The sequence below is a fragment of the Pseudomonas agarici genome (assembly GCF_001543125.1).
GTDB lineage: Bacteria > Pseudomonadota > Gammaproteobacteria > Pseudomonadales > Pseudomonadaceae > Aquipseudomonas > Aquipseudomonas agarici.
In genome coordinates this window covers 3,238,214-3,353,556 of sequence record NZ_CP014135.1, presented here as the reverse complement: position 1 = coordinate 3,353,556, position 115,343 = coordinate 3,238,214, and the positions used below count along the sequence as shown (strand labels likewise).

Genomic DNA, 115,343 nt, shown 5'->3' with positions numbered 1-115,343 from the left:
GCTTATCGGCCAATTGCGCCTTTTTCTGCTCGGCAATCTCCTTGCTCGCGAACGGCCCGGCAATCACCCGACCGTCATCGAGGATCTTGAACGGGAAACCATGCTCGATCAGCCAGGCGGTCCAGTCGGTCAATGCCTTGGATTTGTCATCCTTGATCAGCAGATCCCACCCCGTGCTTGCCGCCGCGACCGCTGGCGCGACAGCCACTTTTGCCGGCTCGACCTTGTTTTCCGAACCATCGCCACAACCGGCCAGCACCACGAATGCCACCATCACTGCTATTCTGCGCACAAAGCGTCTCCCGTAATGATCAGTTAATGTGATTTTATCACCTTACGGCTTGTCTCAACCTTGTTGAACTGAGCAGCTCCTGTCTTTATCAGGCTGAATTACCGGCAATTTTCCGGCTTCGGGGAATTAAATAGAATGAAATGACGTCTGTAATGAACCACCCGCTCGAATGAACTTGGCGGTATTCTGTGTGTAAGACCTAAGCCGGGACTGCCTGCGAAAGGCACCTTAGTAACAATCAAGGAGAAAGACATGCTGATACTCACCCGCAAAGTCGGTGAAAGCATCAACATCGGTGACGACATCACGATCACGATTCTGGGCGTTAGCGGCCAGCAAGTCCGGATCGGCATCAACGCTCCCAAAGACGTTGCCGTGCATCGTGAAGAGATTTACCAGCGTATCCAGGCCGGCCTGTCTGCTGGAGACAAGAAAGACCCTCTGTAGGACAGCACACTCGTCAGCCCTACCTCCCATGGTCGCGGCTGACGAAAGTTCCCCCGCAACTCATCTTCCCTTCGCTTCCCCCTGTCACAGGGCCAGACTCAAGCCGCCTGCCGGTAACGGCAGCGCCGTTTTGTAGCGTACCTGCTTGAGCGCAAAACTGGAGCGGATATTCGCCACGCCGGGCACTTTGGTCAGGAAATCCAGCATGAAGCGCTCAAGCGCCTGGATGGTCGGCACCAGCACGCGAATCAGATAATCAGGATCCCCTGCCATCAGGTAGCACTCCATCACCTCCGGGCGATCGGCAATCGCCGCCTCGAAATGCTGCAATGCCTCTTCCACCTGCTTTTCCAGGCTGACATGGATAAACACGTTCACGTGCAACCCCAGCAGATCGGGATCGAGCAAGGTCACCTGCTCGCGAATCAGCCCCAGTTCTTCCATCGCCTTGACCCGATTGAAGCACGGCGTCGGCGACAGGTTGACCGAGCGCGCCAGGTCGGCGTTGGTGATGCGGGCGTTCTCCTGAAGGCGGTTGAGAATTCCGATATCGGTTCGATCCAGTTTGCGCATGAGATAAAAACACCTGTTTTTTATGACTATGCAGATTTTTTATCTGCAAGCAGGCTCGAACGCAAGCAAACATAGAGAAATATTCTCCTACGACCGGCCTATGATGGTTGTAGGACAAGACTTCCCTTACCCAGGGAATATTTGCTAGAGCGCCCACTACAAGAAGTTCACAAGATAGAGCGTAGAAAGCCATGACCTCAGCCTACCCGCCGTTGCGCCTGCACGTTCCTGAACCCTCAGGCCGTCCCGGCTGTAAGACCGACTTCAGTTACCTGCGCCTGACCGATGCCGGCCAGGTTCGCAAACCACCCATCGACGTCGAACCCGCCGACACCGCCGATCTGGCCAAGGGCCTGATCCGCGTGCTCGACGACCAAGGCCAGGCCCTCGGTCCGTGGGCCGAGGATGTCCCGGTAGAGATCCTGCGCCAGGGCATGCGCGCCATGCTCAAGACCCGGATCTTCGATTCGCGCATGGTGGTTGCCCAGCGTCAGAAAAAAATGTCGTTCTACATGCAGAGCCTCGGCGAGGAAGCTATCGGCAGCGCCCAGGCCTTGGCCCTGAACATCACTGACATGTGCTTTCCCACTTATCGCCAGCAGAGCATCCTGATGGCCCGCGAAGTGCCGTTGGTGGACATGATCTGCCAACTGCTGTCCAACGAGCGCGACCCGCTCAAGGGCCGGCAACTGCCGATCATGTATTCGGTGCGTGACCATGGCTTCTTCAGTATTTCCGGCAATCTCGCCACCCAGTTTGTCCAGGCCGTCGGCTGGGGTATGGCCTCGGCGATCAAGGGTGATACCAAGATCGCTTCCGCCTGGATCGGCGACGGCGCCACCGCCGAGTCGGACTTCCACACTGCCCTGACCTTCGCCCACGTCTATCGCGCCCCGGTGATCCTCAACGTGGTCAACAACCAGTGGGCGATCTCCACCTTCCAGGCCATCGCCGGCGGTGAAGCCACCACCTTCGCCGGGCGTGGCGTGGGTTGCGGCATTGCTTCGCTACGGGTCGACGGCAACGATTTCATCGCAGTCTATGCCGCCTCGACCTGGGCTGCCGAACGCGCTCGGCGCAACCTCGGACCAACGTTGATCGAATGGGTCACCTATCGCGCCGGACCACACTCCACCTCCGACGATCCGTCCAAGTACCGCCCTGCCGACGACTGGAGCCACTTCCCCCTCGGAGACCCGATTACGCGCCTCAAGCAACACCTGATTGCCATTGGCCACTGGTCCGAAGAGGAACATGCCAGCGTCAGCGCCGACTTGGAAAGCGAGATCATTGCGGCCCAAAAAGAGGCCGAACGCTTCGGCACCCTGGCCGGCGGGCAGGTGCCCAGCGCCGCGAGCCTCTTCGAGGATGTCTACAAGGAAATGCCCGACCACTTGCGTCGGCAGCGCCAGGAACTGGGGTTATAAGTCATGAACGATCACAGCAAACTGCAAACGGAGAACGCCGTGGCGACCAGTACCATGACCATGATCCAGGCCCTGCGCTCGGCCATGGATGTGATGCTCGAACGCGACGACAACGTGGTGGTATTCGGTCAGGACGTCGGCTACTTCGGCGGCGTGTTCCGCTGCACCGAGGGGCTGCAGGGCAAGTACGGCACCTCGCGGGTATTCGATGCACCGATCTCGGAAAGCGGGATCGTCGGCGTGGCGGTCGGCATGGGCGCCTACGGTCTGCGGCCCGTGGCGGAAATCCAGTTCGCCGACTATTTCTACCCGGCCTCCGACCAGATCGTCTCGGAAGCGGCGCGCCTGCGCTATCGCTCGGCTGGCGAGTTCGTCGCGCCCATGACCCTGCGCATGCCTTGTGGCGGCGGCATCTACGGCGGTCAGACCCATAGCCAGAGCCCGGAAGCCATGTTCACTCAGGTTTGCGGCCTACGCACCGTCATGCCATCCAACCCCTATGACGCCAAGGGCTTGTTGATTGCCGCCATCGAAAACGATGACCCGGTGATCTTCCTCGAACCCAAGCGCCTCTATAACGGCCCGTTCGACGGTCATCACGACCGCCCGGTAACGCCCTGGTCGAAACACCCGGCCAGCGCGGTGCCTGATGGTTACTACACGGTGCCCCTGGACAGTGCCGCGATTGTCCGGCCGGGTAGCGAGGTGACGATCCTCACCTACGGCACCACCGTCTACGTAGCCCAGGCCGCCGCCGAGGAAACCGGCGTCGATGCCGAAGTCATCGACCTGCGCAGCCTGTGGCCGCTGGACCTGGAAACCATCGTCAATTCCGTGAAGAAAACCCGCCGTTGCGTCGTCGTCCACGAAGCCACCCGCACCTGCGGCTTCGGTGCCGAGCTGATCGCGCTGATCCAAGAACACTGCTTCTACTATCTGGAAGCGCCGATCGAGCGCGTCACCGGCTGGGACACACCCTACCCTCATGCACAGGAGTGGGCATACTTCCCCGGTCCGGTGCGCGTCGGAGCGGCTTTGAAACGGGTCATGGAGGTCTGAATGGGTACCCACGTCATCAAGATGCCGGACATCGGCGAAGGCATCGCGGAAGTAGAGTTGTCCCAGTGGCATGTGCAGGTCGGTGATCTGGTGGTTGAGGATCAGATCCTGGCAGACGTCATGACCGATAAGGCCATGGTCGATATTCCCTCGCCGGTCCACGGCAAAGTGATTGCCCTGGGCGGCCAACCGGGTGAAGTCATGGCGGTCGGCAGCGTCCTGATCAGCATTGAAGTGGACGGGGCCGGTAATCTGCGCGAAGGCGGCGAAGCGCCGCTAGCCCAGACAGCGCCGGTCGTGACCCCGGTGGTGCAAGCGCCGATGGTCGAGCCGAAAATCGCCAGCCAGCCGCTGACGGCCCCCACCGCCGTGCGCCCTACTCCGGTGGCACGCCAGGCCGACGAACGCCCGCTGGCCTCCCCGGCTGTGCGCAAACGAGCCTGGGATGCCGGGATTGAATTGCGTTTCATCCAGGGCAGCGGCCCAGCGGGACGTATCCTGCACGACGATCTGGACGCCTACCTGGCCCAGGCCGGGCAGCCTGTGCAGAGCGCTGGCAGCGGCTATGCCAGACGTACCGATGAGCAACAGATTCCAGTGATCGGCCTACGCCGCAAGATCGCCCAGCGCATGCAGGACGCCAAGCGCCGCGCCGCGCACTTCAGCTATGTCGAGGAAGTCGATGTCACGGCCCTCGAGGAACTGCGTGTACACCTGAACCACAAGCACGGCGACAGTCGCGGCAAGCTGACCCTACTGCCCTTCCTGGTGCGGGCACTGGTCGTGGCCCTACGGGACTTCCCGCAGATCAATGTGCGCTACGACGATGAAGCCCAGGTCATTACCCAACATGGCGCGGTGCATGTCGGCGTCGCCGCTCAAACCGACGGCGGCCTGATGGTGCCGGTGGTACGGCATGCCGAAAGCCTCAACCTGTGGGGCACTTCGGATGAGATCAATCGCTTGGCCAGGGCCGCTCGCGGCGGCAAGGCCACGCGCGAAGAAATGTCCGGCTCGACCATCACCTTGACAAGTCTCGGCGCCCTCGGCGGCATCGTCAGCACCCCGGTGCTGAATCTGCCGGAAGTTGCCATTGTCGGCGTCAATCGCATGGTCGAGCGGCCCGTGGTAATCAAGGGCCAAATCGTCATTCGCAAGATGATGAATCTTTCCAGCTCCTTCGATCACCGCGTGGTCGATGGCATGGACGCGGCGCAGTTCATCCAGGCCATTCGCGGCCTGCTCGAACAACCCGCCTGTTTGTTTGTGGAGTGAGCATGCAACAGACTCAAAACACCACCCTGCTGATCATCGGTGGCGGCCCCGGCGGTTATGTCGCGGCGATCCGGGCTGGACAACTGGGGATTCCCACTGTGCTGGTGGAAGGCCAGGCACTGGGTGGCACTTGCTTGAATGTCGGCTGCATCCCGTCCAAGGCGCTGATCCATGTCGCCGAACGGTTCCATACCACCCAAAGCTACAGCGGCAACACTTCGCCGCTGGGGATCAAGGTGTCGGCACCGATCCTGGATATCGCCAAGAGCGTCGAGTGGAAGGACGGCATCGTCGACCGCCTGACCAGCGGCGTCGCGGCGCTGCTGAAGAAAAATGGGGTCAAGGTCATTCAGGGTTGGGCCAAAGTAATCGACGGCAAGCACGTCGAGGTCGATGGCCTGCGGATCCAGTGCGAGCACCTGCTGCTGGCCAGCGGTTCGCAGACCGTGGATCTGCCGATGCTGGCGGTGGGGGGTGCGGTGATCTCCTCCACCGAAGCCCTGGCCCCGAGCTCAATTCCCCGGCGCCTGATCGTGATCGGCGCCGGCTACATCGGCCTGGAACTGGGGATTGCCTACCGCAAGCTCGGCGCAGAAGTGACAGTGGTGGAGGCGCGCGACCGGGTCCTGCCGAGCTACGATCGTGAACTGACCCAACCGGTAGCCGACTCGATCAAGGCTCTGGGCATCACCGTTCTCTTGGAACACCGCGTCGAAGGCTTCGATGCCGCGACAACCACCCTTGAAGTACGTGATCCCGAAGGCGCAACCCTGAAGCTGGCGACCGACCAGGTGCTGGTGGCTGTCGGCCGCAAACCGCGCATCCAAGGCTGGAATCTCGAGGCACTGGCATTGGAGATGAACGGCGCGGCGATCCGCATCGACAACCGTTGCCAGACCAGCATGCGTAATGTGTGGGCCATCGGCGACCTCACCGGCGAGCCGATGCTGGCCCACCGCGCCATGGCGCAAGGCGAAATGGTCGCCGAACTGATTGCCGGCCAGCACCGCGAATTCAACCCGACCGCCATTGCCGCCGTGTGCTTTACCGACCCGGAAGTGGTGGTAGTCGGCAAGACCCCGGACGACGCCAAGGCTGCCGGGTTGGACTGTCTGGTGTCGAACTTCCCGTTCGCCGCCAATGGCCGGGCCATGACCCTGGAAGCAAAAAGCGGTTTTGTGCGGGTGGTGGCACGGCGTGACAATCACCTGATTGTCGGCTGGCAAGCGGTGGGTGTCGGAGTATCGGAACTGGCGGCAGCCTTCGGCCAATCACTGGAAATGGGCGCGCGCCTGGAAGATATCGCCGCAACCGTCCATGCCCATCCGACCCTGGGCGAAGCGGTGCAGGAAGCGGCGTTACGGGCATTGGGGCACGCGTTGCATGTGTGAGCGGGCACTCGGTTTAACCGACTGACACCGAATCTGTAGCAGCCGAGTTCACCGGAGCGCCGGCCTGCCGCGAGGATAACCTCAATGGCGGTGGTCGCCAGCACTCAAGTACTGGGCGACCACCGCCAAGCCCAGTAGAATCGCCGCTCTTTTTTTCAAGGCACTTGCCATGACCGCTCACCAGACTCCGCCCACCGCCGTGCCCGAGGCCAACGAACTGATCCTCGGCCTGGAGGACAGGCCTCGCCTGCTAATCGGCCTGCTGGCCGCTGTGCAACACCTGCTGGCGATCATCGTGCCGATCGTCACCCCCGGCCTGTTGATTTGCCAGGCCCTGGGCGTCTCGGCGCGGGACACCAACCTGATCGTCTCGATGTCGCTGGTGATCTCCGGAATCGCCACCTTCGTCCAGTGCCGGCGCTTCGGACCGTTCGGTGCTGGCTTGCTGATCGTCCAGGGCACCAGCTTCAACTTCGTCGGTCCGCTGATTGCCGGCGGCGCCCTGATGGTCAAGCAGGGCACGCCGGTGGAAGCGGTGATGGCGGCGATCTTCGGCGTAGTCATCGCCGGCTCGTTCGTTGAGATGGGCATCTCGCGCATCCTGCCCTTCGTCAAGCGCATGATCACTCCACTGGTGACCGGCATCGTCGTGCTGATGATCGGCCTGACCCTGATCAAGGTCGGTCTGATCAGCATGGGCGGCGGCTTCAGCGCCATGGCCAACGGCACCTTCGCCAATGGCGAAAATATACTGCTGTCCGGCGTAGTACTGGCGATCATCGTCGTGCTCAACCGCATCCCGCTGGTGTGGATACGCAGCGGTGCAATCGTCATTGCCCTGGTTGCGGGCTACGCCCTGGCCGGTTACCTGAATCGCCTGGACTTTACCGGCATGCACGCAGCACCGCTGTTTCAGGTGCCGACACCAGTGCACTTCGGCCTGGGCTTTTCCTGGGCGCTGTTCATTCCGATGCTGGTGATCTACCTGGTCACCGCCCTGGAAGCCATCGGCGATGTCACGGCTACCAGCAAAGTGTCGCGTCAACCGCTGGAAGGTCCGCTGTGGATGCAAAGAATCAAGGGCGGCGTGCTGGTCAACGGTGCCAACTCGCTGCTGGCCGGCGTCTTCAACACTTTCCCGAGTTCTATCTTCGCCCAGAACAACGGCGTGATTCAGCTGACCGGGATTGCCAGCCGGCATATCGGCAAGTGGATCGCCCTGATGCTGGTGCTGCTGGGGCTTTTCCCCTCGGTGGCCGGGGCGATCCAGGCCGTGCCGGAGCCAGTCCTGGGTGGCGCCGCCATGGTCATGTTCGGTGCCGTGGCGGCCTCGGGCATCAATATCCTGGCGAGCATCACGCTGGACCGTCGCGCCCTGCTGATCATCGCCGTATCCCTGGCACTGGGCCTAGGTGTTTCTCAGGTACCGGAGTTCCTCGCCCATATGCCGGCGGCGTTGCGCAATGTACTGGAATCAGGTGTTGCCACCGGAGGAATCTGCGCCCTGGTGCTGAACGGGTTTCTGCCGGAAACCAAAGCGGGTGCCTGACAGACGACACCGGGCAAACTTCGCGGTTTCCCGCAAGACTTGAATCGCCACTCGGGCCTTGTCGGGCACCAGGCAAAAAAGGCACCGGCAGAACTGCCAAGGACCTGCGATAATGACGAGCAACTCCGGCAGGGATGTAAATCATGGCGCGGTGGAACAGGTACCGAAGTAGTGCCTTGGTGGCACTGTTCATCATTCTCGTCAGTCTCCTGGCGTTCCTGCTGATCAAGGTCTATTCGCGGGATACCTCCACCTACTTCGAATCTCGCGACCTGCTGCGCCAACTCAAGCAACTGGACGGCAAGTTGGATGCCAAAGTGCTCAAGGCACGGATCAACGCCGAATACAATTACAACCTGCTCACTGGTTCGACTACCGAGTCGAGCCGCCGCTGGGAGCAGTTGGTGACGCTGAACGCGACATTGGACGACTCCCCCATCTGGCAGTCCAGGAAAAAAGCCTACCTGGACGCGACGGCGGAAAAGAACAAGCTGATCGAGCAGTTCCAGGTGCAGAACATCACCTTGCGCGATGATCTCGAAACACTGTCCGCCATAGAAGAAACCATCCAGCAAGAATTGGACCCCTTCAGCATCCAACACCCGGTCGCCACACTGATCGTGCTGTACAGTGCCTCGAAACTGACCTTGAGTACGCTGGAATATGCGCAACATGTCTCAAATGAAAAAGCCGAGCGGATTCAGCGCCAGATCGAGAACCTGATCGCGCAAAAAAGCGCCCTGGCGGCCACCTTGATCCCATCGCTCGACAAACTGGTCGAGCAGGTCAAGCTGATCGTGCGCGAGCAGCCCCTGGCCAACGATCTGCTTGACCGTATCGGCTTCATCCCGGTGGCCGCCAGCCTCGACGCCATCAATGAATATCTCAATGAAAGCCAGCGGCGTGCGGACCGCCAGAGCCACCAGGACCATCTGTATCTGACACTCTGCGCCGCATGCATGGCACTGCTGGTGGTCTACCTGATCATTCGCCAACTGCGCAGCCATGCCCTGATCAACCAGATGAACAGCGCCCTGCAGGCTGCCAACGAACGCCTCGAACAGCGGGTGGAAGAGCGTACTCGCGAACTCAGGGAGACCCAGAGCGAGCTGCTCGACACCGCCCGCATGGCCGGTATGGCGGAGATCGCCACCAACGTCCTGCACAACGTCGGCAACGTGCTCAACAGCGTGAACATCTCTGCCGACCTGGTGAGCCGCAAGGTCCGCGCCAGCAAGGCACAGGGGTTGAGCAAGGCCGTGCAACTGATGAAGGAGCACGCTGACGACCTGGGGCACTTCCTCAGCCAGGATGAAAAAGGCAAGCTGCTGCCTGCTTATCTGGGTCAATTGGTCACGGCCATCGGCACTGAACAGGCGGAGATCGTCCAGGAATTGACGCAACTGAGCAAAAGCGTCGATCACCTCAAGGAGATTGTCGCCACTCAGCAATCCTATGCCGGGGCTTGCAGGCTGCTGGAACCGCTGAATATCACCGACCTGCTCGAAGATGCCCTACGCATGAACTCCGGCGCCCTGACCCGGCATCAGGTCACAGTACTCAAGGATTACCAGGACGTACCCACTCTGCTGGGGGACAAACACCGGCTATTGCTGGTCCTGATCAACCTGATCAGCAATGCCAAATATGCGGTGTCCGATCTGTCGAACCGTGAGCGCGACATTACCCTCGCTGTCAGGGTGATCGAGGACACCACCTTGCGTATCAGCGTCAAAGACGATGGCGAGGGAATTGCACCGGAAAACATCACACGGATCTTCAATCACGGCTTCACCACGCGCAAGGACGGCCACGGTTTCGGGCTGCACAGCTGCGCCCTCGCGGCGATCGAGATGAACGGCCATCTGTACGCCCACAGCGACGGACCAGGAAAAGGCGCGCTGTTCACCCTGGAGATTCCCCTGGTCCTGTACCGGAAAGAGACGCCTGCTGTCGCGAATGCCCCCGTCCTCCCCTGAATCTCCTTGCCACTACCGCACCAAGAATGGATAGACTGCCGAGGAATCAAGGGCAGGGGCCCCTTGATTCCTTAGGAGCGGACACATCATGGAATTATCAACGCGACACAAGACACGACTCAGGCACTTATCTGTCGGGCTATTGGTCGCCTGGCTGGCAACCGGTGCTACCCACGGTTTCGCAGAGGAAAAGGACGCAAAGGAAATGCAGAGTATTCAGTTTCGCAAGATCATCGACCTCAGTCACGTCATCTCCCCTTCCATACCGCTTTGGCCACACGACCCTCCCGTCAACTTCAATGTCGTGGCCACCCAGGAAAAGGACGGCTACTACCTGCGTAGCTTCAGCATGGGCGAACACAGTGCCACCCATATGAATGCACCTAACAGCTTTCACGTCGAGGGCGTTGGGATCGATGCCTACACACCACAGTCGCTGGTACGCCCGGCCGTGGTGATCGATGTACGAGCACAGGCCAAGGCTAATCCCGACTATGTGATCAGCATCCAGGACATCAAGAACTGGGAACACGCCCATGGGCCTATCGCCCGGGATTCCATCGTGCTGCTCTACACCGGCTGGCAGGCATTCTGGAACGATCCAAAGCGTTTTTTCAACGCCGATGACCAGGGTGGCCTGCACTTCCCCGGACTCGGGAGCGACACCGCCACCTTCCTGGTTGACGAACGCCACATCGCGGGCGTTGGGACTGATACCCATGGTGCCGATCCAGGCCAGGACACGGTATACGCCACCAATAGCCAAGTCCTGGCGAAAAACGGCATCATCCTGGAGTGCCTGACCAACCTCGACCAGTTACCGCCCAAGGGCACCACACTGGTGATCGGCATCCTGCGGCTCCACGAGGGTTCCGGTTCCCCTGCCTCGGTAATGGCATTCGCCCCCTGACCTCGAGTCGGGATCACTCGGCTACCGGGGCGCAGGTCTGGAATTGCTTGCGGTAGTCCAGCGAACGTCGCAGTACTTCGGTAAAGCCCTGGAAGCAGGCGGGCTTGGTCAGAATATCGTTGGCGCCGGCGCCCCGGAAACGCTCGATCTCGTTGGAGAATGCACTGGCGGTAAAGGCAACGATATAGCACTGTTCCCCCTGTGGCAGTTTCCTGATGCGGCGAATGGCCTCCAGGCCATCCATGCCAGGCAGATTGATATCCATCAGGATGACATCCGGTGTCGACACCCGACAATGGTCGAGCGATTCGAGACCATCGCAGGCAAAATCAGGCGTGTACCCCAGGGTCTGCAACATCGCCATCGCGACCTTCCGGTTCAGTTCGTGGTTCTCCACCAACAAGATATCCAGGGGGTAATGCCTGGCGAACGAGGCGTCGAACCCCACCGTTGGGTGCTCGGCGGCAATGGGTATTTCCAGGTCTGAAAACGGCTCGATTGGTAGCGAGAAAGTAAAAGTCGAGCCAATACCGAACAGGCTGCTGAAAGACAGGATCCCACCCTGGGCTTCGATCAGGTTCTTGCAGATCGACAGGCCGAGCCCGCTGCCGGTGAAACGCTGATTGTTCGCGCCTTCGCACCGGGTAAAGGGCTTGAACAGGCTGCCCTGTCGGTCCATGGGAATACCGACGCCCGTATCACGTATGGAAAAGTTGAGTCGCGTAGGAACCGTGCTGTCACTGAGCGAGACAGACAGCGAGACCTTTCCCGTTTCGGTGAATTTGATCGCATTGCCCAATAGGTTGATCAGCACCTGACGAAGACGGTCGGCATCGGTCTTGATCAGCGAAGGAACATCCGGGAAAACGCTGACCTCAAGAGTGATCGGCTTGTCCTGGATATTCTGGCGGACCAGCTCGACACTCGAGGCGATCAAGATTCGTAACTCGAATACACGGGGCCGCAAGTCCATTTTCCCCGACTCGATCTTCGCCAGGTCGAGAATGTCGTCGATCAACGCCAGCAACGTCTCCCCGCTGGTCTGGATCGTGGTCAGCAGGTCACTTTGTACCGGGTTCAGTGCCGTGGCGGACAGTAGCTCGGTGGCACCGATAACGCCATACATGGGCGTGCGGATTTCATGGCTCATGGTCGCCAGAAACTGGCTTTTCAGGCGGTCGGCTTCTTCGGCGCAGATCTTTGCCTGTTTCAATACCTGCTCATTGACTTGCAGCTGGCGAAGGTGGGTTCGCATGCGCACCGAATCGATGACAAACAGGAGACTGAGAGAGAGAAAGACCAGGATCGCCAGCACGAGATGGTGCAGGGAGTCCTGATTGAGTGCGTGGTAGTAGTCAGCCAGGGTAATTTCCGCGCCGGCGACATAAGGAGTGCCGTCCGCGGATTTCATGGGAACAAAGACAGCACGGAAATCACCCCAGTGGTCCGTGTAATCGATCCAGCTCGGTGTTGTCAGATCGAAACTGTCGAGCAGGGCCTGGCTTGCATCGGGATAAGGATCGAAGAAGCGGACGAAGTTGCCTTCCTCGACCTCCTGGGTCGAGGCACTGGAACTGACCAGGATGGCCTTTGCTCCCCGCTTGATTACCGTGTAGACAAAGGCTGTGCCCATCGACTCGTTGAAACGGGACAGTTTGCGGATGGCATCCAGATCTTCGGCTTCGGACTTTGAATGCTTGTCGACCAGCGCATCGTGGTACTGGTCGCCGAGAATGGCGGCAGCGCCCAGAGCCGCATGCAACAGTTTGTTGTTGATGCCCTCGATCAGGATACGTTGGGCCTGGTCGTGCAGGTAGTAGATGTAACCACTGACCCCGACGATATAGACCAGCAGCAGAACGCCAATTTTTCGCCTGATCTTGAACATGCGTTACGGCCTCCATTGCCGTCGGTCCCCGAGCGTCTAGACCGCGACCCGGGCATCCATCGCCGCAGAGGATAAGTCATGCACCCCAGGAACACAATTCGCCAGTCCTGACAGACCTCCACAGTGTTTTCATGGCAAACGCATTGATTACAGCCCATTACAGCAGACTTGCAACCCAACCATTACGCTGCCGTCCAGGCATACAGAGCTGAAGAACACTACCGGCCAAGAAAGGAGTAGCCAAAACTCACAATCTTGGCATCTTCTCCATACCCGCCCAAGAACGAAACGCCAACCGGCAAGTTGCCCTTGATGGTGCCTGCGGGAACCGTTATCTCAGGAAATCCCGTGGCGGAGGCAATGTACGATGATGCATAAGTATCCGCAGATGCGCAGACGTAGCTCTCATCCGCCACACCATGAACCACCGAAGCCGGGCAATTGATGGTTGCGAAAAGCAAACTATCCACCTGGTTCTTCTTCATGATGTCCAACAGTTGCACACGCAATTGCGGGATCTTTCTCGACAGAATCGAAATATACGCTGGCGAATCGGTACTATCGGTTTTCAATACCCGTTCCAGCCCGGCGAGCCGTGCCGGATTCATGCCATGCGGACCGTTGTGCGCCTGATTTTTCCTGGCAAGGTCTAGGAAACCCTCCAGTGTCCGCGGCTGATTGGCATTGAGGGTTGCCAGGTAGCGCTCAAATTGCGGCTTGAATTCGCTCTCTCCAACCGGCCCCAGCACACCGCTCCAAAGGGTTTCAAATACCTTAGGAAGGGTGATGGAGACCACACGAGCACCCCGCTCGCCAAGTGTTTCCTGCGCCCTCTGGAAAACCTCATCCACCTCGGCGTTGGCGCCTTTGAAATTCGTGACCACGCCAATGACCTTGCCTTTCAGTGAGGATTGGTTCAGCGCTTGCACGAACTGTATGTGCTCTGAAGCAAGATCAAGGGTCGCCGAATCGCTTTTGTCCTGTCCCTTGATCACATCCAGCACAATGGCCTGATCCTGCACGCTGCCGGTAATCACACCCGCGGTATCGAACGTGAGGGAAAGCGGAATAATGCCGCTCCGGCTGATCAGCCCCAGCGAAGGTCGAAAACCCACCGTACCGGTGACACTGGCCGGTGCGCGAATCGACCCGCTCGTGTCCGAGCCCAGCGCGAAGGGGGCAAATGCCGCTGCCACCGCGGCGGCAGAGCCGCTGCTGGAGCCGGAAGCATCGCGCCGGGTGTTTTTCGGATTCAGCGTCTGACCGCCAAACGAGCTGTAGCCAAACCAGCCAAAGGACGCAGCCAATTCCGATAGGTTGGTCTTGCCGAGAAGAATCGCTTGCCCCTCGATCAGTGTCTTGATAGTGAAAGCATCCTGGCTCGGCACCGAGGAACGCAGCACGAAGGACCCACCAGAGGTGACCATCCCGGCGGTGTCAAAGTTGTCCTTCACCACGAACGGAATGCCGGCCAGCGCCGGGTACTTGGCAGTGGGGTTTTTCGCCCGTTGAGCATCCCACTTACGGGCTTGTGCGATGGCGTGTTCGTTGAGGGTCACCAGCGCATTGATGTTTTGCCCTTGGTGATTATTCGCTTGAATATTATCCAGATAATGCTGGACCAATTGCTCGGAACTCAGGGTGCCGCTATTCAATGCATGACGCATATCGGCGAGTGTCATACGGTCGATACCGTCATTCGCCTGAACACTTGCCGCTAATAGTAACAACCAGTACGTCATAAATTTTTTATTCAGCTGCATGGGTAACTTCCCTAATAAATACAGACGAACGGAATACGCTCACATCTCAAGCAGCCGGATTGAGCATCACAACTAAGCAGGCTAAAAAGATGCCGCAAATCTACGGCCAGGGCGCAGTGACGAGTTCTAGCCCGTCATGGCCAGGAACAGCAACGCAGCTCACTTGTGGCACCGAAATTGACTGACAGAACCAACTACACAGGCCACTAGAGCAACTGATTTTTTTGCAAAAACTCCCTGGACACACTCTCGATAGACTCACGACCGACGTCGACCCGAGAATTGAGGCCGGCAATAGTGTCGTCGTCCAGCTTGGACGACAACGCGTTGAGCAACTCGGCTATCTTCGGATTGGCTTTAAACACTTCAGTGCGAATCACCGGTGTCAGCGCGTAGCTGGGGAAAAAACCTCTATCGTCTTTCAGCAACACAAAGCCGAAGGCCGGAATCCGCCCATCCGTCGACAGGACCAATGCCAGATCGACCTGACCGTCTCTGAGCGCCTGATAGGTCAAGCCGCCGTCCATGCGGACAATGTTCCTACGTTCGAATTCAAACTTGTAGGTCTCCTGCAAAGGACGCAAACCATCAGGCCGGGAAAAGAATTCAGCATTGGAGGCAAATTTATAGGACTTGCCTGTTGCGATCTTCTGCGCAAGATCACTGATCGAGACAATGCCATCCTTCTGCGCCTCTTCCTTGCGCATGGCGAAAGCGTAAGTATTGTTGGCCCTGGAAGGGTTCAACCAGGTGATGCCTTTTTGCGCATCAAGCTCGCTGATTTTCCGGTACGTTTCCTCGGCGTTGAGCTTGTCGCTGACTTTATTGTAAGTAGTCAGCGAAGTGCCGGTGTATTCCCAATATACATCGACCTGACCATTCTCTTGCGCCGCGCGCAACACCGAAGAGCCCAGATCCGGGCGTTTATCGACCCGGTAGCCATTGGCGCGCAGGAGTTGAGCGGTCATCTCGGCGACCAATTGCTGCTCGGTAAACTTCTTGCCGCCGACCACAATCGGGCTGTTGGCGCAAGCGCCGACCACCACACCAAAAGCCAGGCTCAGGGTAAAAATCAGAGTGGCTAGCATTCGATAAATCATCATGCACCTCCTATTATTGGTTTTTGTCGCTGGTCTTCAGGTTCATTCTCGCCCGGCCAACCTCAAGCCCCGTGACACTGCGATGGTTTGAATCAAACCGCAGCCCAGATCGACCGCAACCGCCAACAACGCGGTCGCCCCGGCACCGGCCAGCATCATGCCGAAGTCGTTCAAGTCGATCCCAGTAAAAATCAACTCGCCCAATCCGCCGCCGCCGACCAGGAAGGCCAGCGGCGCGGTACCGACGTTGATCGCCAGCGCCGTGCGGATACCTGCGAAAATCACGCTCATCGCGTTCGGAATTTCAACTTTCCACAGCGTCTCCCGTGGCGTCATGCCCATCGCCTCGGCGGCTTCGAGTAGATGCTGCGGCACTGCGCGCAAACCTTCATAAGTGTTGACTGCCACGGGCAACAACGTCGCGACAAACAAGCCGATGATAGCCGCGCCGCTGCCGACACCCATCAGACTCATGGCCAATGCCAGCAACGCGAGCTTGGGGATTGCCTGCCCTACGTTAAGCACCTGTAGGCTGGCCATGGCGTAACGCTGGTTCGCCGGACGGCTCATCCAGACACCTAACGGCAGCGCAATGAGCAGCGCCAGGACGCCACTGACCGCAACGATCTGCAGATGCTGGAGCGTCAGGTAGCTGATGTCGTCCCAGTAGAACTGCAACCCTTTCCACAATCCGGTAAGTAAATCAGGCATCGTCAGTGCACCACCGGCGTAATATTTTCGACAAGTCGCGCCAGGATGTCGGCTTGATGGACATAACCGATAAAGCACCCGTCGCTGTCGTTGCAAAGTGCCCAGTCCTGGCCGCGACCCAGCAATTGCGAAAGCACCTGGCGCAAGTCATCCGCAGGTTTGACGATCAGGAGCGAGTGTGAAACGCCGCTGTTGCCACCTACGATCTGCATGTGCTCCCGTGGCGGGACCTTGCTGGCCACGTCAGCCGCACACAGCAGACACAGGCGTTTGATGATCCGGTCGCCGCCCATGAAGTTAGCCACGAACTCGCTGTTGGGCCGGGCCAGCAGATCATCGGAACTGCCGAACTGCTCGATTTTGCCGTTGTGGAACAGGGCGACACAGTCCGCCATCTTCACAGCCTCGTCTATATCGTGACTGACAAAGAGCACTGTTTTTCCGACTTGGCGCTGGATGCGCATGAACTCGTCCTGGATCCCGTCGCGATTGATGGGATCGATCGCACCAAAGGGCTCATCCATCAACATGACAGGTGGGTCCGCAGCCAGGGCTCGGGCGACTCCCACTCGCTGCTGTTGACCGCCCGAAAGCTCGCAGGGGTATCGTTTCAGAAACTGGGATGGATCCAGTGCCACAACTTCCAATAATTGCGCGGCTCGTCGACGGCTTTTGGTTTTATCCCAGCCCAATAGATTAGGTACGACGCAGATATTTTCTTCTACGGTCATGTTCGGGAACAACCCGACCTGCTGGATCACATAGCCGATCGATCGTTTGAGGGTGACGCTATCGAGTTCGGACGTATCTCGACCATTGATTCTGATGGTGCCGGACGTCGGGGTGATCAACCGGTTAATCATTTTCAACGTCGTGGTCTTGCCGCAGCCCGATGGCCCGAGCAGCACGCAAATCTGCCCTTCTTCGACATTGAATGAGACATCTTCTACGGCAGTGATTGAGCCAAATTTCTTGCTTAAATTTTCGATCCGGATCACGTTGTGGCTTCCTTCATTCGACCAGCGGCCATGTTGTTCTGGTTCAGGCCTTTTGGCGTCAGGATGCGCTGCAGGGCATACAGCGCATAGTCGGCCGCCACGGCAATGACGCTGATAACGATGGCTCCGGCCAATAGCTGGCGGGTATCGGATTGGGCGATGCCGCGAATGATCAGACTTCCCAGGCCGCCCGCGCCGATATAGGCCGCGATGGCCGCGATGCCGATGTTGATGACGGTCGCCATCCTGACTCCCGCCATGATGAGAGGAATCGCAATAGGCAGCTCAACCTTGCGCAGCCTTTGCCAGGTCGACATTCCCATCCCGATCGCCGCCTCGCGCAGGGCAGGGTCAATGTTAGAGATCGCGGTGGTGGTGTTGCGAATGATCGGCAACTGCGAATAGAGAAAGAGCGCAATGACTGCCGGCACTACGCCGATTCCATAGCCAATCAACGACAACGCTGGAATCATCAGCCCGAACAGCGCGGCAGAGGGAATCGTCATCAGCACGGCGGCAAAGGCCAGGACCCAACGGCGAACTCTAGCCTGTTGGGATATCGCGACCCCAACAGGCACACCGGTCAGAATTGCCAATCCCACCGCAACCGCCACGATGAAAAGATGCTGTCCGAGTAACAGGCTGATCAGTCCAGCGTTTTCCAGAATGAAACTCATGGTTTCCATGGGTGTTATGCCTTCTTATATATAATTTTTGTTTTTTGCCAGCGGCCCATCTGAAAGTGAACGGCGGACTTTTTAAGTCACCTTACCTCGTTCCGAACGGAGCTTGAGCCTTGAGTTCGACGATCTCTATCAAAAAATCGACATAACGAAGCCCATCTACGTACAGCGCCAAAGGAAAGGGGCGGTCATGAAAGCAAGGATCGAAGATTGCCGATTAACCAAAGGCCGCCGGAGCGTATCAGCATCCGGATCAAGTCATTAGCTTGCTATGCGGTTTTGTAGGACGAATCGGTTCAGGAGGTGTTCGAGAAATTGCGCCTGCGGGCGACATCGCCAAGCGCTTGCAATCAAGAATGGGCACCATCAAATTTCCGCCGTTCTTCCCCTGGCGTGCATCCCCACACCCGGCGGTAAGCGGCGCCCAGATGAGACGCCGAAACGAACCCGCAACTGTAGGCAATAGAAACAATGGGCTGGGTGCTTTCACGCAGTAATCGACGGGCCTCGCTAAGTCTGAGTTCAAGATAGAATTTTTTGGGTGTCATACCGAAATGCTGATGCCACAATCGCTCCAATTGCCGATGCGACAGATTGCATCTGTCTGCGATCTCCTCGATACCCACGATGCTCTCCAGATTATTCTCCATAACCGCAATGGCAACCGTCAGCCGTTTATCGTGAACCCCGAATCGCCACTGTATCGACATCCGCTGATGTTCTTCCGGGGCTCTTATCCTGGCGTGCAAGAATTGCTCCGCGACGCTGGCGGCGAGCTGGCTACCATAATCAAGCGCGATTTGCGCAAGCATCAGATCAATCGCCGCTGTCCCTCCTCCACATGTCCAGCGATTGCCATGGTTGACATACAGGTCCCTGGTGACTTCGATGGTGGGAAATTCCTCGGAGAATTGAGCGATGCACTCCCAATGCAAAGTGCAGCGCTTACCTTCCAGTAATCCGGCGCGAGCGAGAATGAAAGTGCCGGTACTCAATGCACCGACGGTTTTCCCTCGCGCCGCCGCACGCTGCAGAAACCGTATCATCCTGGGTGGTTTCTGGTGCTCGATGTCCAGGCTCGCCAGCACAAAAATGCGATCAACCTCAGGGGCTTGTTCGATCGACAGGGTCTGAATTTCGATGCCACTGCTGGAGCTGACCGCCCCTCCCGACTCCGTAAGGAGGGTCCACTCATAAAGCGCCTTACCGGACAGCCGGTTCGCGGCGCGCAGAGGCTCGCTGGCGCCCGCCAGTGCCATCATGGAAAACTGAGGGAGAATGAGCAGTCCAATTCGCTTGGTTGTGTCGCTGTATACAGGCATCGCCGACTCACGGGGGCTTGTCATCGCCGATCCTTTAAGAGGGTCCAGCCGTTCAAGTGAACAGCTCGGGCCACTCAGGGAAGTGGCTGTGGATCCACCATGTTAGGGGTTGGGCGCGCATTCAGCCAGATTGAATCGTTGCGACAGTGAACGAGCCATGCACAGCATCACCACAGATCAGAATGAGGGGAGCAATACACCTCATAATGCCGGAGATCGCTACGAGACAACGGTGCCCGAAGTCTCGCAGGAGAATGTCGAGTGGATCAACCGCGCGCGCGAATGGCCTCGTCGATGCGCTGGATCATTGACTTGAACACAGGGCTGTCGACTTGATTTTGCTGACCATGTTGCATGTGCGAAATGATCAGCGCGCTCGGGCCAGCATCACCCGGGTAGTTCTGGTGCAGGCGCACCGACTCCGAGGGCCTGTGTAGGGTGTTATCGGCACCGTGGATGATCAGCGCGGGCGGAAAGCCTGTTGCCCCCTTGATCGACTGCTCCGGGTCATACGTCATATAGGACGTGTAGGACTTCGCGGTCACATAGGTGCAGCCCGGCCAACGATCCGCGCCTCCCGCTTCGGTGTAGCCGCCCAGTTGCTGATCAACATATGCCTGGGTTTCAGGGTCCAGCGGATAGTAGCCGAGGCGCGTTGCGTCAGTGCCGGTATCGAACGGAGGAATCGGCGCGTCGTCCGCGAGCCGCCGGATGGCGGCATCAGCCGCGTCTTTGTCTGCGCGCAAGGTCTGCAACTCGCGCAGGTTGGTGTAACTCATTGGCACCCAAAAACGAATCTGTTCCCCCCCTGCCGCCGCCAGTTCGGCCACTGCACCGAGGCTTGCCACAGAGCCCATCGCCCACGATGCGATCACCGGCATCTCACCGAAGGTCGTGCGCGCCCACTCAATGGCACCTAGTACTTCGTCTTTCTGGTCTTCGAGAATGACGTTAGTGATGATCTTGCCATCCGCCTCAAACGTATTGCGGATGTGCTTATTGGAGAAAAAGCCTGCCACATCGTAGGTCATGACGCGATAACCTCGAGCTGCCAGGGCGCGACTGAACAGTTGGCCATACATCGTCACGCCCCCCGTGAAGCCAGAGTTGAAGATGACCGGTGGCAATTTTTGCGACGCAGCGCCGAGTTGTTCCGGCTGAAATAAGCTGCCTTTGAGGCTTAGGGTTGCGTCGCCATACTTAACGGTAAAGTTGATTTCTTTTGTCGTAATGTTCGTCATCGTTAGATATCTCGAGGTAAAAGCGTGGGCGTAGATCAACTTATCAATTGGCAAGAAGCTGCTTGGAGCAGTTGGCCAACAGGAATATGGGTTTGTGCGGACACCTGTTGTGCAACCGCATCGACAAAGTGAAAGGCTTTGGCTAAATCAAATAGTTGGGCATAGCGCACACCCTTGTTGTCCGTTCCAACATGCGGTGAATCGGTGGCTTCCAGCAGAATCTTGTCGGCACCGACAATTCGGGCAATCTGTATCACATAACCGGCAGTCTCCACTGGATCGGTGGAGGTGCGATAACCTGGGCCTTTGAACCAGACGTTGCCGCGCCTGCTCGCTTCGCTGAGTAATGCGCTATACGCCGGCTCATCAGGCCCGCGTTCCCGGTGGCAACTGCCCAGATGATCAATGACGACGCGCAGATGAGTGGGGAGTTGGCGCAGTACGCGCAAGTTTGTCTCGGCCTCTTTGGCGTACACATGCAGATGCTGGTGTGGTAGCAAGCGAGCGTAGAACGCCGACCATGGCTCATCACTAAAGCTCGTATCGGAAACAGTTTCGGGCTTCGCATCGTGCAGAACGATTCGAGCACCGATAATCTGCGGATGAGCCAGACGCTCCGATGTGGCGTAGGCTGGATCCGCCTTGATTGTTCCTACAAGCCGGATACCTCCGTAGCGGCTGGGGTTGGCAGCTTGAAGGCCCTGTAGTTCAACAAAAGAAGTGAACACATTTTCCGAATCCGGGAGGATGCTTAGATGCACATTGTTAATCAGCCTCGGGGCAATTCCGGCAGTGATAAGTTTATCCAGATAAGTTGTAAGTGGATGCGGCTTCGGTAACGCATAGGGCAGCATGCCAGAAACTCGGTGAAGGTCTTTCGAGGTGTAAAGATGAACATGACTATCAATTCTTGTTGTCGAAGGCAGCATGATTATTGTTTCCTGCTTTTATGCGAAAACAATAATCGGCAGCGGCGCTTCGGCGCTCCCGCCAACTCGACGGGTAATATCAAAATTTCGCCATGAACGATTTGCCGGACATGACGGAGCTTTAGACCAACAGCCGCCTTCTTAAGTCATGCTTGGTCAACCGATGGCGGGATTTTGTTGTGATCTGGAAATAAAAAACCACTCGTTCATTGAAGGATCGAGTGGTTTTTTGCTGAGCGGTCGAGCTTAGCCTAGTATCTCGCTGGCTACCTGGTCGATCGCGCTTTTGGTGATATCGACGATCAGATCGGCCTCCTCCTCGGTCAGGACCAACGGTGGTGCAAAACCGAGAATATCGCCATGGGGCATCGCTCGGGCAATCATGCCGCGTTCAAGGCAAGCTGCCGATATTTTCGGACCCACCTTCAATGCCGCATCGAAGGGTGTGCGTTGTTCACGATCGGCCATGAACTCGATCGCGGCCAGCATTCCGGCGCCGCGCACTTCGCCCACCAGTGGATGCCCTTCCAGGGTTTCACGCATCCGCCGATTCAGGTAACCGCCGACTTTGGCGGCGTTGGCCGTGAGGTTTTCCCGCTCCAGAATATCGAGGTTGGCCAAGGCCGCCGCCGCGCAGATCGGATGCCCGGAGTACGTCCAACCATGCCCCATGGCACCTTGGGATTCGGAAGCCTTGTCGATCACCTCCCAGACTTTTTCACCGACGATCACCGCCGACAATGGCGCATAGGCACTGGTCAACCCTTTGGCCGTGGTGATCAGGTCCGGGCGCATACCATAATGCTGGCTGCCCATCTTCGAGCCCAATCGACCAAAGGCGCAGACCACTTCGTCGGCGATCAGCAACACGTCGTATTTATTCAGCACCGCTTGCATCGCAGCCCAGTAACCGGTCGGTGGAACGACGATGCCGCCGGTGCCCATCAGCGGCTCGCCGATAAACGCCGCCACGGTATCCGGTCCTTCGGCGAGGATCATTTTTTCCAGCTCATCGGCACAATAACCCACGAATGCGGCTTCATCCATGCCGGTCGGCGCTTTGCGATACCAGTGCGGGCACACGGTGTGCTTGACCCCTTCGGCCGGCAGGTCGAAATGCTGATGAAAGCTCGGCAGGCCAGTCAAGCTGCCGGTCATGATTCCCGAACCGTGGTAGCCGCGATCACGGGAGATGATTTTTTTCTTCTGCGGGCGACCCAACACGTTGTTGTAGTAGCGCACCAGTTTGATCTGGGTTTCGTTGGCGTCGGAACCGGAAAGCCCGTAATAGACCTTCTTCATGCCCTCGGGCGCCCAGTCGATGATGCGGCTCGATAGCTCGATGATCGCTTCGGTCGAGTGACCGACATAGGTGTGGTAGTACGCCAGTTCTTTGGCTTGCTTATAAATTGCATCGGCAACTTCGGTGCGCCCGTAACCAATGTTCACGCAATACAACCCGGCGAAGGCGTCGATGAATTCACGACCTTCGTGGTCGCGGATACGGATGCCCGATGCGCTCTTGATGATGCGCCCCTTGAGCGCGCCGCTGGCGTGGTCATGGGCGTGGGTCGATGGGTGCATGAAGTGCGCACGGTCTTGTTCGAATAGCGAGTCGAGTGCTTGGCTCATGGCGGATCTCCTCAGAATTGGCCTTGATGGTGCAGGCAAAAATATTTGGTTTCGACAAAGGCTTCGAAGCCCTCGGCGGCGCCCTCGCGGCCCAGCCCCGAGGCTTTCATGCCACCGAACGGAATCGGATGGCCGGTGAATTTGACGCCGTTGACGGCGATCATGGCGTGGTCGAGACGGCGAATCAGTGGGTAGATCAAATCCAGGCGGTTAGAACAGAGGTAGGCAGCCAGACCGTATTCGGTGTCGTTGGCCCATTCGATGGCTTGCTCAAGGGTGTCGAAAGGCATGACCCCCGCGATCGGCGCGAAATTCTCTTCGCGATAGATGCGCATTTGCGGCGTGACATCGGCCAACACCGTCGGTTGATAAAACAACCCGCCGAGGGCATGGGCCTCGCCACCGACCAGACGTTGCGCACCGTGTTGCAAGGCGTCTTCGACGCGTTCGGCGGTGGCATCGAATGCGGCCTGATGCATCAACGGTCCAATGTCGACGCTTTGCTCCTGATCGCCCACCAGCGCCGGGCCAACCCGCAGTTCACGCACCGCCGCGGCGAAGCGGTTGAGGAACGCCGGGTAGATCGAGCGTTGAACCATGATTCGGTTGGCCGCGCAGCAGTCCTGGCCGGAGGTCTGGAACTTAGCCGCCACCGCGACTTTTACCGCCAGCTCCAGATCGGCATCGGCGCAAACAATGAAGGGCGCATTGCCGCCCAGCTCCAGCGAGACCTTCTTCACATCCTGAGCGGCCGCTTGCAGCACCAACTTGCCGACGCGGGTCGAGCCGGTGAAACTGACCGAGCGCACGCGGCTGTCCTGAACCAGAGTTTGCATGGTCATCTGCGGTTCGCCCAGCACCACGTTGAACACGCCGGCTGGGAAGCCGGCCTCTTCCGCCAGTTGCGCCAGGGCCAATGCCGAAAAAGGCGTTTCATGGGCCGGTTTGATCACCACCGTGCAACCGGCGGCCAGTGCCGCGGCGGCTTTGCGGGTGATCATTGCCGAGGGGAAATTCCACGGTGTCAGCAGCGCACAGACGCCGACCGGTTCCTTGAGGGTGCCCAAATGCGCGCCGGGGATATGACTGGGGATGTTCTGCCCATAAAGGCGTCGCGCCTCTTCGGCGAACCACGGAATGAAACTGGCGGCGTAGGCGATCTCGCCGCGTGACTCAGCCAGGGGTTTGCCTTGTTCCAGGCTCAGGATGCGCGCCAGGTCTTCCTGATGTTCCAGGATCAACGCTGCCCAGCGCCGCAGAGTCGTCCCACGGCTATCGAGGCTTTGCTCACGCCAGGTCGCAAACGCCCGGTGTGCGGCATCCACGGCGACGACGATCTGAGGTTGATCGAGCATCGGCACATGGCCGATCAACTTGCCATCGGCCGGGTTGTGCACGGCGACGCTGTGGCCGCTGTCACTGTGGACCCAATGCCCATCTACGTAGCAAAGCGCTTTGAACAACAGCGGATGTTTGTATGTCATGAGGTTCGCTCCAAACCGTGTGCGTGAGTCCATGCTAGGGCAGCGCGGCGCGGGTGATTTGGCGTTTGGCGGGATGCAGCAAGCGGTTTTTTCTGATTGAGCACCGACAAACAGCGGCTTTTTGCGGTGAGGGTCAGGCCAGCTCAGCCGGCAACGCTCCGGCGGTCTTGATAGTCTTGGTCACGATATAGGTGAAGTAACGTTCGATGCCTAGATCATCGAGCAACAACTGGTCAATAAACCGCTGGTAATAGTCGATGTCCGGCGCCTGAATCATCGCCAGGTAATCGATGCCCCCTCCGGTGGCATAACAGAACGCTACCTCGGCGGCCTCGTTCATGCGTTGCTCGAAACGCCGCATGTCCTGGGCGGTGTGCCGAGCCAGGGTGATTTCCACCAACACCTGCTGGCTCTTGAACACCGCGTTCCAGTCGATCTGTGCCCGGTAGCCCTTGACCAGTCCAAGCGCCTCCAGCTTACGCACCCGCTCCCACGCCGGAGTCACCGAGAGATTGATCGCCTCGGCCAGGCTCGACTTGGTGATCCGAGCGTCTTCGGCGAGGATTCGCAGGATTTTCAGGTCATAGCGATCAAGTTTGTGCATGGGTCCGATACGCTCCTGAAATGGAGGGAGAAATCCTGGGAGCGAGCCTGCTCGCACTGGCGGTATTGAGTCACATCAATGATGAATATAACGCCACAATCGCTAGCAGGGCTCACTTGCGCGGGTTGGGGTCAGGTCAATACATCGGCAATGACCGCAATGGTATCGCCGCACTGCACCATGCCGGGGAAATGGCGCGCCGCCAACAGGCCGCTGCGAGACGCACGATACTCCATCGGCGCGACGCCGCTGCGAGTAGCGTCGTAAACGCGAGCGACAACCTCGCCCTTGCTCACGTTGTCGCCTAGATCGCGGCACATTTCCAGCAAACCAGCGTGTTCGCTGGTGACAAAGCAATGGGCATCGGGCATGTCGAGCATGATTGACTTCCGGGTCTGGATCTCGCCCTGGAGAATCCCCGCATGCACCAACAGATTGCGCACCCCGCGCTCGGCAATCGCCACGCTACGCGCCGTGGAGGAACCACCGCCACCCAGTTCGGTGGTGATAAACACCTTGCCTTGGCGCTCGGCGGCGGTGTCGTACATCGACCCGGCATCCAGTTCCAGCATACGCATGCTGTAAGGCGCATTGAAAGCGCGCATGCCGGCTTCGCAGAGCGCCTGCTGCTTCTTGTCGGGCAACACATGACACGCCGCAAAAGGCAGGAAATCCAGGGTTCGGCCACCGGAATGAATGTCCAGCACGATGTCGGCCATGGGCAACAAAATCCGATTGAAGTAATCGGCGATTTTCTCGGTCACGGTGCCGTTCGGCTTACCGGGGAAACTGCGATTGAGATTGCCCTTGTCGATCGGCGAGGTGCGCCGCCCCGCATGGAACGCCGGGGTGTTCATGAACGGCACGATAATCACCCGTCCGGTGACTTCGCCAGCCGTCAGGCTTTGCGCCAGTTTGCTCAGCGCCACCGGACCTTCGTATTCATCACCGTGATTACCGCCGGTGAACAGCGCCGTCGGCCCTCGGCCGCACTTAATCACGGTGATCGGAATCATCACCGAGCCCCAGGCCGAGTCGTCCCGGGAATACGGCAGTTTGAGAAAACCGTGCTGCACGCCTTCGCGGGTAAAATCCACGGTGGCATTGATCGGATTATCAAGTAATTGGCTCATGATTCACTCCTTCACGAACAGTTGACGTGGCACGTCGCACAGCGTCTCGACTCCCGTCTCGGTGATCAAAATGCTCTCGGTGATTTCCAGTCCCCAGTCATCCATCCACAAGCCTGGCATGAAGTGGAACGTCATGCCAGGTTGCAACACGCTGGTGTCACCGGGGCGCAGGCTCATGGTGCGCTCGCCCCAGTCCGGCGGATAACTGATTCCGATAGGGTAGCCGCAACGGCTGTCCTTGTGGATGCCAAACTTTTCCAACACTTTGAAAAACGCCACGGCGATGTCGCCAGTGGTGTTGCCCGGCTTCGCCGCGTCCAATCCTGCGGCGATGCCTTCGACTACAGCTTTTTCGCCGTCGAGGAAATGCTGTGGCGGCTTGCCCAAGTAGATGGTTCGCGATAGCGGACAGTGATAACGCTTGTAGCAACCGGCAATCTCGAAAAAAGTCCCGGCGCCTTTTTCGAAGGGTGTATCGTCCCAGGTCAGGTGCGGCGCGCTGGCGTCGGCCCCCGTGGGCAATAGCGGCACGATGGCCGGGTAATCGCCACCATACCCATCGGCGCCGAGAATGCCGCTGCTGTAGATTTCAGCCACCAGTTCATTTTTGCGCAGGCCCGGCTCGATCCGCTCAAAGATGCGCCGGTGCATGTTTTCGACGATGCGTGCGGCAATGCGCATGTAGGCGATTTCCTGGGGCGACTTGATTGCCCGCTGCCAGTTCACCAACCCGACCGCGTCGACCAGGGTAGCCCTCGGCAGGTGCTTTTTCAGCGACAAGTACGCGGCGGCGCTAAAGTAATAGTTATCCATTTCCACGCCGATGGTCAGCGCGTCCCAACCCCGGCGACTGATGACTTCCCGTGACAGGTAATCCATCGGATGGCGTTCTCGGGACTGTACGTAGATATCCGGGTAACCAACGATGTTGTCGTGCCCCATGAACACTGTGCGCTTGGCGCCATTGGCGTCCTGTCCACGACCAAACCAGACCGGCTCGCCGTCGAGCGCCAACAACACACATTGATGAACATAAAACGACCAACCGTCATAACCGGTCAGCCACGCCATGTTCGACGGGTCGGTTACCAGTAACAAATCGATGCCCTGGGCCTGCATGGCCGCTCGAACCTTGGCCAGACGCAGGGCGTACTCCTCCCGCTGGAACGGGAGATTGACAACTATCTGAGACATGCACAGACCCTCCGAGAAATGCTGCACGGATAAAAAAATGGCTTAGCTGCCAAACTGAAAACCCTTGCCGGTCGAGCGCGCACGCTCGAAGGCCAGATTGGCCATGGCGGTGTCTTGGGCGCCGGTGCCGGTGAGGTCGCACAGGGTCACTTGTGCCTCGTCGATACGGCCGGGACGCTGGCCTGCCAGTACCTGCCCCAGTTCCACCAGGCTCGCTTCGTCGGCCATGACGCCGGCCACCAAGGCGTGATGCAACTCGCCGAGGATGCGCGTCTGACTCAGGCGATCGGCCACATAGCGGTCGACCTTGGCCAAGGCCTGGGGGGAGATTTCGTTTTTGTGTTCGGCGTCCGAGCCCATGGCGGTGATATGCAAGCCAGGATGCAGGTGGCGCGCCTCGATCAAGGGCTCACGACTGGGGGTGCAGGTGATCGCAATGTCCACACCGGCCATGGTCTCGTCGATGGTCACGCAAGGTACGACCGCCAGACGGCTGTCACGCGCCAGCTCGGTGCTAAAGGCTTGAGCCTTGGCGCTGTCACGCGCCCAAACCCGCACCGTTGCAATCGGCCGCACCAGCCGCAACGCCTGAAGCTGCAAAGCCGCCTGCTCGCCGGCACCGATCAACGCCACACAGCGACTGTCGGCCCGCGACAGCGCACGCGCGGCCACCGCGCCCGCCGCCGCCGTGCGCACGGCGGTCAGGTAACCGTTATCCAGCAGCAAGGCCTCCAGCACACCGGTACGTGCCGACAACAGCATCATCATGCCGTTGAGGCTTGGCAGCCCGAGTTTCGGATTGTCGAAAAAACCCGGACTGACCTTGATCGCAAAGCGCTCCAGACCCGGCAGGTACGCGGTCTTCACATCCACTTCGCCATTGTGTTCGGGGATGTCCAAACGCAGGATCGGCGGCATCGCCACCGCCGCCGTGGCCAGCAGCACGAAGGCCTGTTCGATGGCATCGATGCTGGGTAAATCCAGCGCCACGCAGGCGCGCAGATCCGCTTCGCTCAATAGAATGATTTCACTCATCAACGCAGCTCCAGTCAGACGGTTATTGTTTGGGTTCAGGCATCGGCGCCCGTCAGGACACGTAAATGCTGATCGATGTCGACGTTACGGCCACTGACCACCACCACGATCGGTCCGCGTGGCTCGATCAGTCCGTCAAGCAATGCGGCGATGCCCACCGCCGCCGCGCCTTCCACTACCAGTCGTTCTTCGCGATAGGCATGGCGGATGGCATTGGCGATGGAGGCTTCGCTGAGTAGATGCAGGTGATCACAGCGGTCGCGGGTCATGCTGAAGGTGTAACGGTTGTCCAGGCCGATGCCGCCACCCAGCGAATCGGCCAGGGTCGGCAGCTCCTCGACTGCCACCGGATGCCCGACCGCGAGGCTGGCGTGCATGGCCGCACCGCGTTGCATGCTGATGCCGTGAGTGACGATGAGCGGGCTGGCGCTTTTGATCGCCAGCGCCACACCGGCAAACAGCCCGCCGCCGGACAACGGCACGAGGATTTGCGCCACGTCCGGCTGCTGCTCGAGAATTTCCAGCCCCAGCGTGCCCTGTCCGGCGATGATGGCCGGGTGATCGAACGGCGGCAGCAATGTCGCGCCTTGCTCGCTGGCGATCCGCTCGGCTTCACGCTGAGCATCGTCCTGGGACTGGCCGACGATGCACACCTCGGCTCCCAGATCGCGAATGGCCTGGACCTTGTTCGCGGGCACCAGGTGCGACAGGCAGATGGTCGCCTTCACGCCCTGCCGGAACGCGGCATACGCCAATGCTCGACCGTGATTGCCGGTCGATGCCGCCACCACGCCCCGGGTCTGTTGTTCGACGCAGAGTTGTGCGACAGCGTTGCTCGCACCGCGCAATTTGAAACTGCCGGTGAGTTGCTGGGATTCGAGTTTGAGGTACACCGCCACGCCCAATCGCTGCGAAAGGCTGGGCGAATATTCCATGGGAGTGCGCCGGATCAACGATTCGATGCGCTGGCGAGCGAGGTAAACATCCTGTAGCTGCAACGTTGACATGACCGCGTCCCGACTATGCTGTGGTTGGGCGCAGTCTAAGAGGACTGGATTGTCACAATGAATGTACTAGGGCAATTTAACCGACAAACTTTCTTGCGGACTTTTCTCTCTCAAAAGTCATGGATTTGCGGGTACTGACTGAATATCTCGCGCATGCCAATCAGCGCATCGCACATCTCCTCGTCGCTGCATTCGGCACCGACACAAATCCGCACCGCCCTTGACCGAGGCGTGCCACGCACGGTGAACGGGTCCGGCGAGGCAACGGCAATATGCCGGTGACGCAAGGCCCGCACCAGGCTGTCGACCTCCCAATGCCGGGGAATACCCACCCATGCATTCAACGCATGAGGGTGATGGCCGAGCAGGTGTTCGCCCAAGTACTCGCTGACCATAGCCTGACGACCGGCCAACAGTTTGCGCTGTAAACGCACGAGCGTGTCACCACGACCGTCGCGAATCCAGCGCGCCGCGATCTCGGAGACCATGGGCGTGGCCATCCAGCTATTGACCCGCAAGATGCTCTCGGTGCGCAGCGCCAGACGCTTGGGCATCACCAGATAACCGATGCGCAGACCGGTCAGCACTGACTTGGTCATGCTGGTGCAATAGAACGACAGCTCCGGCAGGTAATGGCTGATGGGCGGCGCGCGATGCTCATCCAGCAACGGCCCGTAGACATCGTCCTCGATGATGTGTACGCCGAAACGCCGGGCGATGTCGGCAATCTCCCGACGACGACTGTCAGGCATCAGGCTGGTGGTCGGGTTGTTCAGATTAGGCGTGCACACCAGCGCGGTGATGCGCTCATTGCTGCACATGTCTTCGAAATGTTCCGGGTCAATGCCATAACGGTCCATCTCCAGGCCTTTGAGGGTGAATCCCAACACCTGCGAGTTACCGATGACGCCATGGTCGGTGACCCCTTCGCAGAGCACCACATCATCAGGCCCCGCCAGAGACGCCAGCGCCAGGAAGATGCCATGAGCCGCACCGTTGGTAATCAGAATGTCATCACGCTCCACTCGCAGTCCTTGTCGGCCAATCCAGTGCATGGCCTCTTCGCGGTGCGACTCGAAACCGGCAATCGGGCGAAATGCATGAATCCATGGCTGATCCTCCTCCGTGCTGAGCTCGCGGCAGGTGTCACGCCAGAACTGGTCGTGCTCGCGGGTGTGTAGGATCCGCGCGATAGAAAAATCCACCAGGGCCCGTTCGGGGCTATCGAGAATATAGGTAGCCACACGATCGCTCATGCGCCGCGAAACAAAACTGCCACGCCCGACCTCACAACGCACCAGGCCCTGACGCTCCAGTTCCTTATAGGCATTGGTGACCGTCTGCACGCTGATACGCATGGCTTCGGCAACATTACGCTGTGGTGGCAGGCGTTGATCGTTGACGAGGACGCCCTGCTCGATATCGTCGGCAATCGCCTGCACCAGAATCTTGTATTTAGATTCGCCGCTGCGGGCGATTTCCAATGCCGCTTTCCACTTGTCCATCAGCGCTAAGTCCCGGTCTGTGCTCGTCGGGACAGCATCCCGCTAGAATCCCTGCAAAGCAATTGTCCTAGTGCAATACAATGAGACTCAGAGCTTTTGTATGCTCAGGTCAAGGTCGACGCCCAGGCTATTATTCAAGCCCACAAAAAAGCCCATCGACCTGTATCGGAACTGTTCCCCTATCCATGGGATCAGTTCTTATGCGCTTTGCTCTTGTCACACTGCCTCCTACCACAGAGCCGTCACCGACGGGTCAACAAGAAACAGGAGATTTTATCGATGAGCAATTTCCCCTCCCGCCCTACCCATGTTTTGCGTCGCCTGTTCGTGGCCTGCGCGATGTTCGGCCTGGCCGCCAGCGCCCACGCCGCCGGTACGCTGGAAACCGTTAAACAGAACAGCAATATCCGCATCGGCTATGCCAACGAAACCCCGTTCGCCTTTACCGAAACCGACGGCAGGGTCACCGGTGAATCACCGGAAATCGCCAAAGCCATCTTCGAAAAAATGGGTATCAAGAAGGTCGACGGCGTGTTGACCGAGTGGGGCTCGTTGATTCCAGGGCTGCGCGCCGGGCGTTTCGATGTAATTGCCGCCGGTATGTACATCACCCCTGCTCGTTGCAAGCAGGTGTTGTTCACCGATCCGCAGTATCAACTGCCGGACGCGCTACTGACAGCCAAAGGCAACCCGAAGAACCTGCACAGCTATGAAGACATCGCCAAGAACCCCGAGGTGAAGCTGGCAATCATGGCCGGCACGGTGAACCTGGCCTATGCACGGGATTCGGGGGTGAAAGATGCGCAAATCCTTCAGGTACCGGACACCACCGCCCAGTTGCAAGCCGTGCGCGCCGGACGTGCCGATGCCGCCGTGGGCACTCAACTGACCATGAAAAGTCTGGCCGCCAAAGGTGGTGAAAAAGTCGAAGCGGTCATGGCATTCAAGGACGACCCGTCGCACATCGGATACGGCGCCCTCGCCTTCCGTCCAGAAGACAAAGACTTGCGCGATGCGGTCAACGCCGAGTTGAAAAAGTGGCTGGGCTCCGAAGAGCACCTCAAGGCGGTCGCCCCTTTTGGGTTCGATAAATCCAACGTGACCGGCAAAACGGCTGCCGAGCTCTGCGCTCAATAGTCGAAACAGGCATGGCGCCACGGCGCGATGCCTATTTCCCTGCTTAATCCGGATGGCCAGGTTTAAACCATGGGTGAATTACTTCCGCTATTGATACAAGGCGCCTGGGTGACGCTTCAGGTGACAATCTTCGGTTCGCTGCTGGCGATTGTCGCGGCGATTCTCGCGGCACTGGGCCGTATGTCGCCATGGCGGCCATTGCGCTGGTTTTCCATCGCCTACATTGAAGTGTTTCGCGGGACCTCGTTGCTGGTGCAATTGTTCTGGTTGTTTTTCGTGCTGCCGCTGCCGCCGTTCAATCTCGAACTGAGTCCCTACAGCGTGGCCATCGTCGGCCTGGGGCTGCACATCGGTGCTTACGGTGCCGAGGTGATGCGCGGCGCAATCAGCTCGGTGGCCAAGGGTCAATACGAAGCGTCCACGGCGCTGAACTTCAGCGGCTACCAGCGCTTTCGCCGCATCATTCTGCCGCAGGCGTTGCTGGCCGCTATCGCACCGGGTACCAATCTACTGATCGAATTGCTGAAAAATACTTCGCTGGTGTCGTTGATCACCTTATCCGACCTGAGCTTTCGGGCTCGTCAACTGGATCAGGCAACGTTCCAAACCCTGGAAATTTTTAGCCTGGCGCTGGTGATGTATTTTGTCATGGCGCAGGCGATCAACATCGGCATGCGTCGCATTGAGCGTCATCTGGCTCGCGGGCGGATGCGAGGAGGTCTGTCATGACACTGTTCGACTGGACCTATGCCTGGCAAATCCTTCCCGATTTGCTCCGTGCCTCACTGAACACCGTGGGGATTACCCTGATCGGTTTCCTGATCGCCATTGTACTCGGGCTGTTCCTGGCCATCGGCCGACGCAGCCGCAGAGTCTGGCTGTCGTGGCCGGCCACCGCGGTGATCGAGTTCATCCGTAGCACGCCGCTGCTGATCCAAGTGTATTTCCTCTACTACGTGCTGCCCAACTACGGCGTCAGCATGAGCGCCATGCAAGTGGGGATTATCGGTATCGGCCTGCATTACGCATGCTACATCGCCGAGGTGTATCGCAGTGGCCTCGACGCCGTGCCGCGAGCGCAATGGGAAGCGGTCACAGCGTTGAACATGGCCCCCTACGGCGCCTATCGCCACATCATCCTGCCCCAGGCCCTGCGGCCAATCCTACCGCCATTGGGCAACTACCTGGTGGCGATGCTCAAGGATACGCCGGTGCTGTCGGCGATTACCGTGGTGGAAATCATGCAACAGGCCAAGAACATCGGCTCCGAGAACTTCCGCTACCTGGAACCGATCACCATGGTCGGTCTGTTTTTCCTCGCCCTGAGCATCGCCTTGGCTTATCTGGTACGGCGCCTTGAAGTGCGCCTGGAGCTACGCTAATGACTTCTCTACTCTCGACACCTGGCGGCCTTTCCCGGCACGGCAACCCGACATCGCTGCATCCGCAGGAGGCCATGGCCATGCAGGAAACCAAAGCGGTCAAGCCAATCGTCAGCTTCCAGGACGTCACCAAGAGCTACGGCAACTTTACCGTGCTCGACCACTTGAATCTGGACGTCTCACCCGGCGAGAAAGTCGCGATCATCGGTCCCAGCGGCTCCGGCAAATCTACCCTGCTACGCGTGCTGATGACACTCGAAGGTATCGATGACGGGCTGATCCGCATCGAGGACGACCTGTTGACCCACATGCTTAACCGCAACGGTGTGCTGGTGCCGGCCAATGATCGGCATATTCGTCGAGTGCGCGGCAAAATCGGCATGGTGTTCCAGAGTTTCAACCTGTTTCCACACATGACAGCGCTGCAAAACGTCATTGAGGCACCCGTCCAAGTCCTTGGCATGAAACCGACCGAGGCGCGCGAGCGAGCAGCAGACTTGCTGGAACTGGTGGGCTTGGGCAGCAAACTCGGACATTACCCTTCGCAACTGTCCGGCGGTCAGCAACAACGGGTGGCGATTGCCCGGGCACTGGCCATGCGCCCGAAAGTCATGCTGTTCGACGAAGTAACCTCCGCGCTCGACCCGGAACTGTGTGGCGAAGTGCTCAATGTGATCCGTAAACTCGGCACCGAACACAACCTGACCATGCTGATGGTGACGCACCAAATGGGTTTCGCCCGCGAGTTCGCCGACCGTGTGTGCTTTTTCTATAAGGGGCAGATTCATGAGCAGGGCACCCCGGCACAAATCTTCGAACACCCGCGGCAAGAACGCACCTGTGCGTTTCTCAGTGCGGTGAAGGAAGCCAACTAGGTGTCGCGCTAACGCCTGATTGAGCCTCCCCAGCCGAGCACCGATCCGCCGCGCGCGAAACACGCCGTCAACGCCTCCAACCCCATCGGCTTGGCAAAGTAATACCCCTGGGCCTGCCCCGCGCCCATTTCGCGCAACAGCTCCAGGGTCGCGGCGTCCTCGACGCCTTCGGCCACCACGCTCAGGTCCAACGATTCGGCCATGCGCACAATCGCCCGGACGATCGCGCGACTGCGCGAGCTGGTGGTCAGTTCGAGGATAAACGACTTGTCGATCTTCAAGCCGCTGAAGCGGTATTGATGCACATAACTCAGGGAGGAAAACCCCGCCCCGAAGTCGTCGAGCACCACCGACATGCCGTGGTCGGCCAGTTGCTGCATGGTCCGTCGGGCCATCGCCGGCTCGGCGACCAGCGCACCTTCGGTGAGCTCCAGGCAGATCCGCGACGGCGAGACCTGGTGCCTGGCCAACAGTGCCAGCACCTCACTGGCGAAGTCCGGGCGTGTCATGCTGTAGCTGGAGCAGTTGACGTGCACCGGCGGCCAGTTGGCGTGCTGGGGTTGGGCGAGGATCACGGCAATGCTGGTCAGCATGTACAGGTCAAGTCGACCGATCAGGCGCAAGCCCTCAAAGTCCGGCAGAAACTCGCCCGGCGCGATCACCCGGCCACCCGGCTGATGCCAGCGGACCAGCGCTTCAAGGGCCAACAGTTCACCGCTGTCGACGCTGACAATCGGTTGGAAAGACGGCAGCAATTCATCGGTGCGCTTAAGCGCATTGCGCAAGGCACCTTCACGTTCGACCTGGTCCGAGACTTGGCGACGCACTTCCTGGTTGAATACCGCGTAGCTGTCGCGCCCCGCGCTCTTGACCCGGTACATCGCCGCATCGGCATCGCGCAGCAAGTCAGCCGGCTCGTGGTGGAACTGGCTGTCGGCACTGACAATACCGATACTGCAGGACGAAAAGACTTCATGGCCATTGATGAAAAACGGCAGTTCAAACGCCCCCAGGACCCGCTCGGCGATGTCGATGACTACGTCCAGTGACGCCTCGGGAGCGAGCACCGAAAACTCATCGCCTCCCACCCGCGCCAACATATCGGTATCGCGTAGGCAGCCGCGCAGACGGTCGGCTGCCTGTATCAGCAACAGGTCGCCGAAATGATGGCCGAGACTGTCGTTGACCATCTTGAAGCGGTCGAGGTCGATGAACATCACCGACAGGTGCCCGCCTTCGCTGTCGAACCGCGACCAGGCCTGATTGAGGCGCTGTTGCAGGTAGGTACGATTGGCTAGCCCGGTCAGCGCATCATGGGAGTTTTCATGCTGCAACTTGGCGTTGGCGTGATCGAGTTCGCGGGTGCGGTTCTGCACCCGTGCCTCAAGCATCAAGTTGGCGGCATGGATGGCTTCTGCGGCGGTGCGACGCGACAACGCCGTGTCGATGTGTCGCGACACGAATGTCAGCAGTTCCTGGTCGCGCAAGGTGTAGCGCACCTGCGAGGTGTAGCTTTGTACCGCCAGCACGCCGCGCACCGCATCGCCATCGAACAGTGGAATGCCCAGCCAAGAGTAGGATCGGACAGACTCATGGGCCCTTTCGGTTTCGCCGCTCGCCGACAATCGCTCGGACTCCTCGGTGTCGACCAGACAAGGGCGACGCTGACGGATAACGTACTCGGTCAACCCCAGGCGCCCACGCCGTGCCGCCGGGCAGGTGGTCCGTCGCTCATCGGCATAGTACGGAAAGGTCACTTCGCCGGTCGCTTCGTCGAACAGTGCGATGTAGAAGTTCTGCGCGAACAGCAGCTCGCCGACAATGCCATGCAGGCTTTCAAACAACTCGGCCATGTCGCCGGGGCGGCTCGACAGTTCGGCAATCTGGAACAACGCGCTCTGCAGATGTTCGGCGCGCTCGCGGTCGACCACTTCCTGCCTCAAGGCATCGTTGAGCGCCGAAAGCTCCAGGGTGCGGCGTATCACCGTCTCTTCCAGGTCCTCCCGGTGCAGAATCCGGTCAAGCGCCATGGCCACGTGGCGAGCCACCACCAGAAACAGCGCGCGATCTTCGGCACTGTAGATACGGGCCACGTCGTAGACCTGCATCGCAAGCATGCCAAACACCTCGTCCGAGGCATTTTTCAACGGTGCGCCCATCCAAAACTCGGGACGATCGCCCACGCAATGGAAACGACCTTCGGCCTCGGCTGCGAGAATAGCGGCGGAGTCGATCAACAACGGCTGACCGCTGGTCAACACCTGGCCAGTCAAAGACAGGTGCGCAGCATCGAGGTATTCGTAGTTCTCGGATTCCAGGGCATCCACATCGATAATGTCGACGTAATACGGGTAGTCGATCTTGCCAGTGAGCGGGTCATACAGCGCGAGATAGAAGTTTTCGGCGTCGATCAGGCTGGCCAGCAGTTGATGAACTCCCACCAGAAACACCGAGCGGTCGCGGGTCGAACTGGCCAGGTAGGTGATCTCATACAGCACGCGTTGAGTGATCTGCGCACGGGCCAGGGTATCGGTCTGTACCTGAATACCCAGGCGTTGGGCAAACTCGGCGAGCGCCGGTTGCGTGGCTTCTTCAGCTGGCGCGAGCAGCCAACCCAGCACATTTTCGCCTCTGCCGGTCGGCCAGCGATGCAACCGGCGGCTCAGGCAAAAGGCCTCGAATTGATCATTGGCAACGCTTGAGGGCCACTGCAACGACGGGTCACCCTGCCCAATCAGATGCATCTGATCACCGGCGCGGTAAACCGCCCAAGCGCTGGAGTGGACCCAATTGCGCGCTGAGTCCAGCAAATGTTCGGTTGTGTCCTTACTGCCCGCATAGGTCATGTCGAGCGTATCGGGATTGCCTTTCAATTGAGAGGTGAGAACACCGCAATCGTTCGATTGCAGTGGGGAGTCGGTCAATGGACGAACACTCATCAGCGCCCCCTGAGCCAAAAAACGGGTGATATTCACTGACTGAATACCGGCAATGTGCCTGACAAGTAAAGCCTATAGTTTTTTTTCAATGGTTTATTCCCTGGTGCCAATCCAGGCTAAAGCCTCACTACAGTGATAGCATACTGCCTCTATTGGCGCGTCATGGAAATGGCCGTCTGGCATGATTCTTTTAAATCGACCAATAATGGTTTAGCCAAACGGGTTCTTCCTCCAACGATCAATTCGCAGGGACTCCCAAGAGGTTTGATGGCCGTGGGAGTCGGCTTACCGACTCCCTAGCCTCAGGCCAGTTCGCTACGCAGTTGGCGAGCGGCTGCAACCATGTGTACCAGGGCCGCTTCGGTTTCCGACCAGCCGCGGGTTTTCAGGCCGCAGTCCGGATTGACCCACAGGCGCTCGGCGGGAATGCGCTGAGCGGCCTTGCGCAGCAGGTGGGCCATCTCGCCGGCATCCGGTATGCGTGGCGAGTGGATATCGTAGACGCCCGGGCCGATTTCGTTCGGATAAGCGAAGGCTTCGAACGCCTCCAGTAGCTCCATGTCGGAACGAGACGTCTCGATGGTAATCACGTCGGCATCCATCGCCGCGATAGACTCGATCACATCATTGAACTCGCTGTAGCACATGTGGGTGTGGATCTGGGTTTCGTCACGCACGCCGCAGGCGCACAGGCGAAACATTTCGGTCGCCCAGTCCAGGTAGTGGCGCCATCGTGCCTGGCGCAACGGCAGTCCTTCACGGAATGCGGCTTCGTCGATCTGCACGATCTTGATGCCGGCGGCTTCCAGGTCCACCACTTCGTCGCGAATCGCCAGAGCCAGTTGACGAGCCTGGGCTTCGCGGCTTATGTCTTCACGCGGGAAGGACCACATCAACAGGGTCACGGGACCGGTCAGCATGCCTTTCATCACCTTGTCGGTGAGGCCTTGGGCGTAGCGGATCCACTCCACGGTCATGGCCTGCGGACGACTCAGGTCGCCGAAGATCACCGCCGGTTTCACACAGCGCGAACCGTAGCTCTGGACCCAGCCGAAGCGGGTGAGCAGGTAGCCGTCGAGTTGCTCGGCGAAGTACTCGACCATGTCGTTACGTTCGGCTTCACCGTGGACCAGCACGTCCAAGCCCAGGCGTTCCTGCACTTGCACGGCGTGACGGATCTCGCTCTGCATTGCCTCGGTGTATTGGGCCTCGCTCAGCTTGCCCTCCTTGAACGAGTGACGCGCCAGGCGGATCGAAGCGGTCTGCGGGAACGAGCCGATGGTGGTGGTCGGGAACAGTGGCAAGGCCAGGACGGCGCGCTGTTTGTCGATACGCTCGACGAACAGCGAGTGACGCCGGCTGTCCTTGCTGGTGATCGCCGCCACGCGAGCCTGCACGGCCGGCTTGTGGATACGTGGCGAGGCAGCGCGAGCGGCCTGAACGGCACGGCTTTGTGCCAGAGCCTGCACGCTATCGGCGGCTCGCGGTTCGTTCACGACGCGGGCCAGCACGGCTACTTCCTCGCACTTCTGGAGAGCAAAGGCCAGCCAGCTTTTCAGCTCGGCATCGAGCTTGTCTTCACGACTCAGGTCGACCGGGCAGTGCAGCAGCGAGCAGGACGGTGCGACCCACAGCCGGTCGCCCAGGCGCTCATTGGCGTGTCTCAGGGTCGCCAGGGCGTTGTCCAGGTCACAGCGCCAGACATTACGACCATTGACCAGGCCCAGCGATAACACCTTGTAGGCCGGCAGGCGGTCGAGGATGGTCGGGTACTGCTCGGGCGCGCGCACCAGATCGACGTGCAAGCCGTCGACCGGCAGGTTGGCAGCCAGCCCGAGATTATCCTCTAGGCCGCCAAAATAGGTGGCGACCAATTTCCTCAACGGATCGCGCTGGATCAGGTTGTAGGCACGCTCGAAGGCATTTTTCCATGCTTGTGGCAGGTCGAGGACCAGGATCGGCTCATCGATCTGTACCCACTCCACGCCCTGGGCCGCCAAGCGCTGGAAGACCTGGCCGTACAGCGGCAGCAGACGGTCGAGTAGCTCCAACTTGTCGAATTCGACACCCTTGGCCTTGCCCAACCACAGGTAGGTCAACGGGCCGATGATCACCGGCTTGACAGTGTGCCCCAGGGCCTGGGCTTCCTCGACCTCTTCGAACAGTTGATCCCAGCCCAACTGGAATTGTTGGTCGACGCTGAACTCAGGTACCAGGTAGTGATAGTTGGTGTCGAACCACTTGGTCATCTCCTGGGCGTGGGCACCGCCACAGCAATTGTCGCCGACACCGCGGGCCATGCCAAACAGGGTTTGCAGGGTGGCCTTGCCATCGTGCGGGCGAAAGCGCTCGGGGATCACGCCGAACATCAGCGAGTGGGTCAAGACCTGGTCGTACCAGGCAAAGTCGCCGACCGGCAACAGCTCGATTCCGGCGTTCTTCTGCAAATCCCAGTGGGCCTTGCGCAGCTCCACGCCAACGGCACGCAAGCCCGCTTCGTCGAGTTCGCCCTTCCAGAAAGCTTCCTGTGCCTTCTTCAGTTCACGATCGCGGCCAATGCGCGGAAATCCAAGGGAATGGGCCAAAGCCATGACAAAAACTCCAATGTGTTTGATGGAGCCCATTGTCGATACTCGTCACAAAGTGAGACAATCTCATTTTAATACTGATGATCACAAATTTATCTCATGATTCAATGATCAATATCCGTCCGCTGCAAACCATTTTGTGGTCTGTACGGTAGGTTCGTTCGCTCAAGTTCGGTTGCCACAGCCACGGGTATCACGCGCGGAGCAACAGATCAGACGCCATGTGCAAGCTTGAGTAGCGGGTGCGGCAGATTGCCGCCGGCCTTTGCCGAGCGCTCTCGACGTGGCAAGATCACAGCTTTCTCCTTGCCCCGGACCGGGACCCCACGTGCCGCGTACTCGAACTCAGCAACGATTCGCTACCTGGCTGGCCATGCTGGCCCTGGGTCTGTTGCTGTTCGTACCGACAATTTCCCGCACCGTCCAGGCCCTGGAGCACCAACCGCCGGACGGAGCCTGGTGTTCCGCACATGTCATGGGCGCCACCGAGCACCAGCATCCCGCTGGCGAGTCTGGCCATGGCGGCGTTCACGAAGCGCTTGACGCGTGTGGCTACTGTTCGTTGTTTCACGACAGCCCGGCTCTGCTCTGGGCTGTGACGATACTGCCACCGCAAGTGCCCGCCGCAGCGACGGCCACGCGCTGCAAGACGCCCATCCCACCGTATCAATGGCCGCTGGATCTGTGTCCTCGCGGACCGCCCCAGGCCTGATCCAGGCGTTCCCTAAAAAACAAACCACCCGCTGAACATCACGAGCGCTGCTGCGCCCGTGGTTTTTCAAGTGTTTTGTCGTTCTGAATCACGGACTTATATCGATGCCTATCACCCGCCCACAACGCGCCCTCGCCGCGTTGACGCTTGTGGCCGCCCCAGCGCTGGCCGAACGCCGCTCGAGCCTGAACACGACTTTGCTTTCGGCCCTGGTCAGCAGCCTGGTATTACTGCCGAGCGCCCTACCGGTACAGGCCGACACCCTCGCCTCGTCCACCCACGGCGCCGAGCAGAAAACCGCTGTCAATCCCATCGTCCTCGGCAGTGTCACGGTAACCGCCGACGATCAGGTACAACCGCTGCCCCATGCCGTCGCCAGCGCACCGGCGGTAGTGGAAAGCCGTAGCGCCGAACAGATCAACGATAGCGTCAACCTGATGACCTCGGCACAAGCCCTGAAGTACTTACCGAGCATCGAAGTGCGCGAACGCTATATCGGCGACCGCAACAGCATCGTGGCCACCCGCACCACCGGGACGGTGTCCAGCGCCCAGTCGTTGGTCTACGCCGACGACCTGCTGCTTTCCAACCTGTTGGGCAACAGCTACAACTTCCCACCGCGATGGGGCCTGGTGTCGCCCAGCGAGATTTCCCGCGTCGATGTCATGTATGGCCCGTTCAGCGCGCTCTATCCGGGGAACTCGCTGGGCGGCGTGGTAACCCTGGAAACACGGATGCCGACCCGCCCGGAATTCCATGCGGCGATCACTGGCGCGCAGCAGGACTTCAAGCTCTATGGCAGCCACGAAAACTCCACCAGCGGCAATGTCAGCCTGGCCGGCGGCAATCGCGTCGGGCCGTTCTCGGCCTGGGTCTCCTACAACCATCTCGACGCCCAGGGCCAGCCGATGAGCTTCGCCACCGCTAACCTCTCGGGTCGGCCAGCCGCCGCTTCGGCCACGCCGGTCAGCGGCGCCCACCAGGACACCGACCAAAACGGCAATCGGCGCCTGGTGTTCGGCGGTTATGCCCGCGACCATAGCGTCCAGGACCAGGCCAAGCTCAAGCTCAGTTGGGACATCGACCCGGACATCACCGCCATTTACACCTTGGGCTTGTGGGCCGACGAATCGCATACCAGCGTCGACAGCTACCTGAAGAACAGCGCCGGCCAGACTTTCTACAACGGCCCGGTGAATATCGACGGCAACGCTTATACGGTGTCCGGTCTCAACCCAGGCAGCACCGATGAGTTGCATATGCTCAACGCCCTGTCGCTGGGCAGCGATACCCAGGGAGCATTCGACTGGCACGCGGCCTACAGCAACTACCGCTACCTCAATGAAGAATCGCGCTCGGCTTCCAGCTACGGCCAGACCCTGGCCGGCACACGCCAGGTACAGGACGGCACCGGCTGGCAGACCGGCGAACTTCGCGGCATCTGGCGACCACAGCCGCTGTTCGACCAGACACATGAAATCACCTTCGGCTATCACATCGATGACTACCTGCTCGAGCAGCAGACCTACCAGGTCAGTAACTGGAAGACCGGCGGCGACGGCCCGAAGAGCGCCGCCTCCGGTGGCGAGACCCGCACCCAGGCGCTGTACCTGCAGGACACCTGGAAACTGGCCCCGCGCTGGACCCTGACCCTGGGCGGTCGCGAGGAATACTGGCAAGCCTTCGACGGTTTCAACCTCAACACCTCGACCACCCCGACGCAGGTCAACTACCCCACGCAGCGCCGCCATAACTTCTCGCCCAAGGCGGCACTGGCGTTCGACATTACCCCGGCGCTGCAAACCCGCTTGTCGTTCGGGCGCGCGGTGCGCTACCCAACGGTGAGTGAGCTGTTCCAGCAGGTCACCAGCGGCAACCAACTGGTGCAGAACAATCCCGACCTCAAACCCGAAGACATGCGCTCCTATGACTGGACCACGCAATACAGCTGGGATCAACGGCAATTGCGCGTCTCACTGTTCCAAGAGAACCGTCGCAACGCCCTGTTCTCGCAGACGGACACCACGCTCAGCCCCAACCTGACGCAGATCGAAAACATCGACCGCGCGCGCATCCGTGGCATGGAAACCGCGCTCGATGCCCAGGACGTCGGCCTGGTGGGCCTGGAGCTGTCGGGAAGCATCACCTACGCCGAATCCGAGGTGCAGCAGGACACTCGGGCACCCGCCGCTGAAGGCAAGGCGTTCCCACGTATCCCGCGCTGGCGCAGCCGGGTTTCGGCGATCTACCACCCGAACGCGCAACTGACTTACGCCCTCGGCTACCGCTACTCCAGTGCCGCCTACAGCACCCTACTGAACACCGACAGCAACCACGACACCTATGGCGGTATCAGTCACTACAGTGTGTTCGACGTCAAAGTCAGCTACAAGATCGACGCGCACCTCAGCGCCTCGGCCGGCATCGACAACCTGGGCAATGAACAGTACTTCGTCAGCCATCCCTATCCACAACGCACGGCCTTCCTGGGGCTCAACTATGACTACTGATCGGCCCGCCAACGACACCGCCCACCCTAGCGCAAGCTCTGCCCCCTTGAATATGTTCAGCGTTTCCTCGCCCTCCCGGCCCCGCTACCGCGCCGGGCTCTACCGGCTGATCTGGCGCTGGCATTTCTATGCCGGGTTGTTCTGTATTCCCTTCGTTCTAGCCCTGTCGCTGAGCGGTTCGATCTACCTGTTTCATCCACAGCTCGACGCCTGGCTCGACGGCCCCTACAACCAAGTCCGGGCCGATGCGCCACGGCGTCCGATCAGCGAACAGTTGCAAGCAGCGCTGGCGTTGGTGCCGGGTGGCGTGCTCAACGCCTACCAGTTGCCCGATGGCCCGACCAAGGCAACGCAGATCCTGGTCGGTAAAGGCGATGCGCTGCTGCGGGTCTATATCGACCCGGTGACCGCCAAGGTGGTGCACCAAGTGGCAGACGACGAGCGCTTCACCCGCCAGTTGTTCCACTTGCACGGCGAATTGCTGATGGGCGGGCTCGGCTCGGCCCTGGTGGAACTGGCCGCCGGCTGGACCCTGGTCATGCTGCTCTCGGGACTCTACCTCTGGTGGCCGAAAGACGACCGCCTGGCTGGGGTCCTCTATCCACGGGTGGGCCGACGTGGCCGGTTGTTCTGGCGTGACCTGCACGCCGTGGTCGGCTTTTGGATTTCGCTGTTCGCCATCTTGTTGATTCTCAGCGGTCTGCCTTGGGCGACCTTCTGGGGTGGCGCGCTGAAGGAGCTGCGCCAGTGGGTCGCCAGTCACGCCGTGGAACAAGACTGGACCACTGGCCGCGCCTCGGAACTGGCCCAGCGGCGGGCGATGAACCTGCCTGTGAGCGACCAGCATGCAAACATGCCCGGCATGCACCACGACATGCCCATGTCCACACCGATGAATACCTTGGCCACCCCGGACTACAGCCCGCTCGAGCGACTTGCACCGATGGTCCAAGCCCTGGGACTGCCGTCGCCGGTGCTGATCTCGCCGCCCTCGGCACGGGCACCGAACTGGACCGCCCGCTCTGACACCGCCAACCGTCCGCAACGCACCCACCTAACGCTCGACCCCGTCAATGCCACGGTGCGCCAGCGCGTCGACTTCAGCCAGCGGCCACTGCTCGACCGCGTCATCGGTTATGGGGTGGCGGTCCATGAAGGCCAACTGTTCGGCCTGGCTAATCAGTTGCTCGGTCTGTTCACCACCTTTGGCCTGATGACCCTGTCGCTCAGCGCCCTGGTGCTCTGGTGGCGCCGCCGCCCGCAGGGTGCGCTCGGTGCGCCGCCCGCCCTGGCCGAGAGCCGTTACCCAGCCGTCATGCTCGGCGTGCTGGGGCTACTGGGCGTTTACCTACCGTTGCTGGGGGCGTCCATGTTGGTGTTGTGGTTACTGGAGCGGTGCGTGCTATCACGCATCGCGCCGCTGCGCCGTTTCCTCGGCCTAATGGCCTAAGAGTGACGGCAGGGGGCGTAAGCTTCCTGCCGTCGCCACCGACGATGATTTATTGCGCAGCGGCCCGAGCAACGCGATAGACCGACAGGCAATAGAACACCAGCGCCACCCCTGCCAACACGCCGCCCACCACGCCGATATAGGCAAACCCCAGTTGCCGCCCGACCCAACTGCCCATCAGCGCCCCGCCGCCAATTCCGATGTTGTAGATCCCCGAGAACAGCGCCATGGCCACATCGGTTGCATCCGGTGCCAGCACCAGGACCTCGCGCTGCAGCGACAGACCGAAGCCCATGATCGCCATGCCCCAGAACACGCTGAGCACACCCAGTGTCGAAACGTCGCCGCTCAACGGCAACAGCAAGGCCAGGCACACCGCCAGCAACGAGGTGGCCGCGATCAGAAAGCGCTGTGGATGTTGCCGATTGAATCGACTGAACAGCAACGACCCGAAAATTCCCGCGCCACCGAACAGCAGTAGGATCAGGGTCACCACCTCGCCGCCCATGCCCGCCACCGACTCGATGAACGGTTCGATATAGCTGTAGGCCGTGAACTGAGCCGTGATCACCGTTGCCGTCAGCCCGTAGACCGCCACCAGGGCTGGCCGCTTGAATAGCACGGGCAGGCTTCTCAAGGAACCCGAATTCTGGCTCGGCAACAGCGGCAGGGTCCTGGCCAGCCACAGCACCAGCGCGCCCGCCATCAAGGCAATCGCCAGGAAGGTCGTTCGCCAGCCCATGGCTTCGCCCAGCAATCGACCCAGGGGAATGCCCAGCACCATTGCCAGGGAAGTGCCGGTCGCCAGCAGGCCCAGTGCCTGTACCTGCTTGCCCGCTGGCGCGACACGCACCGCGAGGGAGGCAGTGATGGACCAGAACAGCGCATGGGACAAGGCAATGCCGATGCGGCTCACCATCAGCACGTCAAAGCCGCTCGCCAGGCTGGACAGCACATGGCTGGCAATAAACAGCCCGAACAGCACCACCAACAATTTGCGTCGCTCGATGTTGCGAGTAAGCAGCATGATGGGTAGTGACGTGAGGGACACCACCCAGGCGTAGAGAGTGAGCATCAGCCCGACTTGCGCGGTGGACATATCGAAGCTGTCGCCGATGGCGCTCAACAGGCCGACCGGCACGAACTCGGTGGTGTTGAAGACAAAGGCGGCCAGGGCCAATGCGATGACTTGGTGCCAGTTGCCGGTGTGTTCAGGTGCGGGGGCGTTCATTGGAAATCCATCATGCGCTATCAAGAAAAATCAAGCGCCGATGGTGTATGCACCGGGCGCTTGAAAGAACAGCAAGTCGAGGTGAAATGGCAGCAAGTATCGCTCCTTGGAGGGGATTGATTGTTGGAAAGTTGCGATCAACACTCTGAAAATTCTGCGGCCTTTCTCCCATCAGACCTTCAAACGCTCCCCCAGCAGCTGATCGACAGTCAAACGGCAAGCCTGGCTTGCGGTTCTGTCGCTATAATGCTCGGCGACAGGTGACTATCCACCGGCCATCAATCTGCCCCTCACAGTCGAAGGTCTAAAAATGCCAAAGACACTGCCAGCAGGCGCCTCGACGGCCACCGCGACAGACATCGAACGATCCATCCAGGCGCTGAACAAAATGGCTGAGCGGCTTTGGGGAGACGGCCGCGAGAGCGAGGCAAAAGCACTCCTCGATGCCTTGGATGCGTTGAACCGAGCACTGGACAGGATCCGCATCGGTGAGAGTCGCAAAATAGTGACGCTTCATTGAATTGGATGGCAAACGTAGGAATATTTCCCACTACCATAGTATGTAGAAGTTACACATCAGCATCACTGCTCCATCCACTAAGTTTCAACCTCTGCACCTTGCCCTATCCTTCTACTCCGACCTTCACTCTGGAGATCGAAAATGGCCCCTTATCAATCTCCCCTCTTGCAAAGCTGGCACCGCAACGGTGCTATCGAAAGTCCCCGCCAAGTCACCGACCAGGCCATCCTGCTGGCGATAGCAGGCCGCAAGCCAGAGCGTGTGCGCGACACCACCTGGAAGCATTCGTTTATCTACTGCCCCAACAGACTGAAAGGGAATCCGTCTCTATGCCAAGAAAGGAGGTTCGGACCCGGTCGCCCTTTGCCCGTGCAGGCTTCAACCCGCTCCGCTCATCGTCATCGCACGCTTTAAGAGCAACCAGTGCTATAGTTTGCCGCGTTTTTTACGCTTTGATTACGCATGGAAGCAAAAGGGGAGTATCTATGACCATCTACACCGCAGGCTACGAAGGGCTCGTGATCGACGCGTTCATCGCACAGCTCAAACAAGCCCAGATCGACAAGGTGCTGGATGTTCGGGAATATCCGTTGTCTCGCAAAAAGGGCTTTTCCAAAAAAGCCTTCGCTGAAAACTTAGCCGTTGCGGGCATTTCATATGAGCACAGCCCGCCACTGGGATGTCCAAAACCAATACGCAACCGATACAAGGTGGACGGTGATTGGTCAGCATACTCTCGCGACTTCCGAATCTACATCCGAACACAAAACGCTATATTAAGTGAGTTAGTGTCAGACGCTGCAGAACAAAAAATTTGTATGGTCTGTTACGAGGCGGACGCAAAGCTCTGCCATCGTAGCCTGATCGCGGAAGCCGCTCAGGAGCTGGAGAGTTCACTGAAAACCGAACATCTACCTCTCAGAATAGAGACATTTGCTGATATTCTTTGCTCTGTCGCTTAGGTGGATAGATCAAGCTGACTATCAACCACTGCCCAGGAAAACGGTGAATAGTTCCCATTAAAAGTAGGAGATCCCTACTAGGTAAATCGGCTTCCAACTTCTTTCGAAAAGGAGCTTCCCAGCCATCTGCACCATGTTGGCGGCGAACGTTTCGATAAAGCTGGCTGGCCTCCCAATCAACAATCTTGTGGGTGTAGGGCTTGATCTCGCCATCTATCATACATTCATAAGTGTAATGAAAATCGAACGGTACTTTTTCTAGCCGCTTGATACTTGCCCGCTCTTGCTGCTCATCAAACAGGCTCGGCTGCCGCTGCATCAGCTCAAGCTTTTCGATTTCTTGCGGCGTCCATTCCTCCGAAGCAGCTTTTCGAATATGCAGCGTGGCAATTCGGACAGGCCTGATCAAGCCCAAAGTAACATTGCTATCTACCCGTGCCGCCTCCAAGGCATCAAAGCTTTCGTAAATGGTCAATTTATCCAACAACTTACAACGCTCCTTCCAGTCCCCAGCCGGTAAAGCTCTGCCTACCGAGATAGTATCGACACCGATCTTGTGGCTCTCGGGCCTCCGATCTCCTGGGCTTCTGTCAATAAAAGCCTCGATCCATTGCCACTTTGCGAATTGCTGATCCCCGGTTACTAGACGAAATGGAACGGGGTAGAGGCGTATGAGATTGCCAAATTCATCCATCCCAGCAACACATGAAGTTTCAGCGTATTTAGCGCTAGGAGAGGGGTACGTTTTGCAGAGAATCAGGATTCGAGCTTTCCGTCTCATTCAGACCAGATCCATTTGGTGTTTTCCTACTGTCGCCAGAAATCGAAGCAACGACCAGTTGTCATCAATGCAGGCCTTGGCATCATCTCAAACCCTCGCCGACTCAATATCTATCAGTAAAACAAGACATGTTTAAAAATTATTGTAGACTTTTATGTATTCATGGAAGGGGATCGACGCAATACCTTCGAAGCCGGCTTTCTACATTATCTGCAGAAACAACTCTTCGCCAACGCCCGCACCGCCTCGTCCGTATAATGTATACGGGCGGCCAGCAGCAGGATGAGCACAGCGTCATTGAGCGACGGTACCTTTGCCATCATGACCGCCAGTCATTCCGTGCGGGATCTCAAAGGGTTGATTCGCCAGCCTGCCAGGCCAATCAGTATTGAAGACATGAACCAGGCTATCGCGGCTGAGGGTGCTAAAGCACGATGATCGGTCTGGACGCCAATGTGCTGGCTCGTTATCTCGCTCAGGATGACCCGGCACAAGCAGCCAAGGCAACGGCATTGATAGAGTCGTTGTCCGTAGCCTCTCTCGGCTATATAACGCTGGTGTCGGTGGTCGAGTTGGTGTGGGTACTTCAGTCCTGCTACCAATCCGACAAGAGCGACATCCTCGTGACGCTCGAGACACTACTGCGCACCAGGGAACTAAAAGTTGAACGGGCCGAAATTGTCTGGCAAGCCCTACGTCGCTATACCGAAGCCAAAGCGGATTTCGCCGATTGCCTGATCGAACGTAGCGCCCACGCAGCGGACTGTGAATACGTCGTGACCTTCGATAGCAAAGCCGCAAAAACAGCAGGCATGCGCAAACTGACCTGAACCTACGCCAACAGCGATGCCCGAACCCTGGCCTGTCAGGATGACCAGCAGCAGGCGTTCGCTTACAAACAGATCAAGGACGCCCCCTCTGTTTCGCAAAGGAGGCAAACTGATCGTCAGTCAGTGGTCTTCAGTCAGTGAAATCCCAGGGCTGTCCAAAGCGAGCCAGACGCCAAGGTCTGGTCTGGCAACCCCCAGAAACGACAAAGCCCCGAATTCCGGGGCTTTGAGGTCTATGTATGGCGGAGGCGCAGAGATTCGAACTCTGGGACCTGTTACAGTCGGCAGTTTTCAAGACTGCTGCCTTAAACCACTCGGCCACACCTCCTATGTAGTGCGGGCGCCATAATACCGTAATGAAACACACTGTCAAACTCTCGTGATAGCTTGTTGCAGAGCCTCTGTTATGATCTTTGCGACTGAACATTTCAAACCCGAAGGAGTTTCGCCATGCGCGAACAGGATTATGCCGTTAACAACAGCGTGCAGGCTGAGCAGCTAGAGGTTAGCCGCGTCCTGCGCAACACTTACAGCCTTCTGGCCCTCACCCTGGCTTTCAGCGGTGTGATGGCCTTCGTCGCCCAGCAGATGCGTGTCGGCTACCCGAATATCTTCGTCGTGCTGATCGGCTTCTACGGGCTGTTCTTCCTCACCAACAAACTACGCGATTCGGCCTGGGGCCTGGTGTCCGCCTTCGCCCTGACCGGTTTCATGGGGTTCCTGCTCGGCCCGATCCTCAACCGCTACCTGGGCATGCAGGGCGGCGCTGAAGTCGTCAGTTCGGCATTCGCCATGACCGCCCTGGTCTTCGGCGGCCTGTCGGCCTACGTGCTGATCACCCGCAAGGACATGAGCTTCCTCAGTGGGTTCATCACCGCCGGCTTCTTCGTGCTGCTGGGTGCAACGCTGGCCAGTATTTTCTTCAACATCAGCGGTCTGCAGTTGGCGATCAGCGCTGGTTTCGTGCTGTTCTCCTCGGTCTGCATCCTGTTCCAGACCAGCGCCATCATCCATGGTGGCGAACGTAACTACATCATGGCAACCATCAGCCTGTATGTGTCGATCTACAACCTGTTTATCAGCCTGCTACAGATCTTCGGCATCATGGGTCGCGACGACTGATCGCACCGCTCAAGCGAAAAGCCCGCTTTGGCGGGTTTTTTGTTGTCGACGATTTAGCTTCCTGGCGTTTCTAGCTTTATTATGACGGCAGATTTGCCGACAGAGTCTCCCATGAAGTTTGCCATTGCACTGTTTTCCGCACCCCACGCGCCCTCCTCTCGCCGCGCCCTGCTGTTCGCCCAGGCAGTGCTTGCCGGTGGGCATGAGATTGTGCGGCTGTTCTTTTATCAGGATGGCGTGCATAGCGCGTCGAGCAATGTGGTCACTCCCCAGGACGAACAGGACTTACCACAACAGTGGACGACCTTCGTCAGTGAGCACCAGCTCGACGGTGTGGTCTGCATCGCCGCAGCGCTGCGACGCGGTGTGCTCAACCGTGAAGAGGCCCAGCGCTATCAGCGCGCGGCGGTGAATCTGGGCGAGCCCTGGGAACTCTCCGGACTGGGGCAGTTGCATGATGCCGTGCAGGCCGCCGACCGATTGATTTGTTTCGGAGGGCCTTGAAATGCCCAAGTCCCTGTTGATTGTCAGCCGCCAGGCGCCGTGGTCTGGCCCGAGTGCCCGCGAAGCGCTGGATATCGTGCTGGCCGGGGGGGCCTTTGATCTGCCCATCGGCCTGCTGTTCATGGATGACGGGGTGTTCCAGCTGACGCCCGCACAGAACGCCAAGACGCTCCAGCAGAAAGACCTGACCGCTAACCTTCAGGCGCTGTCACTGTTCGGTGTCGAGAATCTGTATGCCTGTCGCGACAGCCTGGCTGACCGGGGGATTTTTTCCAGCCAGATCACTGGCGAGGATTTGAGCCTGCTCACGGCCGAAGAAACCATCGCGCTCGTTAATCGTTATGACCAGGTGATTACTCTCTGATGTCGACCTTGCATGTGCTGTCTCACTCTCCGTTCACCGACAGCCGCCTGGGCAGTTGCCTGCGCCTGCTGGGCAGCGACGATGCGCTGCTGCTCTGTGGCGACGCTGTCTACGCCTTGCAACCGCGCAGCCTGCCGCTCGAAGCCCTTGAAGAACGTGCCGCCGAGTTGTCGCTGTTTGTGCTCGACGAAGACCTGCTGGCCCGAGGCCTGGAATGTCCGGACTGGGCCACGCGCGTGGACTATCCGGGGTTTGTCGAGCTGTCGATCCGCTACCATAAGGTCAACACTTGGTTATGAACACCTTGACGGTGAACGGGCAGGACATCGCCCTGGACAAGGACGGCTACCTGGTGGAGTTGAGCGATTGGTCGCCCGCCGTCGCCAGCGCCCTCGCTGCCCGGGAAACCATCGAGCTGAGCCCGGAGCACTGGGAAATCCTCGAGTTGTTGCGCAGTTTCTATCAGGAATTCGACCTGTCGCCGGCGACACGCCCGCTGATCAAATACACCGCCTTGAAACTGGGTGCCGAAAAAGGCAACAGCCTGCACCTCAATCGCCTGTTCAATGGCACCCCCGCCAAACTCGCCGCCAAGCTGGCGGGCCTGCCCAAACCGACGAATTGTTTATGACCCATTCTGCTCCTCTGATCACCGAAACGCCCACCGAGCATGCGTTTGCACCTTTCGTGCGGATCCTTGGCAAAGGTAAGCGCGGCGCCCGCAGCCTGACCCGCGAGGAAGCCCGCGAGGCCATGGGCATGCTGCTTGACGACAAGGTCGAGGACACCCAACTCGGCGCCTTCCTGATGTTGCTGCGCCACAAGGAGGAAAGCCCGGTGGAGCTGGCCGGATTTACCGAGGCCCTGCGCGAGCGGCTCAATGCGCCGGCCTTGCCGATCGACCTGGACTGGCCGACCTACGCCGGCAAGAAGCGCCACCTGCCCTGGTACCTGCTGGCCGCCAAGTGCCTGGCCCAGAACGGCGTGAAGATCCTGATGCACGGCGGCGGCGCCCATACCTCGGGCCGGCTGTACACCGAACAATTGCTCGGTGCCCTGCAGATTCCGTTGTGCCGCACCTGGCAGGCGGTCGCACAGGCTCAGGCCAGCGGCAATATCGCCTTTTTCCCCCTGGGTGACTGGGCACCACGGCTGCAGCGGATGATCGACCTGCGTAACACCCTGGGCCTGCGCTCACCGATCCACTCCCTGGCGCGCATCCTCAACCCGCTGGGCGCCCGTTGCGGCCTGCAAAGCATCTTCCATCCCGGCTACCAGGCCGTGCATCGCGATGCCAGTGGCCTGTTGGGCGATACGGTCATTGTGATCAAGGGCGACGGTGGTGAGATCGAGGTCAATCCCGACAGCCCCTGTCATCTTTACGGGACGACCAACGGTGAAAGCTGGGAGGAAGAATGGCCCGCATTGTCCGCGCAGCGTCATGTGAAACCGGCGACGCTGGAGCCCGGGCATCTCAAGGCTCTTTGGAGGGGCGAGGTGGAGGACAGCTACCCGCAATTGGCCCTGCTGTCGACCATGGCCCTGGCCCTGCGCGGTCTCGGCATACCTCGTGAACACGCCTTCGAACAGGCACGACAGTACTGGGATGCCCGTAACAAATCGATTTAGCCAATCAGGCTCATGATGGTGCGCGAACCTGCAAGAGCCGGATTACAGGCTCTTGCAGTGGGGATTGAGGCCAACGCTAAATCGGCCTCAGACTTGGGATTGCGCACCTTCGAACCAGGCCAGTTTCTCGCGTAGCTGGACCACTTCTCCGACAATCACCAGCGTCGGTGCATGGACTTCATGCTCCGCCACCAGTTGTGGCAGATTGGCCAGCGTGCCGGTGAATACGCGCTGATTCGAGGTGGTGCCTTGCTGGATCAGCGCTGCGGGTGTTTGCGCCGAACGACCATGTTTGATCAACTGTTCACAGATGATCGGCAACCCCACCAGGCCCATATAGAACACCAGGGTCTGGGCCGGCGCCACCAGGTCGACCCACGGCAGGTCAGTGCTGCCATCTTTCAGGTGCCCGGTAACAAATCGTACCGACTGCGCGTAGTCGCGGTGCGTCAGCGGGATCCCGGCATAGGCCGAGCAACCGCTGGCCGCCGTGATCCCCGGCACCACTTGGAAAGGAATCCCGTGGGCCGCCAGCTCTTCGATCTCTTCGCCACCACGACCGAAGATGAACGGATCTCCACCCTTCAGCCGCAGTACCCGCTTGCCCTGTTTCGCCAGATCGACCAGTTGCTGGTTGATCTGGTCCTGAGGCACGGTATGATCGGCACGACGCTTGCCGACATAGATACGGTCGGCATCGCGCCGGCACAGTTCGAGAATCGCCGGGGCGACCAGACGGTCGTAGAGCACCACGTCCGCCTGTTGCATCAAGCGCAGTGCGCGGAAGGTCAACAGGTCGGGATCACCCGGTCCCGCACCCACCAGATACACCTCGCCTGGCGCGTTCGGTGCCACTCCGTTGAGCTTCTCCAGCAATAAACGCTCGGCCTCGGCGCCCTGCCCGGCCAACTGACGGTCGGCGATAGGCCCCTGGAACACGTCTTCCCAGAATGCACGACGCTGTTGCACGCCAGGAAACAAGGCTTTCACCTGGGTCCGAAAGCGCGCTGCGAGCCCGGCCAACTGACCATAGGTGGCAGGAATCCAGGTTTCCAGCTTGGCCCGGATCAACCGAGCCAGTACCGGTGCATCACCGCCGCTGGAAACTGCGATCACCAGCGGCGAACGATCAACAATGGCCGGGAAGATCACGCTGCACAAGGCCGGTGCATCGACCACATTGACCGGTACGCAGCGCCGACGAGCATCGGCGGAGACTTGAGCGTTGAGCGACTCGTCGTCGGTGGCGGCAATGACCAGCACGCAGCCGTCCAAGTCGGATTCGACATAACCGCGCAACAGCATTTTGCCACCGCTGTTGCCGATCAGCTCACCTAACTGACTTTCGATCTCGGGAGCGACCACCTGCAACACCGCGCCGGCATCGGCCAGCAGGCGGGATTTGCGCAAGGCAATCTCGCCGCCGCCGACGACCAGCACACGGCTGCCGCGCAGGTTGTGAAACAGCGGCAGAAACTCCATCAGCCGATAACCTCGAGGCCGCCCATGTACGGTTTGAGCACTTCCGGTACACGGATCGAACCGTCGGCCTGCTGGTAGTTTTCCAGCACCGCCACCAGCGTGCGACCCACCGCCAGCCCGGAACCGTTCAGGGTGTGTGCCAGCTCCGGCTTGCCGGTTTGCGGGTTACGCCAACGCGCCTGCATGCGCCGGGCCTGGAAGTCGCCGCAGTTGGAGCACGAGGAGATTTCACGGTATTTGTCCTGGCTCGGCACCCACACTTCCAGGTCGTAGGTCTTCACAGCACTGAAGCCCATATCACCGGTACACAGGGCCAGTACGCGATAGGGCAGTTGCAGTTGTTGCAAGACCTTTTCGGCGTTTGCGGTCAGGCTCTCCAGGGCTTGCATTGAGGTCGCGGGCTCGACGATCTGGACCATCTCGACCTTGTCGAACTGGTGCTGGCGGATCATCCCGCGGGTATCGCGACCCGAGGCACCGGCTTCGCTGCGAAAGCACGGCGTGTGTGCCACGAACTTCAACGGCAGTTGCTTGGGATCGATGATCTCACCGGCGACGATATTGGTCAGCGACACCTCGGCGGTCGGGATCAGGTACAGATCGGCCTCGCCGTCACGGGTGATCTTGAACAGGTCTTCCTCGAACTTTGGCAATTGACCAGTACCGATCAGCGCCGGGGCCTGGACCAGGTAAGGCGTATAGACCTCTTCGTAACCATGCTCGCTGGTGTGCAGGTTGATCATGAACTGCGCGAGCGCACGGTGCAGGCAGGCAATCGGGCCGCGCAACAAAGCGAAACGTGCGCCGGACAGCTTGGCGGCGGTTTCGAAATCCAGCCAGCCGAACTTTTCACCCAACGCGACATGGTCCTGGATCGGGAAATCGAAGGCGGCTGGCGTACCCCAGCGGCGCACTTCGACATTGGCGTCTTCATCGGCGCCAACCGGTACCGATTCGTCGGGCAGGTTCGGAATGCCCAATAGGATCTGATCGAGTTGAAACTGGATGGCATCCAGCGCCACCTTGCCTTCGCTCAGTTCAGAACCCAGCGTCTCGACACTGGCCATCAGCGGCGCGATGTCTTCGCCGCGCTGCTTGGCCTGGCCGATACTTTTGGACACCGCATTGCGCTCGGCCTGCAATTGTTCGGTGCGGGTCTGCACCACCTTGCGCTGGCTTTCCAGCGCTTCGATGCGGGCAACATCGAGGCTGAAGCCACGGGAGGCCAGGCGATCCGCTACGTCCTGAAGGTTGCTACGTAACAGTTTGGAATCGAGCATGTCGGTTTCTCGTTATTCAGAGTTTGGTCAAGGACAGGCCGGCCCAGGTCGCGAGCAGCCCGCCGAATACGCTGAGGGCCACATAGCCGATGGCCAGCAAGCCCTGCCCGCTTTCCAGCAGGCGCACCGTATCCAGTGAAAAAGATGAAAATGTGGTCAGGCCGCCGACAAACCCCACGATCAGGCCCGCGCGGATTTCAACCGGAACTTCGGGGCGCAGCAAAAACAGGCCGTAGAGCACGCCAATCACCAGGCAGCCCACGATATTAACGGCCAATGTCGCGGTATAGAAGTGCTTCGGCCAATTGGCGTTGATTAGATTGCCCGTGGCAAAGCGCACCAGGGTACCGACGATACCGGCGACAGAGACGGCAAGCACAGTGCGGATCACGTTTTTCTCCGTGGTTTCGGGCTTTGGCGGTCGAGCGCCGCCAGTTGGTTGAGTTTCTCGCCGATCTTGATCTCCAAGCCTCTGGGCACGGGTCGGTACCAACCGGGTTCTTCCATTCCTTCTGGAAGGTAGGTTTCACCCGCCGCATAAGCATTGGGCTCATCATGGGCATATCGGTATTCATGCCCGTAACCGAGTTCCTTCATCAGTTTGGTGGGAGCATTGCGTAGATGAACGGGAACCTCTCGGCTCTTATCCTGCTTGACGAAGGCTTTCGCCTGGTTGTAGGCCATGTAACCGGCATTGCTCTTTGCCGCCATTGCCAGGTAGATGGTCGCTTGACCCAGTGCCAACTCACCTTCGGGACTCCCCAGCCGCTCGTAGGTCAAGGCAGCGTCATTGGCAATCTGCATGGCTCTTGGATCAGCGAGCCCAATATCTTCCCAAGCCATACGCACAATACGCCGTGCCAGGTAGGCAGGATCGGCACCACCGTCCAACATGCGGGTCAGCCAATAGAGCGCGGCATCGGGATGAGAACCACGAACCGACTTGTGCAAGGCCGAGATCTGGTCATAGAAGTTGTCGCCGCCCTTGTCAAAACGCCGACTGTTCAAGGTCAACGCGTTCTGAAGGAAGTCAGCGGTGATCAAGGTTATGCCAGAGGTAGTGGCGGCCGCGCTACTTTGCTCCAACAGGTTGAGGAACCTTCTGGCATCTCCATCGGCATAACCGATGAGCGTGTCCCTGGCCTGGTCGTCAAATTGAAGATCGCCAAGTGCTTTTTCCTGGGCACGTTGCAGCAATTGCTTCAGTTCTTCGTCTGTCAGCGACTGCAGCACATAGACCTGTGCCCGTGATAAGAGGGCCGAGTTCACCTCAAAGGAGGGATTCTCGGTGGTGGCGCCAATGAAGGTGACCAAGCCACTTTCCGCATAAGGAAGAAGAGCGTCTTGTTGGGACTTATTGAACCTGTGAATTTCGTCGACGAACAAGATGGTGTGCTTGCCCATGGATAGGTTCTGTTCTGCCTGTTCCATGGAGGTCCTGATGTCCTTCACGCCGGAGAACACCGCTGACAGGGCGATGAACTCACACTTGAAGGCTGTGGCGGTGAGACGCGCCAAGGTTGTCTTGCCAACCCCTGGCGGCCCCCAAAAGATCATCGAATGAGGCCTGCCCGACTGGAAAGCCAGTCGCAGAGGCTTACCTGCACCCAGCAAGTGCGACTGTCCGACCACCTCTTCCAAGGTCTTGGGGCGAAGGGCTTCAGCCAGTGGCGCAATAGGCTCTTGTGCGAACAGATCAGGCATGGCTTGCCTCCTCGAAACAATGGGAAAGCCCAGAAATCCGCACAATGCCCCTTCCAAGCCATTGATCTATATATGACTTGATCGCGTTATTGAGTCGATGGACCTCGTCGACGAACAAGACAACACAGATCCACGGGTTGGGCTTGAAACCTCTTATTCCTGAATGACGTCAGCCCCCTTGGGGATGTCAAACTTGAACGTGGCGGCCGGGATCGGCTGGTTGGCCTTGACCGCGGTGAACAGCAGGTTGGTGCGCTGGCCGACGCTGTCGATCAGTTGCATATCATTGACCAGGCCGTTACGGAACGACAGGCGTAGGCTGTCGAACAGGGTATCCTTGGTTTTCGGCTTAAGGGTGAAGTCGATCACGCCACCGGCTTCCTTGGCACTGATATCGAAGCTTTCGCTGATCTTCGACACGTCACCGGACAACAGCAAGGCTGGAGTCTGGGTCAAGCGCATGTCGAGCTTCTTGATGGTTACCTGTTCCAAGTCCGGGTCCCACAGGGTGACCTTCTGCCCATCGGAGATCATGGTCTGTTCCTGGGGTGCATCGGTGTGCCAGTAGAACAGGCCTGGGCGCTGCAAGGACATTTCACCGGCAGTTTCCTGCAACTGGGTGCCGCTGCCATCCAGGGTCAACTGGGAGAACCGCGCTGTCAACGTCTGAGACTTTTCGAGCAACTGCGTCAGGCGCGTCACATCCTTCTGGTCAGCATGAGCCGACAAGGTGGTCAACGCCAGAACCGGCAACAACAGCATGCGGATAAGACGCATGGGAGTCCTCATGAAATTCGTTTGAAAGGTGGGCCGCATGATCTCACGCGGCCCAGGGTCAGTCGCGCATCGGCCCTGGCGCAAGCACTTCGCGCGAGCCGTTGGTATTCATGGCTGTCACCACTCCGGCCATTTCCATGGCTTCGATCATGCGGGCAGCCCGGTTGTAGCCGATTTTCAGTTTGCGCTGGACCGCGGAAATCGACGCCCGGCGGCTTTCCAAGACGAACTGCACAGCCTCGTCGTACAGTGCATCGGTCTCGGCATCGTCGTCACCGCCGCCGCCACCGCCATTTTCAAAGCCGCTGCCGGCTTCTTCGACGCCATTGAGGATGTCGTCGTTGTACTCGGGCGCACCTCGCAGCTTCCAGGCTTCGACCACCCGATGCACCTCGTCGTCGGAGACAAACGCGCCATGGACCCGAATCGGCAGGCTGGTGCCGGGCGGCATATAGAGCATGTCACCATGGCCCAGCAATTGCTCGGCGCCACCCTGGTCGATAATGGTCCGCGAATCGATCTTGCTCGAGACCTGGAAGGCCATGCGGGTCGGGATGTTGGCCTTGATCAGACCGGTGATCACATCCACCGAAGGCCGCTGGGTCGCGAGAATCAGGTGGATGCCGGCTGCCCGTGCCTTCTGTGCGATACGGGCGATCAGCTCTTCGACCTTCTTGCCGACGATCATCATCATATCGGCGAATTCGTCGACCACCACGACAATGGTTGGCAGCTTGCTCAACAGCGGCGCTTCGTCGTGGATGCTCTCGCGATTGTACAACGGGTCGGCAATCGGCTCGCCGCGCTCCTGGGCCTCCTTGATCTTGGCATTGAAGCCCGACAGGTTGCGCACCCCCATCTTGGCCATCAGCTTGTAGCGCCGCTCCATCTCCGCGACGCTCCAGCGCAAGGCGTTGGCAGCGTCCTTCATATCGGTGACCACCGGGCACAGCAGGTGCGGAATGCCTTCGTAAATCGACAGTTCGAGCATTTTCGGGTCGATCATGATCAACTTGGCGTCTTCGGGGCCGGACTTGAACAGGATTGACAGGATCATCGCGTTCACCCCCACCGACTTACCGGAACCGGTGGTACCGGCCACCAGCAGGTGCGGCATCTTCGCCAAATCGGTGATCACTGGCCGACCGCCGATATCGTGGCCCAGGGCCAGGGTGACCGGCGACTTGAAGTTGTCGTATTCGGGGGTCGACAGCACCTCGGAGAAGCGCACGATCTGTCGGTCTTCGTTGGGAATCTCGATACCGACGGTGGTTTTGCCGGGAATCACCTCCACCACCCGCACGCTGGTCACCGCCAGCGAGCGCGCCAAGTCCTTGGCCAGGTTGGCGATACGGCTGACCTTGACGCCCGCGGCCGGCTGGATTTCGTAACGGGTAATCACCGGGCCGGGATGGATCGAGTCCACCGCCACTTCGACTCCGAATTCCTTGAGCTTGATTTCCAGCAGGTGGCCGATGGCAGCCAGGGACTCCGAGGAATAATTGAGCTGTTTCTTCTCGGCCGGGTCGAGAATCGAGATCGGCGGCAAGGTGCCTTCGACCGCACTGTCGATAAACAACGGGGCTTGTTTCTCTTTCTCCACGCGCTTGCTCGGCAACGGCGGCTTGACCGGTGCCGGGGCGATCACCGGCGGAACGTGTTTTTCACGCTCGGACATGTGCCTGCTCAAGGCCTGCTCGCGCTCGATCAGGCGTTCCTTGGCCTTGGCCTGCTCACGCTTGTCGGCGGTACTCGGGGCGACCACTTCCTCGATCCGGGTATCGACCTCACGCAGTTGCGCCACCAATTGCTTGCGCTCGGTACGCGCCGCCCACCAGCGATTCAGCGCGCCCTGGAACAGCTCGAAGAGGTCGAGAGTGATCTTGCCGGTAACGTCCATCACCTTGAACCACGACAAGTCGGTAAAGACCGTCAGACCGAACAGGAACAAGGCAATGAACAACAGCGTGCTGCCCTGGATATTCAAGGCATTGCGGGCCAGGTCGCCAAGGCTTTCGCCCAGCGCACCGCCGGCACCGGCCGGCAAGCCGGTGGGCGAATGAAAATGGATATGCGCCAACGCGGCACCGGACAGTACTAAAAACACCAGGCCGATCAACCGCCAGGAAAACAACCAGCCGCTCCACTGCCAGGGTTCGTGGCGCTGGCGGAAGATCTGCCAGGTCTTGACGGCCAGCAACAGCGGGAATACGTAGGCGAAATAACCCAACACCATGAACAGGATATCGGCGCTGTAGGAACCGGCAGGCCCACCGAAGTTCTGCACATCGTCGATCTTGCTGTTATGACTCCAGCCCGGATCGTCCTTGCCATAGGTCAGCAAGGCCATCATCAGGAACAGGCACAAGGCGCCGATGGCAATCAGTGCGCCTTCCTTGAGACGATAGTGCAGTTGCTGACGCCAGAGCGGCACGACTGCTTTAGGGGGTGTAGCGGTGGATTTCTTCAAAACGCGTCTTTTCCTGCGCCCAAGGCGCGCCCAACTGTTGATTGACGACAAAAATACTGCCCATTCGGGGCAGCTGAACAGTTCTGCGACTCTACCGGGACTCTTTTCACTGTCCGTCCTTTATGCGATCGGCACTTGCCCGTTCAGAAACTATCATCGGTACATTATGGCCATTGTACGGGTTTACACGCCCGATGCCACACGCTAGCCGCTTGGGTGTAGCATAACCAACAGCGATTTTCATGCTGTTCAATTTGAGCATGCATTTTCTTTTGTGACAAAGGCTTATGAGGTGTTTTTATGACTGAAGCCAAGCATTCACGCCTGATCATCCTGGGCTCCGGTCCCGCCGGTTACAGTGCTGCCGTTTATGCCGCCCGTGCCAACCTCAAGCCTGTGGTCATTACCGGCCTGCAAGCCGGCGGTCAGTTGACCACCACCACCGAAGTCGACAACTGGCCAGGCGATGTCGAAGGCCTGACCGGTCCGGTCCTGATGGAGCGCATGCAAAAACACGCGGAGCGCTTCGATACCGAGATTGTCTACGACCACATTCATACTGCCGAGTTGCAGCAGCGACCGTTTATCCTCAAGGGTGACAACGGTATCTACAGCTGCGACGCCCTGATTATTGCCACCGGCGCCTCTGCCCAGTACCTGGGCTTGCCTTCCGAGGAGGCCTTCGCCGGCAAGGGGGTTTCGGCTTGCGCCACATGCGATGGGTTTTTCTACCGTAACCAAGTAGTAGCCGTTATCGGTGGCGGTAATACGGCCGTCGAGGAAGCGCTTTACCTGGCCAATATTGCCAAGGAAGTACACTTGGTTCACCGCCGTGACAAATTGCGCTCGGAGAAGATCCTCCAGGACAAACTCTTCGAAAAAGCCGCCAACGGCAATATCCGCCTGCACTGGAACCAGAATCTGGACGAAGTGCTCGGCGACGCGACCGGCGTGACTGGCGCCCGCCTGCGTGACAGCCTGACCGGCGAAACCTGGGACTTGTCGCTGGCCGGCGTGTTTATCGCTATCGGCCACAAACCCAACACCGACCTGTTCCAGGGGCAGTTGACCATGCGCGACGGCTATCTGCAGGTCAGGGGCGGCAGCGACGGCAATGCCACCGCGACGCAAATCCCTGGGGTGTTCGCCGCCGGCGACGTCGCCGACCATGTCTATCGCCAAGCCATCACGTCGGCGGGTGCCGGCTGCATGGCAGCGCTGGATGCCGAGAAGTATCTGGACGATAACTGATTGAATGCCATGCTGACTTGGTTACAACGCGACACCCTGACATTTCCACCGCTGGCCAAGGCCATGCGCGAACCCAATGGACTGCTGGCCGCTGGCGGCGATCTGTCTGCCGACCGGCTGATCCAGGCCTATCGCCACGGCTGTTTCCCGTGGTTTTCCGAAGGCCAGCCGATTCTCTGGTGGTCGCCGGACCCACGCACCGTTCTGTTTCCCGACGAACTGCATGTTTCGCGCAGCCTGGGCAAGCTTCTGCGCCAGCAGCGCTACCAGGTCACCTTCGACCGGGATTTTGCCAGTGTCATTCGCGCCTGCGCCGCGCCACGCGCCTACGCCAACGGAACCTGGATCACCGAGGCGATGCAAAACGCCTATCTGCAGTTGCACGAGCGCGGCATCGCCCATTCGGTCGAGGTCTGGGACCAGGATCAACTGGTCGGCGGCCTGTACGGCCTGGCGATTGGGCAACTGTTTTTCGGTGAGTCCATGTTCAGTAGTGCCGACAACGCCTCGAAAGTAGGCTTCGCAACCCTGGTCAACCACCTGAAAACAGCGGGGTTTGTCTTGATCGACTGCCAGATGCCCACCGATCACCTGCATAGCCTCGGTGCCCGGGCGATTCCGCGCAGCACTTTTGCCGACTACCTGCACCACCATCTCGATCAGCCCAATACGGCCCGATGGGTTTGCTAGGCGAGTTCCATCGGCTGGCTTACACTTAATTCAAAGCTTATCCCGAGGGTTGATCATGACCGAGCTGGCGCGTTTGAAGTTTTATGCCACTCAACCCCACTCTTGCAGCTATCTGCCCGAAGAGCAGGCTACCACGCTGTTCCTCGACCCTAGCCAGCCCATGGACGTGCATGTCTACGCAGACCTTTCGGAGATGGGATTTCGTCGCAGCGGCGACCACCTCTACCGACCCCATTGCCAAAACTGCAACGCCTGCGTGCCGGCGCGCATCCCGGTGGCGCAGTTTGTGCCCAACCGTCAGCAAAAACGCATTCTCAAACGCAACATGGATCTTCAGGTGCGAGCCGCCAAGCCGGGGTTCAGCGAGGAATACTTCGACCTGTACCAGCGTTATATCGAGCAACGCCACTCCGATGGCGACATGTATCCGCCCAGTCGAGGCCAGTTCTCGACCTTCCTGGTGCGCGATCTGCCCTTTTCAAGATTCTACGAGTTTCGCCTGGAAGGTCGACTGGTCGCCGTGGCGGTGACCGACCTGCTGCCCAACGGCCTCTCGGCGGTCTACACGTTCTACGAGCCGGACGAAGAACGCCGCAGCCTCGGCCGCTACGCGATTCTCTGGCAGATCAGCGAAGCCCATCGACTGGGCCGGGACGCCGTTTATCTCGGGTACTGGATCAAGAACTGCAAGAAGATGAACTACAAGACCCAATATCGACCGATCGAGCTGTTGATCAATCAACGCTGGGTCACGCTCAGCTAGTGGCCGGTGCGGTTAGTTCGTTAGCTCAAGTGCAGATGCCGGCAGTCCAGGCGGCTGATGCCGAAATTGCCTGACAGAACTCGCCACCCAAGCCACCCGGCCTTCCCCTTACCTCGCAAAAAACTGTATTGCGGTGACTGATGTCGCCGCAGGCGGGCAGTTATTTTCGCGGTTGGCACTAACCACTTGGCGTGAAGGTGGTTTTTCGGGCACAATGCACGCCGCTTTTGCCTGGCGCAGTTGCACCGGGCCATTCACTGGATACCGAGGGCTTTACTGCATGTCGAAAGAAGACAGCTTCGAAATGGAAGGCACTGTCGTCGACACCCTGCCCAACACCATGTTTCGCGTGGAGTTGGAAAATGGGCACGTCGTAACCGCGCATATCTCCGGCAAGATGCGCAAGAACTACATCCGCATTCTTACCGGTGACAAAGTGCGCGTCGAGCTGACGCCCTATGACTTGAGCAAAGGGCGCATCACCTACCGCGCTCGCTAATCAGGTCAACACAAGACGCCCGGCACCGCCGGGCGTTTTTGTTATGTGGCGAGCAAGCTTGCCTCGCCGAGCCGTGAAGCAAACCCAAAAAACATTTTGATTGCTCCCAGACTTACAAGACAAAGGCGCCTGAAAGCGCCTTTGTCTTGTGCTGCATCAAGCCCGGATCAGGCCATTTCAGCCGTGGTTTCGAAGTCGAAAGTCAGCTCGCCATCCTTGATGTCGATGTGTACCACACCGCCATGCTCGGACAACTCGCCAAACAGGATCTCTTCGGCCAGCGGACGCTTGATCTTGTCCTGGATCAGGCGTGCCATCGGACGCGCTCCCATGGCCACATCGTAGCCACTTTCGGCCAGCCAGTTGCGGGCCGCATCGGTCACCTCCAACTGTACGCGCTTGTCTTCCAACTGAGCCTGAAGCTCGGTAAGGAACTTATCCACCACACTCTTGATAACCTCATGGCTGAGGCGACCAAACTGGATAATAGTGTCCAGGCGGTTGCGAAACTCCGGCGTGAAGCTTTTCTTGATCACTTCCATGGCATCGGACGAATGATCCTGATGGGTAAAGCCAATCGACGCCCGGGCTGCGGTTTCGGCACCGGCGTTGGTGGTCATGATCAGAATCACGTTGCGGAAGTCGGCCTTGCGCCCGTTGTTGTCGGTCAGGGTCCCATGGTCCATGACCTGCAGCAGAAGGTTGAAGACTTCCGGGTGGGCCTTCTCGATTTCATCGAGCAGCAGCACACAATGCGGTTGTTTGGTAATCGCTTCGGTCAGCAGGCCACCCTGGTCGAAACCGACGTAGCCCGGAGGTGCGCCGATCAGACGCGAGACAGTGTGACGCTCCATGTACTCGGACATGTCGAAACGCACCAGCTCGATCCCCATCGCCTTGGCCAGTTGCCGCGCCGCTTCGGTCTTGCCGACACCGGTGGGACCGGCGAACAGGAACGAACCGACAGGCTTGTCCGGCGATTTCAGTCCGGCACGGGACAGCTTGATGGCGGTCGACAGCGAGTCGATGGCCGCATCCTGGCCGAATACGGTCAGCTTCAGGTCACGCTCAAGATTACGCAGCAGTTCCTTGTCGGAGCTGGTGACGTGTTTCGGCGGAATCCGCGCGATTTTCGCGACGATGTCCTCGACTTGCGGCACTTCGATGCGCTTCACACGCTTCTCGACCGGCTGCAAGCGCTGGTAGGCGCCCGCCTCGTCGATCACGTCGATGGCTTTATCCGGCATATGCCGATCATTGATGTAGCGTGAAGCCAGCTCGGCTGCCGCACGCAACGCCTCGTCGCTGTATTCGATATTGTGGTGCTGCTCGAAACGACCTTTCAGGCCACGCAGAATACCAATGGTGTCTTCGACCGAAGGCTCGGACACGTCGACCTTCTGGAAGCGCCGGGCCAGGGCACGGTCTTTCTCGAAGATGCCGCGAAATTCCTGGAAAGTGGTCGAGCCAATGCAACGGATGTCGCCAGAGGACAGCAGCGGCTTGAGCAGATTCGAAGCGTCCATGACACCGCCGGAAGCGGCACCCGCGCCGATGATGGTGTGGATTTCGTCAATGAACAGGATCGCCTGTGGACGTTTTTTCAGCTCGCCGAGCAACGCCTTGAAGCGCTTCTCGAAGTCGCCGCGATATTTGGTGCCGGCCAGCAAGGCACCCAGGTCGAGAGAATAGACGACGCTGCTGGCCAGCAGATCCGGCACCTGGTTATCGACGATGCGCTTGGCCAGGCCTTCGGCGATCGCGGTCTTGCCAACGCCCGCCTCTCCCACCAACAACGGGTTGTTCTTGCGTCGACGAGCGAGGATCTGCGCGACACGCTCGACCTCCAGCTCGCGGCCGACCAATGGATCGATACGCCCCTGGCGTGCCAGCTCATTGAGGTTGCTGGCATACGCGTCCAGGGGATTGCCTGAAGATGAAGACTCGCCGCCCTCTTCGTCCTGCATATCCTGCTCGCCTTCGGAGTGATCGCCGTGCCCAGGCACCTTGGAGATGCCATGAGCGATGTAGTTGACGACATCGATACGTGCAACGCTTTGTTGCTTGAGCAGGAACACTGCCTGGCTTTCCTGTTCGCTGAAGATTGCGACAAGCACGTTGGCACCCGTCACTTCGCGTTTACCGGAACTCTGCACATGGAATACGGCACGCTGCAGGACACGCTGGAAGCCCAGCGTCGGCTGGGTTTCGCGATCTTCGTCATGAACGGGAATCAACGGCGTGGTGGAGTCGATAAACTCCTGCAGGTCGTGTTTGAGTTTGTCGAGGTTCGCACCACAGGCCCGTAGAACGGCAGCGGCGGCCTCATTATCCAAAAGGGCCAGCAGGAGATGCTCGACCGTCATGAATTCATGACGCTTCGAACGGGCCTCCTTGAAGGCTAGATTGAGGGTGACTTCGAGCTCGCGGTTTAACATAGTTCACCTCATACCCAAGTGGTCGGCGTTAACCGTCCTTCTCGATTTCACAGAGTAGCGGATGCTGGCTTTCCCTGGCGTACTGGTTGACCTGCATGGCCTTGGTCTCGGCGATGTCGCGGGTAAACACTCCACATACTGCCCGTCCCTCTGTATGAACGGCCAGCATGACCTTGGTGGCCAGCTCACGATTCAGGTTAAAAAACACCTCAAGCACTTCGACGACGAAATCCATCGGCGTGTAGTCATCGTTGAACAAAACCACCTTGTACATCGGCGGTGCCTGCAACGAGGGCTTTGCTTCCTGTATGGCAATGCCCGCAGAGTCGTCGTCGTGAAAATCCGGGCGATCCTGATTGAAGGTTAGTCGAATCTGGCTGATTGCATGCATGGAAAGAAAGGTTCGTCAGTTGAGCTGTTGTAGTAATGGGGACGTTTCGGAAAGTTTCAATACCGACCGAACGGTCACCTTGACTATCGCCAAATCGGTGTTACAACCAATAGAGCCCACATTGGGTAATAAAGGTCCATATCGTCAACCATTTTTCTGGTTCACGTAGTGAAGGATGAACTGGATGATACTCCAGTGATGGGGTCGTTTGCAGAGGGATATGAGCATGCCGAGCGGTAAGGTCAAGTGGTTCAACAACGCCAAGGGCTATGGTTTCGTCCTGGAAGAAGGCAAGGATGAAGACTTGTTTGCCCATTACTCAGCCATCAAGATGGATGGCTACAAAACCCTTAAGGCTGGCCAGGCAGTAAGCTTTAAGATCATCCAAGGCCCCAAAGGTTTGCATGCCGTCGATATAGAGGCTGTTGTCGCGACCCCCACCGAAGAGAAAGCATTGCCCCATAAGACCAAGACACACAACGTCAGTGCCTGAAATCGATCAGTAGAAAAATCCAGGCAAAAAAAACGCCCGACTCAAATTTTGAGTCGGGCGTTTTTTTGTGCACCGCCGCTCGCTTTACATATGGGCGATCAGGGCATCGCCGAAGCCGGAAGACGACAGCAGCCTGGCACCGTCCATCAGGCGCTCGAAGTCATAGGTCACGGTCTTGGCGCCGATTGCGCCGTTGGTCCCCTTGATGATCAGATCAGCCGCTTCGGTCCAGCCCATATGGCGCAGCATCATTTCCGCGGACAGGATCAGCGAGCCCGGATTTACCTGATCCTTGCCGGCATACTTGGGCGCAGTGCCGTGGGTAGCTTCAAACATGGCGACGGTATCGGACAGGTTGGCCCCCGGCGCGATACCGATTCCTCCCACCTCGGCCGCCAGGGCGTCGGACAGGTAGTCACCGTTCAGATTGAGGGTCGCGATCACATCGTACTCGCCCGGGCGCAGCAGGATCTGCTGGAGCATGGCGTCGGCAATGGCGTCCTTGACCACGACATGGCGACCGGTCTTCGGGTTCTTGAACTGCATCCACGGGCCGCCATCGAGCAACGTCGCGCCGAACTCTTCGGCGGCCACTTCGTAGGCCCATTCCTTGAAGGCACCTTCCGTGAACTTCATGATATTGCCCTTGTGGACGATGGTCAGCGACTTGCGATCATTGTCGACAACATATTGCAGGGCCTTGCGCACCAGGCGCTGGGTCCCCTCTTTCGATACCGGTTTGACGCCAATACCGCAATTTTGGTCGAAGCGGATCTTGGTGACGCCCATTTCCTCCTTGAGAAACTTGATGACCTTGTTCGCTTCCGGCGAGCCGGCTTTCCACTCGATCCCCGCATAGATATCTTCGGAATTCTCGCGAAAGATCGTCATGTCGACGTCGCCGGGCTTTTTCACCGGGCTCGGCACGCCTTCGAACCAGCGCACCGGGCGCAGACAGACATACAAGTCGAGTTGCTGGCGCAGGGCCACGTTAAGCGAACGGATACCACCGCCCACTGGAGTCGTCAGGGGACCTTTGATGGAAACCACGTAATCCTTGACCGCATCAAGGGTTTCCTGAGGCAGCCAAGTATCCTGATCATAGACCTGGGTGGCCTTCTCGCCAGCATAGACTTCCATCCAGGATATCTTGCGCTTGGCGCCATAAGCCTTTTCGACCGCGGCATCGACGACCTTGATCATCACCGGGCTGATATCGACGCCAATGCCGTCGCCTTCGATGAAGGGGATGATCGGGTGATCAGGAACATTGAGAGAGTGGTCTGCATTGACGGTGATTTTGTCACCGACGGCTGGAACCTGAATCTTCTGGTATCCCATGTTGTACCTCCATCTATGGATTGAACATCTGGCTACGCTCGAGCCTACCCCGGTTAAATATAGACGCAAACCTCGACTATCCCTATTTACACCGAAAGGCTGGCAGTTCGCGGCGTACAAACCTGAACTCCTGGAAAAAATCGGCAATCTCCAGCATCGCGCGGCGCCACCCGGCGCTTTGCGCGTGCGACCTTTAGACCAATGGATCAAAAGAGTTGTTTATGAACCCTCGGCGCTTTGCCAGCAACCTATGTATAATCGCGCCGATGACCACAGGGTCACGATGGCCGACCTCTCCCAGCTACCGAAATGTAGCCGAGACTTTCCGCCCAAAAGCCGGACTGTTAGCGCAGTCCGACCGCTTGACGCTCGACTGACGCAACCCAACATCACCGCGAAGAAATCTCGACATTCGACTCATGGACGACTTTGAACGAACGCGCTTATCCGGCGCATCTCGAGTTTCTGCGCATGCTTTAGCAAAGAAGAGAGTTAATCCGAATATGCCCACCCGTTCGAAGATCATCTACACCTTCACCGACGAAGCCCCCGCCCTCGCCACCTATTCACTGTTGCCTATCGTAGAGGCCTTTACCGCTTCGGCTGATATCGCCGTGGAAACCCGCGACATTTCCCTCGCAGGACGCATTCTCGCCAGCTTCCCCGAGCAATTGGGCGCCAAAGCTGTGCCGGACCACCTTGCCGAGCTCGGCGAGTTGGCCATCACGCCCGAAGCCAACATCATCAAGCTGCCGAACATCAGCGCTTCGGTACCGCAACTGCAGGCCGCGATCAAGGAACTGCAAGCCCAGGGCTTCAACATCCCCGACTACCCGGAAACCGTGAGCAGCGACGCCGAAAAAGACGCTCGCGCCCGTTACGACAAGGTCAAGGGCAGCGCCGTAAACCCGGTCCTGCGCGAAGGCAACTCCGATCGCCGCGCACCGCTGTCGGTCAAGAACTACGCACGCAAGCACCCGCACAAGATGGGCGCCTGGGCTGCCGACTCCAAATCCCACGTCGCGCACATGAGCAACGGCGATTTCTACGGCAGCGAAAAAGCCGCCCTGATCGACGCCGCTGGCAGTGTCAAGATCGAACTGATCGCCGAGGACGGCACCTCCAGCGTCCTGAAGGAGAAGACCAGCGTCCAAGCCGGTGAGATCCTTGATTGCGCCGTGCTGAGCAAGAACGCCTTGCGCAGCTTTATCGCCGCCGAAATCGAAGATGCCAAGCAACAAGGCGTGCTACTGTCGGTTCACCTGAAAGCCACCATGATGAAGGTGTCCGACCCGATCATGTTCGGCCAGATCGTTGCCGAATTCTACCAGGACGCCCTGGCCAAGCACGCCGAGGTCCTGGCCCAGATCGGCTTCAACCTGAACAACGGCATCGGCGACCTGTACACACGCATCAAGGCCTTGCCGGCCGAGCAGCAAGCACAGATCGAAGCGGACATCCAGGCGGTCTACGCCGCTCGGCCAGCACTGGCCATGGTCAACTCCGACAAGGGCATCACCAACCTGCACGTGCCAAGCGACGTCATCGTCGACGCCTCGATGCCGGCCATGATCCGCGACTCCGGCAAGATGTGGGGCGCCGACGGTCAACTGCACGACACCAAGGCAGTGATCCCGGATCGCTGCTACGCCACCATCTATCAAGCGGTGATCGAAGACTGCAAGCAACATGGCGCCTTCGACCCGACCACCATGGGCAGCGTGCCCAACGTCGGTCTGATGGCGAAGAAAGCCGAAGAATACGGCTCCCACGACAAGACCTTCCAGATCAAGGCCAAGGGCGTGGTGCGGGTTTGCGACAACAATGGCCGTACCCTGCTGGAACAAACCGTGGAAGCTGGCGACATCTTCCGCATGTGCCAGACCAAGGACGCGCCGATCCAGGACTGGGTCAAGCTGGCCGTCAATCGTGCCCGCGCGAGCAGCACCCCGGCGATTTTTTGGCTCGACCCGATGCGCGCCCACGATGGCGTAGTGATCGAGAAGGTCCAGGCTTACCTGAAGGATCACGATACCAGTGGCCTGGATATCCAGATCATGTCGCCGGTCGAGGCGATGAAGTTCACCCTGGCCCGTACCCGCGCAGGCCAGGACACCATCTCGGTCACCGGTAACGTGCTACGTGACTACCTGACCGACCTGTTCCCGATCATGGAACTGGGCACCAGCGCCAAGATGCTGTCCATCGTACCGTTGATGAACGGCGGTGGCCTGTTCGAAACCGGCGCCGGCGGTTCGGCTCCCAAGCACGTCCAGCAACTGGTGGAAGAAAACTTCCTGCGCTGGGACTCCCTGGGTGAATTCCTGGCCCTGGCCGCTTCCCTGGAACATCTGGGCGTGACCTACAACAACCCGAAAGCCCTGGTGTTGTCCAAGACCCTGGACCAGGCGACCGGCCTGTTCCTCGACAACAACAAGTCACCATCGCGCAAGGTCGGCAACATCGACAACCGCGGCAGCCACTTCTACCTGGCACTGTACTGGGCCCAGGCCCTGGCCGCCCAGAGCGAAGACACCGCGCTGCAAGGCCAGTTCACCCCATTGGCCAAGACCCTGACCGAGAACGAGGCGACCATCGTTGCCGAGCTCAATGCCGTGCAGGGCAAACCAGTCGACATTGGCGGCTACTACCACGCCAACGCCGAACTGATCAGCCAGGCCATGCGTCCGAGCGCCACGCTCAACGCGGCAATCGCTGCGCTGGTGTAAGCTTCCCGGCAGTACCACAAGCCCTGGCCCAGTGCCGGGGTTTGTGTTATCACCTTCAGAGAAACCACCCTATGGAATGGCAACCCCATATCACCGTCGCCACCGTCGTCGAAGACAACGGGCGCTTCCTGCTCGTCGAAGAACTGCAAAACGGACAGGTGGTCTTCAACCAGCCGGCCGGCCACCTCGATCCCGATGAGAGCCTGAGCGAGGCGGCCATCCGCGAAACCCTGGAAGAAACCGGTTGGGATGTCGAACTGACCGGCGTCATCGGCATCTACCTGTACACCGCTCCCAGCAACGGCGTGACCTACCAGCGCGTGTGCTTTGCCGCCAAGCCACTGCGGCACCGCCCCGATTACCAACTGGATGACGGCATCATCGGCCCACGCTGGCTGACCCGCGACGAATTGCTGGCCCTGCGCCCGCAGTGGCGCAGCGAGCTGATCATCCGCTGTATCGACGATTATCGGGCAGGCCCGCTGCACAGTCTCGAACTGATCCGCCCTTCTCTTTAGCCTTGCGGGCGCGGGCCTGTTAGAATCGCGTCCTTTTTCGAAGACACTCATTGAATCCCTATGCGTGATCCAGCCTCCCTCGCCCCAGAAAACCTGCGCGTCATTGTCGGCATGTCCGGCGGCGTGGACTCTTCCGTTTCCGCCGTCCTGCTGATGGAGCAGGGCTATCAGGTGGAAGGCCTGTTCATGAAGAACTGGGAGGAAGACGACGGAACGCAGTACTGCACCGCCATGGACGACCTGGCGGACGCCCAGGCTGTGTGCGACAAGATCGGCATCAAGCTGCACACCGCCAACTTCGCCGCCGAGTACTGGGACAACGTGTTCGAGCTTTTCCTGGCCGAATACAAGGCCGGACGCACACCGAACCCAGACATCCTCTGCAACCGCGAAATCAAGTTCAAGGCGTTTCTCGACTACGCCCTGATGCTCGGTGCCGACCTGATCGCCACCGGCCACTACGTGCGCCGCCGCGATATCGAAGGACGCACCGAACTGCTCAAGGGTCTGGACCCGAACAAGGACCAGAGCTACTTCCTGCATGCCGTCGGTGGCGAACAGATCGCCAAGACCCTGTTTCCGGTCGGCGAGTTGGAAAAGCCCGCCGTGCGCGCGATTGCCGAAAAGCATGGCCTGGCGACCGCCAAGAAAAAGGACTCCACTGGGATCTGCTTTATCGGCGAGCGACGCTTCAGCGACTTCCTCAAGCAATACCTGCCGGCCCAAGCCGGCGAGATCAAGACGACCGAAGGTGAGGTCATTGGCCGCCACCACGGCCTGATGTATCACACCATCGGCCAGCGCCAGGGCCTGGGCATCGGCGGCCAGAAAGACGCCAGCGACGAGCCGTGGTATGTGCTGGCCAAGGACCTGGAGCACAATGAATTGATCGTCGGCCAGGGCAACGAGCACCCGTTGCTGTTTTCCCGTGCCCTGCTCGCCTCCGAGATCTTCTGGGTCAACCCGGTCGACCTGAGGAGCCCGCGTAAGTTGACGGCAAAAGTCCGTTACCGCCAGGGCGACCAGCACTGCACCCTGGAAAAAACCGTCGACGGCTATCGTGCGGTGTTCGATGAACCTCAACGCGCCGTGACGCCGGGTCAGTCCGTGGTTTTCTACGATGGCGAAATTTGCCTGGGTGGTGGCGTGATCGAAGTTGCCGAGCCCTGGACCGACGGAGCCTGCCCATGAGCCCGACCCAGGAGCAACTGACGGCACTGGGCGGTGTGTTTCTCGCGGCGGTTCTGGTGGACAAGATCGCCAAGACCGGCCAATCCAGCGAAGCTGGCCTGAGCTGCATGCTCGGCAGCCTGCTGATCCGCGACCCCAGGGACACTCTGGAAGTCTACGGTGGCGACGATCTCAACCTGCGCGACGGCTACCGCGCACTGATCGGCGCCCTCGAACGCGATCCCAGCGCCCTGCAACGCGAGCCGTTACGCTACGCCCTGTCGATGCTCGGCCTGGAGCGCCAGTTGGCCAAGCGCGACGACATGCTGGAAACCATCGGCAAGCGCCTCCCGCAGATCCAGTCCCAGGTCGAACACTTCGGTCCAGCTCATGAAAACGTGATAGCCGCTTGTGGCGCGTTATACCAGGACACCCTAAGCACCTTGCGCCAGCGGATCCAGGTACACGGCGACATGCGCAACCTGCAACAACCGAGCAATGCTTCGAAGATCCGTGCCCTGCTGCTGGCCGGTATTCGCTCGGCCCGCCTGTGGCGCCAACTGGGCGGTCATCGCTGGCAGTTGGTTATCAGTCGGCGCAGGCTGCTCAAGGAACTCTATCCGTTGATGCATGGCGCCTGAGGCCATCGACGGAGCTGTAAAAGCGCGATACGCCGGTCAGTTGGCAACGGACCAGTGAATTTTTTCATGTATGATACGCGCCCCATTTCGTTGCCCGACTGTCCGAGAACACCCCATGCAGCTTTCTTCGCTCACTGCGGTTTCCCCTGTTGACGGCCGCTACGCCGGCAAAACCCAGGCCCTGCGCCCTATTTTCAGCGAATACGGTCTGATCCGTGCTCGCGTCCTGGTGGAAGTGCGTTGGCTTCAGCGCCTGGCCGCTCACCCTGCGATCACTGAAGTCCCGGCGTTTTCCGCGCAAGCCAATGCCGTATTGAATACCCTGGCCGAAAACTTCTCCCTGGAGCACGCCGAACGCGTCAAAGAGATCGAGCGCACCACCAACCACGACGTCAAGGCCATCGAATACCTGCTCAAGGAACAGGCCGCCAAACTGCCTGAACTCGCCGCCGTCAGTGAGTTCATCCACTTTGCCTGCACCAGCGAGGACATCAACAACCTGTCCCACGCTCTGATGCTGCGCGAAGGCCGTGACGATGTGCTGCTGCCGCTGATGCGCCAGATAGCCGAGGCCATCCGCGAGCTGGCCCAGCGCTTCGCCGCCGTGCCGATGCTGTCGCGCACCCACGGCCAGCCAGCATCGCCAACCACTCTGGGCAAGGAGCTGGCGAACGTCGTCTACCGCCTGGAGCGCCAAATCGCCCAAGTCGCCGCCGTGCCGCTGCTGGGCAAGATCAACGGAGCCGTGGGCAACTACAACGCCCACCTGTCGGCCTATCCGCAGGTCGACTGGGAAGCCAACGCCCGAGCCTTCATCGAAGACGAACTGGGCCTGGGCTTCAACCCCTACACAACGCAGATCGAGCCGCACGACTATATCGCCGAGCTATTCGATGCAATCGCGCGCTTCAACACCATCCTGATCGACTTCGACCGCGATATCTGGGGCTACATCTCCCTGGGTTACTTCAAGCAGCGCACCATTGCCGGCGAAATCGGCTCCTCGACCATGCCGCACAAAGTCAACCCAATCGACTTCGAAAACTCCGAAGGCAACCTGGGTATCGCCAACGCACTGTTCCAGCACCTGGCCAGCAAGCTGCCGATCTCCCGCTGGCAACGCGACCTGACCGACTCTACCGTACTGCGCAACCTCGGCGTCGGCTTCGCCCACAGTGTCATCGCCTACGAAGCCAGCCTCAAGGGCATCGGCAAGCTGGAGCTCAATCAGCAGAAAATTGCCGCCGACCTGGATGCTTGCTGGGAAGTCCTGGCCGAGCCGATCCAGACCGTGATGCGTCGCTACAACATCGAAAACCCCTACGAAAAACTGAAAGAGTTGACTCGCGGTAAGGGTATCAGCCCGCAAGCGCTGCAGACTTTCATCGACGGACTCGACATGCCTGCCGACGCCAAGGCCGAGCTGAAACAGTTGACCCCGGCCAACTACATCGGTAACGCCGTGAGCCAAGCCCAGCGTATCTGATCATACAGCACCCGCTCTGAACGCCCGGCCGAGCCGGGCGTTTTTATTACCGTATGAAAAATGTCTTTTTTCAATAGGTTACACATGAATCCTGATATTCCTCTGCAACTTTTAGGCGGCATTACTGCTCGCGAATTCCTACGCGACTACTGGCAGAAGAAACCGCTACTGATCCGCCAGGCCATTCCTGACTTCGAAAGCCCCATCGACCCCGACGAACTGGCCGGCCTGGCCCTGGAGGAAGAAGTCGAATCGCGCCTGATCATCGAACACGGCGAGCGCCCCTGGGAACTGCGCCGTGGACCGTTCGCCGAAGACGCCTTCAGCCAGCTACCGGAGCGTGAGTGGACCCTACTGGTGCAGGCTGTCGACCAGTTCGTTCCGGAAGTCGCCGAACTGCTGGAAAACTTCCGCTTCCTGCCAAGCTGGCGCATCGATGACGTGATGATCAGCTTCGCCGCCCCCGGCGGCAGCGTCGGTCCGCACTTCGACAACTACGATGTATTCTTGCTCCAGGGCCATGGCAAGCGCCATTGGAAGATCGGCCAGATGTGCGACTCCACCAGCCCGCTGCTGGAGCACACTGACCTGCGCATCCTCGCTGACTTTCAGGAAACCGCCGAGTGGACCCTGGAACCCGGCGATATGCTCTACCTGCCGCCGCGCCTGGCCCACTGCGGTGTCGCCGTGGACGACTGCCTGACCTACTCGGTGGGCTTCCGTGCGCCGAGCGCGGCTGAAGTACTGACCCATTTCACCGACTTCCTCAGCCAGTTTCTACCGGATGAAGAGCGCTATACTGACGCCGACGCGCAGCCGCTGGCCGATCCGCACCAGATCCAGCACGACGCTCTCGACCGCCTCAAGAGCTTGCTGGCCGAACACATGAGCGACGAACGCCTGCTGCTGACCTGGTTCGGCCAGTTCATGACCGAACCTCGCTATCCGGAACTGGTAGTAGGCCCGGAACTCGAAGAGGAAGACCTGCTTGCCGGCCTGCAACAAGGCGCGATACTGATTCGCAACCCGAGCGCACGCCTGGCCTGGTCGGAAGTCGATGACGACCTGCTGCTGTTCGCCAGTGGCCAGAGTCGCTACCTGCCGGGCAAGCTGCGCGAGTTGCTGAAAATGATCTGCGCGGCGGACGCTCTGCATCTCGACAACCTCGGCCAATGGCTGGACGATGAAGAAGGACGCGGCCTGCTCTGCGAGCTGGTCAAACAAGGAAGCCTGGGATTTGCCGATGAATAGAATTCATGTACGTGTCGCAGACTGGCAAAAGGATAACGCCGAGATCCGGCGCATTCGTGAGTCGGTGTTCATTGTCGAACAAGCCGTACCGCCGGAACTGGAGTGGGACGCCGAGGACGCCAGTGCCGTGCACTTCCTGGCGTTCGAGGGCGACTTTCCAATCGGCACTGCCCGCCTGCTGCCAGACGGGCATATCGGACGCGTTTCGGTCCTGCGCGACTGGCGCGGACTGAAGGTCGGTGACGCACTGTTGCGGGAAGTCATCGCCGAGGCCGAGAAACGCGGCCTTGAGCAGCAGATGCTCAGCGCCCAGGTACAGGCCACGGCGTTCTATGAACGGCATGGCTTCAGTATCGTCAGCGAGGAGTTTCTCGAAGCCGGGATTCCCCATGTCGACATGGTACGCAACTGCGCCTGATCTATCGGAGAGCTCTGATCCGGACCCTAGTGGCCTGTGAGATGGCTGATTTTACGCCCCGCCATCACCGATGCCGGGGCGTTTTCCCTGCCGCGATTCAACTTGACCCATCAATGGCCGAGAAACTGTCAAACTCAAGCCATTGCCAAGTCCACCGCGGAGATAACGGACATGTCCCTACGCACCCTACTCACCAGCCTCCTGCTGGCCTGTACTCTCAGCGCCCAGGCCGCCACCGAAATCATCCCCCTGAACTACCGCACCAGCGGCGACCTGCTGCCCGTCGTCCAGAACTTCCTCGGCCAGAACGGTAAGGCCAGCGCCTACCAGAACCAACTGATCGTCGACGCCGAGCCCAGCAAGATCAATGAGCTGCGCGACCTCCTCCACCAACTGGACAAGCCCGCCAGACGCTTGCTGATCAGCGTCGACACCAGCGAAAGCAACGACCAGGGCACCCAGGGCTATTCGATCAACGGTCAGGGCCAGACCCGCATCATCAGCCGTGGTACCGACAGCCGCGAGGGCGGTATCCAGCAAGTCCAAGCCAGTGAAGGCGCCCCAGCCTTGATCCAAGTGGGCCAGAGCGTGCCACTGACCACCAGCACCGGCCAGCTCGACGCCTACGGTCGGCCACAGACCCAGACCCAGTATCGCAACGTCACCCAAGGTTTCTACGTCACCGCCAGCGTCACCGGAAACATCGTTCACCTGGCCATCAGCACCAATCGTGACCGGATGAGCCAGGAGCGTCAGGATGTAGTGAACGTGCAAAGTACCGACACAATCATCAGCGGGCCGCTCGGCCAGTGGATGACGCTGGCCGGCGTCAATGGCCAGACTCAGGCTGATCGTCAGGCGCTAACCCGCAATTACTCTACCTCCAGCCGTAACGACATGACTTTGCGAGTGAAAGTCGAGATGCTGGACTAAAGCACCGAAAACTGACCGATGAGTCGCATCGGAGCAAATATGTAGTGCTTTAAAAAAAGCACTACAAAACGTTTGACGGGCTAAAAAACCAAAGGCATGATGGCCTCGCTCCCGCTAATCAAGGGCCCTGGCGAGGGCCTTCGGATCGCAGCTCTAACCTATCCCCTGAGCCGATTCGGTCTGTACCGCCCATCAGGCGCGTTTGACGAGGTTGCGACTGCAACGAAGTTGTCCCGAGGGACGGAAGCGTAATAGATACAACGGCAAGACCGGTGAAGCCCGCATGAAGGCCCACAACGCCCCACTGCGCCCGCTGCATCGCCTGCGCCTCGCTCACTTCCTTGGGTCAATCGTTCAATCGTCGCCTCCCCGCCAAACCGCACCTTTGGTCTGCGAGCAATTGTCTATACACGTTGTGCAGGTGGCGGAGTAAGGAATTCTCCCCCCCCAAGGACGACTTTTGATAAAAGACGCGACGAGGTTTATCTCCATGGCACTGACACGCGAACAGCAAATTGCGGCCCTTGAAAAAGATTGGGCGGAAAACCCGCGCTGGAAAGGCGTGACTCGCACTTACTCCGCCGCTGACGTGGTCCGCCTGCGCGGCTCGGTTCAGCCCGAGCACACCCTGGCGCGCATGGGCGCCGAGAAGCTCTGGAACCTGGTCACCCAAGGCGCCAAGCCGGCCTTTCGCCCGGAGAAAGATTTCGTCAACTGCATGGGCGCCCTGACTGGTGGTCAGGCCGTACAGCAAGTCAAGGCGGGCATTCAGGCAATCTACCTGTCGGGCTGGCAAGTGGCGGCGGACAACAACTCCGCCGAATCGATGTACCCCGACCAGTCGCTGTACCCGGTGGATTCCGTGCCGACCGTGGTCAAGCGCATCAACAACTCGTTCCGGCGCGCCGACCAGATCCAATGGAAAGCCGGCAAGAACCCCGGCGATGACGGTTACATCGATTACTTCGCACCGATCGTAGCCGACGCCGAAGCCGGTTTCGGCGGCGTCCTGAACGCCTACGAGCTGATGAAGAGCATGATCGAAGCGGGCGCGGCCGGCGTACACTTCGAAGACCAATTGGCTTCCGTGAAGAAGTGCGGCCACATGGGCGGCAAGGTATTGGTGCCGACCCAAGAGGCTGTCCACAAGCTGACCGCCGCCCGCCTGGCCGCCGATGTCGCCGGTGTACCGACCATCATCCTGGCTCGTACCGACGCCAACGCCGCCGACCTGCTGACCTCGGACTGCGATCCTTACGACCAGCCATTCGTGACGGGCCAACGCACCCAGGAAGGCTTCTATAAAGTCCGCGCCGGCCTTGACCAGGCCATTGCCCGCGGCCTGGCCTACGCGCCCTATGCTGACCTGATCTGGTGTGAAACCGCCAAGCCGGACCTGGGCGAAGCCCGCCGCTTCGCCGAGGCCATCAAGAAGGAATACCCGGACCAGTTGCTGTCCTACAACTGCTCACCATCCTTCAACTGGAAGAAAAATCTGGACGATGCGACCATCGCCAAGTTCCAACGTGAGCTGTCGGCCATGGGCTACAAGCACCAGTTCATCACCCTCGCGGGCATCCACAACATGTGGCACAGCATGTTCAACCTGGCACACGACTATGCCCGCAACGACATGACCGCCTACGTCAAGTTGCAAGAGCAGGAGTTCGCCGACGCCGCCAAGGGTTACACCTTTGTCGCGCACCAGCAGGAAGTCGGCACCGGCTACTTCGACGACATGACCACCGTGATCCAGGGCGGCTCGTCTTCGGTGACCGCACTGACCGGCTCGACCGAGGAAGAGCAGTTTCACTGATTCGGCTTCAGCGTTCTGAAGAGTCTCGTTCTGCTCTCCGAGCAACCGTCGGGACCGTCGAGGTCCCGGCAGCCGTGCCACTGAACGTGATCAACGACAAAAAGGCGAGCGTGTGTCTGGATGCTATTGCCTGATTGCCCCTCAAGAGCGAGGTACGCCGGCTCGGCGCACCTCGCATGCCCCATCCGGCGCTCGCCGAGCACAAGACTGCAGTTAATTGACGCACATAAAGTCAATAATCCGCCACAAAAATAAACAACTCGTAAACCTGATCAGAAAATATCATTTTTTTGACGTTTAGCCGATATACGGTCACAACTTTTCCGCTCCAACCTGTCATAACAGCACAAAAGCCGACGATATATTGGCGATTCGCGTGATTAGGTCAGGGAAAGGAGATAAATCATGATTTTCAACGTACAAGATTTTGGCGCAAAAGGTGACGGTATCACTGATGACACCGCAGCTATCCAGAATGCAATCGATGCGGCGGCCGCCGCTGGCGGAGGGCAGGTGTACGTGCCCTCCGGCACTTACATCGTGTCGGCCGGCGAGGAGCCTTCCGATGGCTGCCTGATGCTCAAAAGCAATGTGTACCTGTCCGGCGACGGCATGGGCGAAACCACCGTCAAGGTCGCCGACGGCTCCGACACCAAGATCACCGGCATTATCCGTTCGGCCTATGGCGAGGAAACCCACGACTTCGGGGTCAGTAACCTGACCATCGACGGCAACCGCGACCATACCACCGGCAAGATCGACGGCTGGTTCAACGGTTACATTCCCGGCGAAGAAGGCTACGACTCCAACGTCACCCTCGACAGCGTCGAGATCAAGGACTGCTCCGGGTACGGCTTCGACCCGCACGAGCAGACCGTCAACATGGTCATCAAGAACAGTGTGTCACACGGCAACGGCCTGGACGGCTTCGTCGCTGACTTCCTCAGCGCCAGCACCTTCGAAAACAACGTGGCCTACGACAACGATCGCCACGGTTTCAACGTCGTCACCAGCACTCACGACTTCACCCTCACCAACAACGTTGCCTACGACAACGGCGGCAACGGCATCGTCGTGCAACGTGGCGGCGAAGATATTCCCTCCCCCAACCACATCACCATCAGCGGCGGTGCGATGTACGGCAATGGTGCCGAAGGGGTACTGATTAAACTGTCCAGCGAGGTGACTGTCAGCGGCGTCGATATCCATGACAACGGCGGTGCCGGGGTGCGCATCTATGGCAGCAACAACGTCGATGTCACCGACAACACCCTCAATAACAACTCGCTGGGCGCCGCCGTCGCCGAAATCATCATCCAGTCCTACGACGACACGGCGGGGGTGTCCGGCAAGTACTTCAACGGCAGCGACAACACGATCCAGGGCAACCTCATCAGCGGCAGCAACCTGTCGACCTATGGCGTGGCCGAGCGCAACGAAGACGGCACCGACCGCAACGCCATTATCGGCAACACCATCAGCCACACCAGCCGGGGCGACACCCTGGTCTATGGCGACGGCAGCTATGTCAGCGACACGCTACCGATGATCACGGTACAAGGCACCGACGGCAACGACACCCTGCTGGGCAGCGGCGCCAGCGAGATTTTCTATGGCAAGGCCGGCAATGACATCATCAATGGCGGTGGCGGTGACGACATCCTCGTCGGTGGCGCGCACATCGATAAGCTCACCGGCGGTGCTGGCGCCGATACATTCCGTTTTGCCAATCAGTCCGACAGCTACCGCAACGCCGCCACCAGCTTCGACGACATCCTCAGCGACTTCGATGTCACCAAGGATAAGATCGATCTCGCCGGCCTTGGCTTTACCGGCCTGGGCAACGGTCGCGGCGGCACCTTGCAGATCAGTTACAACCCCGACAGCGACCGCACCTACATCAAGGATTACGAGCCCGACGCCAGTGGCAATCGCTTCGAGTTGATCCTCACGGGTAACGTCGCCGACACCCTCAGTGCCAGCAACTTCATCTTCAACCGGATCCTCACCGGCACCAGCGGCAACGACTCGCTGTCAGGCACCGACTCGGCCGACACCCTGCTCGGCCTGGCGGGCGACGACAGCCTCAATGGCGGCGCTGGCGACGACAAGCTCGACGGCGGCGCCGGCATGGACATTCTCACCGGAGGAGCCGGGGCGGATACCTATGTGTTTTCCAATCGCCTGGATAGCTATCGCAATTACAGTACCGGTGGCGCCATCGTCGACGACCTGATCACCGGCTTCGATGTCGGCGCCGACAGGATCGATCTCTCGGCCATGGGTTTTACCGGCCTGGGCGACGGCAAGAACGACACCGTCTACCTGGTGCTCAATAGTGCCGGGACCAAGACCTACATTAAATCGCTGACTGAAGACGCCCATGGCAACCGCTTCGAGGTGGCGCTGGACGGTAACTACCTCGGCCAATTGAGCAGCGCCAACTTCCTCTTTGCCAGCCCCTCGACAGTCAATCACGCACCCGTGGTGGCCACCCCGCTGGTGGACCAGGCAGCGACCGAAAACACACCGTTCAGCTACGTAGTGCCGGCCACCAGCTTTATTGATCCGGACAACGACAACCTCAGCTACAGCGCCACCCTGCTCGACGGTAGCGCCCTTCCCGACTGGCTGCTCTTCGATGCCGCCAGCCGTACCTTCAGCGGCACGCCCAGCGACACGGCGTCCGGCACCTACGCCATTCAGGTCAGCGCGACCGACGGCAGCCATGCCACGGTCAGCGACACCTTTACCCTTGCCGTGCAAGATGTGCCTGCGTCCCCCATTGTGATCGACGGTACGCCGGGCAACGACACCTTGACCGGCACCATGGCCAATGAGCAGTTGTTCGGCGGGGCCGGCGGCGACCTCGTCAATGGCGGCGCAGGCAATGACATCCTGGTCGGCGGCAGCGGCATCGACAAACTCACCGGCGGCGCGGGCGCCGATGTCTTTCGCTTTACCTCTCAACTCGACAGCTATCGTACCGAGACCACCGGCGCCAGTGACCAGATTCTCGACTTCAGCGTATCCGACGACAAAATCGATGTCTCGGCACTCGGCTATACCGGTCTGGGCAACGGCCGCGACGGCACTTTGCTGGTCACCTACAGCGCCGCGACCCACCGCACTTACCTCAAGGACCTCACCGCCGATGCTAACGGCAACCGCTTCGAAGTATCGCTGGCAGGCAATCTGCTCAACAGCCTGAGCGCCAGTCACTTTGTCTTCGCCGACCAGCACACACCCGGCAATGTGGCACCGGTGGTGAGCATACCGCTACTCGACCAAAATGCCACCGAACGCACGCCATTCACTTATACCGTCACCCATAACAGTTTCACCGATGCCAATCAGGATCAACTGAGCTATACCGCGACTCTCGCCAATGGCAGTGCCCTGCCCACGTGGCTGAGCTTCAATGCCGCCACCCTGACGTTCAGCGGCACCCCACCCAGCACTGCGGCGGGCGACTACAGTGTGCTGATCAAGGCCACCGATCCGGCTGGCGCCACGGTCAGCGATGGCTTCGAACTGACCGTGGCCGACGCTCCCACCAATACCCTGACCGGTACCAACGGCGCCGACACCCTCAATGGCACGGCCAGCACCGACCTGATCCTCGGCATGGGCGGCAACGATACGATCAACGCCGGTGGCGGCATGGACATCATCGATGGCGGCGCGGGGCGCGACGAACTGTCTGGCGGCACGGGGGCCGACACCTTTCGCTATACCAACGTGCTCGATAGCTATCGCGACTATGACGCGGGTGGCATCACCGCCACCGACACACTCACCGACTTCACCGTGGGCGTCGACAAGATCGATGTCTCGGGCCTGGGCTTCCTCGGCCTCGGCGACGGCAACCACGGTACGCTGTACCTCACCCTGAACGATGCCGGCGACAAGACCTACATCAAGTCCAGCGAGGTCGACGCCGATGGTAATCGCTTCGAGATCGCCCTCCAGGGCAACTACCTCAACACCTTGACCGCCAGCGATTTCGTGTTCGCCGAGCGCGCCCAACAGGATATCCTCTACCTGCCGACCCTCGGCCAATCCAACGCGCGCCTGATGCGCATGAGCGAAGACGACGATCAATCCGGTACTTCGATGCTGGTCAATGACCTGAGCAAGTACACCGACTATGACGTGCGCAGCCAGTTCGACGATGCCGACGGCAATGGCATCGACATCGCGGTGGGTGGCAGTACCGTCGACGGTTTGTCGACGATGAGCCCCGTCGAGCTCGAACTGTGCTGGTGGCTGACCGACATCCAGCAGCCCGGACCGGCGCTGTTGCGCGCGGTGGCGCTGCTGCAGGGCCAACTCACTGAACTTCAAGCCATCGATAACGTCACCATGGGCATCATCTGGGGCCAGGGCGAGGAAGCCGCGCAGGAGATCGCCCGTGCCAGCGACAAGCAGGCGGCCGCGGCGGCCTACAAGGCGGCGACGCTGGCGGTGTTCGACTACCTGCACGCACAATTGGGCAGCTTCAACGTGTACCTGATGGAGACCGGTCACTACCAGGCGGACGCGGCGCGCGCCCGTGGTTATTCCGAGGAGAAGATTGCCGGCATCGTCGAAGGGGTCGGCTATGTCCGGGCGATCCAGGAGGCCATCGCCGCCGAGCGCGGCGACGTCAAGCTGGCGGTGGACTACACCGACCTGCCACTGCGTTATGAAGTCGATCCGCTGGTGTATCCCGACGATGTCTGGCACTTGCACGAGGAGTCGGCGGAAATCGTCGGCCAGCGCCTAGCCGACTACATCGCCGATGACCTTGGTTTCCAGGGCAATGCTGACGATAACCACAGCGTGCAGGATATTTTCGACAACGCGCAGAATGAAGGCGGGCATATTTTCGGCACGGATCAGGACGATACCCTGGTAGGCGGCTCGGGCAACGACATACTGGACGGCGATCTCGGCGCCGATACCATGACCGGCGGTGACGGTAACGATATCTACGTGGTCGACAATGGGTTCGACAGCGTGGTGGAAAGCGATACTTCGGCCTCGCAGATCGATATCGTGCAGGCATCGGTTAGCTGGACCCTGGGCGCCAACCTCGAAAACCTGGTACTGAGTGGCGTGTCGGCCATTGACGGCACTGGCAATGAGCTGCGCAACTTCATTGCCGGCAACGCCGCCGACAACGTGCTCGATGGCGCCGCCGGAGCCGACCGACTGAGCGGTGGCAATGGCAACGACACCTACTATGTCGACAACCTCGACGATAGCGTGATCGAGACCAATGGCAATAAGGTGACGGGCGGTATCGACAGCGTACACAGTAGCCTGGCGGCCTACACCCTCACCAACAATGTCGAGAACCTCTACATCGACGCCAGTGGTTCCGCCAATGGCACCGGTAATGCGCTGGACAATACGCTATTCGCCGGTGCCGGCAACAACGTGTTGGACGGGCGTGATGGCCAGGATACGGTGTCCTTCGAACGGGCCTTGGCCGCGATTACCGCGACGCTTTCGACCTCTGCGCAACAAAACACCCTGGGCTCTGGGCTCGACACTTTGAAGAATATCGAGAACCTGACAGGCAGTGTCTACGCCGATAACCTGACGGGCAACAGCCGCGCCAACGTCCTGGATGGCGGCGCGGGAACCGACAGCTTGACCGGCGGCACTGGCGCGGACACCTACGCGTTCGGGGCGCTATCGCAGATGGGCGTCGGCGCGTTGCGGGATGTGATCAACGGCTTCAAGACCAGCGAGGGCGACCAATTGGACTTCACCGGCCTGGACGCCAACCCGCTGACTGCGTGCGTCCAGGCCTTCACGTTCATTGGCGCCAATGCCTTCGACACCGACAACGCCACCGGTCAACTGCGCTTTGCCGATGGCATTCTCTATGCCAGCCTGAATGCCGACGCCAGTGCCGAGTTCGAAATCCAGTTGGTGGGTGTCAAGGAACTGCACGCCAGCGACTTCACTGTCTGAACGAAAAAAGCCGGACACGCCCCGTGGCGAGGGCGTGTCCGGCACCGATTATCAAAACAGGCGTTGCACCTGCTCCAGGATCGCGCGATTCATCTGGCCGGTGCGGATGTGCAGGCTCACGTAGCTTTGTAACATGTCGAGCCGGGTGTCCAGCAGATCACGACGCGCCTGAAAGACTCGCTGCTGGGCATCCAGGACATCCACGGTAGAACGCACACCACCCTGAAGGCCTTTTTCCGTCGATGCCAGCGCCCGCCGATTGGACTCCACCGCCCGCTCCATCGCCTTGCTCTTGGCAAATCCGGCAACGACCCCCAGGTAGTCCGTCTCGATCTCCTCGGCCAATTGTTGGCGCTGCACATCGTATTCGGATCGAGCGCCGGCCAACTGCGCCTCGGCCTTGGCCACCGAGGCCCGTACCGCGCCGCCACGATACAACGGGATATCCAGTTGTACACCTATGTAATAGCTGTCCTGGCGCGGGTCGAGATCTTGATATTGGCGGGTTTCCCGATGGCTCAATTGAGTGGTCAGCGACAAGCTCGGATAATGCCCGGCGCGCTGACTGTCCGCCTGCGCTTGCGCCACGCTCACCGCCGCCAGCCTGGCGGCCAGTTCGGGGCTGGCCTCGTGGGCGATTGCCGTCCAGTAGGGCAAATCCCGCTCTGCTGGGAGCGGACTGCTGACGGCGAGTGCCTCGCGCATGGGCCAGATGTCGTCGACAGGCACACGGGTGCGCCCCGACAACGCCCGTAACGCCGCCACGCGATGGGCCGCCGCCTCGGCCTCTTGGGCCTCGACCAAATCGAGCCGCGCCTGGGCCTCGTCGATGTCGGTGATCGCGCCCTGGCCAGACTGGTAGAGCCGTTTACTCTGCACAACCAAGCCGCGAATAGCGGCCTTTTGCTGGACAATCAACTTGATCTCGTTCTCGGCCCGAGCCACATCGAAGTAGCCCTTGGCAACCCGCTCGAACAAGCTCTGGCCGGCAACGTCGAACTGCTGGATTCCCAGTTGGCCCCGCGCTTTGCCCTCCTGGTACGCCGCCCAGCGCACCGGGTCGTATAACGCTTGTTGCGCCGCCAGCGTGACGTTGTCGGCCTGGTAATCGTTGCTGTTGACATAACCGTTGTCGTCGCCGCCATCAGTACGCCCGCCTCGGCCGTAACGTGAACTCAGCGACACTTGTGGGTAGAGGCCGCCGCGCCCGATCGCTTCCTCCTGTTGCGAAGCCTCATAGGCGTGCGCCGCCGAGCGCAGCGTCGGATCGTTAAGGCGCGAGGCGTCGTAGGCGGCAGTCAAGCTCAAGCCGTCCACGCCAGCCCAGGCGGGATGGGCGGCCAGCCAACCGCTACACAGGCCCAACAGCACCCAGGAGCCATAACGATGACATCCGATCATGCTTATTCTTCCTTGAAGGCGGCCAGCAAGCGTTCGCGCAACGGCTTCATCAGGTAATTCATCAACGTGCGCTCCCCCGTCACCACGGTGACATCGGCGAGCATGCCGGGGCGTACCGACAGTCCGGCGGCCTGCAACGAGGCGAGGGTATCGGCGGGAATGCCGACCTTCGCGGCGAAATACGGCTGATGCGTCTGCTCATCGAGCAACTGGTCCGCCGACACGGTACTCACCGTGCCGGTGACCGTCGGCGTATCCACTCGTTGTAAGGCGGTGAAGTGCACGTGCACCGCCAGCCCCGGACGTAACTTATTGGCCAGCAACGGCGGGAAACGCGCGGTGATCGCCAGCGGCGCGTCAAGGGGCACCACTTGCATCAAACCTTGTCCGGCCTGAGCGACACCACCGACCGTATGAATGCTCAGGTCCATGATCTGCCCTGCTACCGGTGCGCGAATGGCACCGTTGTCGACCTCGAACCGCAGCGCGCGAATTTGGTCGGCAAAGCCCGCCGCTTCGGCGGAAACCTCACTGAGCTGGGTTTCGGCATCGCGGCGAAATTCTTGTTGCGCCTGCAAGACCTTGAGCCGGCTTTCATTGATGGCCTGGCGGGTCCTGCCGATATCGCCCATGCCCGAGGCGATCTGTCCCGCCAACTGGGCGGCGTTACGCTCGGCCTCGTAGAGTTTGTTGCGCGGGACGTAACCTTCACCTGCCAGATCGCGTAGCCCATCGAGTTCCTGCTGCTGGAACTGCATTTGCGCATCGTAATTACGCTTGACCCCTTCATAACCGCGCAATTGCTGCTGCAACGACGCCTTCTCGTGTTCGAGAATCTGCAAACGGCTGCCCAACTCCGCCCGTCGGGTCTCAAACAACTGGCTCTGCAGGGCCATAGAAGCCTTGACTCGCGGTTCGTCGGCACGCTCTAGCAGTTCGATGGGCCATGCGATTTCGGCGTTACCCAGGCGCTCGGCAATCAAACGTGCCTCGATCCCGCGATCATTGAGCAACTTGCCCAAAATCACGTCCAACTGCGACTGTGCCTGCACCGTGTTGAGCTGCACCAGTAACTGCCCCTGGCTGACGCGATCGCCATCGCTGACCAGTAGTTGTTCGACCACGCCACCGATCAATGACTGCACCGCCTTGCGCTCGCCCGCCACCACCACGGTACCGCTACCCACCACCCCCTGATCGAGCGGCGCCAGACAAGCCCAGAGCAAGGCACCGCCCAATGCCACCACCAGCAAGCCCACGCCATAACGGGCCGCGCCGCCGGCATCGGTGCTGGCTCGGGATAACGCCGGGACCTCGCTGTATATTGTCACTCCCGGAGTCAGATCACGCATCGCCGCCCGCCTCTCTGACCATCGCGGGCCGAGGCCCCGGCATCAGTGCTTTGAGCACCCGCTCCCGTGGGCCGAAGGCTTGTTGGGTGCCGTCCTGGAGTAACAGGATATGATCGACCACCGCCAGCACGCTGGGTCGGTGAGTGATCAGCACCACGGTACTACCAGCGACCTTGAGCGCGCTGATGGCCTGCACCAACGCCAACTCCCCGGCTTCGTCGAGGTTGGAGTTGGGCTCGTCGAGCACCACCAACGACGGATTTCCATACAGCGCGCGCGCCAGGCCCAAGCGCTGCTTCTGCCCACCGGAAAGCCCTAGCCCGCCAGAGCCCAGCGGTGTGTCGTAGCCCTTGGGGAACCGCAGGATCATCTCGTGGATACCTGCCTGGCGGCTGGCAGCGATGATCTTGTCGGCTTCCTGCTGACCAAAACGGGCAATGTTGTCGGCGACACTGCCATCGAACAGTTCGATATCCTGCGGCAAGTAGCCGAGGTGCGGACCCAAGGCATCGCATGTCCACTGGCTAATTTCGGCTTCATCCAGACGCACCGATCCCCCCATGGAGGGCCATACGCCAACCAACGCCCTGGCCAGGGTCGACTTACCACTGGCGCTGGGGCCGACAACGGCGAGCACCTCGCCTTTGTCCAGACTAAAATGGATGCCGCGCAGGATCGGCTGCAAAGCCCCTGGCGGACCGACATATAACTGCTCCAGGCGTACCGCGCCGGTGGGCGCGGGCAATGGCATGCGGGGGCGCCCTCGTGGATGCTGGACCAGCAACTGACTCAGGCGCTGGTAGCTCTGGCGCCCGCTGGTGAATTGCTTCCACGAGCCAATGGCGATTTCCACCGGTGCCAGCGCGCGGCCAAGCAGAAGCGACATGGCGATCATCATGCCCCCCGATAACTGGCCTTCGAGCACCAGCAGCGCCCCCAGCCCGAGGGACAGTGACTGTCCGGAAATACGTACAAAACGACTGGTCGCCGAGATCCGCGCACCGCGGTCGCTGGCATGTGCCTGAGCGGCGATGATTTGCTGTTGCAGCAGACTCCAACGCTGACGGAGCGGCCCGAGCATGCCCAGCGCCTGAATCACTTCGGCATTCTGCAAGGTACTATTGACGTAGGCTGCCGACTGCACACTCAGGCGATTGGCTTCGCCCAGGCACGCCCGGGTCGCCAACTCGCCCCACAGCGCCAGGCCGACCAATACCAGCGCGAGGAGCAGCGTCAACACCCCAAACCAGGGATGAAAAATGAACGCGATCAACAGGAAGATGGGCAGCCACGGCGCATCGAGCAAAGCGATCAAGCCTTGGCCGGTGATCAATTGCCGCAACGTGGCCAAGTCGCCAAGCACCTGCGCCGGATTGGCGTTGTGCTCGCGCAGGCCGCGAGCAAACGCAGCATCGAACAGGCGCTCGCCCAGAGCCTCGTCGATACCCGCGCTCATACGGATCATCACTTGGCCGCGCACCCATTCGATCAACGCGCTGAACATAAACAAAGCCAGGGCGATCAGGGTCAACATGAACAAAGTGGTTTCATTGCGGCTGGTGAGGACTCGGTCATACACCTGCATCATGTACAACGAAGGCACCAACACCAGCATATTGATAGCGCCGCTGAACAGCGCCAGCGACCAGAGCACTCGACGATAAGAGAGCAAGGCAGCATCAATGTCATGACGTGGATCGAGCAGCAAGCGCATGGAGTGTCATCCTGTCAAAGCAATAGTCACTTCTGAACGTAATGCACGACGAAGGAGCACTCGCCTCCCTCGCCACAGCGCTCGACTGCTGACGATATTATGTCGTTATTACCAGACCTCATTCGTAAAAGTCAAATCATTGGCGGTTAGCGGTTTACTCACTCCCTTTAGGGCCATCCGTGGCCAACCCGCAGGCGGATTGGAAAACAGCGGTAAGTGCGGCTTACCGTGAGATGTACTGGTCGCTCACATAGGGCGAATAGTCAGGAAGAACGCTCTCGATCTTGCCCTGCTCCTTCAGGAACCCGGCAGTTTGCGCAACCGCCTTGGCCGTGCCACCGCCCAACAGTTCGGCGGATATTTGCTCGGCGGCACCCGGAAACTGCGACCCCTCCAGCAGTTGCGGAATGTCGCTCGGATTGGCGCCAGTAAAGCGGGCGATGGTTTTCACCGGCTCGGAATCGACGGTCCATTGAGCCTTGTGCGCGTTGTAGTCGGCAATCGCCGACAGGCTCACCTGAGTGAACTTCTTCAGGATTTCTGGGTGTTTGTCGGCAAAATCCTTGCGAGCCACCCAGACTTCGAAGGTCGGTGCGCCCCATTGCGAGACTTCACCGGCGTCGGTAAGGATCTTTCCGTCCTTGCGGATTTCACCCAGCGCAGGCGCCCAAACAAAGGCACCGTCGATATCACCCCGCTTCCAGGCTGCGCTGATTTGCGCGGGGGACAGGTTGACCACATTCACCTGACCCGGCTTCAGGTTCCAGTGCTTGAGCGCCCCCAGCAGGCTGTAGTGAGAAGTGGAAACGAACGGTGTGGCGATGGTCTTGCCGATCAGGTCCGGTGGGCTGTTGATACCGCTGCCGTCGCGCACCACCAAGGCCTCGGAACTCTTGATCTGGGAGGTAACGATAAACGCCACCAGCGGAAATTGACGCGAGGCGGCGGCGGCCAACGGGCTTGAGCCCAGGTTACCGATTTGCAAGTCGCCGGAGGCCATGGCCGCAATCACCGACGAGCCGGTATCGAAACGGCGCCAGTTGATTTTTTCGCCGATGACTTTATCGAACGTGCCATCGGCAATGGGCACCTTGGTAGGGTCGATGCCGGTGATATAACCGATGGTCAAATCGGCGGCATGGACGCTCAGGGAAATACCGACGAGTCCCAGCAGGGTGATCAATTGACGGCTCAGCGATAAGACATTCATGAGGTGATAGACCTGCGAACGGGAGGGCGATGGTCCACTCTGCGGATGCGGGGCAAGGAAAGAACAAGGCTGGACATCCGACCGTGATCGTGGAGTGGCGTATCGGAGGCAGATTAAACGGTCTAAAAAGAAATTTTTAAATATTGTTTTGGACTTAGCTTAGAGAAGGGCCGACTAGGATCAGGCACGCCGAAATGGTGTCCGGTTGGACTTGCGCGCCAGCCTGGTGGTCTGTGTGGTTAGTTCTGTGAGTCCATTTCGGCGCCACCCGTCCCCGTCCTGCGCGGTTGTTTCTCGCCATAATCGGCTATGAGTTGTCACAGTGCCTTGGCCATGAACGTTTAGCCTCCGAACTTGAGCTAACCAACTCACTGTACAAGCCATTAGTCTGTCGTCTTTTTGGGAAATATCCTATTTACTCTCGATATTTATGTGTGCAGCCTTTGACGTGTCGTTTGAGCGTTCACCCGTGGGCGCGAAGACTTCGACTGGACTGGTCCGCGATAATTAAGCGAGGAATATGGATATGACAATGCCTATTCAATGGCAAGAACAGATCGAATACCTCTGCCCACATTGGCATACAACCCGTTGATCTACCGTTCAACCCAGCAAGCCAGGGCCGCCTGCCTTGGAAAGGCTGACGCCAAAAGCCCTTGGTTTCGGTTATTCACCGGCACGCCCGCCAGGAAAACCATTTCGGTGATTTGGCCGAATATATAAAACATAACCTGAGCGGCACCAAGGCGCCCAAATAGCTACTTTACGCAGGAACATGAGTGTATCACCGGTAAAAGCAGCTCGAATGGTTGGCGCCACCAGAACAATCAGCAAGGAAATCGCTAGCGATGCAAATGACAATAAGAAAAATCATACAGCAAGGCTTGCTTACCTTATTGGGGCTAACGTTGTTTGGATGTTCTTCTGCGGACAATGAAATGGCGGGTGGCAACTTGGAGGCCGTCAATCATACGCTTCATGGTATTAACTGGATGTCGGTCAACGGTTATCGGGCGGACGGAGGGGGAGGGAGTTCGTGCTGCATTATCATGCCGACAAAGTGGCGCCCTGGTTTGAAAGCCCATATTGAATGGGAGGTCGATCCCGAGCCCTTTGGCCCAACGCCGCCTTTAGGAACTGATGAGTTCATGGATTTTATGGTTAAACATAAAGCTAACTACCAGCGCCACAGTACTACCGTGGATATTCCAGAGTGGCCAGGTACTGAATCTTGTGGTTTGAAAGTTCATTTTTTAGTGTGTAATCAGATCAAAGTCACAACTTCCTGCTGGGGTTATGGTTCACCGAACAATCCAATTAAAGACCCCCTTGATATGAAGGAGCCGACCGTATGTCCGAAGTGAAAAAAGATTCAAAAGCTAAAGCATGGGGGCCACCATACTTTCCGGAGGATGGCCGTTTGCCTGCCAAAATATCAATGGTGACCGACAACTACGACAAGCAAACTTGTGAGGAGGATTTTTTCGCCGAGGGACTAACTCCAGAGGGCAAAGAAGATATTCTGAATGCTGCCACAGCCTGCATATCAGCTTATTTTTTGATGGCACTAATAATAACGAGACCAACGATACCAAAAAAAATCATCCGAGCAATATTGCCAAGTTATTCCATGCATCACTCAGAGGTTCAAAGGCCAAGGGACAAGGTTACTTTTCGTATTACATGCCCGGTGTTGGCACTCCATTTCCAGAAATTGGCGAGCTGGATTACAGCGATAGCGGATTGCAATTTGCCGCTGGTGGCGAGGATCGTATCAATTGGGCATTGGTACAAGTGGCCAGTGCTCTTTCTTTCGCGCTTAACAATAAGAAAGAAATCGATAATGTTGTTGCCAAGGCCAAAGTCGAAGCCATGAGCACCTGGAGGGCACCGCTGATGAGTGCCATGGGCCAGGGTAATCGGCGGCGGACGATGAACGGGCTGTTAGCACCCTTGCAGGCTCGAACGGAATGGGCCCAGCCTCGCGTACTGGGGGTCAAGCTGTTTGTGTACGGCTTCTCCCGAGGAGCAGCCGAAGCTCGCACCTTTGTCACCTGGTTGAGCCAATTGTTCGACACCCCTGTCGGCGCGGAGCTACCCGCTCAAACGCTGATTGGCTTGCCGATCAGCGTCGAGTTTCTCGGAATACTGGATACCGTGGCCTCGGTGGGCATTGCCCATGTGGCGCCTTTTTTCTCCGGGCATATGGATTGGGCCGACGACACCCAGTTGCTGCCGGATGCGCAGCGCTTCCCGAAATTTATCAAGCGCTGCTCGCACTTTGTCGCCGCCTTTGAACAACGCTCCTGCTTCCCCTTGGAGTCGATCCGTAACGAGGACGGTCGATACCCGGACAACAGCTATGAAGTGCTGTACCCCGGTGTTCACTCCGATGTTGGCGGTGGCTACCCAAAAAATGACCAGGGCAAGGCCCGCGGCGGCACCCATGAACTGGTGTCGCAGATCGTCCTGCACGATCTGTATGCCGCCGCCTTTTTAGCAGGAGCGCCGTTGCAAGTGCCGGAGGCGGTGCTGCCAAAATACCTGTCGTCGCAAGCGCAATGGCGAACGCTGGGGCGCGATACGTTAGAGGAGTTCAACGTTAGTCCAGCAGTAATCGAACGCTTCAACGCCTGGCGAAGCAAAACCCTACCGGTAATCACAACCGACCAGCCCGTCAATCATCCCGCCGGTGAGTACACCCCGCTGCTTCTGGGCACCACGGTGGAAGAGGGTATGGCCGATCAATTGGGCTGGATCACCGGCTGGCGCATTGGTCGCTATGCCAATGATGCCAAAACCGATAACGACAGCTACCAGCGCCAGCCGTTTTTTATCGAGGCCACTGAATTCACCGCCGAGAGGAGCAGTCAGGAGAAAAAGAATGACGAGGACTTACGGGCCGCCGCCCTGGCTGCGCGCCTGACCAATCCTCAGCATCCCGGACCGCCGGTGTATGAAGCACAAATCGATCAGACCCAACTGAGCCAGGCTGCCGCTGAATTCAAATCCGATTACACCGGACAAAAGCGCGAGCAGACCAGCATGACGGGCGGGTTTCTTGATGTGATATTGCGCGACGCGGCCTATCTGCTCAATGCGAACGATGAGCGCAAAGACCACGAAACCCTCAGAGCAGAGGGCAAGCGGCGCAGTGAGCAACTGTTCCGCGACGCCCACGGCACACCCAGTACCGATGCCGAAATGGCCTTGCTGGTGGCGTTGTTCGACGACCATATACACGACTCACGGGCCTGGTTTATGCACGACAAGCTGAAGTCGAGGGAGTTGTGGGCCGGTTATTTCTTTTACCGCATGATCTATTTCGGTAATGAAAACAGCCGCGATCTGTCGCCGGTGGTGGTGGCCGGGCGTCTATTGGGCGTGGCGATGATTGCCGGGGCCACGGCGTATGGCATCAGGCGCGGTAAAGTGCTGGGAGGGATTGGCGGACTGGCGGCGGGCATTGGCGCGGCGACCATCGGCTATCAGGTGATCGATAAGGTCACTGGCAAGGTGGTGCCCTTCCTGCCTGACGCCGAGCAGTTGCTAAAGCCCACTGGCCATATCGGCCAGGTGGTGGTCGAGCAGAAGCGCCAGATCGCACTGGACGACTATAGACAGCGCATCGAGCAGACCAGTGCCATGTTACGCAAGGAAGGCACCCTGGTCGAACTGAATCGGCTCGTTTAAGACATACATCAACCTCTTAACCTTGAAATGGCCAGAGCGCCCAAGACCAAGGCGCTCCGACTCTCTTGCCGCCCAGCAGACCGATTCAATGTCCAGCAGGCGAAAAGCAACCGCACGTTTTTCAGCATCATATTGTTAGTTTTCACACCCACTCGTTATTTTATAGGGATGATGGGTGACAGCTCCCGATATGTAAGTTGCGGCAACTATCCATGAAATTACGCAGTTAGACCCCTGACAATAACCTGACAGCAACGATCAGCTCGCGATCATGCAAGCCAAAGGAAAACGATAATCATTATTGATTGTAAAAAAACACCCACACGCTAGCTGAAAACATAATTGACAAAAAGCCCGCTCATGCCTGCTACGCTTGGGTTGCGGGCCAGCGAGATCCCGGTATGTCTATATTCCGGCTAATAATTTTGCTATAGAAATTTACTTGCCTGGTGTTTAGCCATAAAATCACTGAGATAGACTGCGCTGCGGCATATCGTCACTACCTTTACACTTCTTTTTTTATCACGCTCAGAGACCCTTGCGCTCTGCTAAGGATTACCCGCATGACCGAAGCGACCGGACTCATGGCCCACAACTGGGGCTTCGCCATTTTTTTGCTCGGCGTCGTCGGCCTCTGTGCCTTCATGCTCGGTCTTTCCAGCCTCCTCGGGTCAAAAGCCTGGGGCCGCAGCAAAAATGAACCGTTCGAGTCCGGCATGCTGCCTACCGGTAGCGCCCGCTTGCGGCTCTCCGCCAAATTCTATCTGGTCGCGATGCTGTTCGTGATCTTCGATATCGAAGCCCTCTTTCTCTTTGCATGGTCTGTGTCCGTCCGCGAAAGCGGCTGGACCGGATTCGTCGAAGCGCTCGTTTTCATAGCAATTCTGTTGGCAGGTCTTGTCTACCTTTACCGAGTGGGGGCGCTTGATTGGGCTCCGCAAGCTCGTCAGAAGCGGCAGGCGAAGCTGAAACAATGAGGCTTTGGCAATGCAATACAATCTCACCAGAATCGACCCGGACGCGCCTAACGAGCAGTATCCGATCGGCGAACGGGAAACCGTTTCCGATCCGTTAGAGGATCAAGTCCACAAGAATATTTTCATGGGCAAGCTGGAAGACGTGCTGAGCGGCGCGGTCAATTGGGGACGCAAAAACTCCTTGTGGCCGTACAATTTCGGTCTGTCTTGCTGCTACGTGGAAATGACCACGGCCTTCACCGCACCTCACGATATCGCACGCTTCGGCGCCGAAGTTATCCGGGCATCACCGCGCCAGGCCGACTTCATGGTAATTGCCGGGACCTGCTTCGTGAAAATGGCCCCGATCATCCAGCGCCTGTACGAACAGATGCTCGAACCGAAATGGGTAATCTCCATGGGTTCGTGCGCCAACTCCGGTGGCATGTACGACATCTACTCGGTCGTTCAGGGGGTGGACAAGTTCCTGCCGGTGGACGTCTACGTGCCCGGCTGCCCTCCGCGCCCCGAGGCTTTCCTGCAAGGCCTGATGCTCTTGCAAGAGTCGATTGGCCAGGAGCGTCGCCCACTTTCCTGGGTCGTCGGTGACCAAGGCGTGTATCGCGCCGAGATGCCGTCGCAAAAGGATGCGCGCCGCGAACAGCGTATTCAGGTAACCCACCTGCGCAGCCCCGACGAAGTCTGATCCAGCCCCGCTTCTTATCAAGAAACGCGTACCTGGCTTCATTCTTTACGTTGACCGAAAGCGATAAAAAACCATGACTACAGGCAATGCTCTGTACATCCCGCCTTACAAGGCAGACGACCAGGATGTGGTCGTCGAATTGAACAACCGTTTTGGCCCTGAGACGTTCACCGCCCAGGCTACCCGCACCGGTATGCCGGTGCTGTGGGTGAGCCGTGCCAAACTCGTCGAAATCCTGACCTTCCTGCGCAACCTGCCCAAGCCATACGTCATGCTCTATGACCTGCATGGCGTGGACGAGCGCCTGCGCACCAAGCGTCAGGGCCTGCCAGCGGCCGATTTCAGTGTCTTCTATCACCTGCTCTCGATCGAGCGTAACAGTGATGTGATGATCAAGGTGGCCCTGTCCGAAAGCGACCTCAGCTTGCCGAGCGTCACCAGCCTCTGGCCGAATGCCAACTGGAACGAACGTGAAGTCTGGGACATGTTCGGCATCGACTTCAAAGGCCATCCGCACCTGTCGCGCATCATGATGCCGCCAACCTGGGAAGGCCATCCGCTACGCAAGGACTTTCCGGCCCGCGCCACCGAATTCGACCCGTACAGCCTGACCCTGGCCAAGCAGCAACTGGAAGAAGAAGCCGCACGCTTCCGCCCGGAAGACTGGGGCATGAAGCGTTCCGGCGCCAACGAGGACTACATGTTCCTCAACCTGGGCCCAAATCACCCTTCGGCCCACGGTGCCTTCCGGATCATCCTGCAACTGGACGGCGAAGAGATTGTCGACTGCGTGCCAGATATCGGTTATCACCACCGTGGTGCCGAGAAGATGGCCGAGCGTCAGTCCTGGCACAGCTTCATCCCCTACACCGATCGTATCGACTACCTTGGCGGGGTGATGAACAACCTGCCGTATGTGCTCTCGGTCGAAAAACTGGCCGGGATCAAGGTGCCGGACCGGGTCGATACCATCCGTATCATGATGGCCGAGTTCTTCCGGATCACCAGCCACCTGTTGTTCCTGGGTACCTATATCCAGGACGTCGGCGCCATGACTCCGGTGTTCTTCACCTTCACCGATCGCCAGCGCGCCTATAAGGTGATCGAGGCGATCACCGGTTTCCGCCTGCACCCGGCCTGGTATCGCATCGGTGGCGTCGCCCACGACCTGCCACGCGGCTGGGACAAGCTGGTCAAGGAGTTCGTCGACTGGCTGCCAAAACGCCTCGATGAGTACACCAAGGCTGCCCTGCAAAACAGCATCCTCAAGGGCCGGACCATCGGTGTCGCTGCCTACAACACCAAAGAAGCCCTGGAATGGGGCGTCACCGGTGCCGGCCTGCGTTCCACCGGTTGCGATTTCGACCTGCGCAAGGCCCGCCCATACTCCGGCTACGAGAACTTCGAGTTCGAAGTGCCGCTGGCGGCCAACGGTGACGCCTATGATCGCTGCATGGTGCGCGTCGAAGAGATGCGCCAGAGCATCAAGATCATCGACCAGTGCCTGCGCAATATGCCGCAGGGCCCGTACAAGGCGGATCACCCGCTGACCACGCCGCCGCCGAAAGAGCGCACGCTGCAGCACATCGAGACCCTGATCACGCACTTCCTGCAAGTTTCGTGGGGCCCGGTCATGCCGGCCAACGAATCCTTCCAGATGATCGAAGCGACCAAGGGCATCAACAGTTATTACCTGACGAGCGATGGCGGCACCATGAGCTACCGCACCCGGATTCGCACCCCAAGCTTCCCGCACCTGCAACAGATCCCTTCGGTGATCCGTGGCAGTATGGTCGCGGACTTGATCGCGTACCTGGGTAGTATCGACTTCGTTATGGCCGACGTGGACCGCTAAGCATGAACAGCACGCTTATCCAGACAGACCGTTTTGCCTTGAGCGAAACCGAGCGCTCGGCCATCGAGCACGAGTTGCATCACTACGAAGACCCGCGCGCGGCGTCCATCGAAGCCCTGAAGATCGTCCAGAAGGAACGTGGCTGGGTGCCCGACGGCGCGCTCTACGCCATTGGCGAAATCCTCGGCATTCCGGCCAGCGACGTCGAGGGCGTAGCGACCTTCTACAGCCAGATCTTCCGTCAGCCGGTGGGGCGACACATCATTCGCGTCTGCGACAGTATGGTCTGCTACATCGGCGGCCACGAGTCAGTGGTCGACGAAATCCAAAGCAAGCTCGGCATCGGCCTCGGCCAAACCACCGCCGACGGGCGCTTCACCCTGCTGCCCGTCTGCTGCCTCGGCAATTGCGACAAGGCCCCGGCGCTGATGATCGACGACGACACCTTCGGCGATGTCCAACCAGCCGGCGTCGCCAAACTGCTGGAGGGCTACCTATGACCCTGACTTCCTTCGGTCCCGCCAACCGGATTGCGCGCTCGGCGCAAACCCACCCCCTGACCTGGCGCCTGCGCGATGACGGCGAGCCTGTATGGCTCGACGAATACCAGGCCAAGGACGGTTATGCCGCCGCCCGCAAGGCCTTCGCCGACCTGTCCCAGGACGATATCGTCCAGACGGTCAAGGACGCCGGCCTCAAGGGTCGCGGCGGCGCGGGCTTCCCCACCGGGGTGAAATGGGGCCTGATGCCCAAAGACGAATCCATGAACATCCGCTACCTGCTGTGCAACGCGGATGAAATGGAGCCCAACACCTGGAAAGACCGCCTGCTGATGGAGCAACTGCCCCATCTGCTGATCGAAGGCATGCTGATCAGTGCCCGCGCACTGAAGACCTACCGAGGCTATATCTTCTTGCGTGGCGAATACACCACCGCCGCCAAGCACCTCAACCGTGCCGTGGAAGAAGCCAAGGCCGCCGGCCTGCTGGGCAAGAACATCCTCGGCAGCGGCTTCGACTTCGAGTTGTTCGTCCACACCGGAGCCGGGCGTTACATCTGCGGTGAAGAAACCGCGCTGATCAATTCCCTCGAAGGCCGCCGCGCCAACCCGCGCTCCAAACCCCCCTTCCCCGCCGCCGTCGGTGTGTGGGGTAAGCCGACCTGCGTGAACAACGTCGAGACCCTGTGCAACGTACCGTCGATCATCGGCAACGGCGTCGACTGGTACAAGTCCCTCGCTCGCGAAGGCAGCGACGACCACGGCACCAAGCTGATGGGCTTCTCCGGCAAAGTGAAGAACCCCGGCCTGTGGGAATTGCCATTCGGCGTGACCGCTCGCGAGCTGTTCGAGGACTACGCCGGCGGCATGCGCGAGGGCTTCAAGCTCAAGTGCTGGCAGCCGGGGGGCGCCGGTACCGGCTTCCTCCTACCTGAACACCTGGACGCCCAGATGTATGCCGGCGGCATCGCCAAGGTCGGCACCCGGATGGGGACCGGCCTGGCCATGGCGGTGGACGACAGCGTCAACATGGTCTCTCTTCTGCGCAATATGGAAGAGTTCTTCGCCCGTGAGTCGTGCGGTTTCTGTACCCCTTGCCGCGATGGCCTGCCATGGAGCGTCAAGCTCCTGCGCGCCCTCGAGAACGGCGAAGGCCAGGCCGGCGATATCGAGACCTTGTTGGGTCTGGTCGGTTTCCTCGGCCCTGGCAAGACCTTCTGTGCCCATGCACCGGGCGCCGTGGAGCCGTTGGGCAGCGCCATCAAGTATTTCCGTCCGGAGTTCGAGGCTGGCATCGTGCCTAACCGTGCGGCCATCCCGCCTTTGGCGCGACCGATCGTAGTCGGCGCATAAAAACGTATCGAAGGGGGGCGGTCCGTGCCGCCCTCTTCCTCGCCTGAAGACGCATCCCGATGCGCCAGGCGAGCACCAGGATTCCATTAGCCACGCCCGCGCACGCGGGCCAACGAAGAACTTTGAACCATGGCCACTATCCACGTAGACGGCAAAGCGCTCGAAGTCGATGGGGCAGACAACCTGTTACAGGCATGTCTGTCGCTAGGCCTCGACATCCCTTATTTCTGCTGGCATCCCGCGCTCGGTAGCGTGGGCGCCTGTCGCCAGTGCGCGGTCAAGCAGTACAGCGACGAGAACGACACCCGTGGTCGTATCGTCATGTCCTGCATGACCCCGGCCACCGACAACACCTGGATTTCCATCGACGACGAAGAGTCCAAGGCGTTTCGCGCCAGTGTCGTCGAATGGCTGATGACCAACCACCCGCACGACTGCCCGGTCTGCGAGGAAGGCGGTCACTGCCACTTGCAAGACATGACCGTGATGACCGGCCACAACGAGCGCCGTTATCGCTTCACCAAGCGTACCCACCAGAACCAGGACCTCGGCCCATTCATTTCCCACGAAATGAACCGCTGCATCGCCTGCTATCGCTGCGTGCGTTTCTACAAGGACTACGCCGGCGGCACCGACCTCGGCGTATACGGCGCCCACGACAACGTGTATTTCGGTCGCGTCGAAGACGGTACCCTGGAAAGCGAATTTTCGGGCAATCTCACTGAGGTCTGCCCGACCGGTGTGTTTACCGACAAGACTCACTCCGAACGCTACAACCGCAAGTGGGACATGCAGTTCTCGCCGAGCATCTGCCATGGCTGCTCCAGTGGTTGCAACATCAGCCCTGGTGAACGCTACGGCGAACTGCGGCGCATCGAGAACCGCTTCAATGGTTCGGTAAACCAGTACTTCCTGTGCGACCGTGGCCGTTTCGGCTATGGCTATGTCAACCGCACCGACCGCCCACGTCAGCCGCTGCTGGCCGACGGCACCAAGCTGAGCCTGGATAGCGCCCTGGATAAAGCTGCCGAGCTGCTGCGCGGTCGCAATATCGTCGGTATCGGATCGCCCCGCGCCAGCCTGGAAAGCAACTACGCCCTGCGCGAACTGGTCGGTGCCGAGCACTTCTACTCGGGTATCGAAGCGTCCGAGCTGGAGCGTATCCGCCTGGTCCTGCAGGTGCTCAAGGACAGCCCGCTGCCGGTGCCGAACATGCGTGACATCGAAGACCACGATGCCGTGTTCGTCCTTGGTGAAGACCTGACCCAAACGGCCGCCCGCATGGCCTTGGCCCTGCGCCAGTCGGTCAAGGGCAAGGCCGAAGCCATGGCCGAAGCCATGCGTGTCCAACCCTGGCTCGATGCCGCCGTGAAGAACATTGGCCAACACGCACTGAACCCACTATTCATCGCCAGCCTGGCACAAACCAAGCTCGACGACATCGCCGAAGAATGCGTACACGCCGCGCCTGACGACCTGGCCCGCCTCGGTTTCGCGGTGGCCCACGCCCTCGACGCCAGCGCACCGGCTGTCGAAGGCCTCGACGCTGAAGCCGTGGCACTGGCCCAGCGCATCGCCGACGCCCTGCTAGCAGCCAGGCGCCCCTTGATCATTGCCGGCACTTCGTTGGGTTCCAAGGCCTTGATCGAAGCCGCCGCGAACATTGCCAAGGCTCTGAAGCTGCGCGAAAAAGCCGGCTCCATCAGCCTGATCGTGCCGGAAGCCAACAGCCTCGGCCTGGCCATGCTCGGCGGAGAATCGCTGGACGCTGCCCTGCAAGCGGTCATCTCTGGCCGTGCCGACGCTATCGTCGTGCTGGAAAACGATCTGTTCACCCGCACCGACGCCACCCAGGTCGAAGCCGCGCTGAACGCCACGAAAGTGCTGATTGTCGCCGACCACCAGAAGACCGCCACCACCGAGCGCGCCCATCTGGTGCTGCCGGCGGCGAGCTTCGCCGAAGGCGACGGTACCCTGGTCAGCCAGGAAGGACGTGCCCAACGTTTCTTCCAGGTCTTTGATCCCAAGTACCTCGATGCGAGCATCCTGGTCCACGAAGGCTGGCGCTGGCTGCATGCTCTGCGCGCTACCCTGCTGAACCAGCCGATCGACTGGACCCAATTGGACCACGTCACCGCTGCCTGCGCTGCGAGCACCGCGCAACTGGCCCGCATCGTCGATGCCGCGCCGTCCGCCGCGTTCCGTATCAAGGGCATGAAGTTGGCCCGCGAACCGCTGCGCTATTCCGGTCGCACCGCCATGCGCGCCAATATCAGCGTGCACGAACCGCGGACCTCGCAGGACAACGACACCGCTTTCGCCTTCTCCATGGAAGGTTACTCGGGCTCCGTCGAACCACGCCAGCAGGTGCCATTCGCCTGGTCGCCGGGCTGGAACTCGCCACAGGCCTGGAACAAATTCCAGGATGAAGTCGGCGGCCATATCCGTGCCGGCGACCCAGGCACCCGCCTGATCGAAAGTCAGGGCGACGCGCTGAACTGGTTCGCCAGTGTCCCCCGCGCTTTCAACCCGGCCCAGGGCACCTGGCAGGTGGTACCGTTCTTCCACCTGTTCGGCAGCGAAGAGAACTCTTCCAAAGCCGCCCCGGTTCAAGAGCGCATCCCAGCGGCCTACGTCGCACTGGCCAAGTCCGAAGCGGACCGCCTGGGCGTCAACGACGGCGCACTGCTGAGTCTGAACGTCGCGGGCCAGACCCTGTGTTTGCCGCTGCGCATCAATGAACAACTGGGTGCCGGCCTGGTGGCTCTGCCGGCCGGTCTGGCGGGAATTCCACCCGCCATTTTCGGCAAGTCTGTCGATAGTCTGCAGGAGGCAGCTCAATGACTTGGTTCACACCTGAAGTGATTGACGTGCTCCTCACGGTCATCAAGGCCATTGTCATCCTGTTGGCCGTTGTGGTCTGCGGCGCCTTGCTGAGCTTCGTCGAACGGCGCCTGCTGGGCTGGTGGCAGGATCGTTATGGTCCGAACCGCGTCGGCCCGTTCGGCATGTTCCAGATCGCTGCCGACATGCTGAAGATGTTCTTCAAGGAAGACTGGACGCCACCGTTCGCCGACAAGGTGATCTTCACCCTGGCACCGGTTGTCGCCATGAGCGCCTTGTTGATCGCCTTCGCGGTCATCCCGATCACCCCGACCTGGGGTGTCGCGGACCTGAACGTTGGCCTGTTGTTCTTCTTCGCCATGGCTGGATTGTCAGTCTACGCGGTGCTGTTCGCCGGTTGGTCGAGCAACAACAAGTTCGCCCTGCTGGGCAGCTTGCGGGCCTCGGCCCAGACTGTGTCCTACGAAGTGTTCATGGGCTTGTCACTGATGGGCATCGTGGCCCAGGTCGGCTCGTTCAACATGCGCGACATCGTCGACTACCAGGCCCAGCACCTGTGGTTCATCATTCCGCAGATCTTCGGTTTCCTGACCTTCTTCATCGCCGGCGTGGCCGTGACTCACCGTCACCCCTTCGACCAGCCGGAAGCGGAACAGGAACTGGCCGACGGTTACCACATTGAATATGCCGGCATGAAATGGGGTATGTTCTTCGTTGGCGAATACATCGGCATCATCCTGATCTCGGCATTGCTGGTCACTCTGTTCTTCGGTGGCTGGCACGGTCCGTTCGGCATCCTGCCGCAACTGTCGTTCATCTGGTTCGCCCTGAAGACCGCGTTCTTCATCATGCTGTTCATCTTGCTGCGCGCTTCGATCCCGCGCCCACGGTATGACCAGGTGATGGACTTCAGCTGGAAATTCTGCCTGCCGCTGACCCTGATCAATTTGCTGGTGACCGCTGCGCTGGTGTTGTTGAACACGCCCGCGGGCGCGGTTCAGTGAGGATTTGACCCATGTTCAAATATATTGGCGACATCGTTAAGGGTACCGGTACCCAGTTGCGAAGCCTGGTGATGATTTTCGGCCATGGCTTTCGCAAACGCGACACCCTGCAATACCCCGAGGAAGCGGTTTATCTGCCGCCGCGCTATCGCGGTCGCATCGTCCTGACCCGTGACCCCGATGGCGAAGAGCGCTGTGTGGCCTGCAACCTGTGCGCCGTGGCGTGCCCGGTGGGTTGCATCTCGCTGCAGAAAGCCGAGACCGATGACGGGCGTTGGTACCCGGAGTTCTTTCGCATCAACTTCTCGCGCTGCATTTTCTGCGGCCTCTGCGAGGAAGCCTGCCCGACCACGGCGATCCAGTTGACACCGGATTTCGAGATGGCCGAGTTCAAGCGTCAGGACCTGGTCTATGAGAAAGAAGATCTGCTGATCTCCGGCCCCGGCAAGAACCCTGATTACAACTTCTATCGCGTTGCAGGCATGGCCGTTGCCGGGAAGCCGAAAGGCGCCGCCCAGAACGAAGCCGAGCCGATCAACGTGAAGAGCTTGCTGCCTTAAGGAAGAACGATGGAATTCGCTTTCTATTTCGCATCGGGTATCGCGGTTGTGTCCACGCTTCGCGTGGTCACCAACACCAACCCCGTGCACGCCCTGCTCTACCTGATCATTTCGCTGATCGCCGTGGCGATGACGTTCTTCAGCCTCGGCGCACCGTTCGCCGGCGCCCTGGAAGTGATCGCCTATGCTGGCGCCATCATGGTGCTGTTCGTGTTCGTGGTGATGATGCTCAACCTCGGCCCGGCCGCGGTCCAGCAAGAGCGCGTCTGGCTCAAGCCCGGTATTTGGGGCGGGCCGGCGGTGCTGTCGTTACTGCTGTTGGTCGAACTGCTGTACGTACTGTTCAGCCACGACAGCGCGGCGGCAATCGGTCAAACCACCGTGGGCGCCAAGGCCGTGGGCATCAGCCTGTTCGGTCCGTACCTGCTGGTGGTCGAATTGGCTTCGATGCTGCTGCTCGCCGCAGCCATCACGGCCTTCCACTTGGGCCGCAACGAGGCGAAGGAGTAATACCATGCCTGCTATCCCTCTTGAGCATGGACTGGCCGTCGCCGGCATCCTGTTCTGCCTCGGTCTGGTCGGCCTGATGGTCCGCCGCAACATCCTCTTCGTGCTGATGAGCCTGGAGGTGATGATGAACGCCGCCGCCCTGGCCTTTATCGTCGCGGGCGCGCGTTGGGCGCAACCGGATGGGCAGATCATGTTCATCCTGGTGATCAGCCTGGCAGCCGCCGAGGCCAGTATCGGCCTGGCGATCCTGCTGCAACTGTATCGCCGCTTCCACACGCTCGATATCGACGCTGCCAGTGAGATGCGCGGATGAACATGATCTTTCTGACGTTCCTATTCCCCCTGATCGGTTTCCTGCTGCTGTCGTTCTCCCGTGGGCGCCTCTCGGAAAACCTCGCGGCGCTGATCGGTGTCGGCTCCATCGGCCTGTCGGCGATTGTCGCCGCCTACGTGATCTGGCAATTCAATGTCGCACCGCCCGAGGGCGGTCACTACACCCTGGTGCTGTGGCAGTGGATGTCGGTGGACGGTTTCGCCCCGAACTTCGCCCTGTACATCGACGGCCTGTCGATCACCATGCTGGGCGTCGTGGTCGGCGTGGGTTTCCTGATCCACCTGTTCGCCTCCTGGTACATGCGCGGTGAAGACGGCTACTCGCGTTTCTTCGCCTACACCAACCTGTTTATCGCCAGCATGCTATTTCTGGTTCTGGGCGATAACCTGTTGTTCCTGTACTTCGGCTGGGAAGGCGTGGGCCTGTGCTCCTACCTGTTGATCGGTTTCTACTACAGCAACCGCAACAACGGTAACGCGGCGCTCAAGGCCTTTATCGTCACCCGCATCGGCGACGTGTTCATGGCCATCGGCCTGTTCATCCTGTTCCAGCAACTGGGCACGCTGAATATCCAGGAACTGCTGGTCAAGGCGCCCGAGCACTTCAAGGTCGGCGACTTCTGGATCGTCCTGGCCACCCTGATGCTGTTGGGCGGCGCGGTCGGTAAATCGGCCCAACTGCCCCTGCAGACCTGGCTGGCGGATGCGATGGCCGGTCCTACCCCGGTTTCGGCGCTGATTCACGCCGCGACCATGGTGACCGCCGGTGTCTACCTGATTGCCCGTACCCACGGCCTGTTCGCCCTGGCACCGGATATTCTGCATCTGGTAGGCATCGTCGGTGGCGTGACCCTGGTCCTCGCCGGCTTTGCCGCCCTGGTCCAGACCGACATCAAGCGTATCCTCGCCTACTCGACCATGAGCCAGATCGGCTACATGTTCCTGGCGCTGGGCGTCGGTGCCTGGGAAGGCGCGATCTTCCATCTGATGACCCACGCCTTCTTCAAGGCCCTGCTGTTCCTGGCTTCCGGTGCGGTGATCGTGGCCTGTCACCACGAGCAGAACATCTTCAAGATGGGCGGCCTGTGGAAGAAACTGCCATTGGCCTACGCCAGCTTCATCGTCGGGGGTGCCGCCCTGGCCGCCCTGCCGATCGTCACCGCCGGTTTCTACTCGAAGGACGAAATCCTTTGGGAAGCGTTCGCCAGCGGTAATCATGGATTGCTGTACGCCGGCCTGGTCGGTGCGTTCATGACCTCGCTGTACACTTTCCGCCTCATCTTCATCACCTTCCACGGTGAAGCCAAGACCGAAGCTCACGCCGGCCACGGGATTTCCCATTGGTTGCCGCTGGGTGTGCTGATCGTGCTGTCGACCTTCATTGGCGCCTGGATTCATCCGCCACTGGCCGGCGTGTTGCCGGAAAGCGCCGGTCATGCCGGCGGCGAAGCCAAGCACAGCCTGGAAATCGCCTCGGGCGCCATCGCCCTGGCCGGTATCCTGTTGGCGGCGCTGCTGTTCCTCGGCAAGCGGCGCTTCGTCAGTGCCGTCGCCAACAGCGGTATCGGGCGCTTCTTGTCGGCCTGGTGGTTCGCCGCCTGGGGCTTCGATTGGATCTACGACAAACTGTTCGTCAAGCCATACCTGGCGATCAGTCATGTGCTGCGCAAAGACCCACTCGACCAGACCATCGGGTTGATCCCGCGTATGGCCAAAGGCGGTCACACCGCCCTGAGCCGCACCGAGACCGGTCAACTGCGCTGGTATGCCGCGTCGATCGCCGCGGGTGCCGTGCTGGTGCTTGGCGCCATCGTCCTGGTAGCGGTCTGACTATGAACCTTGCGACATTGCGAAAGGAATTGAGCCCGTCATGATTCTGCCTTGGCTAATCCTGATCCCCTTTATCGGTGGCCTGCTGTGCTGGATGGGTGAGCGTTTCGGCGCTACCCTCCCGCGCTGGATAGCGCTACTGACCATGTCCCTCGAACTCGCCCTCGGCCTTTGGCTGTGGGCTCACGGGGATTACTCGTTCGCGCCGGCACCCGGCGCCGATCCAACCTGGGCAATCGAGTTCAAACACGTCTGGATCCAGCGCTTTGGCATCAACGTACACCTGGCCCTTGATGGCCTGTCGCTGTTGATGATCCTGCTGACCGGCCTGCTGGGTATCCTCTCGGTACTCTGCTCGTGGAAAGAGATCCAACGTCACGTGGGCTTCTTCCACCTGAACCTGATGTGGATCCTGGGCGGTGTCGTCGGCGTGTTCCTGGCCCTCGACCTGTTCATGTTCTTCTTCTTCTGGGAAATGATGCTGGTGCCGATGTACTTCCTCATCGCGCTCTGGGGTCACAGCTCTTCGGACGGCAAGAAGACCCGGATCTACGCGGCGACCAAGTTCTTCATCTTCACCCAGGCTTCCGGCCTGATCATGCTGGTGGCGATCCTCGGCCTGGTGCTGGTCAACTTCAACAACACCGGGGTGATCACCTTCAACTACGCCGACCTGTTGAAGACCCAGATGTCGCTGACCACCGAGTACATCCTGATGCTCGGTTTCTTCATCGCCTTCGCGGTCAAGCTGCCGGTGGTGCCATTCCACTCCTGGCTGCCGGATGCCCATGCCCAGGCGCCGACCGCTGGTTCCGTCGACCTCGCCGGTATCCTGTTGAAGACCGCGGCTTATGGTCTGCTGCGTTTCGCCCTGCCGCTGTTCCCGAATGCCTCGGCTGAGTTCGCGCCGATCGCCATGACCCTGGGTCTGATCGGAATTTTCTATGGCGCGTTCCTGGCCTTCGCACAAACCGATATCAAGCGTCTGATCGCCTTTTCCAGCGTTTCGCACATGGGCTTCGTGCTGATCGGGATCTACTCCGGCAGTCAGCAGGCCCTGCAAGGTGCGGTGATCCAGATGCTCGCCCACGGCCTGTCGGCGGCGGCATTGTTCATCCTCAGTGGCCAGCTCTACGAGCGTATCCATACTCGCGACATGCGTGAAATGGGTGGCCTGTGGTCGAAAATCGCCTACCTGCCAGCCATCAGCCTGTTCTTCGCCGCCGCCTCGCTGGGGCTGCCGGGAACCGGTAACTTCGTCGGCGAGTTCCTGATCCTGATCGGCACCTTTGTCAGCGCGCCATGGATCACCGCGATTGCTACTTCCGGCCTAGTGTTCGGTTCGGTCTACTCGCTGATCATGATCCATCGCGCCTACTTCGGTCCGGCCAAGTCGGACGAAGTGCTGCACGGCATGGACGGTCGCGAACTGAGCATGGTGCTCGGTCTTGCCGCGCTGCTGATCTATATCGGCGTGTACCCGCAACCGTTCCTCGACACCTCTGCCGCCACCATGCATGGCGTGCAGCAGTGGCTCGGCACCGCCTTCACTCAACTCGCTTCGGCCCGGTAAGAGCGCTATGGAATTTACGATCCAACACTTTATCGCGCTGGCGCCGCTGCTGATTACCAGCCTCACCATTATCGTGGTGATGCTGGCAATCGCCTGGCGCCGCAACCACTCACAAACCTTCCTGCTCTCGGTAGCCGGTCTCAACCTGGCGCTACTGTCGATTCTGCCCGCGCTGAAAGTCGCTCCGCTGGTGGTGACACCGCTGATCCAGATCGACGATTTCGCCTGCCTGTACATGGCCTTGATTCTAGTGGCGACACTGGCCTGCGTCACCCTCGCCCATGCCTATCTGGGCGATGGCGGCTCGGGCTACCCAGGCAACCGCGAAGAACTGTACCTGCTGATCCTGATGGCCGCTGCCGGCGGCCTGGTCCTGGTCAGCGCGCAACACCTGGCCAGCCTGTTCATTGGCCTGGAGCTGCTCTCGGTGCCGGTCTACGGCCTGGTCGCCTATGCCTTCTTCAACAAGCGTTCGCTGGAAGCCGGTATCAAGTACATGGTGCTGTCGGCCGCTGGTTCCGCGTTCCTGTTGTTCGGCATGGCCCTGCTGTACGCCGAAGCCGGCACCCTGAGCTTCACCGGTATCGGTCACGCCCTGGCAGCCACCGGCCTGCCTAGCCCGATAGCCCAGTTGGGCCTGGGCATGATGTTGGTCGGACTGGCGTTCAAGCTGTCGCTGGTGCCGTTCCACCTCTGGACCCCGGACGTCTACGAAGGTGCCCCGGCGCCGGTGGCAGCCTTCCTGGCCACCGCCAGCAAGGTTGCCGTCTTCGCCGTGATGATCCGCCTGTTCCAGATCTCGCCGGTCGCCAGCAGTGGCGTGCTGAGCAATGTGCTGGCGGTGATTGCCGTCGCGTCGATCCTGGTTGGTAACCTGCTGGCCCTGACCCAGAGCAACCTCAAGCGCCTGCTCGGTTACTCGTCCATCGCCCACTTCGGCTATCTGCTGATCGCCCTGGTGGCGAGCAAGGGTCTGGCGCTGGAGGCCATGGGCGTGTATCTGGTCACTTACGTGATCACCAGCCTCGGTGCCTTCGGCGTGATCACCCTGATGTCCTCACCCTACAACGGTCGCGACATGGATGCCCTGTACGAGTATCGCGGCCTGTTCTGGCGCCGTCCGTACCTGACCGCCGTACTGACCTTGATGATGCTGTCGCTGGCCGGTATCCCGCTGACCGCTGGCTTCATCGGCAAGTTCTACATCATCGCGACCGGTGTCGAATCCCAGCACTGGTGGTTGATCGGCTCTCTGGTGATCGGTAGCGCCATCGGCGTTTTCTACTACCTGCGCGTGATGGTCACGCTGTACCTGATCGAGCCGAACCTGCGTCGTCACGATGCTCAACTGCATTGGGAACAGCGAGCGGGTGGGGTGATGTTACTGGCGATCGCGGTCCTGGCCTTCTTCCTCGGCCTGTACCCACAGCCGTTGCTGGAGTTGGTGCAACACGCGGTACTGGCCAGCTAAACAAGCGACCGCTTGGACACGATACCCCGCCCGAAGCAATTCCGGCGGGGTATTTTTTTAACGCCCTCTCGATCCACCGCGAATAGCTCTCGACGTCCATAAGCTGGCGCCCTATTCCGCCGAGCCCTGATCAGAACTAACTGTTATACCTGCCGATTTCGGCTCAAGTCGCTCTGCAGTCCAGGTTGTTGATGCGCGATGTGACGAGCGACGAACACTCAACCGGGGCGAGCAAGCTTGCCCACCCACAGCGATAATTTTGCATCAACCCCACGATCAGGTTCAGATGCGGAATTGCCCCACCAACTTGCCCAGGCGCTGCCCCAGCTCTGCAAGGCTACGGGAAGTCTGGGCGCCCAGTTGAGTCTGGTCCGCCACACTGTCCACCGCCACTGCAATCTGGTGCACGCTGCGATTGATCTCCTCGGCCACCGCCGTCTGCTCCTCAGCGGCGCTGGCGATCTGTGCGTTCATCGCATTGATGGTGCCGATCAACTGCGCCATGGTATCCAGCGAAGCACCCGCCTCGTTGGCTCGCATCGAGGTACCGTCACCGGCCTCACTGGAACGGCGCATGGCCTCGACCGCCAACTGTGTGCCCGACTGCAAACGATCGATCATCCCTTGGATTTCCTGAGTGCTCTGCTGAGTCCGGCTGGCCAGCGCCCGGACCTCGTCGGCGACCACCGCGAAGCCACGTCCGGCTTCACCGGCCCGGGCCGCTTCGATGGCGGCGTTGAGCGCCAGCAGGTTGGTCTGCTCGGCGATCGAACGGATCACCCCCAACACACTGACAATCGATGTGACGTCCTGCTGCAGGCTGTCCAGGGAGGTGCCGCTGCTGCGGATGTCTTTCACCAGCGCATGGATCTGCTGGATGCTGCCATCCACCACGCGCTTGGCGACCTGGCCTTCGGCGTCGGTCTGTTGAGCCGCCACCGCCGCACCCTGGGCGCTGCGCGCGACTTCCTGGGACGCTGACGACATCTGGTTGATCGCCGTGGCGACCTGATCGGTTTCGTGACGCTGGCGCTCCATCGCCTGTTCAGCGCGGCTTGCCTGCTCGGAGACCTGGCTGACCAATCCGGTCAATTGACCAGTCATCTCGGTAATCTGCCGGACCATACCGTGGATCTTGTCGACGAAGCGGTTGAAGGAGCCGGCCAATTGCCCCAGTTCGTCCTGGCTGGTGATTGCCAGGCGGTGCGTAAGGTCACCTTCGCCCGCAGCGATATCGTCGAGGTTGGCCTTCATCAGGATCAACGGCCGCAGGAGAGTATTGGCGACGACCATCCCGACCAGCGCAATCACCACCAACAACAGCACGGCGATGCCGACAATGCTCAACACCACGCCTTTCATGCGCTCGTTGACCTTATCCTGCACCACCGCGACCTGGGCCTCAATGCCATCGAGGTTGACTGTGGAACCGATGGCCATGTCCCACTTGGCCAGGTATTCGGTGTATCCCAGCTTGGGCACCAACACTGTTTCGTTGCCCGGCAGCGACGAACTGTATTGCAGGTAGTGGGTTCCATCCTTGGCCACCTGCACCAGATCACGATTGACATAGACGCCGTTGGGATCGCGGGCATCCTTGAAACTCTTGCCCAGGCCTTCCGGGCTATTGCCCTTGAATAACCGGACGATCTGCGAATCATAGCCGAAGAAGTAGCCATCCTTGCCGTACTGGATGTTCGATAGCAATTTGATCACCTGGTCCCGAGAAGCCCGGTCGTCCGGCGCGGCGGCATCGTAGAGCGGTTTGATCGCGGTCATGGCCACCGCCACATAACTCTGCAAGGTGGCCTTGGCCTCGGAGATCAGTCGCTGCCGGGTTTCCTCGACTTCGTTACGGGCCTGGTTCTGCAGGATCAGGGCGGTGGTCAGGCTGATCACCAGCGCGAACAGCAGGACCGGAAATACCGCGAGGGACAAGACTTTAGCCTTCAGGCTCAGGCGCATGATGGTGTTCTCTTATTATCGGCAGGTAACGAGTTAGCGGCTCCGCCTCCGGAAAGTTGAGGGCTATCGGCAACCGTAGAGACCGCTCAAGCCATGTGGACGGTGGGGCGGATGGAGCCATTGCGGGTCTGAAGCTTGCCACGCAGTCGCCTCAGCTCCTGCGCGGCAGGTCGATCGTCACCAGTAGCCCGCCCAGCGGGCTGCTCAACAAGCGCAACTGGGCCCCCCAGGCGTCAACGATATCGCGCACGATACCCAGCCCCAGCCCATGCCCGACAGTGCGCTCATCGAGGCGCGCACCACGGCTGAACACCTCATCCCGGCTCTGCTCGGGAATCCCCGGCCCATCATCCTCGATACTCAGGCGATGACCTGCCGTCGTTTCGACGATGCTCAGGCGTACCTCCGCATCGGCCCACTTGCAGGCGTTGTCCAGCAGGTTGCCCAGCAGTTCGAGCAAGTCCTCCCGGTCCCAGGGCAGTTGCAGGCCGGGTGGCGAAGTGTGGCTCAACAGCAGATGATCGCCGTGAATCATCCTCAGGGTCGAGAGCAGCCCCGGTATTTCCGTGTCGCAATCAAATGACACGCCCGGCAAAGCCTCGCCAGCGAGACGAGCACGGTTCAATTCGCGGTTCAGGCGCTGTTCGATCTGCCCCAACTGTTCGCGCAACACCTTGCGCAAGGTCGGCAGGCCATCCAGTTGGGCACCGGATGCCAGGCTCAACAGCACCGCCAACGGAGTTTTCAGGGCGTGGCCGAGATTGCCCAGGGCATTGCGTGAGCGCTTGAGGCTGTCTTCGGTGTGGGCCAATAGGTGGTTGATCTGCGCCACCAACGGCTCAAGTTCCAGCGGTACCTGGGTTTCCAGTTGCGAACGCCGCCCCTGCTGCAATTGCGCGATCTGCTCGCGAGCATTTTCCAAGGGGCGCAAAGCACGGCGAACGGTGATCCGTTGCAGCAACAGAATGATGATCAGCGCCGCGAGTCCGATTCCCAGGCCGATACGTTGCATCAGTTGGAAGCTTTCCCGTACTGGTGTGTAGTCCTGGGCTACGACAATGCTGATCGACTGCCTCAGGCGGCGGTAGTCCGAACGCAGCACCAACAACATCTGCCCTTCTGGTCCCAGTTGCAGGTTGGCATGCAAGCCAGGTTGAGCCGGAACCGGTAGTTCCTGATCCCATAGCGAACGGGAGCGCCAGCGATAGTCGGCAAAATCGATCCGGAAGTAATGCCCGGAGAACGGTCGCTGATAGGCTGGGGACAATCGCCGCTCATCCAGTTGCAGTCCCTGGGGACCTCGTACCAGGGCTACCAGCAGGTTCTCGCTGTCGGCACGCAGGCCCTCCTCCAGATAGCGCTGCAGGCCCAGCTCGAACAGCCACAGGCTGGTTTGCGCGACGATCAGGCCGATGATCAGCAGCACGCTGATCAGGCCCAGACTCAGGCGTTGCTGGATCGATCTCACTCGCTGGTTCCGCCGAATCGATAACCCTGACCGCGGCGGGTTTCGATCACCGTGCGCCCGAGCTTGCGGCGCAGGTGGTTGACGTGTACTTCCAGCACGTTCGAATCACGTTCGGTTTCACCGTTGTAGAGATGTTCAGCCAGGTGCCCTTTGGAAAGAATCTGCTCCGGGTTCAGCATGAAGTAGCGCAGCAAGCGAAACTCAGCCGCGGTTAGCTGGATCTGCGCACCGTCGCGGCTGACGCACTGGCGCCCCTCATCCAAGTGCAGACCCGCTGCTTTCAGGGTCGGCTGGTTGGGTTGACCGTGAGCACGGCGCAACAACGATTGCACCCGCAGTTGCAACTCTTCTGGATGGAACGGCTTGGTCAGATAGTCATCGGCTCCCGCCTTCAGTCCCTCGATGCGTTCGGCCCAGGAATCCCGTGCGGTCAGCACCAGCACCGGTACCGTCAGGCCGCCAGCCCGCCATTGGCGCAGGACCTCCAGGCCAGGCAAGCCCGGTAGCCCCAAATCGAGAATGATCAGGTCATAGGGCTCGGTCGCCCCCTGATAAGCCGCATCGCGTCCGTCGGTCAGCCAATCGACAGCGTATCCCTGCGCCAGGCCAAGCAGCAGCTCGTCAGCCAGGGGCACATTATCTTCCACCAGCAGCAGCCGCATTACTCGTCCTCCTCGTCTTTCAACAAATCACCATTGCTGGCGTCCAGCTTGAGTTCGCGGACCACACCGGCCTGGGTCAGCAATTCGACCTCGTAGACATAGAGGCCATGCGTGGCCTCCAGTTCAGCTTCCAGCAGCTTCGCCCCAGGGTAATGCCCCATGGCCTGTTGCAGCAGGCGCTCAAGAGGTAGGATCACCCCCTGCTGACGCAGACGCAGGGCTTCGTCCTGGTCGAGGTCCCTGGCCGATGCCAAAGAACATACAGTTGCCAGCACCAGAAGAGCGCAGGCGCGCAAATTGAAGATCATTACCTGTCCTGATGGTCCTTGAGAACCTGACCGCTGGTGGCGTCCAATTCAATCTCCCACTCAACTCCTTGAGCATCGCGCAGTTCTACCTGATAAATATAATGGCCGTATTTTTCGTCCAGGTCAGTATCGCCCAGCACGGCGCCGGGGTGCCTGGTCAACGCCAGGGTTGTCAATTGATCGAGAGGCTGGATTGTACCTGTCGCTTGCAGTTTCGCTGCTTCATCACCGTCGATGTCGCGACCCAATACATTACAGGTCATGACTCCCAGAGCAAGAAAAGCCAAAGCAACGCCCAGAGCTTTCATCATAGGTCTCCATGGCAAATGGCCATTCTTTACCCAGCACGATAATCGTCTCAACTTAAGCGAAGCTGAATTTATCCGGCTGTCATCTACCCAGCGCGACGCTGAAGGTGGCCTGAAGGCAGCCACCGAGTCGGTCATCCCGCATGGGAGCTGTTAAACTAGCAAGTTGCATCCATCGCTCAGGCGATAGCCACCTTCAGAGCTGACAATATTGTGGAAATTTTCAAAGAGTTTACGTTCGAATCCGCCCATCGCCTGCCTCATGTACCGGACGGGCATAAGTGTGGCCGTCTGCATGGTCATTCCTTCAAGGTGGCAATCCATCTGAGCGGTGAAATCGATCGGCATACCGGCTGGATTCGCGACTTCTCCGAGATCAAGGCAATTTTCAAGCCTCTGTATGAGCGTTTGGATCACAACTATCTGAACGATATCCCTGGGCTGGAGAATCCGACCAGCGAAAACCTGGCAAAGTGGATCTGGCGGGAACTGAAGCCACTGCTGCCTGAGCTGTCGGCGATCCGCATCCATGAAACCTGCACCAGCGGATGCATCTATCGCGGGGAGTGAATTCCAGGCATAAAAAAACCACC

General features: G+C 59.6%; 95 protein-coding genes, 1 tRNA gene and 5 pseudogenes (1 of these 101 cut by a window edge). 57 read left to right on the top strand and 44 right to left on the bottom strand.

Annotation, left to right across the window (positions count from 1 at the left end; all coding sequences use genetic code 11):
* A protein-coding gene (locus AWM79_RS14630; protein WP_244159562.1) for an SPOR domain-containing protein crosses the window boundary here: on the bottom strand, positions 1-292 show its 5' portion. The gene continues 44 nt to the left of window position 1, outside the view; the window shows 292 of its 336 coding nt (coding positions 1-292); it begins with the start codon at positions 290-292; its stop codon lies off the left edge, out of view.
* Between the two features lie 252 nt (positions 293-544).
* On the opposite strand from AWM79_RS14630, the gene csrA reads away from it, so the two are divergent.
* Positions 545-739, top strand: a complete 195-nt coding sequence (gene csrA / locus AWM79_RS14625) for a carbon storage regulator CsrA (RefSeq protein WP_017132424.1) — start codon at positions 545-547, stop codon at positions 737-739.
* A gap of 84 nt (positions 740-823) precedes the next feature.
* Here csrA and bkdR read toward each other — a convergent pair whose 3' ends face one another.
* The gene (gene bkdR / locus AWM79_RS14620) at positions 824-1,312 is read right to left on the bottom strand and encodes a Bkd operon transcriptional regulator BkdR (RefSeq protein ID WP_017132423.1); all 489 of its coding nucleotides are present in this window, start codon (positions 1,310-1,312) and stop codon (positions 824-826) included.
* Positions 1,313-1,503: 191 nt separating this feature from the next.
* Between bkdR and AWM79_RS14615 the strand changes: the two genes are divergently transcribed.
* The 7 genes from AWM79_RS14615 to AWM79_RS14585 all read left to right on the top strand — a co-directional run bounded on the left by AWM79_RS14615 (position 1,504) and on the right by AWM79_RS14585 (position 10,902).
* Positions 1,504-2,739 carry a 3-methyl-2-oxobutanoate dehydrogenase (2-methylpropanoyl-transferring) subunit alpha gene (locus AWM79_RS14615; protein WP_017132422.1) on the top strand — a complete coding sequence of 412 codons (1,236 nt, stop codon included), beginning with the start codon at positions 1,504-1,506 and terminating at the stop codon, positions 2,737-2,739.
* Positions 2,740-2,742: 3 nt separating this feature from the next.
* Positions 2,743-3,798, top strand: coding sequence for an alpha-ketoacid dehydrogenase subunit beta (locus tag AWM79_RS14610; RefSeq protein ID WP_017132421.1), 1,056 nt, complete (start codon positions 2,743-2,745; stop codon positions 3,796-3,798).
* Positions 3,799-5,073 carry a dihydrolipoamide acetyltransferase family protein gene (locus AWM79_RS14605; RefSeq protein ID WP_017132420.1) on the top strand — a complete coding sequence of 425 codons (1,275 nt, stop codon included), beginning with the start codon at positions 3,799-3,801 and terminating at the stop codon, positions 5,071-5,073.
* Positions 5,074-5,075: 2 nt separating this feature from the next.
* Positions 5,076-6,464: a dihydrolipoyl dehydrogenase gene (gene lpdA / locus AWM79_RS14600; RefSeq protein ID WP_060783135.1), complete on the top strand. Its 1,389-nt coding sequence runs from the start codon at positions 5,076-5,078 to the stop codon at positions 6,462-6,464.
* A 169-nt stretch (positions 6,465-6,633) separates the two neighbouring features.
* The gene (locus AWM79_RS14595) at positions 6,634-8,013 is read left to right on the top strand and encodes a nucleobase:cation symporter-2 family protein (protein ID WP_017132418.1); all 1,380 of its coding nucleotides are present in this window, start codon (positions 6,634-6,636) and stop codon (positions 8,011-8,013) included.
* A gap of 143 nt (positions 8,014-8,156) precedes the next feature.
* Positions 8,157-9,992 (top strand): DAHL domain-containing protein, encoded by a 1,836-nt coding sequence (locus AWM79_RS14590; RefSeq protein WP_039792643.1) that lies wholly within the window; start codon positions 8,157-8,159, stop codon positions 9,990-9,992.
* Between the two features lie 205 nt (positions 9,993-10,197).
* Positions 10,198-10,902, top strand: a complete 705-nt coding sequence (locus AWM79_RS14585; RefSeq protein ID WP_017132416.1) for a cyclase family protein — start codon at positions 10,198-10,200, stop codon at positions 10,900-10,902.
* A gap of 13 nt (positions 10,903-10,915) precedes the next feature.
* On the opposite strand, the gene AWM79_RS14580 is transcribed toward AWM79_RS14585, so the two are convergent.
* The 17 genes from AWM79_RS14580 to ehuR all read right to left on the bottom strand — a co-directional run bounded on the left by AWM79_RS14580 (position 10,916) and on the right by ehuR (position 31,131).
* The gene (locus AWM79_RS14580; RefSeq protein ID WP_017132415.1) at positions 10,916-12,790 is read right to left on the bottom strand and encodes an ATP-binding protein; all 1,875 of its coding nucleotides are present in this window, start codon (positions 12,788-12,790) and stop codon (positions 10,916-10,918) included.
* Positions 12,791-13,008: 218 nt separating this feature from the next.
* Positions 13,009-14,553: an amidase family protein gene (locus AWM79_RS14575; RefSeq protein ID WP_017132414.1), complete on the bottom strand. Its 1,545-nt coding sequence runs from the start codon at positions 14,551-14,553 to the stop codon at positions 13,009-13,011.
* Between the two features lie 206 nt (positions 14,554-14,759).
* Entirely contained in the window at positions 14,760-15,599 is an 840-nt protein-coding gene (locus AWM79_RS14570; protein WP_244159561.1) for a glycine betaine ABC transporter substrate-binding protein, read from the bottom strand.
* Between the two features lie 96 nt (positions 15,600-15,695).
* Positions 15,696-16,364: an ABC transporter permease gene (locus tag AWM79_RS14565; protein ID WP_026013225.1), complete on the bottom strand. Its 669-nt coding sequence runs from the start codon at positions 16,362-16,364 to the stop codon at positions 15,696-15,698.
* A gap of 2 nt (positions 16,365-16,366) precedes the next feature.
* Entirely contained in the window at positions 16,367-17,362 is a 996-nt protein-coding gene (locus AWM79_RS14560; RefSeq protein ID WP_060783133.1) for an ABC transporter ATP-binding protein, read from the bottom strand.
* Complete coding sequence (locus AWM79_RS14555) at positions 17,359-18,048, bottom strand: ABC transporter permease (RefSeq protein WP_060783132.1); 690 nt, start codon at positions 18,046-18,048, stop codon at positions 17,359-17,361. Before AWM79_RS14555 ends, AWM79_RS14560 begins: the two co-directional genes overlap by 4 nt.
* Positions 18,049-18,395: 347 nt before the next feature.
* A complete protein-coding gene (locus tag AWM79_RS14550; RefSeq protein WP_017132409.1) occupies positions 18,396-19,391 on the bottom strand; it encodes a GlxA family transcriptional regulator in 996 nt (331 codons plus the stop codon).
* 242 nt (positions 19,392-19,633) lie between these two features.
* Positions 19,634-20,608, bottom strand: coding sequence for an alpha/beta fold hydrolase (locus AWM79_RS14545; protein WP_017132408.1), 975 nt, complete (start codon positions 20,606-20,608; stop codon positions 19,634-19,636).
* Positions 20,609-20,643: 35 nt separating this feature from the next.
* A complete protein-coding gene (locus AWM79_RS14540; protein ID WP_026013224.1) occupies positions 20,644-21,537 on the bottom strand; it encodes an amidohydrolase family protein in 894 nt (297 codons plus the stop codon).
* A gap of 246 nt (positions 21,538-21,783) precedes the next feature.
* Entirely contained in the window at positions 21,784-23,169 is a 1,386-nt protein-coding gene (locus tag AWM79_RS14535) for an aspartate aminotransferase family protein (protein WP_017132406.1), read from the bottom strand.
* Between the two features lie 11 nt (positions 23,170-23,180).
* On the bottom strand, positions 23,181-24,653 hold the full coding sequence (locus AWM79_RS14530) for an NAD-dependent succinate-semialdehyde dehydrogenase (RefSeq protein WP_060783131.1): 1,473 nt from the start codon (positions 24,651-24,653) through the stop codon (positions 23,181-23,183).
* Between the two features lie 133 nt (positions 24,654-24,786).
* The gene (locus AWM79_RS14525) at positions 24,787-25,257 is read right to left on the bottom strand and encodes an Lrp/AsnC family transcriptional regulator (protein ID WP_017132404.1); all 471 of its coding nucleotides are present in this window, start codon (positions 25,255-25,257) and stop codon (positions 24,787-24,789) included.
* 131 nt (positions 25,258-25,388) lie between these two features.
* The gene (gene doeB / locus AWM79_RS14520; protein WP_017132403.1) at positions 25,389-26,390 is read right to left on the bottom strand and encodes a N(2)-acetyl-L-2,4-diaminobutanoate deacetylase DoeB; all 1,002 of its coding nucleotides are present in this window, start codon (positions 26,388-26,390) and stop codon (positions 25,389-25,391) included.
* A gap of 3 nt (positions 26,391-26,393) precedes the next feature.
* Positions 26,394-27,584, bottom strand: a complete 1,191-nt coding sequence (gene doeA, locus AWM79_RS14515) for an ectoine hydrolase DoeA (RefSeq protein WP_060783130.1) — start codon at positions 27,582-27,584, stop codon at positions 26,394-26,396.
* Positions 27,585-27,626: 42 nt separating this feature from the next.
* Complete coding sequence (eutC, locus tag AWM79_RS14510) at positions 27,627-28,619, bottom strand: ectoine utilization protein EutC (RefSeq protein WP_060783129.1); 993 nt, start codon at positions 28,617-28,619, stop codon at positions 27,627-27,629.
* Positions 28,620-28,654: 35 nt separating this feature from the next.
* Positions 28,655-29,626, bottom strand: a complete 972-nt coding sequence (eutB, locus tag AWM79_RS14505; RefSeq protein WP_060783128.1) for a hydroxyectoine utilization dehydratase EutB — start codon at positions 29,624-29,626, stop codon at positions 28,655-28,657.
* A 110-nt stretch (positions 29,627-29,736) separates the two neighbouring features.
* Positions 29,737-31,131: a MocR-like ectoine utilization transcription factor EhuR gene (gene ehuR / locus AWM79_RS14500; RefSeq protein WP_060783127.1), complete on the bottom strand. Its 1,395-nt coding sequence runs from the start codon at positions 31,129-31,131 to the stop codon at positions 29,737-29,739.
* 279 nt (positions 31,132-31,410) lie between these two features.
* Here ehuR and ehuB point away from each other — a divergent pair, with 279 nt between their 5' ends.
* The 4 genes from ehuB to ehuA all read left to right on the top strand — a co-directional run bounded on the left by ehuB (position 31,411) and on the right by ehuA (position 34,525).
* Positions 31,411-32,268, top strand: coding sequence for an ectoine/hydroxyectoine ABC transporter substrate-binding protein EhuB (gene ehuB / locus AWM79_RS14495; protein ID WP_060783126.1), 858 nt, complete (start codon positions 31,411-31,413; stop codon positions 32,266-32,268).
* Between the two features lie 69 nt (positions 32,269-32,337).
* Positions 32,338-32,997: an ectoine/hydroxyectoine ABC transporter permease subunit EhuC gene (gene ehuC, locus AWM79_RS14490; RefSeq protein ID WP_017132398.1), complete on the top strand. Its 660-nt coding sequence runs from the start codon at positions 32,338-32,340 to the stop codon at positions 32,995-32,997.
* The gene (gene ehuD, locus AWM79_RS14485; RefSeq protein ID WP_060783125.1) at positions 32,994-33,650 is read left to right on the top strand and encodes an ectoine/hydroxyectoine ABC transporter permease subunit EhuD; all 657 of its coding nucleotides are present in this window, start codon (positions 32,994-32,996) and stop codon (positions 33,648-33,650) included. Before ehuC ends, ehuD begins: the two co-directional genes overlap by 4 nt.
* Positions 33,651-33,730: 80 nt before the next feature.
* Positions 33,731-34,525, top strand: a complete 795-nt coding sequence (ehuA, locus tag AWM79_RS14480; RefSeq protein WP_017132397.1) for an ectoine/hydroxyectoine ABC transporter ATP-binding protein EhuA — start codon at positions 33,731-33,733, stop codon at positions 34,523-34,525.
* 8 nt (positions 34,526-34,533) lie between these two features.
* Here ehuA and AWM79_RS14475 read toward each other — a convergent pair whose 3' ends face one another.
* Both AWM79_RS14475 and metE read right to left on the bottom strand, forming a co-directional pair.
* A complete protein-coding gene (locus tag AWM79_RS14475) occupies positions 34,534-37,464 on the bottom strand; it encodes a sensor domain-containing phosphodiesterase (RefSeq protein ID WP_060783992.1) in 2,931 nt (976 codons plus the stop codon).
* A 302-nt stretch (positions 37,465-37,766) separates the two neighbouring features.
* The gene (metE, locus tag AWM79_RS14470; RefSeq protein WP_060783124.1) at positions 37,767-40,055 is read right to left on the bottom strand and encodes a 5-methyltetrahydropteroyltriglutamate--homocysteine S-methyltransferase; all 2,289 of its coding nucleotides are present in this window, start codon (positions 40,053-40,055) and stop codon (positions 37,767-37,769) included.
* Positions 40,056-40,380: 325 nt separating this feature from the next.
* Here metE and AWM79_RS14465 point away from each other — a divergent pair, with 325 nt between their 5' ends.
* The 3 genes from AWM79_RS14465 to AWM79_RS14455 all read left to right on the top strand — a co-directional run bounded on the left by AWM79_RS14465 (position 40,381) and on the right by AWM79_RS14455 (position 44,724).
* Positions 40,381-40,764 carry a DUF2946 domain-containing protein gene (locus AWM79_RS14465; protein ID WP_156430112.1) on the top strand — a complete coding sequence of 128 codons (384 nt, stop codon included), beginning with the start codon at positions 40,381-40,383 and terminating at the stop codon, positions 40,762-40,764.
* Between the two features lie 104 nt (positions 40,765-40,868).
* The gene (locus tag AWM79_RS14460) at positions 40,869-43,274 is read left to right on the top strand and encodes a TonB-dependent receptor (protein WP_060783122.1); all 2,406 of its coding nucleotides are present in this window, start codon (positions 40,869-40,871) and stop codon (positions 43,272-43,274) included.
* Positions 43,264-44,724, top strand: coding sequence for a PepSY-associated TM helix domain-containing protein (locus tag AWM79_RS14455; protein ID WP_244159560.1), 1,461 nt, complete (start codon positions 43,264-43,266; stop codon positions 44,722-44,724). Before AWM79_RS14460 ends, AWM79_RS14455 begins: the two co-directional genes overlap by 11 nt.
* Before the next feature lie 49 nt (positions 44,725-44,773).
* Here AWM79_RS14455 and AWM79_RS14450 read toward each other — a convergent pair whose 3' ends face one another.
* The gene (locus tag AWM79_RS14450) at positions 44,774-45,955 is read right to left on the bottom strand and encodes a sugar transporter (protein WP_060783121.1); all 1,182 of its coding nucleotides are present in this window, start codon (positions 45,953-45,955) and stop codon (positions 44,774-44,776) included.
* Positions 45,956-46,265: 310 nt separating this feature from the next.
* Here AWM79_RS14450 and AWM79_RS14445 point away from each other — a divergent pair, with 310 nt between their 5' ends.
* From AWM79_RS14445 to AWM79_RS24450, 3 genes and pseudogenes are all read left to right on the top strand, one after another.
* On the top strand, positions 46,266-46,475 hold the full coding sequence (locus AWM79_RS14445) for a hypothetical protein (protein WP_017132391.1): 210 nt from the start codon (positions 46,266-46,268) through the stop codon (positions 46,473-46,475).
* Between the two features lie 141 nt (positions 46,476-46,616).
* A pseudogene (locus AWM79_RS25630) lies at positions 46,617-46,745 on the top strand (class I SAM-dependent methyltransferase); the annotation flags it as partial.
* Between the two features lie 215 nt (positions 46,746-46,960).
* A complete protein-coding gene (locus AWM79_RS24450; RefSeq protein WP_074862420.1) occupies positions 46,961-47,437 on the top strand; it encodes a DUF488 domain-containing protein in 477 nt (158 codons plus the stop codon).
* Here AWM79_RS24450 and AWM79_RS25405 read toward each other — a convergent pair.
* Together AWM79_RS25405 and AWM79_RS26180 are read right to left on the bottom strand one after the other, a co-directional pair.
* A complete protein-coding gene (locus tag AWM79_RS25405; RefSeq protein ID WP_208599906.1) occupies positions 47,394-47,924 on the bottom strand; it encodes a hypothetical protein in 531 nt (176 codons plus the stop codon). The two genes, AWM79_RS24450 and AWM79_RS25405, sit on opposite strands and share 44 nt — an antisense overlap.
* Before the next feature lie 515 nt (positions 47,925-48,439).
* Positions 48,440-48,538: pseudogene (locus AWM79_RS26180) on the bottom strand (hypothetical protein); the annotation flags it as partial.
* Here AWM79_RS26180 and AWM79_RS25625 point away from each other — a divergent pair.
* Both AWM79_RS25625 and AWM79_RS14435 read left to right on the top strand, forming a co-directional pair.
* Positions 48,519-48,656: pseudogene (locus tag AWM79_RS25625) on the top strand (AbrB/MazE/SpoVT family DNA-binding domain-containing protein); the annotation flags it as partial. The pseudogenes AWM79_RS26180 and AWM79_RS25625 overlap by 20 nt on opposite strands.
* A complete protein-coding gene (locus tag AWM79_RS14435; protein ID WP_017132388.1) occupies positions 48,653-49,048 on the top strand; it encodes a PIN domain-containing protein in 396 nt (131 codons plus the stop codon). The pseudogene AWM79_RS25625 and the gene AWM79_RS14435, both read left to right, overlap by 4 nt.
* Before the next feature lie 240 nt (positions 49,049-49,288).
* Here AWM79_RS14435 and AWM79_RS14430 read toward each other — a convergent pair.
* Positions 49,289-49,376, bottom strand: a tRNA-Ser gene (locus AWM79_RS14430).
* Between the two features lie 122 nt (positions 49,377-49,498).
* Here AWM79_RS14430 and AWM79_RS14425 point away from each other — a divergent pair.
* From AWM79_RS14425 to AWM79_RS14400, 6 genes are all read left to right on the top strand, one after another.
* Entirely contained in the window at positions 49,499-50,170 is a 672-nt protein-coding gene (locus AWM79_RS14425) for a Bax inhibitor-1/YccA family protein (RefSeq protein ID WP_017123866.1), read from the top strand.
* 111 nt (positions 50,171-50,281) lie between these two features.
* On the top strand, positions 50,282-50,674 hold the full coding sequence (gene tusD, locus AWM79_RS14420; protein ID WP_017132387.1) for a sulfurtransferase complex subunit TusD: 393 nt from the start codon (positions 50,282-50,284) through the stop codon (positions 50,672-50,674).
* 1 nt (position 50,675) lies between these two features.
* Positions 50,676-51,038, top strand: coding sequence for a sulfurtransferase complex subunit TusC (gene tusC, locus AWM79_RS14415; RefSeq protein ID WP_017132386.1), 363 nt, complete (start codon positions 50,676-50,678; stop codon positions 51,036-51,038).
* Positions 51,038-51,337, top strand: coding sequence for a sulfurtransferase complex subunit TusB (gene tusB / locus AWM79_RS14410; RefSeq protein ID WP_017132385.1), 300 nt, complete (start codon positions 51,038-51,040; stop codon positions 51,335-51,337). The genes tusC and tusB overlap by 1 nt, the downstream gene beginning before the upstream one ends.
* On the top strand, positions 51,334-51,669 hold the full coding sequence (locus AWM79_RS14405; RefSeq protein ID WP_017132384.1) for a TusE/DsrC/DsvC family sulfur relay protein: 336 nt from the start codon (positions 51,334-51,336) through the stop codon (positions 51,667-51,669). The genes tusB and AWM79_RS14405 overlap by 4 nt, the downstream gene beginning before the upstream one ends.
* Entirely contained in the window at positions 51,666-52,667 is a 1,002-nt protein-coding gene (locus AWM79_RS14400; protein WP_017132383.1) for a glycosyl transferase family protein, read from the top strand. The genes AWM79_RS14405 and AWM79_RS14400 overlap by 4 nt, the downstream gene beginning before the upstream one ends.
* Positions 52,668-52,754: 87 nt before the next feature.
* Here the strand turns inward: AWM79_RS14400 and cysG are convergent, their stop codons facing one another.
* The 6 genes from cysG to AWM79_RS14370 form a co-directional block, all read right to left on the bottom strand.
* Positions 52,755-54,149: a siroheme synthase CysG gene (cysG, locus tag AWM79_RS14395; RefSeq protein WP_017132382.1), complete on the bottom strand. Its 1,395-nt coding sequence runs from the start codon at positions 54,147-54,149 to the stop codon at positions 52,755-52,757.
* A complete protein-coding gene (gene serS / locus AWM79_RS14390) occupies positions 54,149-55,429 on the bottom strand; it encodes a serine--tRNA ligase (protein ID WP_017132381.1) in 1,281 nt (426 codons plus the stop codon). Before serS ends, cysG begins: the two co-directional genes overlap by 1 nt.
* 16 nt (positions 55,430-55,445) lie before the next feature.
* A complete protein-coding gene (gene crcB / locus AWM79_RS14385; protein WP_060783120.1) occupies positions 55,446-55,820 on the bottom strand; it encodes a fluoride efflux transporter CrcB in 375 nt (124 codons plus the stop codon).
* Entirely contained in the window at positions 55,817-57,133 is a 1,317-nt protein-coding gene (locus AWM79_RS14380; protein ID WP_017132379.1) for a replication-associated recombination protein A, read from the bottom strand. The genes crcB and AWM79_RS14380 overlap by 4 nt, the downstream gene beginning before the upstream one ends.
* 153 nt (positions 57,134-57,286) lie before the next feature.
* A complete protein-coding gene (gene lolA / locus AWM79_RS14375; protein WP_017132378.1) occupies positions 57,287-57,910 on the bottom strand; it encodes an outer membrane lipoprotein periplasmic chaperone LolA in 624 nt (207 codons plus the stop codon).
* A gap of 58 nt (positions 57,911-57,968) precedes the next feature.
* On the bottom strand, positions 57,969-60,380 hold the full coding sequence (locus AWM79_RS14370; RefSeq protein ID WP_060783119.1) for a DNA translocase FtsK: 2,412 nt from the start codon (positions 60,378-60,380) through the stop codon (positions 57,969-57,971).
* A 300-nt stretch (positions 60,381-60,680) separates the two neighbouring features.
* On the opposite strand from AWM79_RS14370, the gene trxB reads away from it, so the two are divergent.
* From trxB to infA, 4 genes are all read left to right on the top strand, one after another.
* A complete protein-coding gene (gene trxB / locus AWM79_RS14365; RefSeq protein ID WP_017132377.1) occupies positions 60,681-61,631 on the top strand; it encodes a thioredoxin-disulfide reductase in 951 nt (316 codons plus the stop codon).
* A 9-nt stretch (positions 61,632-61,640) separates the two neighbouring features.
* The gene (aat, locus tag AWM79_RS14360; protein ID WP_017132376.1) at positions 61,641-62,321 is read left to right on the top strand and encodes a leucyl/phenylalanyl-tRNA--protein transferase; all 681 of its coding nucleotides are present in this window, start codon (positions 61,641-61,643) and stop codon (positions 62,319-62,321) included.
* Positions 62,322-62,376: 55 nt separating this feature from the next.
* Complete coding sequence (locus AWM79_RS14355; RefSeq protein ID WP_017132375.1) at positions 62,377-63,084, top strand: arginyltransferase; 708 nt, start codon at positions 62,377-62,379, stop codon at positions 63,082-63,084.
* 280 nt (positions 63,085-63,364) lie between these two features.
* Positions 63,365-63,583, top strand: a complete 219-nt coding sequence (gene infA / locus AWM79_RS14350) for a translation initiation factor IF-1 (protein ID WP_002553999.1) — start codon at positions 63,365-63,367, stop codon at positions 63,581-63,583.
* 167 nt (positions 63,584-63,750) lie between these two features.
* Here infA and clpA read toward each other — a convergent pair whose 3' ends face one another.
* Positions 63,751-66,021, bottom strand: coding sequence for an ATP-dependent Clp protease ATP-binding subunit ClpA (gene clpA, locus AWM79_RS14345; protein WP_060783118.1), 2,271 nt, complete (start codon positions 66,019-66,021; stop codon positions 63,751-63,753).
* A gap of 28 nt (positions 66,022-66,049) precedes the next feature.
* On the bottom strand, positions 66,050-66,412 hold the full coding sequence (clpS, locus tag AWM79_RS14340) for an ATP-dependent Clp protease adapter ClpS (protein WP_017132374.1): 363 nt from the start codon (positions 66,410-66,412) through the stop codon (positions 66,050-66,052).
* 226 nt (positions 66,413-66,638) lie between these two features.
* Here clpS and cspD point away from each other — a divergent pair, with 226 nt between their 5' ends.
* Complete coding sequence (cspD, locus tag AWM79_RS14335; RefSeq protein WP_017132373.1) at positions 66,639-66,905, top strand: cold shock domain-containing protein CspD; 267 nt, start codon at positions 66,639-66,641, stop codon at positions 66,903-66,905.
* Positions 66,906-66,989: 84 nt separating this feature from the next.
* Here cspD and icd read toward each other — a convergent pair whose 3' ends face one another.
* The gene (icd, locus tag AWM79_RS14330) at positions 66,990-68,246 is read right to left on the bottom strand and encodes an NADP-dependent isocitrate dehydrogenase (protein ID WP_017132372.1); all 1,257 of its coding nucleotides are present in this window, start codon (positions 68,244-68,246) and stop codon (positions 66,990-66,992) included.
* 503 nt (positions 68,247-68,749) lie between these two features.
* On the opposite strand from icd, the gene AWM79_RS14325 reads away from it, so the two are divergent.
* The 10 genes from AWM79_RS14325 (at position 68,750) to AWM79_RS14280 (ending at position 85,175) form a co-directional block, all read left to right on the top strand.
* Positions 68,750-70,975, top strand: coding sequence for an NADP-dependent isocitrate dehydrogenase (locus AWM79_RS14325; protein WP_017132371.1), 2,226 nt, complete (start codon positions 68,750-68,752; stop codon positions 70,973-70,975).
* 71 nt (positions 70,976-71,046) lie between these two features.
* Positions 71,047-71,493, top strand: coding sequence for an NUDIX hydrolase (locus AWM79_RS14320; RefSeq protein WP_060783117.1), 447 nt, complete (start codon positions 71,047-71,049; stop codon positions 71,491-71,493).
* A 60-nt stretch (positions 71,494-71,553) separates the two neighbouring features.
* A complete protein-coding gene (gene mnmA, locus AWM79_RS14315; RefSeq protein WP_017132368.1) occupies positions 71,554-72,684 on the top strand; it encodes a tRNA 2-thiouridine(34) synthase MnmA in 1,131 nt (376 codons plus the stop codon).
* Positions 72,681-73,304 (top strand): high frequency lysogenization protein HflD, encoded by a 624-nt coding sequence (gene hflD, locus AWM79_RS14310; protein ID WP_017132367.1) that lies wholly within the window; start codon positions 72,681-72,683, stop codon positions 73,302-73,304. Before mnmA ends, hflD begins: the two co-directional genes overlap by 4 nt.
* 115 nt (positions 73,305-73,419) lie before the next feature.
* On the top strand, positions 73,420-74,790 hold the full coding sequence (gene purB, locus AWM79_RS14305) for an adenylosuccinate lyase (protein WP_017132366.1): 1,371 nt from the start codon (positions 73,420-73,422) through the stop codon (positions 74,788-74,790).
* Positions 74,791-74,874: 84 nt separating this feature from the next.
* Complete coding sequence (locus tag AWM79_RS14300) at positions 74,875-76,041, top strand: ribosomal protein uL16 3-hydroxylase (RefSeq protein ID WP_017132365.1); 1,167 nt, start codon at positions 74,875-74,877, stop codon at positions 76,039-76,041.
* Positions 76,034-76,459, top strand: coding sequence for a GNAT family N-acetyltransferase (locus AWM79_RS14295; RefSeq protein ID WP_017132364.1), 426 nt, complete (start codon positions 76,034-76,036; stop codon positions 76,457-76,459). Before AWM79_RS14300 ends, AWM79_RS14295 begins: the two co-directional genes overlap by 8 nt.
* 171 nt (positions 76,460-76,630) lie before the next feature.
* A complete protein-coding gene (locus AWM79_RS14290; protein WP_060783116.1) occupies positions 76,631-77,392 on the top strand; it encodes a secretin N-terminal domain-containing protein in 762 nt (253 codons plus the stop codon).
* A gap of 490 nt (positions 77,393-77,882) precedes the next feature.
* Positions 77,883-79,208: an isocitrate lyase gene (gene aceA, locus AWM79_RS14285; protein ID WP_017132362.1), complete on the top strand. Its 1,326-nt coding sequence runs from the start codon at positions 77,883-77,885 to the stop codon at positions 79,206-79,208.
* Between the two features lie 405 nt (positions 79,209-79,613).
* Complete coding sequence (locus AWM79_RS14280) at positions 79,614-85,175, top strand: putative Ig domain-containing protein (RefSeq protein WP_060783115.1); 5,562 nt, start codon at positions 79,614-79,616, stop codon at positions 85,173-85,175.
* Between the two features lie 51 nt (positions 85,176-85,226).
* On the opposite strand, the gene AWM79_RS14275 is transcribed toward AWM79_RS14280, so the two are convergent.
* The 4 genes from AWM79_RS14275 to tauA all read right to left on the bottom strand — a co-directional run bounded on the left by AWM79_RS14275 (position 85,227) and on the right by tauA (position 90,852).
* Complete coding sequence (locus AWM79_RS14275; RefSeq protein ID WP_060783114.1) at positions 85,227-86,576, bottom strand: TolC family outer membrane protein; 1,350 nt, start codon at positions 86,574-86,576, stop codon at positions 85,227-85,229.
* Positions 86,577-86,578: 2 nt separating this feature from the next.
* A complete protein-coding gene (locus AWM79_RS14270) occupies positions 86,579-87,928 on the bottom strand; it encodes an HlyD family type I secretion periplasmic adaptor subunit (RefSeq protein WP_060783113.1) in 1,350 nt (449 codons plus the stop codon).
* Complete coding sequence (locus AWM79_RS14265; RefSeq protein WP_060783112.1) at positions 87,921-89,642, bottom strand: type I secretion system permease/ATPase; 1,722 nt, start codon at positions 89,640-89,642, stop codon at positions 87,921-87,923. Before AWM79_RS14265 ends, AWM79_RS14270 begins: the two co-directional genes overlap by 8 nt.
* A 223-nt stretch (positions 89,643-89,865) precedes the next feature.
* Positions 89,866-90,852 (bottom strand): taurine ABC transporter substrate-binding protein, encoded by a 987-nt coding sequence (tauA, locus tag AWM79_RS14260; protein ID WP_060783111.1) that lies wholly within the window; start codon positions 90,850-90,852, stop codon positions 89,866-89,868.
* 848 nt (positions 90,853-91,700) lie between these two features.
* On the opposite strand from tauA, the gene tli1a reads away from it, so the two are divergent.
* The 15 genes and pseudogenes from tli1a to nuoN all read left to right on the top strand — a co-directional run bounded on the left by tli1a (position 91,701) and on the right by nuoN (position 110,039).
* A complete protein-coding gene (tli1a, locus tag AWM79_RS14255) occupies positions 91,701-92,216 on the top strand; it encodes a Tli1a family immunity protein (protein ID WP_060783110.1) in 516 nt (171 codons plus the stop codon).
* Positions 92,204-94,545, top strand: a pseudogene (locus AWM79_RS24440) (T6SS phospholipase effector Tle1-like catalytic domain-containing protein). The gene tli1a and the pseudogene AWM79_RS24440 overlap by 13 nt, the downstream one beginning before the upstream one ends.
* Positions 94,546-95,108: 563 nt before the next feature.
* Complete coding sequence (locus AWM79_RS14245) at positions 95,109-95,522, top strand: NADH-quinone oxidoreductase subunit A (RefSeq protein ID WP_010444610.1); 414 nt, start codon at positions 95,109-95,111, stop codon at positions 95,520-95,522.
* 10 nt (positions 95,523-95,532) lie between these two features.
* Entirely contained in the window at positions 95,533-96,207 is a 675-nt protein-coding gene (locus tag AWM79_RS14240) for a NuoB/complex I 20 kDa subunit family protein (RefSeq protein WP_060783109.1), read from the top strand.
* A gap of 73 nt (positions 96,208-96,280) precedes the next feature.
* Complete coding sequence (gene nuoC / locus AWM79_RS14235; RefSeq protein ID WP_017131324.1) at positions 96,281-98,062, top strand: NADH-quinone oxidoreductase subunit C/D; 1,782 nt, start codon at positions 96,281-96,283, stop codon at positions 98,060-98,062.
* A 2-nt stretch (positions 98,063-98,064) separates the two neighbouring features.
* Positions 98,065-98,562 carry an NADH-quinone oxidoreductase subunit NuoE gene (nuoE, locus tag AWM79_RS14230; protein WP_017131323.1) on the top strand — a complete coding sequence of 166 codons (498 nt, stop codon included), beginning with the start codon at positions 98,065-98,067 and terminating at the stop codon, positions 98,560-98,562.
* The gene (nuoF, locus tag AWM79_RS14225) at positions 98,559-99,914 is read left to right on the top strand and encodes an NADH-quinone oxidoreductase subunit NuoF (RefSeq protein WP_060783108.1); all 1,356 of its coding nucleotides are present in this window, start codon (positions 98,559-98,561) and stop codon (positions 99,912-99,914) included. The genes nuoE and nuoF overlap by 4 nt, the downstream gene beginning before the upstream one ends.
* Positions 99,915-100,043: 129 nt before the next feature.
* Entirely contained in the window at positions 100,044-102,758 is a 2,715-nt protein-coding gene (nuoG, locus tag AWM79_RS14220; protein ID WP_060783107.1) for an NADH-quinone oxidoreductase subunit NuoG, read from the top strand.
* On the top strand, positions 102,755-103,762 hold the full coding sequence (gene nuoH, locus AWM79_RS14215) for an NADH-quinone oxidoreductase subunit NuoH (RefSeq protein ID WP_017131320.1): 1,008 nt from the start codon (positions 102,755-102,757) through the stop codon (positions 103,760-103,762). Before nuoG ends, nuoH begins: the two co-directional genes overlap by 4 nt.
* Positions 103,763-103,773: 11 nt before the next feature.
* Positions 103,774-104,322 carry an NADH-quinone oxidoreductase subunit NuoI gene (gene nuoI / locus AWM79_RS14210; protein ID WP_017131319.1) on the top strand — a complete coding sequence of 183 codons (549 nt, stop codon included), beginning with the start codon at positions 103,774-103,776 and terminating at the stop codon, positions 104,320-104,322.
* A 9-nt stretch (positions 104,323-104,331) separates the two neighbouring features.
* Entirely contained in the window at positions 104,332-104,832 is a 501-nt protein-coding gene (gene nuoJ, locus AWM79_RS14205) for an NADH-quinone oxidoreductase subunit J (RefSeq protein WP_017131318.1), read from the top strand.
* Positions 104,833-104,836: 4 nt separating this feature from the next.
* Entirely contained in the window at positions 104,837-105,145 is a 309-nt protein-coding gene (nuoK, locus tag AWM79_RS14200; RefSeq protein ID WP_017131317.1) for an NADH-quinone oxidoreductase subunit NuoK, read from the top strand.
* A complete protein-coding gene (gene nuoL, locus AWM79_RS14195; RefSeq protein WP_017131316.1) occupies positions 105,142-106,995 on the top strand; it encodes an NADH-quinone oxidoreductase subunit L in 1,854 nt (617 codons plus the stop codon). Before nuoK ends, nuoL begins: the two co-directional genes overlap by 4 nt.
* Positions 106,996-107,035: 40 nt before the next feature.
* Positions 107,036-108,568: an NADH-quinone oxidoreductase subunit M gene (gene nuoM / locus AWM79_RS14190; RefSeq protein ID WP_017131315.1), complete on the top strand. Its 1,533-nt coding sequence runs from the start codon at positions 107,036-107,038 to the stop codon at positions 108,566-108,568.
* Between the two features lie 7 nt (positions 108,569-108,575).
* Positions 108,576-110,039: an NADH-quinone oxidoreductase subunit NuoN gene (nuoN, locus tag AWM79_RS14185; protein ID WP_017131314.1), complete on the top strand. Its 1,464-nt coding sequence runs from the start codon at positions 108,576-108,578 to the stop codon at positions 110,037-110,039.
* A 282-nt stretch (positions 110,040-110,321) separates the two neighbouring features.
* Here the strand turns inward: nuoN and AWM79_RS26105 are convergent, their stop codons facing one another.
* The 6 genes and pseudogenes from AWM79_RS26105 to AWM79_RS14160 all read right to left on the bottom strand — a co-directional run bounded on the left by AWM79_RS26105 (position 110,322) and on the right by AWM79_RS14160 (position 114,750).
* The gene (locus AWM79_RS26105) at positions 110,322-111,077 is read right to left on the bottom strand and encodes a methyl-accepting chemotaxis protein (RefSeq protein ID WP_425262058.1); all 756 of its coding nucleotides are present in this window, start codon (positions 111,075-111,077) and stop codon (positions 110,322-110,324) included.
* Positions 111,078-111,179: 102 nt separating this feature from the next.
* Positions 111,180-112,004, bottom strand: a pseudogene (locus AWM79_RS26100) (cache domain-containing protein); the annotation flags it as partial.
* Between the two features lie 151 nt (positions 112,005-112,155).
* Positions 112,156-113,472: an ATP-binding protein gene (locus tag AWM79_RS14175; RefSeq protein ID WP_017131312.1), complete on the bottom strand. Its 1,317-nt coding sequence runs from the start codon at positions 113,470-113,472 to the stop codon at positions 112,156-112,158.
* Positions 113,469-114,134, bottom strand: a complete 666-nt coding sequence (locus tag AWM79_RS14170; RefSeq protein WP_017131311.1) for a response regulator transcription factor — start codon at positions 114,132-114,134, stop codon at positions 113,469-113,471. Before AWM79_RS14170 ends, AWM79_RS14175 begins: the two co-directional genes overlap by 4 nt.
* A complete protein-coding gene (locus AWM79_RS14165; protein ID WP_017131310.1) occupies positions 114,134-114,442 on the bottom strand; it encodes a PepSY domain-containing protein in 309 nt (102 codons plus the stop codon). Before AWM79_RS14165 ends, AWM79_RS14170 begins: the two co-directional genes overlap by 1 nt.
* Positions 114,442-114,750, bottom strand: a complete 309-nt coding sequence (locus AWM79_RS14160) for a PepSY domain-containing protein (protein ID WP_017131309.1) — start codon at positions 114,748-114,750, stop codon at positions 114,442-114,444. Before AWM79_RS14160 ends, AWM79_RS14165 begins: the two co-directional genes overlap by 1 nt.
* A gap of 213 nt (positions 114,751-114,963) precedes the next feature.
* Here AWM79_RS14160 and queD point away from each other — a divergent pair, with 213 nt between their 5' ends.
* Positions 114,964-115,320, top strand: coding sequence for a 6-carboxytetrahydropterin synthase QueD (queD, locus tag AWM79_RS14155; RefSeq protein WP_017131308.1), 357 nt, complete (start codon positions 114,964-114,966; stop codon positions 115,318-115,320).
* Positions 115,321-115,343: the final 23 nt, after the last annotated feature.

Bases quoted from the DNA above. Each gene is read 5' to 3' on its own strand.
- csrA (WP_017132424.1), top strand. From the start codon at position 545: ATGCTGATACTCACCCGCAAAGTCGGTGAAAGCATCAACATCGGTGAC.
- bkdR (WP_017132423.1), bottom strand. From the start codon at position 1,312: ATGCGCAAACTGGATCGAACCGATATCGGAATTCTCAACCGCCTTCAG.
- AWM79_RS14615 (WP_017132422.1), top strand. From the start codon at position 1,504: ATGACCTCAGCCTACCCGCCGTTGCGCCTGCACGTTCCTGAACCCTCA.
- AWM79_RS14610 (WP_017132421.1), top strand. From the start codon at position 2,743: ATGAACGATCACAGCAAACTGCAAACGGAGAACGCCGTGGCGACCAGT.
- AWM79_RS14605 (WP_017132420.1), top strand. From the start codon at position 3,799: ATGGGTACCCACGTCATCAAGATGCCGGACATCGGCGAAGGCATCGCG.
- lpdA (WP_060783135.1), top strand. From the start codon at position 5,076: ATGCAACAGACTCAAAACACCACCCTGCTGATCATCGGTGGCGGCCCC.
- AWM79_RS14595 (WP_017132418.1), top strand. From the start codon at position 6,634: ATGACCGCTCACCAGACTCCGCCCACCGCCGTGCCCGAGGCCAACGAA.
- AWM79_RS14590 (WP_039792643.1), top strand. From the start codon at position 8,157: ATGGCGCGGTGGAACAGGTACCGAAGTAGTGCCTTGGTGGCACTGTTC.
- AWM79_RS14585 (WP_017132416.1), top strand. From the start codon at position 10,198: ATGCAGAGTATTCAGTTTCGCAAGATCATCGACCTCAGTCACGTCATC.
- AWM79_RS14580 (WP_017132415.1), bottom strand. From the start codon at position 12,790: ATGTTCAAGATCAGGCGAAAAATTGGCGTTCTGCTGCTGGTCTATATC.
- AWM79_RS14575 (WP_017132414.1), bottom strand. From the start codon at position 14,553: ATGCAGCTGAATAAAAAATTTATGACGTACTGGTTGTTACTATTAGCG.
- AWM79_RS14565 (WP_026013225.1), bottom strand. From the start codon at position 16,364: ATGCCTGATTTACTTACCGGATTGTGGAAAGGGTTGCAGTTCTACTGG.
- AWM79_RS14555 (WP_060783132.1), bottom strand. From the start codon at position 18,048: ATGGAAACCATGAGTTTCATTCTGGAAAACGCTGGACTGATCAGCCTG.
- AWM79_RS14550 (WP_017132409.1), bottom strand. From the start codon at position 19,391: ATGACAAGCCCCCGTGAGTCGGCGATGCCTGTATACAGCGACACAACC.
- AWM79_RS14545 (WP_017132408.1), bottom strand. From the start codon at position 20,608: ATGACGAACATTACGACAAAAGAAATCAACTTTACCGTTAAGTATGGC.
- AWM79_RS14540 (WP_026013224.1), bottom strand. From the start codon at position 21,537: ATGCTGCCTTCGACAACAAGAATTGATAGTCATGTTCATCTTTACACC.
- AWM79_RS14535 (WP_017132406.1), bottom strand. From the start codon at position 23,169: ATGAGCCAAGCACTCGACTCGCTATTCGAACAAGACCGTGCGCACTTC.
- AWM79_RS14530 (WP_060783131.1), bottom strand. From the start codon at position 24,653: ATGACATACAAACATCCGCTGTTGTTCAAAGCGCTTTGCTACGTAGAT.
- AWM79_RS14525 (WP_017132404.1), bottom strand. From the start codon at position 25,257: ATGCACAAACTTGATCGCTATGACCTGAAAATCCTGCGAATCCTCGCC.
- doeB (WP_017132403.1), bottom strand. From the start codon at position 26,390: ATGAGCCAATTACTTGATAATCCGATCAATGCCACCGTGGATTTTACC.
- doeA (WP_060783130.1), bottom strand. From the start codon at position 27,584: ATGTCTCAGATAGTTGTCAATCTCCCGTTCCAGCGGGAGGAGTACGCC.
- eutC (WP_060783129.1), bottom strand. From the start codon at position 28,619: ATGAGTGAAATCATTCTATTGAGCGAAGCGGATCTGCGCGCCTGCGTG.
- eutB (WP_060783128.1), bottom strand. From the start codon at position 29,626: ATGTCAACGTTGCAGCTACAGGATGTTTACCTCGCTCGCCAGCGCATC.
- ehuR (WP_060783127.1), bottom strand. From the start codon at position 31,131: ATGGACAAGTGGAAAGCGGCATTGGAAATCGCCCGCAGCGGCGAATCT.
- ehuB (WP_060783126.1), top strand. From the start codon at position 31,411: ATGAGCAATTTCCCCTCCCGCCCTACCCATGTTTTGCGTCGCCTGTTC.
- ehuC (WP_017132398.1), top strand. From the start codon at position 32,338: ATGGGTGAATTACTTCCGCTATTGATACAAGGCGCCTGGGTGACGCTT.
- ehuD (WP_060783125.1), top strand. From the start codon at position 32,994: ATGACACTGTTCGACTGGACCTATGCCTGGCAAATCCTTCCCGATTTG.
- ehuA (WP_017132397.1), top strand. From the start codon at position 33,731: ATGCAGGAAACCAAAGCGGTCAAGCCAATCGTCAGCTTCCAGGACGTC.
- AWM79_RS14475 (WP_060783992.1), bottom strand. From the start codon at position 37,464: ATGAGTGTTCGTCCATTGACCGACTCCCCACTGCAATCGAACGATTGC.
- metE (WP_060783124.1), bottom strand. From the start codon at position 40,055: ATGGCTTTGGCCCATTCCCTTGGATTTCCGCGCATTGGCCGCGATCGT.
- AWM79_RS14460 (WP_060783122.1), top strand. From the start codon at position 40,869: ATGCCTATCACCCGCCCACAACGCGCCCTCGCCGCGTTGACGCTTGTG.
- AWM79_RS14455 (WP_244159560.1), top strand. From the start codon at position 43,264: ATGACTACTGATCGGCCCGCCAACGACACCGCCCACCCTAGCGCAAGC.
- AWM79_RS14450 (WP_060783121.1), bottom strand. From the start codon at position 45,955: ATGAACGCCCCCGCACCTGAACACACCGGCAACTGGCACCAAGTCATC.
- AWM79_RS14445 (WP_017132391.1), top strand. From the start codon at position 46,266: ATGCCAAAGACACTGCCAGCAGGCGCCTCGACGGCCACCGCGACAGAC.
- AWM79_RS24450 (WP_074862420.1), top strand. From the start codon at position 46,961: ATGACCATCTACACCGCAGGCTACGAAGGGCTCGTGATCGACGCGTTC.
- AWM79_RS14435 (WP_017132388.1), top strand. From the start codon at position 48,653: ATGATCGGTCTGGACGCCAATGTGCTGGCTCGTTATCTCGCTCAGGAT.
- AWM79_RS14425 (WP_017123866.1), top strand. From the start codon at position 49,499: ATGCGCGAACAGGATTATGCCGTTAACAACAGCGTGCAGGCTGAGCAG.
- tusD (WP_017132387.1), top strand. From the start codon at position 50,282: ATGAAGTTTGCCATTGCACTGTTTTCCGCACCCCACGCGCCCTCCTCT.
- tusC (WP_017132386.1), top strand. From the start codon at position 50,676: ATGCCCAAGTCCCTGTTGATTGTCAGCCGCCAGGCGCCGTGGTCTGGC.
- tusB (WP_017132385.1), top strand. From the start codon at position 51,038: ATGTCGACCTTGCATGTGCTGTCTCACTCTCCGTTCACCGACAGCCGC.
- AWM79_RS14405 (WP_017132384.1), top strand. From the start codon at position 51,334: ATGAACACCTTGACGGTGAACGGGCAGGACATCGCCCTGGACAAGGAC.
- AWM79_RS14400 (WP_017132383.1), top strand. From the start codon at position 51,666: ATGACCCATTCTGCTCCTCTGATCACCGAAACGCCCACCGAGCATGCG.
- cysG (WP_017132382.1), bottom strand. From the start codon at position 54,149: ATGGAGTTTCTGCCGCTGTTTCACAACCTGCGCGGCAGCCGTGTGCTG.
- serS (WP_017132381.1), bottom strand. From the start codon at position 55,429: ATGCTCGATTCCAAACTGTTACGTAGCAACCTTCAGGACGTAGCGGAT.
- AWM79_RS14380 (WP_017132379.1), bottom strand. From the start codon at position 57,133: ATGCCTGATCTGTTCGCACAAGAGCCTATTGCGCCACTGGCTGAAGCC.
- lolA (WP_017132378.1), bottom strand. From the start codon at position 57,910: ATGCGTCTTATCCGCATGCTGTTGTTGCCGGTTCTGGCGTTGACCACC.
- trxB (WP_017132377.1), top strand. From the start codon at position 60,681: ATGACTGAAGCCAAGCATTCACGCCTGATCATCCTGGGCTCCGGTCCC.
- aat (WP_017132376.1), top strand. From the start codon at position 61,641: ATGCTGACTTGGTTACAACGCGACACCCTGACATTTCCACCGCTGGCC.
- AWM79_RS14355 (WP_017132375.1), top strand. From the start codon at position 62,377: ATGACCGAGCTGGCGCGTTTGAAGTTTTATGCCACTCAACCCCACTCT.
- infA (WP_002553999.1), top strand. From the start codon at position 63,365: ATGTCGAAAGAAGACAGCTTCGAAATGGAAGGCACTGTCGTCGACACC.
- clpA (WP_060783118.1), bottom strand. From the start codon at position 66,021: ATGTTAAACCGCGAGCTCGAAGTCACCCTCAATCTAGCCTTCAAGGAG.
- clpS (WP_017132374.1), bottom strand. From the start codon at position 66,412: ATGCATGCAATCAGCCAGATTCGACTAACCTTCAATCAGGATCGCCCG.
- cspD (WP_017132373.1), top strand. From the start codon at position 66,639: ATGCCGAGCGGTAAGGTCAAGTGGTTCAACAACGCCAAGGGCTATGGT.
- icd (WP_017132372.1), bottom strand. From the start codon at position 68,246: ATGGGATACCAGAAGATTCAGGTTCCAGCCGTCGGTGACAAAATCACC.
- AWM79_RS14325 (WP_017132371.1), top strand. From the start codon at position 68,750: ATGCCCACCCGTTCGAAGATCATCTACACCTTCACCGACGAAGCCCCC.
- AWM79_RS14320 (WP_060783117.1), top strand. From the start codon at position 71,047: ATGGAATGGCAACCCCATATCACCGTCGCCACCGTCGTCGAAGACAAC.
- mnmA (WP_017132368.1), top strand. From the start codon at position 71,554: ATGCGTGATCCAGCCTCCCTCGCCCCAGAAAACCTGCGCGTCATTGTC.
- hflD (WP_017132367.1), top strand. From the start codon at position 72,681: ATGAGCCCGACCCAGGAGCAACTGACGGCACTGGGCGGTGTGTTTCTC.
- purB (WP_017132366.1), top strand. From the start codon at position 73,420: ATGCAGCTTTCTTCGCTCACTGCGGTTTCCCCTGTTGACGGCCGCTAC.
- AWM79_RS14300 (WP_017132365.1), top strand. From the start codon at position 74,875: ATGAATCCTGATATTCCTCTGCAACTTTTAGGCGGCATTACTGCTCGC.
- AWM79_RS14295 (WP_017132364.1), top strand. From the start codon at position 76,034: ATGAATAGAATTCATGTACGTGTCGCAGACTGGCAAAAGGATAACGCC.
- AWM79_RS14290 (WP_060783116.1), top strand. From the start codon at position 76,631: ATGTCCCTACGCACCCTACTCACCAGCCTCCTGCTGGCCTGTACTCTC.
- aceA (WP_017132362.1), top strand. From the start codon at position 77,883: ATGGCACTGACACGCGAACAGCAAATTGCGGCCCTTGAAAAAGATTGG.
- AWM79_RS14280 (WP_060783115.1), top strand. From the start codon at position 79,614: ATGATTTTCAACGTACAAGATTTTGGCGCAAAAGGTGACGGTATCACT.
- AWM79_RS14275 (WP_060783114.1), bottom strand. From the start codon at position 86,576: ATGATCGGATGTCATCGTTATGGCTCCTGGGTGCTGTTGGGCCTGTGT.
- AWM79_RS14270 (WP_060783113.1), bottom strand. From the start codon at position 87,928: ATGCGTGATCTGACTCCGGGAGTGACAATATACAGCGAGGTCCCGGCG.
- AWM79_RS14265 (WP_060783112.1), bottom strand. From the start codon at position 89,642: ATGCGCTTGCTGCTCGATCCACGTCATGACATTGATGCTGCCTTGCTC.
- tauA (WP_060783111.1), bottom strand. From the start codon at position 90,852: ATGAATGTCTTATCGCTGAGCCGTCAATTGATCACCCTGCTGGGACTC.
- tli1a (WP_060783110.1), top strand. From the start codon at position 91,701: ATGCAAATGACAATAAGAAAAATCATACAGCAAGGCTTGCTTACCTTA.
- AWM79_RS14245 (WP_010444610.1), top strand. From the start codon at position 95,109: ATGACCGAAGCGACCGGACTCATGGCCCACAACTGGGGCTTCGCCATT.
- AWM79_RS14240 (WP_060783109.1), top strand. From the start codon at position 95,533: ATGCAATACAATCTCACCAGAATCGACCCGGACGCGCCTAACGAGCAG.
- nuoC (WP_017131324.1), top strand. From the start codon at position 96,281: ATGACTACAGGCAATGCTCTGTACATCCCGCCTTACAAGGCAGACGAC.
- nuoE (WP_017131323.1), top strand. From the start codon at position 98,065: ATGAACAGCACGCTTATCCAGACAGACCGTTTTGCCTTGAGCGAAACC.
- nuoF (WP_060783108.1), top strand. From the start codon at position 98,559: ATGACCCTGACTTCCTTCGGTCCCGCCAACCGGATTGCGCGCTCGGCG.
- nuoG (WP_060783107.1), top strand. From the start codon at position 100,044: ATGGCCACTATCCACGTAGACGGCAAAGCGCTCGAAGTCGATGGGGCA.
- nuoH (WP_017131320.1), top strand. From the start codon at position 102,755: ATGACTTGGTTCACACCTGAAGTGATTGACGTGCTCCTCACGGTCATC.
- nuoI (WP_017131319.1), top strand. From the start codon at position 103,774: ATGTTCAAATATATTGGCGACATCGTTAAGGGTACCGGTACCCAGTTG.
- nuoJ (WP_017131318.1), top strand. From the start codon at position 104,332: ATGGAATTCGCTTTCTATTTCGCATCGGGTATCGCGGTTGTGTCCACG.
- nuoK (WP_017131317.1), top strand. From the start codon at position 104,837: ATGCCTGCTATCCCTCTTGAGCATGGACTGGCCGTCGCCGGCATCCTG.
- nuoL (WP_017131316.1), top strand. From the start codon at position 105,142: ATGAACATGATCTTTCTGACGTTCCTATTCCCCCTGATCGGTTTCCTG.
- nuoM (WP_017131315.1), top strand. From the start codon at position 107,036: ATGATTCTGCCTTGGCTAATCCTGATCCCCTTTATCGGTGGCCTGCTG.
- nuoN (WP_017131314.1), top strand. From the start codon at position 108,576: ATGGAATTTACGATCCAACACTTTATCGCGCTGGCGCCGCTGCTGATT.
- AWM79_RS26105 (WP_425262058.1), bottom strand. From the start codon at position 111,077: ATGGAGCGCCAGCGTCACGAAACCGATCAGGTCGCCACGGCGATCAAC.
- AWM79_RS14170 (WP_017131311.1), bottom strand. From the start codon at position 114,134: ATGCGGCTGCTGCTGGTGGAAGATAATGTGCCCCTGGCTGACGAGCTG.
- AWM79_RS14165 (WP_017131310.1), bottom strand. From the start codon at position 114,442: ATGATCTTCAATTTGCGCGCCTGCGCTCTTCTGGTGCTGGCAACTGTA.
- AWM79_RS14160 (WP_017131309.1), bottom strand. From the start codon at position 114,750: ATGAAAGCTCTGGGCGTTGCTTTGGCTTTTCTTGCTCTGGGAGTCATG.